This is a genomic window from Streptomyces tubbatahanensis, assembly GCF_022699385.1.
Classification (GTDB): Bacteria; Actinomycetota; Actinomycetes; order Streptomycetales; family Streptomycetaceae; genus Streptomyces; species Streptomyces diacarni.
The window spans coordinates 4,100,147-4,215,489 of the sequence record NZ_CP093846.1; the positions used below are offsets into that span (position 1 = coordinate 4,100,147).

The 115,343-nt window shown below is 72.9% G+C and carries 89 protein-coding genes, 7 tRNA genes, 1 other RNA gene, 4 pseudogenes and 1 riboswitch (1 of these 102 cut by a window edge); of the genes and pseudogenes, 56 read left to right on the plus strand and 45 right to left on the minus strand.

Annotated elements, in window-relative coordinates; translation table 11 throughout:
- Window positions 1–99 precede the first annotated feature (99 nt).
- Entirely contained in the window at window positions 100–417 is a 318-nt protein-coding gene (locus MMF93_RS17650) for a histone-like nucleoid-structuring protein Lsr2 (RefSeq protein WP_114013907.1), read from the minus strand.
- Between the two features lie 535 nt (window positions 418–952).
- Here MMF93_RS17650 and purS point away from each other — a divergent pair.
- From purS to purM, 6 genes are all read left to right on the plus strand, one after another.
- Window positions 953–1,258: a phosphoribosylformylglycinamidine synthase subunit PurS gene (gene purS / locus MMF93_RS17655; RefSeq protein ID WP_242752733.1), complete on the plus strand. Its 306-nt coding sequence runs from the start codon at window positions 953–955 to the stop codon at window positions 1,256–1,258.
- A complete protein-coding gene (gene purQ / locus MMF93_RS17660) occupies window positions 1,255–1,932 on the plus strand; it encodes a phosphoribosylformylglycinamidine synthase subunit PurQ (protein ID WP_242752735.1) in 678 nt (225 codons plus the stop codon). The genes purS and purQ overlap by 4 nt, the downstream gene beginning before the upstream one ends.
- The gene (gene purL / locus MMF93_RS17665; protein ID WP_242752737.1) at window positions 1,929–4,220 is read left to right on the plus strand and encodes a phosphoribosylformylglycinamidine synthase subunit PurL; all 2,292 of its coding nucleotides are present in this window, start codon (window positions 1,929–1,931) and stop codon (window positions 4,218–4,220) included. Before purQ ends, purL begins: the two co-directional genes overlap by 4 nt.
- Window positions 4,221–4,503: 283 nt before the next feature.
- Window positions 4,504–5,421, plus strand: coding sequence for a sterol carrier family protein (locus tag MMF93_RS17670; RefSeq protein WP_242752739.1), 918 nt, complete (start codon window positions 4,504–4,506; stop codon window positions 5,419–5,421).
- Between the two features lie 289 nt (window positions 5,422–5,710).
- Window positions 5,711–7,261, plus strand: coding sequence for an amidophosphoribosyltransferase (gene purF, locus MMF93_RS17675; RefSeq protein WP_114022165.1), 1,551 nt, complete (start codon window positions 5,711–5,713; stop codon window positions 7,259–7,261).
- Between the two features lie 327 nt (window positions 7,262–7,588).
- Window positions 7,589–8,656 (plus strand): phosphoribosylformylglycinamidine cyclo-ligase, encoded by a 1,068-nt coding sequence (purM, locus tag MMF93_RS17680; protein WP_114022164.1) that lies wholly within the window; start codon window positions 7,589–7,591, stop codon window positions 8,654–8,656.
- Window positions 8,657–8,722: 66 nt separating this feature from the next.
- Here the strand turns inward: purM and MMF93_RS17685 are convergent, their stop codons facing one another.
- Window positions 8,723–8,980 carry a DUF3073 domain-containing protein gene (locus MMF93_RS17685; RefSeq protein WP_242752742.1) on the minus strand — a complete coding sequence of 86 codons (258 nt, stop codon included), beginning with the start codon at window positions 8,978–8,980 and terminating at the stop codon, window positions 8,723–8,725.
- Window positions 8,981–9,284: 304 nt separating this feature from the next.
- Window positions 9,285–10,406 carry a Leu/Phe/Val dehydrogenase gene (locus MMF93_RS17690; RefSeq protein ID WP_423835618.1) on the minus strand — a complete coding sequence of 374 codons (1,122 nt, stop codon included), beginning with the start codon at window positions 10,404–10,406 and terminating at the stop codon, window positions 9,285–9,287.
- Window positions 10,407–10,631: 225 nt separating this feature from the next.
- On the opposite strand from MMF93_RS17690, the gene MMF93_RS17695 reads away from it, so the two are divergent.
- The gene (locus MMF93_RS17695) at window positions 10,632–11,507 is read left to right on the plus strand and encodes a DUF8083 family protein (RefSeq protein WP_242752744.1); all 876 of its coding nucleotides are present in this window, start codon (window positions 10,632–10,634) and stop codon (window positions 11,505–11,507) included.
- Window positions 11,508–12,041: 534 nt separating this feature from the next.
- Window positions 12,042–12,248: a developmental transcriptional regulator BldC gene (gene bldC, locus MMF93_RS17700; RefSeq protein WP_003949541.1), complete on the plus strand. Its 207-nt coding sequence runs from the start codon at window positions 12,042–12,044 to the stop codon at window positions 12,246–12,248.
- Between the two features lie 466 nt (window positions 12,249–12,714).
- Here bldC and MMF93_RS17705 read toward each other — a convergent pair whose 3' ends face one another.
- The 3 genes from MMF93_RS17705 to hrpA all read right to left on the minus strand — a co-directional run bounded on the left by MMF93_RS17705 (window position 12,715) and on the right by hrpA (window position 17,439).
- Window positions 12,715–12,885, minus strand: coding sequence for a DUF6274 family protein (locus MMF93_RS17705; protein ID WP_242752753.1), 171 nt, complete (start codon window positions 12,883–12,885; stop codon window positions 12,715–12,717).
- Between the two features lie 268 nt (window positions 12,886–13,153).
- A tRNA-Asp gene (locus tag MMF93_RS17710) sits at window positions 13,154–13,228 on the minus strand.
- A gap of 65 nt (window positions 13,229–13,293) precedes the next feature.
- Window positions 13,294–17,439 carry an ATP-dependent RNA helicase HrpA gene (gene hrpA / locus MMF93_RS17715; RefSeq protein WP_242757632.1) on the minus strand — a complete coding sequence of 1,382 codons (4,146 nt, stop codon included), beginning with the start codon at window positions 17,437–17,439 and terminating at the stop codon, window positions 13,294–13,296.
- 332 nt (window positions 17,440–17,771) lie between these two features.
- Here hrpA and MMF93_RS17720 point away from each other — a divergent pair, with 332 nt between their 5' ends.
- From MMF93_RS17720 to MMF93_RS17740, 5 genes and pseudogenes are all read left to right on the plus strand, one after another.
- Window positions 17,772–18,308: a hypothetical protein gene (locus MMF93_RS17720; protein WP_242752755.1), complete on the plus strand. Its 537-nt coding sequence runs from the start codon at window positions 17,772–17,774 to the stop codon at window positions 18,306–18,308.
- Between the two features lie 121 nt (window positions 18,309–18,429).
- Window positions 18,430–18,933 carry a hypothetical protein gene (locus MMF93_RS17725; RefSeq protein ID WP_242752757.1) on the plus strand — a complete coding sequence of 168 codons (504 nt, stop codon included), beginning with the start codon at window positions 18,430–18,432 and terminating at the stop codon, window positions 18,931–18,933.
- Window positions 18,934–18,981: 48 nt separating this feature from the next.
- The gene (locus MMF93_RS17730) at window positions 18,982–19,875 is read left to right on the plus strand and encodes a DsbA family protein (protein WP_242752759.1); all 894 of its coding nucleotides are present in this window, start codon (window positions 18,982–18,984) and stop codon (window positions 19,873–19,875) included.
- Window positions 19,875–20,693 (plus strand): annotated as a pseudogene (locus tag MMF93_RS17735) (cytochrome c biogenesis CcdA family protein); the annotation flags it as partial. The gene MMF93_RS17730 and the pseudogene MMF93_RS17735, both read left to right, overlap by 1 nt.
- 1,160 nt (window positions 20,694–21,853) lie before the next feature.
- Window positions 21,854–22,966, plus strand: coding sequence for an ABC transporter permease (locus MMF93_RS17740; RefSeq protein WP_242752761.1), 1,113 nt, complete (start codon window positions 21,854–21,856; stop codon window positions 22,964–22,966).
- A gap of 121 nt (window positions 22,967–23,087) precedes the next feature.
- Here MMF93_RS17740 and MMF93_RS17745 read toward each other — a convergent pair whose 3' ends face one another.
- Window positions 23,088–23,555: a VOC family protein gene (locus tag MMF93_RS17745; RefSeq protein ID WP_242752763.1), complete on the minus strand. Its 468-nt coding sequence runs from the start codon at window positions 23,553–23,555 to the stop codon at window positions 23,088–23,090.
- A 102-nt stretch (window positions 23,556–23,657) separates the two neighbouring features.
- Here MMF93_RS17745 and MMF93_RS17750 point away from each other — a divergent pair, with 102 nt between their 5' ends.
- Window positions 23,658–24,653: a helix-turn-helix transcriptional regulator gene (locus MMF93_RS17750; protein WP_242752768.1), complete on the plus strand. Its 996-nt coding sequence runs from the start codon at window positions 23,658–23,660 to the stop codon at window positions 24,651–24,653.
- A gap of 86 nt (window positions 24,654–24,739) precedes the next feature.
- Here the strand turns inward: MMF93_RS17750 and MMF93_RS17755 are convergent.
- From MMF93_RS17755 to MMF93_RS17775, 5 genes and pseudogenes are all read right to left on the minus strand, one after another.
- Window positions 24,740–24,813 (minus strand) — tRNA-Phe (locus tag MMF93_RS17755).
- A 20-nt stretch (window positions 24,814–24,833) separates the two neighbouring features.
- A tRNA-Asp gene (locus tag MMF93_RS17760) sits at window positions 24,834–24,908 on the minus strand.
- 324 nt (window positions 24,909–25,232) lie between these two features.
- Window positions 25,233–25,382 (minus strand): annotated as a pseudogene (locus tag MMF93_RS17765) (Txe/YoeB family addiction module toxin); the annotation flags it as partial.
- A gap of 143 nt (window positions 25,383–25,525) precedes the next feature.
- Window positions 25,526–25,598 (minus strand) — tRNA-Glu (locus MMF93_RS17770).
- 118 nt (window positions 25,599–25,716) lie between these two features.
- On the minus strand, window positions 25,717–27,387 hold the full coding sequence (locus tag MMF93_RS17775) for a metallophosphoesterase family protein (protein WP_242752770.1): 1,671 nt from the start codon (window positions 27,385–27,387) through the stop codon (window positions 25,717–25,719).
- Window positions 27,388–27,615: 228 nt separating this feature from the next.
- Between MMF93_RS17775 and MMF93_RS17780 the strand changes: the two genes are divergently transcribed.
- From MMF93_RS17780 to MMF93_RS17800, 5 genes are all read left to right on the plus strand, one after another.
- Window positions 27,616–27,981, plus strand: coding sequence for a metallopeptidase family protein (locus MMF93_RS17780; protein WP_242752772.1), 366 nt, complete (start codon window positions 27,616–27,618; stop codon window positions 27,979–27,981).
- Window positions 27,982–28,244: 263 nt separating this feature from the next.
- On the plus strand, window positions 28,245–28,931 hold the full coding sequence (locus tag MMF93_RS17785; RefSeq protein ID WP_242752774.1) for a hypothetical protein: 687 nt from the start codon (window positions 28,245–28,247) through the stop codon (window positions 28,929–28,931).
- A 382-nt stretch (window positions 28,932–29,313) separates the two neighbouring features.
- Complete coding sequence (locus MMF93_RS17790; protein WP_242752781.1) at window positions 29,314–31,512, plus strand: DEAD/DEAH box helicase; 2,199 nt, start codon at window positions 29,314–29,316, stop codon at window positions 31,510–31,512.
- Window positions 31,513–31,624: 112 nt separating this feature from the next.
- A tRNA-Lys gene (locus MMF93_RS17795) sits at window positions 31,625–31,697 on the plus strand.
- Window positions 31,698–32,236: 539 nt separating this feature from the next.
- Window positions 32,237–33,040, plus strand: a complete 804-nt coding sequence (locus tag MMF93_RS17800) for a DUF4232 domain-containing protein (RefSeq protein ID WP_242752783.1) — start codon at window positions 32,237–32,239, stop codon at window positions 33,038–33,040.
- 140 nt (window positions 33,041–33,180) lie between these two features.
- On the opposite strand, the gene MMF93_RS17805 is transcribed toward MMF93_RS17800, so the two are convergent.
- Window positions 33,181–34,773 carry a carboxylesterase/lipase family protein gene (locus tag MMF93_RS17805; RefSeq protein WP_242752785.1) on the minus strand — a complete coding sequence of 531 codons (1,593 nt, stop codon included), beginning with the start codon at window positions 34,771–34,773 and terminating at the stop codon, window positions 33,181–33,183.
- A 178-nt stretch (window positions 34,774–34,951) separates the two neighbouring features.
- On the opposite strand from MMF93_RS17805, the gene MMF93_RS17810 reads away from it, so the two are divergent.
- Entirely contained in the window at window positions 34,952–35,539 is a 588-nt protein-coding gene (locus MMF93_RS17810; protein ID WP_242752787.1) for a TetR/AcrR family transcriptional regulator, read from the plus strand.
- Window positions 35,540–35,672: 133 nt separating this feature from the next.
- Window positions 35,673–36,146 carry a hypothetical protein gene (locus MMF93_RS17815; protein WP_242752789.1) on the plus strand — a complete coding sequence of 158 codons (474 nt, stop codon included), beginning with the start codon at window positions 35,673–35,675 and terminating at the stop codon, window positions 36,144–36,146.
- Between the two features lie 31 nt (window positions 36,147–36,177).
- Here the strand turns inward: MMF93_RS17815 and MMF93_RS17820 are convergent, their stop codons facing one another.
- From MMF93_RS17820 to MMF93_RS17830, 3 genes are all read right to left on the minus strand, one after another.
- The gene (locus MMF93_RS17820) at window positions 36,178–37,854 is read right to left on the minus strand and encodes a bifunctional phosphatase PAP2/diacylglycerol kinase family protein (RefSeq protein WP_242752793.1); all 1,677 of its coding nucleotides are present in this window, start codon (window positions 37,852–37,854) and stop codon (window positions 36,178–36,180) included.
- Between the two features lie 199 nt (window positions 37,855–38,053).
- On the minus strand, window positions 38,054–38,920 hold the full coding sequence (locus MMF93_RS17825; protein WP_242752797.1) for a phosphatase PAP2 family protein: 867 nt from the start codon (window positions 38,918–38,920) through the stop codon (window positions 38,054–38,056).
- A gap of 122 nt (window positions 38,921–39,042) precedes the next feature.
- The gene (locus tag MMF93_RS17830) at window positions 39,043–39,612 is read right to left on the minus strand and encodes a rhodanese-like domain-containing protein (RefSeq protein ID WP_242752798.1); all 570 of its coding nucleotides are present in this window, start codon (window positions 39,610–39,612) and stop codon (window positions 39,043–39,045) included.
- Between the two features lie 93 nt (window positions 39,613–39,705).
- On the opposite strand from MMF93_RS17830, the gene MMF93_RS17835 reads away from it, so the two are divergent.
- Complete coding sequence (locus MMF93_RS17835; protein WP_114022136.1) at window positions 39,706–39,987, plus strand: metal-sensitive transcriptional regulator; 282 nt, start codon at window positions 39,706–39,708, stop codon at window positions 39,985–39,987.
- Window positions 39,988–40,102: 115 nt separating this feature from the next.
- Here the strand turns inward: MMF93_RS17835 and MMF93_RS17840 are convergent, their stop codons facing one another.
- A complete protein-coding gene (locus tag MMF93_RS17840) occupies window positions 40,103–41,479 on the minus strand; it encodes an MBL fold metallo-hydrolase (RefSeq protein WP_242752799.1) in 1,377 nt (458 codons plus the stop codon).
- Between the two features lie 290 nt (window positions 41,480–41,769).
- Between MMF93_RS17840 and MMF93_RS17845 the strand changes: the two genes are divergently transcribed.
- From MMF93_RS17845 to MMF93_RS17855, 3 genes are read left to right on the plus strand one after another with little or no spacing between them, the layout of a single operon-like run.
- Window positions 41,770–42,144: a helix-turn-helix transcriptional regulator gene (locus MMF93_RS17845; RefSeq protein ID WP_220183616.1), complete on the plus strand. Its 375-nt coding sequence runs from the start codon at window positions 41,770–41,772 to the stop codon at window positions 42,142–42,144.
- Window positions 42,145–42,154: 10 nt separating this feature from the next.
- Window positions 42,155–42,565 carry a VOC family protein gene (locus MMF93_RS17850; RefSeq protein WP_114022134.1) on the plus strand — a complete coding sequence of 137 codons (411 nt, stop codon included), beginning with the start codon at window positions 42,155–42,157 and terminating at the stop codon, window positions 42,563–42,565.
- Between the two features lie 57 nt (window positions 42,566–42,622).
- Entirely contained in the window at window positions 42,623–45,034 is a 2,412-nt protein-coding gene (locus tag MMF93_RS17855; protein WP_242757633.1) for an ATP-binding cassette domain-containing protein, read from the plus strand.
- A gap of 101 nt (window positions 45,035–45,135) precedes the next feature.
- Here the strand turns inward: MMF93_RS17855 and MMF93_RS17860 are convergent, their stop codons facing one another.
- Window positions 45,136–45,900: a S1 family peptidase gene (locus MMF93_RS17860; protein WP_242752807.1), complete on the minus strand. Its 765-nt coding sequence runs from the start codon at window positions 45,898–45,900 to the stop codon at window positions 45,136–45,138.
- A gap of 358 nt (window positions 45,901–46,258) precedes the next feature.
- Between MMF93_RS17860 and MMF93_RS17865 the strand changes: the two genes are divergently transcribed.
- Both MMF93_RS17865 and MMF93_RS17870 read left to right on the plus strand, forming a co-directional pair.
- Window positions 46,259–47,380: a hypothetical protein gene (locus tag MMF93_RS17865; RefSeq protein WP_242752809.1), complete on the plus strand. Its 1,122-nt coding sequence runs from the start codon at window positions 46,259–46,261 to the stop codon at window positions 47,378–47,380.
- 275 nt (window positions 47,381–47,655) lie between these two features.
- Window positions 47,656–48,768 (plus strand): hypothetical protein, encoded by a 1,113-nt coding sequence (locus MMF93_RS17870; RefSeq protein ID WP_242752811.1) that lies wholly within the window; start codon window positions 47,656–47,658, stop codon window positions 48,766–48,768.
- A 391-nt stretch (window positions 48,769–49,159) separates the two neighbouring features.
- Here the strand turns inward: MMF93_RS17870 and MMF93_RS17875 are convergent, their stop codons facing one another.
- Window positions 49,160–49,597 carry a DUF4913 domain-containing protein gene (locus tag MMF93_RS17875; RefSeq protein ID WP_242752812.1) on the minus strand — a complete coding sequence of 146 codons (438 nt, stop codon included), beginning with the start codon at window positions 49,595–49,597 and terminating at the stop codon, window positions 49,160–49,162.
- Between the two features lie 220 nt (window positions 49,598–49,817).
- Between MMF93_RS17875 and MMF93_RS17880 the strand changes: the two genes are divergently transcribed.
- Together MMF93_RS17880 and MMF93_RS17885 are read left to right on the plus strand one after the other, a co-directional pair.
- Window positions 49,818–50,864, plus strand: coding sequence for a hypothetical protein (locus MMF93_RS17880; protein ID WP_242752813.1), 1,047 nt, complete (start codon window positions 49,818–49,820; stop codon window positions 50,862–50,864).
- A gap of 1,259 nt (window positions 50,865–52,123) precedes the next feature.
- Window positions 52,124–52,291 (plus strand): hypothetical protein, encoded by a 168-nt coding sequence (locus tag MMF93_RS17885; protein ID WP_242752814.1) that lies wholly within the window; start codon window positions 52,124–52,126, stop codon window positions 52,289–52,291.
- A 559-nt stretch (window positions 52,292–52,850) separates the two neighbouring features.
- Here the strand turns inward: MMF93_RS17885 and MMF93_RS17890 are convergent.
- Window positions 52,851–52,935: transfer RNA gene (locus MMF93_RS17890), tRNA-Ser, on the minus strand.
- Between the two features lie 107 nt (window positions 52,936–53,042).
- Here MMF93_RS17890 and ffs point away from each other — a divergent pair.
- The 9 genes from ffs to MMF93_RS17935 all read left to right on the plus strand — a co-directional run bounded on the left by ffs (window position 53,043) and on the right by MMF93_RS17935 (window position 62,656).
- Window positions 53,043–53,137: signal recognition particle sRNA small type (gene ffs / locus MMF93_RS17895), an RNA gene on the plus strand.
- A gap of 120 nt (window positions 53,138–53,257) precedes the next feature.
- Window positions 53,258–55,846: a DNA polymerase III subunit gamma and tau gene (locus tag MMF93_RS17900; RefSeq protein WP_242752815.1), complete on the plus strand. Its 2,589-nt coding sequence runs from the start codon at window positions 53,258–53,260 to the stop codon at window positions 55,844–55,846.
- Window positions 55,847–55,971: 125 nt separating this feature from the next.
- Window positions 55,972–56,307: a YbaB/EbfC family nucleoid-associated protein gene (locus MMF93_RS17905; protein ID WP_114013962.1), complete on the plus strand. Its 336-nt coding sequence runs from the start codon at window positions 55,972–55,974 to the stop codon at window positions 56,305–56,307.
- Between the two features lie 210 nt (window positions 56,308–56,517).
- Window positions 56,518–57,117, plus strand: a complete 600-nt coding sequence (gene recR, locus MMF93_RS17910; RefSeq protein WP_114013963.1) for a recombination mediator RecR — start codon at window positions 56,518–56,520, stop codon at window positions 57,115–57,117.
- A gap of 49 nt (window positions 57,118–57,166) precedes the next feature.
- Window positions 57,167–57,835: a DUF5063 domain-containing protein gene (locus tag MMF93_RS17915; RefSeq protein ID WP_114022128.1), complete on the plus strand. Its 669-nt coding sequence runs from the start codon at window positions 57,167–57,169 to the stop codon at window positions 57,833–57,835.
- 210 nt (window positions 57,836–58,045) lie between these two features.
- Window positions 58,046–59,326, plus strand: coding sequence for an aspartate kinase (locus MMF93_RS17920; protein WP_114013965.1), 1,281 nt, complete (start codon window positions 58,046–58,048; stop codon window positions 59,324–59,326).
- Window positions 59,327–59,785: 459 nt separating this feature from the next.
- A complete protein-coding gene (locus MMF93_RS17925) occupies window positions 59,786–60,361 on the plus strand; it encodes a SigE family RNA polymerase sigma factor (protein ID WP_181856251.1) in 576 nt (191 codons plus the stop codon).
- The gene (locus MMF93_RS17930; RefSeq protein ID WP_242752817.1) at window positions 60,358–61,641 is read left to right on the plus strand and encodes a hypothetical protein; all 1,284 of its coding nucleotides are present in this window, start codon (window positions 60,358–60,360) and stop codon (window positions 61,639–61,641) included. The genes MMF93_RS17925 and MMF93_RS17930 overlap by 4 nt, the downstream gene beginning before the upstream one ends.
- A 61-nt stretch (window positions 61,642–61,702) precedes the next feature.
- Window positions 61,703–62,656: an SURF1 family protein gene (locus tag MMF93_RS17935; RefSeq protein WP_242752819.1), complete on the plus strand. Its 954-nt coding sequence runs from the start codon at window positions 61,703–61,705 to the stop codon at window positions 62,654–62,656.
- Here the strand turns inward: MMF93_RS17935 and MMF93_RS17940 are convergent.
- Complete coding sequence (locus MMF93_RS17940; protein ID WP_423835462.1) at window positions 62,589–64,436, minus strand: S9 family peptidase; 1,848 nt, start codon at window positions 64,434–64,436, stop codon at window positions 62,589–62,591. The genes MMF93_RS17935 and MMF93_RS17940 overlap by 68 nt on opposite strands.
- 93 nt (window positions 64,437–64,529) lie before the next feature.
- Here MMF93_RS17940 and cbiE point away from each other — a divergent pair, with 93 nt between their 5' ends.
- Window positions 64,530–65,921: a precorrin-6y C5,15-methyltransferase (decarboxylating) subunit CbiE gene (cbiE, locus tag MMF93_RS17945; protein WP_242752821.1), complete on the plus strand. Its 1,392-nt coding sequence runs from the start codon at window positions 64,530–64,532 to the stop codon at window positions 65,919–65,921.
- On the plus strand, window positions 65,918–66,667 hold the full coding sequence (cobM, locus tag MMF93_RS17950) for a precorrin-4 C(11)-methyltransferase (protein WP_242752823.1): 750 nt from the start codon (window positions 65,918–65,920) through the stop codon (window positions 66,665–66,667). Before cbiE ends, cobM begins: the two co-directional genes overlap by 4 nt.
- A gap of 77 nt (window positions 66,668–66,744) precedes the next feature.
- Here cobM and MMF93_RS17955 read toward each other — a convergent pair whose 3' ends face one another.
- Window positions 66,745–67,866, minus strand: coding sequence for a cobalt-precorrin-5B (C(1))-methyltransferase (locus MMF93_RS17955; protein ID WP_242752825.1), 1,122 nt, complete (start codon window positions 67,864–67,866; stop codon window positions 66,745–66,747).
- A 122-nt stretch (window positions 67,867–67,988) separates the two neighbouring features.
- Here MMF93_RS17955 and MMF93_RS17960 point away from each other — a divergent pair, with 122 nt between their 5' ends.
- Together MMF93_RS17960 and MMF93_RS17965 are read left to right on the plus strand one after the other, a co-directional pair.
- Entirely contained in the window at window positions 67,989–68,744 is a 756-nt protein-coding gene (locus MMF93_RS17960; protein WP_242752827.1) for a cobalt-precorrin-6A reductase, read from the plus strand.
- A 319-nt stretch (window positions 68,745–69,063) separates the two neighbouring features.
- A complete protein-coding gene (locus MMF93_RS17965) occupies window positions 69,064–70,452 on the plus strand; it encodes an MFS transporter (RefSeq protein ID WP_423835619.1) in 1,389 nt (462 codons plus the stop codon).
- 638 nt (window positions 70,453–71,090) lie between these two features.
- On the opposite strand, the gene MMF93_RS17970 is transcribed toward MMF93_RS17965, so the two are convergent.
- From MMF93_RS17970 to cobG, 4 genes and pseudogenes are all read right to left on the minus strand, one after another.
- Window positions 71,091–72,722, minus strand: coding sequence for a PH domain-containing protein (locus MMF93_RS17970; protein WP_242752831.1), 1,632 nt, complete (start codon window positions 72,720–72,722; stop codon window positions 71,091–71,093).
- Between the two features lie 103 nt (window positions 72,723–72,825).
- Entirely contained in the window at window positions 72,826–74,448 is a 1,623-nt protein-coding gene (gene cobJ, locus MMF93_RS17975) for a precorrin-3B C(17)-methyltransferase (protein WP_242757635.1), read from the minus strand.
- 161 nt (window positions 74,449–74,609) lie between these two features.
- Window positions 74,610–75,236 (minus strand): precorrin-8X methylmutase, encoded by a 627-nt coding sequence (locus tag MMF93_RS17980; protein ID WP_242757636.1) that lies wholly within the window; start codon window positions 75,234–75,236, stop codon window positions 74,610–74,612.
- Window positions 75,237–75,278: 42 nt separating this feature from the next.
- Window positions 75,279–76,790 (minus strand): annotated as a pseudogene (gene cobG / locus MMF93_RS17985) (precorrin-3B synthase); the annotation flags it as partial.
- Window positions 76,791–76,873: 83 nt separating this feature from the next.
- A riboswitch (cobalamin riboswitch) is annotated at window positions 76,874–76,966 on the plus strand.
- A 164-nt stretch (window positions 76,967–77,130) separates the two neighbouring features.
- Between cobG and cobN the strand changes: the two are divergent.
- The gene (gene cobN, locus MMF93_RS17990) at window positions 77,131–80,946 is read left to right on the plus strand and encodes a cobaltochelatase subunit CobN (RefSeq protein ID WP_242757637.1); all 3,816 of its coding nucleotides are present in this window, start codon (window positions 77,131–77,133) and stop codon (window positions 80,944–80,946) included.
- Between the two features lie 88 nt (window positions 80,947–81,034).
- On the opposite strand, the gene MMF93_RS17995 is transcribed toward cobN, so the two are convergent.
- The 4 genes and pseudogenes from MMF93_RS17995 to MMF93_RS18010 all read right to left on the minus strand — a co-directional run bounded on the left by MMF93_RS17995 (window position 81,035) and on the right by MMF93_RS18010 (window position 85,540).
- Entirely contained in the window at window positions 81,035–81,691 is a 657-nt protein-coding gene (locus MMF93_RS17995; protein ID WP_242752833.1) for a response regulator, read from the minus strand.
- Window positions 81,688–83,193 (minus strand): sensor histidine kinase, encoded by a 1,506-nt coding sequence (locus MMF93_RS18000; protein WP_242752835.1) that lies wholly within the window; start codon window positions 83,191–83,193, stop codon window positions 81,688–81,690. Before MMF93_RS18000 ends, MMF93_RS17995 begins: the two co-directional genes overlap by 4 nt.
- Window positions 83,194–83,267: 74 nt before the next feature.
- A pseudogene (locus MMF93_RS18005) lies at window positions 83,268–84,526 on the minus strand (cytochrome P450 family protein).
- 174 nt (window positions 84,527–84,700) lie between these two features.
- Window positions 84,701–85,540, minus strand: coding sequence for a patatin-like phospholipase family protein (locus MMF93_RS18010; RefSeq protein WP_242752837.1), 840 nt, complete (start codon window positions 85,538–85,540; stop codon window positions 84,701–84,703).
- Window positions 85,541–85,633: 93 nt separating this feature from the next.
- On the opposite strand from MMF93_RS18010, the gene MMF93_RS18015 reads away from it, so the two are divergent.
- Complete coding sequence (locus MMF93_RS18015) at window positions 85,634–86,428, plus strand: TetR/AcrR family transcriptional regulator (RefSeq protein WP_242752839.1); 795 nt, start codon at window positions 85,634–85,636, stop codon at window positions 86,426–86,428.
- Between the two features lie 143 nt (window positions 86,429–86,571).
- Here MMF93_RS18015 and MMF93_RS18020 read toward each other — a convergent pair whose 3' ends face one another.
- Together MMF93_RS18020 and MMF93_RS18025 are read right to left on the minus strand one after the other, a co-directional pair.
- A complete protein-coding gene (locus MMF93_RS18020; RefSeq protein WP_242752841.1) occupies window positions 86,572–87,225 on the minus strand; it encodes a TetR/AcrR family transcriptional regulator in 654 nt (217 codons plus the stop codon).
- A gap of 109 nt (window positions 87,226–87,334) precedes the next feature.
- Window positions 87,335–88,006: a DUF3159 domain-containing protein gene (locus tag MMF93_RS18025; RefSeq protein WP_242752843.1), complete on the minus strand. Its 672-nt coding sequence runs from the start codon at window positions 88,004–88,006 to the stop codon at window positions 87,335–87,337.
- Between the two features lie 482 nt (window positions 88,007–88,488).
- On the opposite strand from MMF93_RS18025, the gene MMF93_RS33370 reads away from it, so the two are divergent.
- Window positions 88,489–88,614 carry a hypothetical protein gene (locus MMF93_RS33370; protein WP_274709477.1) on the plus strand — a complete coding sequence of 42 codons (126 nt, stop codon included), beginning with the start codon at window positions 88,489–88,491 and terminating at the stop codon, window positions 88,612–88,614.
- A 62-nt stretch (window positions 88,615–88,676) separates the two neighbouring features.
- On the opposite strand, the gene MMF93_RS18030 is transcribed toward MMF93_RS33370, so the two are convergent.
- On the minus strand, window positions 88,677–89,354 hold the full coding sequence (locus MMF93_RS18030; RefSeq protein WP_423835620.1) for a TetR/AcrR family transcriptional regulator: 678 nt from the start codon (window positions 89,352–89,354) through the stop codon (window positions 88,677–88,679).
- 348 nt (window positions 89,355–89,702) lie between these two features.
- Between MMF93_RS18030 and MMF93_RS18035 the strand changes: the two genes are divergently transcribed.
- On the plus strand, window positions 89,703–90,494 hold the full coding sequence (locus MMF93_RS18035) for a hypothetical protein (protein WP_242752847.1): 792 nt from the start codon (window positions 89,703–89,705) through the stop codon (window positions 90,492–90,494).
- Window positions 90,495–90,561: 67 nt separating this feature from the next.
- Here MMF93_RS18035 and MMF93_RS18040 read toward each other — a convergent pair.
- Both MMF93_RS18040 and MMF93_RS18045 read right to left on the minus strand, forming a co-directional pair.
- A tRNA-Pro gene (locus tag MMF93_RS18040) sits at window positions 90,562–90,635 on the minus strand.
- Between the two features lie 90 nt (window positions 90,636–90,725).
- Complete coding sequence (locus MMF93_RS18045) at window positions 90,726–91,670, minus strand: metallophosphoesterase (protein WP_242752849.1); 945 nt, start codon at window positions 91,668–91,670, stop codon at window positions 90,726–90,728.
- Between the two features lie 116 nt (window positions 91,671–91,786).
- Here MMF93_RS18045 and MMF93_RS18050 point away from each other — a divergent pair, with 116 nt between their 5' ends.
- Window positions 91,787–92,251: a GatB/YqeY domain-containing protein gene (locus tag MMF93_RS18050; protein WP_242752851.1), complete on the plus strand. Its 465-nt coding sequence runs from the start codon at window positions 91,787–91,789 to the stop codon at window positions 92,249–92,251.
- Between the two features lie 152 nt (window positions 92,252–92,403).
- On the opposite strand, the gene MMF93_RS18055 is transcribed toward MMF93_RS18050, so the two are convergent.
- The gene (locus MMF93_RS18055; RefSeq protein ID WP_242752853.1) at window positions 92,404–94,722 is read right to left on the minus strand and encodes a transglycosylase domain-containing protein; all 2,319 of its coding nucleotides are present in this window, start codon (window positions 94,720–94,722) and stop codon (window positions 92,404–92,406) included.
- Between the two features lie 420 nt (window positions 94,723–95,142).
- Here MMF93_RS18055 and MMF93_RS18060 point away from each other — a divergent pair, with 420 nt between their 5' ends.
- Window positions 95,143–95,496 carry a WhiB family transcriptional regulator gene (locus tag MMF93_RS18060; RefSeq protein WP_242752855.1) on the plus strand — a complete coding sequence of 118 codons (354 nt, stop codon included), beginning with the start codon at window positions 95,143–95,145 and terminating at the stop codon, window positions 95,494–95,496.
- A gap of 227 nt (window positions 95,497–95,723) precedes the next feature.
- Here MMF93_RS18060 and bagB read toward each other — a convergent pair whose 3' ends face one another.
- Together bagB and bagA are read right to left on the minus strand one after the other, a co-directional pair.
- Window positions 95,724–97,226, minus strand: coding sequence for an ATPase BagB (gene bagB / locus MMF93_RS18065; protein ID WP_242752857.1), 1,503 nt, complete (start codon window positions 97,224–97,226; stop codon window positions 95,724–95,726).
- Between the two features lie 243 nt (window positions 97,227–97,469).
- On the minus strand, window positions 97,470–98,468 hold the full coding sequence (gene bagA / locus MMF93_RS18070) for an ATPase BagA (RefSeq protein ID WP_242752859.1): 999 nt from the start codon (window positions 98,466–98,468) through the stop codon (window positions 97,470–97,472).
- Between the two features lie 313 nt (window positions 98,469–98,781).
- On the opposite strand from bagA, the gene MMF93_RS18075 reads away from it, so the two are divergent.
- From MMF93_RS18075 to MMF93_RS18090, 4 genes are all read left to right on the plus strand, one after another.
- Complete coding sequence (locus MMF93_RS18075; protein WP_003975360.1) at window positions 98,782–98,943, plus strand: Sp36 family protein; 162 nt, start codon at window positions 98,782–98,784, stop codon at window positions 98,941–98,943.
- Window positions 98,940–99,404 (plus strand): RidA family protein, encoded by a 465-nt coding sequence (locus MMF93_RS18080; protein WP_242752861.1) that lies wholly within the window; start codon window positions 98,940–98,942, stop codon window positions 99,402–99,404. Before MMF93_RS18075 ends, MMF93_RS18080 begins: the two co-directional genes overlap by 4 nt.
- Before the next feature lie 368 nt (window positions 99,405–99,772).
- Window positions 99,773–100,585, plus strand: a complete 813-nt coding sequence (locus MMF93_RS18085; protein ID WP_242757638.1) for an NUDIX hydrolase — start codon at window positions 99,773–99,775, stop codon at window positions 100,583–100,585.
- On the plus strand, window positions 100,582–101,412 hold the full coding sequence (locus tag MMF93_RS18090; RefSeq protein ID WP_242752863.1) for an MBL fold metallo-hydrolase: 831 nt from the start codon (window positions 100,582–100,584) through the stop codon (window positions 101,410–101,412). The genes MMF93_RS18085 and MMF93_RS18090 overlap by 4 nt, the downstream gene beginning before the upstream one ends.
- A gap of 212 nt (window positions 101,413–101,624) precedes the next feature.
- Here MMF93_RS18090 and MMF93_RS18095 read toward each other — a convergent pair whose 3' ends face one another.
- A complete protein-coding gene (locus MMF93_RS18095) occupies window positions 101,625–102,299 on the minus strand; it encodes a Crp/Fnr family transcriptional regulator (protein WP_114022104.1) in 675 nt (224 codons plus the stop codon).
- Window positions 102,300–102,563: 264 nt separating this feature from the next.
- Between MMF93_RS18095 and nth the strand changes: the two genes are divergently transcribed.
- From nth to MMF93_RS18110, 3 genes are all read left to right on the plus strand, one after another.
- Complete coding sequence (gene nth / locus MMF93_RS18100) at window positions 102,564–103,697, plus strand: endonuclease III (protein ID WP_242752865.1); 1,134 nt, start codon at window positions 102,564–102,566, stop codon at window positions 103,695–103,697.
- Between the two features lie 146 nt (window positions 103,698–103,843).
- Window positions 103,844–104,506 (plus strand): NUDIX hydrolase, encoded by a 663-nt coding sequence (locus MMF93_RS18105; RefSeq protein ID WP_423835463.1) that lies wholly within the window; start codon window positions 103,844–103,846, stop codon window positions 104,504–104,506.
- Window positions 104,507–104,640: 134 nt separating this feature from the next.
- Window positions 104,641–105,840 carry a MarP family serine protease gene (locus MMF93_RS18110; RefSeq protein ID WP_242752869.1) on the plus strand — a complete coding sequence of 400 codons (1,200 nt, stop codon included), beginning with the start codon at window positions 104,641–104,643 and terminating at the stop codon, window positions 105,838–105,840.
- A 46-nt stretch (window positions 105,841–105,886) separates the two neighbouring features.
- On the opposite strand, the gene MMF93_RS18115 is transcribed toward MMF93_RS18110, so the two are convergent.
- The 6 genes from MMF93_RS18115 to MMF93_RS18140 all read right to left on the minus strand — a co-directional run bounded on the left by MMF93_RS18115 (window position 105,887) and on the right by MMF93_RS18140 (window position 114,687).
- Window positions 105,887–106,045 (minus strand): hypothetical protein, encoded by a 159-nt coding sequence (locus tag MMF93_RS18115; RefSeq protein ID WP_423835464.1) that lies wholly within the window; start codon window positions 106,043–106,045, stop codon window positions 105,887–105,889.
- Window positions 106,046–106,294: 249 nt separating this feature from the next.
- Window positions 106,295–107,230, minus strand: coding sequence for an alpha/beta fold hydrolase (locus MMF93_RS18120; protein WP_242752871.1), 936 nt, complete (start codon window positions 107,228–107,230; stop codon window positions 106,295–106,297).
- Window positions 107,227–107,697 carry a phage holin family protein gene (locus MMF93_RS18125; RefSeq protein WP_242752873.1) on the minus strand — a complete coding sequence of 157 codons (471 nt, stop codon included), beginning with the start codon at window positions 107,695–107,697 and terminating at the stop codon, window positions 107,227–107,229. Before MMF93_RS18125 ends, MMF93_RS18120 begins: the two co-directional genes overlap by 4 nt.
- A gap of 228 nt (window positions 107,698–107,925) precedes the next feature.
- Window positions 107,926–109,416, minus strand: coding sequence for a Na+/H+ antiporter NhaA (gene nhaA, locus MMF93_RS18130; RefSeq protein ID WP_242752875.1), 1,491 nt, complete (start codon window positions 109,414–109,416; stop codon window positions 107,926–107,928).
- A gap of 249 nt (window positions 109,417–109,665) precedes the next feature.
- The gene (acs, locus tag MMF93_RS18135; protein ID WP_423835465.1) at window positions 109,666–111,630 is read right to left on the minus strand and encodes an acetate--CoA ligase; all 1,965 of its coding nucleotides are present in this window, start codon (window positions 111,628–111,630) and stop codon (window positions 109,666–109,668) included.
- 165 nt (window positions 111,631–111,795) lie between these two features.
- Window positions 111,796–114,687, minus strand: coding sequence for a bifunctional SulP family inorganic anion transporter/carbonic anhydrase (locus MMF93_RS18140; protein WP_242752877.1), 2,892 nt, complete (start codon window positions 114,685–114,687; stop codon window positions 111,796–111,798).
- Window positions 114,688–115,225: 538 nt separating this feature from the next.
- Between MMF93_RS18140 and MMF93_RS18145 the strand changes: the two genes are divergently transcribed.
- A protein-coding gene (locus MMF93_RS18145) for a polysaccharide deacetylase family protein (protein WP_242752879.1) crosses the window boundary here: on the plus strand, window positions 115,226–115,343 show its 5' portion. It continues 1,124 nt past the right edge of the window; the window shows 118 of its 1,242 coding nt (coding positions 1–118); its start codon is at window positions 115,226–115,228; its stop codon lies off the right edge, out of view.

A 115,343-nucleotide genomic window follows, 5' to 3' on the forward strand; every position in this document is an offset into this window, starting at 1 on the left:
GGCACCGGTACGAGGTACCGGCACGAAAGGCACCGCAACCAGACGGCACCGTAACCAGGCGGCACCGCAACCAGACGGCACCGTAACCAGGCGGCACCGTCAGCGCGCGGCGTGGAACGCCTCGTACACCTTCTTCGGGATGCGCCCTCGCGCGGGCACGTCGAAGCCGTTCGACTCGGCCCAGGCGCGGACCGCGCGCGGGTCGGGGTCGATGGAGGTGCGCCGGTAGGCCTTGCCGGACTTCGCCCGCTTGCGCCCTGCTTCGACGAAGGGGGCGAGCTCGGTGCGGAGCCGCTTCGCATTGTCGGGGTTCAGGTCGATCTCGTAGGTTTTGCCGTCGAGTCCGAAGGTGACCGTCTCCGCCGCTTCTCCGCCATCGATGTCATCGGAGAGCATCACCACTACGCGTTGTGCCACGGATATCGGTCCTTCCCTCAGGATCGCGAAAGGGGTCGCCCTGCTTTCCCCGGGAGTTGGCGACCGGGGCCCCGCCGTGCGGCGGGTGTGGGGGCGAGCCCGGATAGGAGACGGGTTCTTATTCAGCTGGAGGCTGTGCGCCGCCACTCGGCGACGAGTGTGCGCACAAAGGTCGCGGCCGGCACACAAACATTATGGCCCGGAATTCGGATCGGGTTCCGGTCGCAATCGGGACCCTACTTATTTCCGCTCGGTTTTTACAGTGCTTCGCGAAGTCCTGCCAGGATCGTCACGTGGATCTTCAGGAAGAGCCGGCGAAGAACCGGCGTGGAGCCCGCGAAGAACCGGCGTGGGGCCCGCGAAGAACCGACCCGGAGCCGGCGAAGAACCGGCGTGGGGCCGGCGGGGAACAGGGGAAGAAGCCCGGAGGCCCCCGTTCGGACTCCCGAGCGAACTCCCCGCATATCAACGCGCGTAGATTCTCGTGCCGGGTACGCTGGCCAGCGCAGCGCCCCGCTAAGCACTAGGAGTACCCGTGGCTCGCGTCGTCGTCGACGTCATGCTGAAGCCGGAGATTCTCGACCCCCAGGGACAGGCGGTGCAGCGTGCACTGCCTCGCCTGGGCTTCGAGGGGATCTCCGATGTCCGCCAGGGCAAGCGCTTCGAGCTCGAAGTGGAGGGCCCCGTCGACGGGAGCGCCCTCGCCCGCATCCGTGAACTGGCCGAGACGTTCCTGGCCAACACCGTGATCGAGGACTTCACGGTGAAGGTCAGGGAAACCGACGGCACCGAGCGCACCGTCGCCGGCACCGATGTCCCGTCCGAAGGAGCCCCGGCGTGACCACCCGTATCGGCGTCGTCACCTTTCCGGGTTCTCTCGACGACAGCGACGCGCGCCGCGCGATCGGCCTCGCGGGCGGTGACCCCGTCGCGCTGTGGCACCGCGACAAGGACCTGCACCAGGTCGACGCCGTGGTGCTGCCCGGCGGATTCAGTTACGGCGACTATCTGCGGTGCGGCGCAATTGCCCGCTTCTCGCCGGTCATGGCGACGGTGCTCGAACAGGCGAAGGCCGGAATGCCGGTGCTCGGCATCTGCAACGGTTTCCAGGTCCTGTGCGAATCCCACCTGCTGCCGGGCGCGTTGACGCGCAACGACCACCTGCACTTCGTCTGCCGTGACCAGCGTCTGCGCGTCGAGAGCGCGGACACCGCGTGGACGTCGGACTACGAGCGCGGCCAGGAGATCACCGTTCCGCTCAAGAACGGTGAGGGCGGCTACGTCGCCGACGAGCGGACCCTGGACGAACTGGAGGCCGAAGGTCGCGTGGCCTTCCGCTATCTGGGCGGCAACCCCAACGGCTCGCGCCGCGACATCGCCGGAATCACCAACGAGGCCGGGAACGTGGTCGGTCTCATGCCGCACCCCGAGCACGCCGTCGAGGCCCTGACGGGGCCGACGACCGACGGGCTCGGGTTCTTCACCTCGGCCGTCAAGAAGCTGGTCACCTCATGAGCGCCCCCCTGGACACCGTCAAGCACGCGGAAGAGACCCCGAAGGCCGGCCTTCCCTGGGCGGAACTCGGTCTCAAGGAGGACGAGTACGCCCGCATCCGCGACATCCTGGGCCGCCGCCCCACCGGCGCCGAGCTGGCGATGTACTCCGTGATGTGGTCCGAGCACTGCTCCTACAAGAGCAGCAAGGTCCATCTGCGGCAGTTCGGCGAGAAGGCGCCGACGGAGGGTCCCGGCGCCGAGGCGATGCTCGTCGGTATCGGTGAGCAGGCCGGTGTCGTGGACGTCGGCCAGGGCTACGCGGTCACCTTCAAGGTCGAGTCGCACAACCACCCCTCGTACGTGGAGCCGTACCAGGGCGCGGCCACCGGTATCGGCGGCATCGTCCGCGACATCATCGCCATGGGCGCCCGTCCGGTCGCCGTCATGGACCCGCTGCGCTTCGGTGCGGCCGACCACCCGGACACCAAGCGCGTCCTGCCGGGCGTCGTCGCGGGCATCGGCGGCTACGGCAACTGCCTCGGGCTGCCCAACATCGGCGGCGAGGTCGTCTTCGACGCCTGCTACCAGGGGAACCCGCTGGTCAACGCCCTGTGCGTGGGGGTGATGAAGCACGAGGACATCCACCTCGCGAAGGCCGCGGGCACCGGCAACAAGGTGATCCTCTACGGCGCCCGCACCGGCGGCGACGGCATCGGCGGTGCCTCCATCCTGGCCTCCGAGACCTTCGAGACCGCGTCCGACAGTGGCTCCGCCACGGGCAAGCCCTCCAAGCGTCCCGCCGTGCAGGTCGGCGACCCCTTTCAGGAGAAGCTGCTCATCGAGTGCACCCTGGAGGCCTTCCACGCCGGTCTCGTCGTCGGCATCCAGGACCTCGGTGCGGCAGGCCTGTCCTGTGCGACCAGTGAGCTGGCCTCCAACGGCTCCGGCGGCATGCGCGTCGAGCTGGACGACGTGCCGCTGCGCGACTCCTCGCTCTCGCCGGAGGAGATCCTGATGAGCGAGTCGCAGGAGCGCATGTGCGCCGTCGTCGAACCCGACAACGTGGAGCGCTTCCTCGCGATCTGCGAGAAGTGGGAGGTCACGGCCACCGTCGTCGGTGAGGTCACCGACGGCGACCGGCTGGAGATCTTCTGGCACGGCGAGAAGATCGTCGACGTCGACCCGAAGACCGTCGCCCACGAGGGCCCCGTCTACGAGCGTCCCTACGCCCGCCCCGACTGGCAGGACGACCTCCAGGCCGACGACCCGGCCAAGCTGCCCCGCCCCGCGGACGGCGACGAACTGCGCGCCGCGGCGCTCGCCCTGGTCTCGTCCCCGAACCAGGCCGCCAAGTCCTGGGTCACCGACCAGTACGACCGGTACGTGCTCGGGGACACCGTCCTCGCGCAGCCCGAGGACGGCGGCATGATCCGCATCGACGCCGGGACCGGTCTCGGCGTCGCCGTCTCCACCGACGGCAACAGCCGCTACGCCAAACTCGACCCGTACGAGGGAGCGCGGCTCGCGCTGGCCGAGTCGTACCGCAACGTGGCCGCCACCGGTGCGCGGCCGCTCGCCGTCACCGACTGCCTCAACTTCGGCTCCCCCGAGGACCCGGCGGCCATGTGGCAGTTCGCCGAGGCCACCCGCGGCCTCGCCGACGCCTGCCTGGAGCTGGGCACGCCGGTGACCGGCGGCAACGTCTCGCTCTACAACCAGACGGGCGAGGCCGCGATCCACCCCACGCCGGTCGTCGGTGTCCTCGGCGTCATCGACGACGTCGCGCGCCGCACCCCGATGGCGTTCCGCGAGGAGGGCCAGCTGATCTACCTGCTCGGGGAGACCCGCGAGGAGCTGGGCGGTTCGGCGTGGTCCCAGGTAGCTCACGGACACCTGGGCGGACGCCCGCCCCGGGTCGATCTGGAGCGGGAGCGGCTCCTGGCGGACATCCTCATCTCCGCGTCCCGCGACGGGATGGTGGACGCGGCCCACGACGTCTCCGACGGCGGTGTCGTCCAGGCCCTCGCCGAGTCCTGCCTCAAGGGCGGAAACGGTGCCCGCGTCGTGGTGCCCGACGGGCTCGACCCCTTCGTCTTCCTCTTCTCGGAGTCGCAGGGGCGGGCGCTGGTGGCTGTCCCGCGCAGCGAGGAGCTCCGCTTCGCTGACATGTGTGCGGTCCGCGGGCTGCCCGCGGCGCGGGTGGGCGTCGTCGACGGTGCGGCGCTGGAGGTGCAGGGCCAGTTCGCGCTTCCGCTGGACGAGCTGCGCCGTGCCCACGAGCGCTCCCTCCCGGAGCTGTTCGCCTGACAGCTGCCGACCTCGGGGCTCCGCCCCGCACCTCCACCGGCCTGCGAGGCCCGGGGCGTGCGGGCCGGGGCCCCCGGTCGTGGGGTACGCCCGCCCCGGTGGGTGCGGCACGCCCCGTGCGTGGAGCGGGGTACGCCCGTGCGTGGAGCGGGGTACGCCCGTGCGTGGGGCGGGGCACGTCCGTGCGTGGGGCGGGGCGCGCCCCGTGCGCCGGGCGCGGGACGAGCGCCCTCGGCGGAGGGGCTGCCCGCGCGGCGGGGCCGGGGCGGCTAGTCTCCCGAACATGCCGCCCACCCCCTCCGGAAGAGACCGGCGTACATACGACCCGAACCGCGTCCGCAGGGCCCTCATCCAGCAGGTGGAGGCCGTCACGGACGCCGCACACCGCCTGACTCCGGCTCAGCACGCCCTCCCGTCCGGGCTGCCCGGATGGGATGTACACCACCTCCTGGTGCACATCGCCCAGCAGATCGACGCGATCCCCCGCCAGCTGGGCAGGCCGGAGACGGACGTCTCCGACCCGCCGCCGTCCGCGCGGGCACCGCGGGCCCCACGGGCCGCGCCCGGCCTCCGCGCTCCGCAACCAGCGCAGGCAGCGCAGTCGTCGGAGCCAGCGCAGTCGTCGCAGCCAGCGCAGGTGTCGCTGTCCCGGTGGGCCCTGTCCACGGCGGCCTGCGCCGAGCGGTTGGACGCGGCGACGCGCGAGGAGGCGGCGGCCGTGGACGGTCCCGCCCGGGTGGGCCAGGCCGTCGCCGATCTGGAGCCGGTCATCGAGTCGGCGGTGCGGGAGGACCTGCTGGTCCCGCTGGAGGCCGGGACGATGCGGATGCTGGATTTCACGGTGTCCCGGCTGGTCGAGCTGGTGGTGCACAGCGACGATCTGGCGCGGGCCACCGGGGTCCGCGTCCCGTTGGACCGGCAGGCGACGGCGGCCACCGTCCGGGTGCTCGCGGACGCGCTGGCCGCCAAGGCGCCGGGTGGCGCCGTCGAGGTGCGGGTGCCGCCCTTCGCCGTCGTACAGGCGGTGGAGGGCCCCCGGCACACCCGCGGTACCCCGCCGAACGTGGTGGAGACCGACCCGTTGTCCTGGATCAGGCTGGCGACGGGCCGGCTGGCCTGGGGCGAGGCGCTGGAGGGCGGCCGGCTGCGGGCCGGTGGCGAGCGTTCCGACCTGTCCGGTGTGCTGCCCGTACTGGGGTGACGGGCGCACGGTCGGGCGGAGCGGGATGAGGGCGCAGTGGGGTATCTCACCAGCGTGCGGCCCTGTCCGGGTGGGGGCGCGGGGTCCTGAACGCCCGGGGAGCGGCCCGGAGGGGCGCTGCCGGCGCGTGTGCGGCTACGCGAAGCGGTGCGGCGGCTACCGTACGTCTCCGTCGGGGCGGTCGGCGGCGTGTGTGTGACGGTCCGCGCCTTCGCCGTCAAGACCCCTGCGGGCCACCGGCGCGTTCCCCGGTTCGGCGGAGTCCGGGTGCTGGCCTAGACTCGAAGACGTGCCACGTGGTGACGGAAAGCTCAGCCACGACCTCCTCCCCGGCGAGAAGGGCCCCCAGGACGCCTGCGGCGTCTTCGGTGTCTGGGCGCCCGGTGAAGAGGTCGCGAAGCTCACGTATTTCGGCCTGTACGCCCTGCAACACCGCGGTCAGGAGTCCGCGGGTATCGCGGTGAGCAACGGCTCCCAGATCCTGGTCTTCAAGGACATGGGCCTGGTCTCACAGGTCTTCGACGAAACTTCCCTAGGTTCTTTGCGCGGCCACATCGCGGTGGGTCACGCGCGCTACTCGACGACCGGCGCCTCGGTGTGGGAGAACGCCCAGCCGACCTTCCGCGCCACCGCTCACGGCTCGATCGCCCTGGGCCACAACGGCAACCTGGTCAACACAGCCCAGCTGGCGGAGCTGGTCGCCAAGCAGGCCTCGGCGGGCAACGGGCGCGCCACGCAGGTCGCGGCGACCAACGACACCGACCTGGTCACGGCCCTGTTGGCGGGCCAGACCGACGACGGGGGCAGGCCGCTCACCGTCGAGGAGGCGGCGCCGCTCGTGCTGCCCCAGGTGCGGGGCGCGTTCTCGATGGTCTTCATGGACGAGAACACGCTGTACGCGGCGCGGGACCCGCAGGGGGTCAGGCCGCTGGTCCTGGGCCGGCTGGAGCGCGGCTGGGTCGTGGCGAGTGAGACGTCGGCGCTCGACATCGTCGGCGCCAGCTTCATCCGGGAGATCGAGCCGGGCGAGCTCGTCGCCATCGACGCGGACGGGCTGCGCAGTTCACGTTTTGCTGAGGCGAAGCCGCGGGGCTGTGTTTTCGAGTACGTCTACCTGGCGCGCCCCGACACGGACATCGCGGGCCGCAACGTCTACCTCTCGCGCGTCGAGATGGGCCGCAAGCTGGCGGCCGAGGCCCCGGCCGATGCCGACCTGGTGATAGCGACACCGGAGTCGGGCACGCCGGCGGCGGTCGGTTACGCCGAGGCGAGCGGGATCCCGTACGGCTCGGGGCTGGTCAAGAACTCCTACGTGGGCCGCACCTTCATCCAGCCCTCGCAGACGATCCGGCAGCTGGGTATCCGGCTCAAGCTGAATCCGCTCAAGGAGGTCATCCGCGGCAAGCGGCTGGTCGTCGTGGACGACTCGATCGTGCGCGGCAACACCCAGCGCGCGCTGGTGCGGATGCTGCGCGAGGCCGGGGCGGCCGAGGTGCACGTGCGGATCTCCTCGCCGCCGATCAAGTGGCCGTGCTTCTTCGGTATCGACTTCGCGACCAGGGCCGAGCTGATCGCCAACGGGCTGTCGACCGAGGAGATCGGCACGTCGCTGGGTGCCGACTCGCTCGCCTACATCTCGATCGACGGCATGACCGACGCGACGACCATCCCCAAGCGGGAGCTGTGCCGGGCGTGTTTCGACGGGGAGTATCCGATGGAGCTTCCCGAGCCCGAACTGCTCGGCAAGCACCTGCTGGAGGCGGAGGCCTCGGCCGATGTCGACGGCGTCGGCACGCTCGCCTCCGGCGTGGGCGCGGCGGACGCCCTCAAGCGCCCGTAGGCCTTGCGCCCCGGCCCTCCCCCGGACTCCGTCCGGGGGACCCCACCTCCACCGCTTCCCCAGTGGCTCCGCCCCCGGACCCCCGGTCCGCAAGCTCCCCCGGACTTCGTCCGGGAGGCGCCTCCAGGCAGGCCGCGTTTCAGCCTGCCCCCAGCCTCCGGCCGGGAGGTGCCCCCAGGGGCTTGAGGGCGCGCGAAACGGCTGGGGGATGCGAGCCACTCCCACGCGGAAACGGTGGAAGTGGGGGTCCCCGGACGGAGCCCGGGGGAGGGCCGGGGGCCACGCACCACGCCAGCCCCCCTGCACATAAAGGACGTACACGGACCGATGACAAACACTGAAGGCGCCAGCTACGCCGACGCCGGGGTCGACATCGAGGCGGGCGACCGCGCGGTGACGCTGATGAAGGAGTGGGTCGCCAGGACCCAGCGACCCGAGTCGGTCGGCTCGCTGGGCGGCTTCGCCGGGCTCTTCGACGCGTCGCGACTCAAGGAGTACGCCCGCCCGCTGCTGGCCTCGGCCACGGACGGGGTGGGCACCAAGGTGGCGCTGGCGCAGCGGATGGACGTGCACGACACGATCGGGCACGACCTGGTGGCGATGGTCGTGGACGACCTGGTGGTCTGCGGCGCCGAGCCGCTGTTCATGACGGACTACATCTGCGTGGGCAAGGTCGTTCCCGAGCGGGTGGCCCAGATCGTGAAGGGGATCGCCGAGGGGTGCGTGCTGGCCGGCTGCTCGCTGGTGGGCGGCGAGACGGCGGAGCATCCGGGGCTGCTCGGCCCCGACGAGTACGACGTGGCGGGCGCGGGCACGGGCGTGGTGGAGGCCGACGCCGTGCTGGGCCCGGATCGTATCCGTTCGGGGGACGCGGTGGTGGCGATGGCGTCCTCGGGTCTTCACTCGAACGGGTACTCGCTGGTGCGGCACGTGGTGTTCGACCGGGCGGGCTGGACGCTGGAGCGCCAGGTGCCGGAGTTCGGACGCACGCTCGGCGAGGAGCTGCTGGAGCCCACGAAGATCTACTCGCTGGACTGCCTGGAGCTCGCCCGGACGAGTGAGGTGCACGCGTTCTCGCACGTGACGGGCGGCGGGCTGGCCAGCAATCTGGCCCGTGTGGTGCCCGAGGGACTGCACGCGCGGGTGGACAGGGCGACGTGGGCGCCCGGGGCGGTCTTCGACGTGGTCGGCGGCGCGGGGAAGGTCGCGCGGGCCGAGCTGGAGAAGACGCTGAACATGGGCGTCGGCATGATCGCCGTCGTACCGCAGGGGTCGGTCGACGCGACGCTGGCGACGCTGGGCGACCGCGGTGTGGACGCATGGGTCGCCGGCGAGATCTCCGAGCGGGGTGACCGCGAGGAGGCCGTCACACTGACGGGTGACTATGCGCGCTGACGTCGGCGCGGCACGTCAGAACCCGGTCCGGCGGGAGCCGGACCGGGCCTGTACCGGTGATGAACGTCAGGCGCCGCGGCGCTTCGACTGGTGGTCGGACGACTCCGGCGAACCGTTGTCGTCCTCCTCCTGGTCGTCATACAGATCCGCGTACTGTGCGTACGGGTCTTGCTCATCGTCTTCGAAAGGGTCGCCGTTCGGCGACTCGTTCGATGTCGATGCGCCCAGCTCCTCGGCCAGGCGCGAGAGGTCTGTCCCGCCAGTGTTGTACTTCAGCTGGCGGGCGACCTTCGTCTGCTTGGCCTTGGCCCGGCCGCGCCCCATGGCTCGACCCCCTCAACGACGGGGCTCGACGGCCCCAGAGTCTTGACACGCGTTCATGGTTCATAGCGGCCTCTCGAGGGAGAGACCGGTGCTCAGGGCTTCAACGGTACCTGCTTCCGCCGCCGTACGGTACGTCGCCCGCACGACACGGCCGCCGTCCGACGCGCCCGTTGACCGTCCTGGTGCTGGTCAGTGCTGATTTTACCTTCCTGTAGCGGAGAGACCCGCCGCGGGGTGGTGAGACCACTGTCACGGATCTCTCCGCCGCTGTTCACGCGGTGCCGAGCGGCTGCTTACCGAGCCGTCACAGCCCCATGCGCTGCTCGGCGAGCCGGTCGGCGGCGGCCGCCGGCGGCACGCCGTCCGCCGCGGCGCGCTCGAAGATCGACGTCGTGGTGTCGAGGATCTGCGCCGCCTTTGCCTTCGCGCGTGTGAAGTCGAAGCCGTTGAACTCGTCGGCGACCTGGATCACGCCGCCCGCGTTCACCACATAGTCGGGCGCGTAGAGGATGCCGCGGTCGGCCAGGTCCTTCTCCACCCCGGGGTGGGCGAGCTGGTTGTTGGCGGCCCCGCACACGATCCTGGCGCTCAGCGCCGCGACGGTCTCGTCGTCCAGCGCACCGCCGAGGGCGCAGGGCGCGTACACGTCCAGACCCTCGGTGCCCAGCAGGTCCCGGGTGTCGGCGACGGCGGTCAGCGGCGCGCCGGGGTGGGCCGCCAGCACCGCGCGCACGGACTCCTCGCGCACGTCCGTGACCACGACCCGGGCGCCGTCCTGCAGCAGGTGGTCGACCAGGTGCCTGCCCACCTTGCCGACCCCGGCGACGCCGACGAGCCTGCCGCGCAGCGTGGGGGCGCCCCACAGGTGCTGGGCGCTGGCCCGCATCCCCTGGAAGACGCCGAAGGCGGTGAGCACGGAGGAGTCGCCCGCGCCCCCGTTCTCCGGCGAGCGGCCCGTGGTCCAGCGGCACTCCCGGGCCACCACGTCCATGTCCTGCACGTAGGTGCCCACGTCGCACGCCGTGACGTAGCGGCCGCCCAGCGAGGCGACGAAGCGCCCGTAGGCGCGCAGCAGTGCCTCGCTCTTGAGCTGCTCGGGGTCGCCGATGATCACGGCCTTGCCGCCGCCGTGGTCGAGCCCGGCCAGCGCGTTCTTGTACGACATGCCGCGCGCGAGGTTGAGCGCGTCGAGCACCGCGGACTGCTCGGGATCGGCCGAGCCCGCGTAGGCGTGGAAGCGGGTGCCGCCCAGGGCGGGGCCGAGCGCGGTGGAGTGCAGCGCGATGACGGCCTTGAGCCCGCTGGGACGGTCCTGGCAGAGCAGCACCTGCTCGTGGCCGCCCTGGTCGGAGTGGAAGAGAGCGGCGGTGACCGGGTTCCCCGCGGGGAGGCCGGCCGGAACGCTTGCAGAAGGTGATACCTCGATCACGGTAGTGACTCCTGGAATCGCGTCGTAGCCCCTCGCACGGGGGCCGCTTGTGGCGGTGGGTGCCCTGCGGGGGCCGGTCCGCAAGCAGCGTACGACCCCCGCGCCCCGGGCACGTTGCGGTCCCACGATCGGGGTAGTCAACTGTCTTCCAGGTTCGTTCCCCAACGCATCCGGGCCGCTCACCAGGGGCCGGACGGTTGCGTCAGAGCTTGGAGGCAGTGCGTGGCTGAGAAAGCCCCGGTCATCGTCCCGTACGCGGCGTACCTGCGGGTCTATGAACCGCTGGCAGCCTTTCCCGAGCCGGAGCGCTCGCACTGGATCGCGTATGCGAAGGAGGAGCGCTTTCCCACTGCGCAGGACGAAATCCGCCGCGCCCTGGCCGACTTGGTGCCGGTGCCGCCGGTGGTGGTGCCGGTGCGGGAGAGCGCCGAGGCGTTCGTGACGGATGTGGACGGCGTGACCTGTGTGTGTCCCTGGCGCACCCGGCTGCGCGGCTGGCAGGCGCTCAGCGCCCTGACCCAGGCCGCGGGCAACCGCGAACTCGACCTGCCGCAGACGGTGCTGGACGCCGCGCTGCCGCCGGTCGTGCGCCGGCAGGCCGTGGCCGACTACGAACAGTGGCGGGAGGGCAACCCGGACGCCCGCCCCTGGATCCGCACCGCGCTGTGGCACGTGCCCGTGCGGTGGTTCGTTCTTTTCGTCGACGAAGAAAGGGAGTTTGCGAAGCCGGAATCGGGTCAGGAGAGCGGACAGCAGTTCGTTCTCCGCTATCGCACTCCCATGGTGGAGGCGAGGCGTCGTCTCGCCCGCGGCCTGAAGGTGCTCCGCGAAGAGCTGGAGGAGGGGCCGCTCGTCGACGGGCTGATCGACGTGGGCCGCTGGCTGGAGGAGTTCCATCCGCGGTCCCTCGTCGAGCTGGACTACGGCGGGCTGGCCCACGCGATCCCCGAGGAGCAGCTCGCGGGTGACCACTCCGCCGCCGACGTCGCGGAGGGCCTGACCGCACTGCGCGCCGGCGACGGTGAGCGGGCGGGTGCGGCGTACGAACGGCTGACGGAGCGCTGGAGGGCGGTCCGGCAGCTCCAGTACGCGAACTGAGGCGCCACCCACCCCGCCGCACAGGGGGAGGGCTGTCACCTGGCCCTCTCCCGGCGCCGGCCGGGAGCCCGCGCAGGCGGGGGGAGGAGTGGGACCTACGTCCCGAACCGGGTCTTTGCCTCAAGCGTGATGGATTGCACTTAAACGGGTCTTGCTCTCAGAGCTACCCCTCGTGTCAAAATAGGACAAGGAGTTCGCACGGGACTCCTTCCGCCCAACTATGGGTGGATACATCGGTATTGCGCTCCTTGGTGGGTCTGGTGACCCCTGCTCCCGTTGTGACTGATTGTCATGGTGGGATGACTGTCCGCTATGGGACGGTCCATCGGCTTCCGCCGAGGTTGAACACCTGAGAGGGCAATTCCATCGGTTTGGCCGACGTGGCTGGACAGATGGTGTAGTTGTAGTGCCGAGGACAAGCCGTTCGTCCTATAACCGACTCGGCTCGCGTCCGCCATATCGGGCAACGCGGGTCAAGGTGCAGAATTTAGAGGAAAGAACCGTGATGGTTCGGTTCTCCCGAGGAGGCCGCTCATGACCGCTCGCACCCCTGATGCCGAGCCGCTGTTGACCCCGGCTGAGGTTGCCACGATGTTCCGCGTGGACCCGAAGACGGTCACGCGCTGGGCAAAGGCGGGCAAGCTCACGTCCATCCGCACGCTCGGAGGACACCGCCGCTACCGCGAGGCGGAGGTTCGCGCCCTGCTGGCGGGTATCCCGCAGCAGCGCAGCGAGGCCTGATCAGGCTTCTGACCAGGCACGACAGCACCGCATAAGGGCATTTTTCGGGGCCCCCTCCCCGAAGCACCGCCCGTCAGCACCACCAGCACCACCAGCACCACCAGGCACATCAGGCCAGGCCGCTGCCCCAACAGCGCTTCGCCGTCGATCGCGCTGGACTCCGCCGGGTCCAGCGCGATCTTTTTTGTGCCACCGCACGCGCTCCCGTTGGGGGTTGGTGCGCGCCGCTGAGCGGTTTTGGGGCCGCCTGTGCGGGCACCGGCGAGGCCGCCCGTGAGGGTTTCCGAAGCGGCGAACCGCCCACGGGTGGGGAGATAGTGCAATTGCACATATTAAATTGAGGGCGTCTGAGGGTGCCTCATGTTCCCGATGAGTACGGCGAAGTTGAGTGACACCCGCCACACCGGGCGGGTCTTGAGATGATCGGCGCCCGTGCGATATTGCGCCAACAGGGCGGTGGGACCCGTCACTTGCCCCCGCGGCGGACCGTGCGCGGGGAGGTCAGCGCCAGGCGCAGCAGCCGGTGGCAGTGCGGGCAGTGCCGGGTCGCGTGCCGCCGGCGCCCCGCGCCGGCCAGATGCGCCCGTAGCAGCGCGCGGGCCTCCCGCCGGGCCGCGTCGCCGAACCCCGCCGCCATCACCGTCACCTCCACGGCTAGGAGTACCCACCCGGCAGGTGGCCGTCAACACGGATGACTCTTTCGGCTACGGACGATCCCGCGGCCCCGCCGGGCATCTTGAGGGTGCGCGGCCCGGGAGGGCGGGGTGGTGGCGGGAGGCGTGGAGCACCGCGAAAGGGAGGTGGAGCACCGCGAAAGGGAGGTGGAGCGCCGCGAAAGGTGTCGGGGGTGCGGGCAGCGAGAAAAGGGCCCGGGTAACCATCGTTACCCGGGCCCTTCGGTAGTGCGGTCCTGACGGGATTTGAACCCGCGGCCTCCACCTTGACAGGGTGGCGAGCACTCCAAACTGCTCCACAGGACCTCGCGAGATGGAACTCTACAGCAGGCCTGCCCCGCGAAGCGAACTCACTCACTGCGCACAAACGCTCACGGAGCGGCGGCATCCACCGCCTTCACGATCCGCTTGTCCGAGACGGGATAGGCGGTGCCGAGAGCGTGCGCGAAGTAGCTGACGCGCAGCTCCTCGAGCATCCAGCGGATGTCCCGCGCCGCCTGCGGCACCGGGCGGCCCGGCGGGAACTGCTCCAGCAGCCACAGGTACTCGTCCCGCATCTCGTGCACCTTGGCCATCCGGGTGCGGTCCCGTTCGACGTGGTGCGGGAGTTGCTGGAGACGCCGGTCGGCGGCGACGAGGTAGCGCATCAGGTCGGACAGCCGCCCGGCGCCGTGCTCGGTCACGAAACCGGGCTTGACCAGGCCGGCGAGCTGCCCGCGCACGTCGGCGACCGAGTCGGCCAGTACGGGGCTGGTCGTCGCCCGCAGCCGCCCCTCGCACGAGTGCCAGGCCGCCAGCACCTCCTGCACTTGGCGGACCGTGCGCAGCGTGGCGTCGACCAGGTCGGCCCGTACGGCGTCGAAGAGCTTGCGGAAGGACTCCTCGTCCCAGGCGGGGCCGCCGCGCCCGGCGACCAGCTGGTCGACGGTCGCCGCGACGCAGTCCTCGAACAGGGCCTGCACGCTGCCGTGGGGGGAGCGGGAGAGCGCCAGCTTCTGCCGGTTGTCCAGCTTCGACTGCGCGAACTTCGCCGGGTCGGAGGGGAGGTTGAGCAGGATGAGGCGCCTGGTGCCGCGCCACATGGCGGTGCGCTGCTCCGCCTCCGTGTCGTAGAGCCGCACCCCGACCGAGGCGCCCTCGTCCGCGAGCGCCGGATACGCCTTGACCGGCTGGCCCGCGCGCCGCGTCTCGAACGTGCGCGGCAGGCTGCCCAGCGTCCAGCTCGTCAGCCCCGAGCGCTGGAAGGAGGGGGCAGGCGCGGCGGCTGCCGCCTCCGCGCCGTCCTGCGGGCCCCCCGGCGTCCCCCCGGCCCCCTGAGCGGCCTTTCGGGCCTTCTTGTGCGCGGCCCGCGCCGAGGAGTCGAACGCCTTGGAGAGCGCCGTCTGCGTCTGCGACCTGAGCTGCACCTGGAGCCGTTCGACGTCCTTGCTCTCCGCCAGCTTGCGGCGCCGCTCGTCCGTCACCCGGAAGGTGACCTTCAGGTGGTCGGGGACTTTCGACCAGTCGAAGTCCTGGGCCGCGACCGGCACCCCGACCATCCGCTTGAGCTCCCGCGCCAGCGTGTACGCCAGCGGCTCCTGCCCCGGCACCGCCCGGCGCAGGAACTCCTTGGCGAAGTTCGGCGCGGGCACGTAGTGGCGGCGGATCGCCTTGGGCAGGGACCGGATCAGCTCGGTGACCAGGTCCTCGCGCAGTCCCGGGATCTGCCAGTCGAAGCCCTCCGCGGTGACCTGGTTGAGCACCTGGAGCGGCACGTGGACGGTCACACCGTCGGCGTCCGCGCCCGGCTCGAACTGGTAGGTCACCGGGAGCGCCAGGCCGCCCTGCCGCCACACGTCCGGGTAGTCGGAGGCGGAGATCTCCTCGGCGCGGTCGCTGATGAGCATCGACTTCTCGAAGTTGAGCAGGTCGGGCTCGTCGCGCCGCTTCTTCTTCCACCACGCGTCGAAGTGCGCGCCCGAGACGACGTGTTCGGGCACGCGCTGGTCGTAGAAGTCGTACAGCGTCTCGTCGTCGACGAGGATGCCGCGGCGCCGCGCCCGGTGCTCCAGCTCCTCCACCTCGTCGAGCAGCTTGCGGTTGTCGTGGAAGAACTGGTGGTGGGTACGCCAGTCGCCCTCCACCAGCGCGTTGCGCAGGAACAGGTCCCGCGAGGTCTCCGCGTCGATCCGGCCGTAGTTGACCTTCCGCTGCGCGACGATCGGCACCCCGTACAGCGTCACCCGCTCGTACGCCACCACCGCCGCCTGCTTCTGTTCCCAGTGCGGCTCGCTGTAGGTGCGCTTGACCAGGTGCTGGGCCAGCGGCTCGATCCACTCGGGGTCGATCCTCGCGTTGACCCGCGCCCACAGCCGCGACGTCTCCACCAGCTCGGCCGACATCACCCAGCGCGGCGGCTTCTTGAACAGCGCGGAGCCGGGGAAGACCGCGAACTTGGCGCTGCGCGCACCCAGGTACTCGTTCTTCTCGGTGTCCTTGAGGCCGATGTGCGACAACAGCCCGGCCAGCAGCGACTGGTGCACGGCGTCCGGCGACGGCTCGCTGCCGCCAGAGCCGCCAGAGCCGCCAGAGCCGCCAGAGCCGTCAGAGCCGTCCGAGTCGCCGCGGCCGCCCGGCTCGGCCAGCCGGATCTTCATCGTTCTCGCGACCTGGCGCAGCTGGCTGTAGATGTCCTGCCACTCGCGTATGCGCAGGTAGTTGAGGAACTCGGACTTGCACAGCCGGCGGAAGGCGGACGAGGACAGCTCCCGCTGCTGCTCCCGCACATAGCGCCACAGGTTCAGATACGCGAGGAAGTCGCTCGTCTCGTCCTTGAAGCGGGCGTGCTGCTGGTCGGCCTGCTGCTGCTTGTCGGCGGGGCGTTCGCGCGGGTCCTGGATGGAGAGCGCCGCCGCGATCACCATGACCTCGTGCGCACAGCCGTTCCTGTCGGCCTCCAGCACCATGCGGGCCAGCCGCGGATCGACGGGCAGCTGGGCGAGGCTGCGGCCCATCCTCGTCAGCTTCCGCACCTGCGTCTGCTGGGCCTGCTGTGTTTGCTGGGCCTTCCGCGTCTGCTGGGCCTGCTGAGACTCGTGGTTCTCCTGCGGCTCCTGTGTCCGCTGCGCCTGCCGGGTCTCCAGCGCGCCCAGCTCCTCCAGCAGCTGCACGCCCGCCTTGATGGAACGGTGGTCCGGAGGGTCGATGAAGGGAAACTTCTCGATGTCCCCGAGCCCGGCGGCCGTCATCTGGAGAATCACCGAGGCCAGGTTGGTGCGCAGGATCTCCGGATCGGTGAACTCCGGCCGGGAGAGGAAGTCCTCCTCCGAGTACAGCCGGATGCAGATGCCCTCGGACGTACGGCCCGAACGCCCCTTGCGCTGGTTGGCGCTCGCCTGGCTGACCGGCTCGATCGGCAGCCGCTGCACCTTCGTACGGTGGCTGTAGCGCGAGATACGGGCGGTCCCCGGGTCGATGACGTACTTGATGCCGGGCACCGTCAGCGACGTCTCCGCCACGTTGGTCGCCAGCACGACGCGGCGGCCTGAGTGCGCCTGGAAGACCCGGTGCTGCTCCTGGTGCGACAGCCGCGCGAACAGGGGCAGGATCTCCACGTCGGCGCGGCCCGGCTGATGGCCCTGGACCCGTCTGAACTTCTTCTCCAGCGCGTCCGCCGTGTCGCGGATCTCCCGCTCCCCCGAGAGGAACACCAGGATGTCGCCGGGGCCCTCGGCGTGCAGCTCGTCCACCGCGTCCGAGATCGCGGTGACCTGGTCGCGGTCCGGAGCCTCGGAGTCCTCCTCCAGAAGCGGCCGGTAGCGCACCTCCACGGGATAGGTCCGCCCGCTGACCTCCACGATCGGGGCGTCCCCGAAGTGCCGGGAAAAACGCTCGGGATCAATCGTCGCCGAGGTGATGATCACCTTCAGGTCCGGCCGCTTCGGCAGCAGCTGCGCCAGGTACCCCAGCAGGAAGTCGATGTTGAGCGAGCGTTCGTGCGCCTCGTCGATGATGAGCGTGTCGTACTGGCGCAGCTCGCGGTCCTGCTGGATCTCCGCCAGCAGGATGCCGTCCGTCATCAGCTTGACCAGCGTGTGGTCCTTCACCTGGTCGGTGAAGCGCACCTTCCAGCCGACGGCCTCGCCCAGCTGCGACCCCAGCTCCTCGGCCACCCGCTCGGCGACCGTACGCGCCGCGATCCGGCGTGGCTGCGTGTGACCGATCACCCCGTGGATGCCGCGGCCCAGCTCCATGCAGATCTTCGGGATCTGCGTCGTCTTGCCCGAGCCCGTCTCGCCCGCCACGATCACCACCTGGTGGTCGCGGACGGCCTCGAGGATCGCGTCCTTCTTCTGGCTGACCGGCAGCTGCTCGGGATAGGTGATCCGCGGGACCGCCTCGCGGCGGGCGGCCACCCGCAGCTCGGAGGCGTCCATCGCGGCGGAGATCTCCGCGAGGACGGCCGCGCGGGCCTCCCCCTTGCGGATCTTCCGGGCACCCGCCAGCCGGCGGGCCAGCCGGTGCTGGTCGCCGAGCATGAGAGCGGGGAGGCGAGCCGTCAGCTCGTGCGGGCTCGCCGCCTGCTGCGGTGCTGTCCGCTGCGGCGCCTGCCGCCGTGCCGCCTGCTGCGGTGCCGTCTGCTGCCGTGCCGCCGGCTCGTGCGGGGAGGGAGTGGGAGTCGACATACCGTGCCCCAGGATCTCACCCCCGGGGACGGTATGGCGAACAGTTTGCCCGCGGCACGGGGATCAGGTAGGCGGGGCCCGGCGTGCGGACCCCCGGCAGGCGCCGTGCGGCGCCGGTGACGCACCGGGCCGGTCACCGGGCCGGTACCGGCCTGCGGGGGAGCGGCACCGTTAGGGTGGGCGGCATGAGAGGTGGCGGGCAGACAGCACGGGCGCGGCAGGTCGCCGCCGTGCTCGGCGGCCCCCTGCTCGTCCTGATGGCCGCACTGCTGCTCGGACTGTGCGGGCCGGCTTCCGCGTCGGCCGGTGCGGCCCCCACGACGGCCTCCACGCCGGTGTCGGCACCGGCGTCGTCACCGGCGTCGTCGCCGGTGACGTACTCGTCCTCGTCCTCGGTCCCGGCTCCCGCCCCCTCCGTGGCGCCGCGTTCCGGGCCGGTCTCGTACGACTACGACCCACCGCGCCGCCCCGCGGGGTTTGACGATCACCTCGTCGCGGACGACGCGGGCTCCTCGCGCTGCCACAAGTCGCGGGGCGAGGGCGGCGGGCTTCCGGCCGCTCCCTCGGCGGCCGCGCAGCAGACACTTCCCCTCGCGCTCCCTGTCTGCCCCACCCCCGAGTCGCACGCCGCGATCGGGGCGGCGCACGAGCGGCCCCCCGTGCGCGGTCCCGCTCCCGCACCACCCCCCACCCCCGTCGAACTCTCCGTCCTGCGCGTGTAGAGGCGCCGGCCGACGCCGAGCGCCCGTACCCGGACACCTCCGCGAGAAGCGCTCCGTCGGCCCGAACGCGCCCCTGTGCCACTCCATGTGTCACTCCGCGTAACCGACAGGAGACGTATCCATGGTTCCGCTCGCTCTGCGCGCGGCCGCGTCCTGGCCCGCGCGACGCTGGGGTGTGGCGGCCGCTGCCGCCGCGCTGACCGCGCTCGTCGTGGGAGTGCCCACGGCCGCCATCCCGACACCGCTGTTCAGCCGCGCCGTCGCCACCCCGTGGTGGGCCTGGCCGACGCTCGCCCTGACCGCGCTCCTCGCGGGGCTGCTGCTGGCGACGTATGTCCGCGCGCCGGCATCTGCGGCCTCCGCCGAGGAGGCCGCTACCCGGTGGTCCTCCACCCGGCGGTCCTCCACCCGTCTGGGCACGGTCGGTGGGGCGCTGAGCTTCTTCGCCGTCGGCTGCCCCGTCTGCAACAAGCTGGTGCTGCTCGCGCTCGGGACCTCCGGCGCGCTCACCGTCTGGCAGCCGCTGCAACCGGTGCTGGCCCTCGCGTCGTTGACGCTGCTCGCCGTGGCGACGGTACGGCGGCTGGCGGGCGAGGCCGCCTGCCCGGTCGCGCCCGCCGCCTGAGCGCCCGTCCCTTCGCCCCTTCCTCAGCCTCCCTCCAGGAGTTCCCCCATGCCTTCCACGAAGCCCCCGTCCAAGCCCGCCCCCAAGTCCTCCTCCTCGACCTCCTCGGCCTCTGCGGCCTCTTCGGCCCCCTCCTCCGCCCGTTCCCGCAAGGGCATCGTCATCGGCGCCCTGGTCGCCGTCGCCGCGCTGCTGGCCGGATGGCTGTCGCAGTACGTGACCGGCGACGGATCCGCAGGGCCGGGCGGGGGCGGCTCCGAGAAGAGCAACACCGCCGTCGACAAGGGCCGGTCCGACAACACGGCCGCCGGAGACCCCGCGCTGATGAAGCTCGCGCGCCGGGACGCCGACGACCCCTTCGCGCGCGGTGACGCCGACGCCCCCGTCGTGATGATCGAGTACGCCGACTTCGGCTGCTCGTTCTGCGGAAAGTTCGCCCGCGACACGGAACCGGAACTGGTCGACAAGTACGTCGAGAAGGGGCTGCTGCGCATCGAGTGGCGCAACTTCCCCGTCTTCGGCAAGGGCTCAGAGCGGGCCGCCCTCGCCAGCTACGCGGCGGGTGAGCAGGGCCGGTTCTGGCAGTTCTACGACGCCGTCTATGCCGACAAGGGCAACGAGAAGAACGACTTCACCGACGCGCACCTGCACGAGATCGCCGAACAGGCGGGCGTCGAGGACCTCGACCGCTTCGACCGCGACCGCGCAGGCGAGGCCGCACGGAAACTGCTCGACAAGGACCGCACCGAGGCGTACTCGCTCGGCGCCAGCGCCACGCCCGCCTTCCTCGTCAACGGACAGCCCATCGCGGGCGCCCAGCCCGACGAGGTGTTCACCGACGCGATCGAGCGTGCCGCGGCGGCGGCGAAGAAGGACGGTGCCGGCACGAAGGGCGGCACCGGCCCGAAGGGCGGCACCGGCAAGGGGGCGGAGCAGGACTGATGGACGTCGGATACCTGGCCGCCTTCCTCGGCGGCCTCCTCGCCCTGCTCAGCCCGTGCAGCGCCCTCCTGCTGCCCGCCTTCTTCGCGTACTCGATCGACTCGAAGGGCAGACTGCTCGCCCGCACCGGCATCTTCTACCTGGGCCTCGCCACGACGCTGGTGCCGCTGGGCGCCGCGGGCTCGTACGCGGGACGGCTCTTCTACGGCCACCGCGATCTGCTCGTCTCGACGGGCGGCTGGCTGATCATCGCGCTCGGTGTCGCACAGCTCGTGGGGCTCGGATTCGCCCCGCGCCGCCTCGCGGAGGCCTCGGGCCGCATCCGGCCGACCACCGCGCTGTCCGTCTACGCCCTCGGCGCGGTCTACGGACTGGCCGGATTCTGCGCCGGGCCGATCCTCGGCAGCGTGCTGACGGTCGCCGCCGTGAGCGGTAACCCCGTCTACGGCGGGATGCTGCTGGCGGTGTACGCGCTGGGCATGGCCGTCCCCCTGTTCCTGCTCGCGCTGCTGTGGGACCGCTTCGAACTGGGGCGGCGACGGTGGCTGCGCGGGCGGGAGATCGCTCTCGGCGGCCGGTTCCGGCTGCACACCACCTCGCTGCTCTCCGGTCTCTTCTTCGTCCTGCTGGGCGTCCTCTTCCTCGTCTTCGACGGGGCGGCCGGACTCCCCGGGCTGACCGACGTGGACGGTGCCTTCGCGGCGGAGAACTGGGCCAGGCGGGTGGGAGACGCGGTGCCGGACGCGGTGCTGCTCGCCGTGCTGGCCGGGGTGGTGTGCGCCGCCGCGCTCGTCGGCGTCCTGCGCGGACGCCGACGGAACCGGGGTCGCCTGACCCCGGCCCCGGATCCGACGCCCGGGACTGCCCCCGGCCCGGGGTCGGCTTCCGCCCCCGACCCCGGCCCGGGGTCGGGTTCTGCCTCGGACCCCGGCGCGGGATCGGCCTCGGCCTCGGACCCCGGCCCGGGGCCGGGTTCGGCCTCGGACCCCGGCGCGGGTTCGGCTTCCGCCTCGGACCCCGGCCCGGGGCCGGCTTCCGCCCCGGACTCCGGCGCGGGGTCGGGTTCGGCCTCGGACCCCGGCGCGGGTTCGGGTTCTGCCTCGGACCCCGGCCCGGGGTCGGCTTCGGCCTCGGACCCCGGCGCGGGTTCGGCTTCTGCCTCGGACCCCGGCGCGGGGTCGGGTTCGGGCTCGGGGTCGGCTTCCGGCCCGGGGGCGGGGTCGGGTTCGGACCCCGGCCCGAAGGCGGCTGCTAGCTCCGGTTCCGGCCCCGACGTGGGCCCTGCGGACGCGTCCGCAGGCGCGTGCGCCGGCGTGGACGTGAACTCGGACACCCGCGCCGGCACCTGACCCCGGGCTCGGATCCGACGCCCGGGCTGTCCCCGGCCCCGGGGGCGGGGGCGGCCTCGGGCTCGGCCCCGGGGTCGGTTCGGCCCCCGGCCTGGGGACGGGGTCGGGTTCGGCTTCCGGCCCGGGGGCGGGGTCAGGTTCGGCCCCCGGCCCGGAGGCGGCTGCAAGCTCTGGTTTCGGCCCCGATGTGGGCCCTGCGGACGTGTCCGGGGCGCCGTGCGCCGACGTGGACGTGAACTCGGACACCCGCGCCGGCACCTGACCCCGAGCCCTGCCCCACGGATGCTCGACCCTCGGTGCGGCTCCCCGGCCGGGACGGCGCTCGCCTGCTGCGTCCTCCCCGACCGGATCGGCGCCCGGCCTGTGGGTCCTCCCCGGGCCGGGGCGGCGCCCGGCCTGTGGGTCCTCCCCGGCCGGGACGGCGCTCGCCTGCTGCCTCCTCCCCGGCCGGAGCGGCGCCCGGCCCGCGAGTCCTCCCCGGGCCGGGGCGGCGGCCGCCCGCTGCGGTTACCCGGCCGGGGCGGCGGCCGCCCGCTGCGGTTACCCGGCCGGGTGGCCGTACCCGGCCGGGACCGGCGCTGCGGATTGCCTGACCGTTATGCGGCGTATGTCCGCATAGTGTGACAGGTATGAGCGAGGAACCCGAGTGGTCCGAGCACCGCGCGGACCCGACACCGCCGTCCCGCGCCCACGGTCGGCACGGCACCCGGCGCAGCCCCTCCGACCTGTGGCGGGACTTCAAGGACTCGCCGTTCCTCCCGGCGACCGTCCTGGTGCTGATTCTCGCCGCGGGCGCGGGCCTCTTCGCCGGTTCGTACACGTATGCGATGGCGAACCCCACTCCGCACCATGTGCCGGTCGCCGTCGTCGGCAAACCGGACAGCGCGAAGGACCGCAGCGCGTTCGTCGCCGGGATGGAGAAGGCGCTCGGCTCCTCCCTGGAGCTGCGGCACTTCCGTACGCAGCAGAACGCGCGCCATGCCATCGAGGCGCAGCAGGTGTTCGCGGTCATGCGGGTGGAGCGGCCCGAGGGGGTGGAGCTGGACATCTCCAGCGCATCGGGGGCCTCCGTCGCACAGCTGTTCCAGCAGGCGGGGCCGAAGGTCGGCAAGAAGATCGGCGTCCCCGTCCAGGTGCGCGACCTCAAGCCACTGAACAAGGGCGACCCGCGCGGCTTGGCGATCTTCTACATCTCGCTGGCCGCCGTGATCATCGGTTTCGTCGGCGCCATCCAGCTCAGCGTCCACGCCCGCCGCCTCAACCCGCCCGAACGCATCGCCTACACCCTCGCCTACGCCCTCCTGGGCGGCTTCGTCATCGCCGCCGTCGTCGACTGGGGGCTCGGCGCGCTGGAGCTCCCCTTCGTCCACTCGTGGCTGATCCTGGCCCTGACGATGTTCACCAGCGGCATGGTCTTCACGATGTTCAACACCCTCATCGGCCGCTGGGCCATGCTGCCCACCTGGGGCGTGATGGTGCTGCTGGGCAACCCCTCGTCGGGCGGCGCCGTCTCCTGGCCGCTGCTGCCCTCCGTGCTCGGCGAGATCGGCCGCTGGCTCCCGCCCGGCGCCTCCGTGAACGCCCAGCACACCGCCGTCTACTTCCCCGACCACCAGCTGCTCCAGCCGTACCTGGTGCTCGCCGTCTGGGCCCTGGTCTCCTGCGCCGTCTTCTGGACCTGGCGCCACCGCCACCCCGGCGGCCGCGACCGCACCGCCGCCCACGCCGCCGCCCCGGGCTGAACCGGCGGCCTTCTGCCTTCCGGAGCGGGGCCGGGGACGGGACCGGACGGGCGCTCCCGCGCCCGGCCCGGCCCGGCGGTGAGGTGGCTCACCGCGCCAGGGCAGGCCGCGGTGAGGTGGCTTACCGCGCCTGGTCGGCGGCGGCGACGTCCAGGGTCCAGGTGACGCCGAAGCGGTCGGTGAGCATGCCGAAGCCCGCGCTCCACGCCGAGGCGGCCAGGGGCTCGACGATCGAGGAGCCGGCGGACAGCTTCTCCCAGTACGCCTCGACCTCCTCGAACGTCTCCCCGCGCACCGAGACGAAGAACGGCTGCGTGGTGACCGTCGTGCCGTTCTCCCGGCGGGTCGAGCCCGCCTCGCCGGCCGGACCACCGAAGGGGCCGGGGATGTCATAGGCCATGACGCGGAACCCCTCGGCGGTCTCGACCTGGCCGAAGACCACTCCGTCGGCGCCCGGGAGGTCCTTGTCCATACCGAGGTCGCGGTACGTGGCGGAGGTGACCTCGCCACCGAAGACGCTCCGGTAGAACTCCAGGGCCTCGCGGGCCTCGCCGCGGAAGTTGAGGTGGGGGGTCGTCTGGATGCTCACAACTGCTCCTTCTGCACACGGTGTTCGGGCTTGCCCCGACACCGCAGACCCTGGCAGCCGTAAAGGACAGTTTCTGTCCTGGACCGGGGTTACCGTCGAAAAATGGCGACCACCACTTCCCGGCTGCTCCATCTGCTGTCACTGCTGCAGACCCGGCGCGACTGGCCGGGCGCCGTGCTGGCCGAGCGACTGGACGTCAGCCACCGCACGGTGCGGCGGGACATCGACCGGCTGCGCGAGATGGGCTACCGCATCCGGACGGCCATGGGCCCGGACGGCGGCTACCGGCTCGACGCCGGCACGGAAGCGCCCCCGCTGCTGTTCGACGACGAGCAGGTGGTCGCCCTGACCGTGGCTCTGCAAGCCGCCGCCCTGACCGGAGCGGGTGTCGAGGAGGCGGCTCTGCGGGCGCTGACCACCGTCCGCCAGGTCCTGCCCGCACGCCTGCGGCACCGGGCCGACCAGCTCGCCTTCACCGCCGTCCCCCGCCCGGGCGACGGGCCCGCCGCCCCCCTCTCCCCCCACGTGCTCGTCACCCTCTCCGCCGCCGTCCGCGCCCGCGAGGTGCTCCGGTTCGACTACGCCTCCGACCGGCCGGACGGCGACGAACCCGGGCCACCGCGTCGCGTCGAACCCCACCATCTGGTGACCTCCCACGGCCGCTGGTACCTGGTGGCGTGGGACCTCGGGCGCGGTGACTGGCGCCTTTTCCGCGCCGACCGCATCTCCCCGCGCACCCCCACAGGGCCGCGCTTCGCGCCACGGGAGATCCCCGGCGGCAGCGCCGAGGCCTACGTCTCGGCGCGCTTCACAGGGTCCGACTCCGACCAGGCCGACGCCTGGCCCTGCGTGGGCACCGTCCTCCTGGAGCTGCCCGCCCGCGCCGTCCTTCCGTTCGCCGGCGACGCCCTCGTGGACGACCTCGGCCCCCACCGGTGCCGCTGCACCGCCGGATCATGGTCCTGGATCGCGCTGGCCGCCTTCCTCAACCGCTTCGACACCGCCGTCACGGTCATCGGCCCACCGCAACTCACCGATGCGTTCGCCGCCCTCGCCGCCCGCAACACGGCGACGGCAACCGGCACACCGCCCTCGTGACCGGCACGGAAACCCTCGTGACCGGCACGGAAAACGGCCCCGTCGAAAATCTTCGACGGGGCCGTTCGCCCTGCTCAGGGCTGCGGTGGCTGGGGCCGGGGTCGAACCGGCGACCTTCCGCTTTTCAGGCGGACGCTCGTACCAACTGAGCTACCCAGCCACGCATCTCGGAAGATGCGGCGGTCCTGACGGGATTTGAACCCGCGGCCTCCACCTTGACAGGGTGGCGAGCACTCCAAACTGCTCCACAGGACCAAGCGTTCGTGCGAGCTCCAGTCTCGCACAGTGCGACGTGTGCTCCCAACCGGCTTTCACCGGCCCCTCGGGCGCTTCCCACCAGGGGTGACGTCGCCGGAAAAGAGTAACAGACCCGAGGGGCCGTGCCGTACCAACACCGTTTCTGGTGGGACCGGTCAACCTCGATCCGGGTGCGGTGCTGACGCGTCAGCGCGGAGTGGCGGACCATCGCTGTCGCGCATGAGAGCGCGCGAGGCGGCAGGGGGATGCCTGGCCTGTGTGGTGGCTGGATCCTCCGTGAGCCGCATCCGGTCGGGGTCGGTGTCTACGGGCGGCGCGTCCTCATCGGCGTTCGTAATGGAAGCGGCACGCCACGACGTGGACGGTGTCGTCCTCGTCGGTGCGGTACACCAGCCGGTGCTCGGAAGTGATGCGCCGTGACCAGTAGCCGGAGAGGTCGCTCCGTAGTGGCTCGGGCTTGCCGCGTGACTGAAGGGCTCGCATGGTTCGTCAGTCCCGCCGGGACATCGCAACGAACTTCCCCGGAGCCGGTCAGCACGGCTGTGCTGACACGTCAGGACGAAAAAACGCCCCTCCGACCGCATTTCTCGCAGCTCGGAGGGGCGAAGAGTGGGTGCCCCCAACGGGATTCGAACCCGTGCTACCGCCTTGAAAGGGCGGCGTCCTGGGCCACTAGACGATGAGGGCGAGTGGCTTCGCCAAGCGCCTGAAACAGCGCCATGGCAGGCTCCGGCAGCATATGGGATGCGTGGACGGTTCGCCAAAACATATGCGGGCGGCACAGGGGCCACCGCCGCACGGCAGCTCAGCGGCCGGTCGCGGGACTGTTGCCGGTCGGCTTGGGCGACGGCGACAACCGCGACGACGGTGTCGTCGGGGAGGGGGACGGGGAGGGGGGTGCGCCCGGCTTCACCTCTTCCGGCAGGTGGCGGGAGACCTCGGCCTTGGACAGGCCGAGACCGCCCAGGGTGATCGCGTCCCACGCCTGGAGCCGGCCGGTGTCCCTGTCCAGGTAGAGGACGGACGCCTGCACCTTGTCCGGCTCGTCCCCCTCGACGGCGCGCAGTCCGCTGCCGCCGGTCGAACCCTGGGTCATCAGCCGGGTGTCGTGCGGCAGTACCCGGGTCTTGCGGTTGTGCGTGTGCCCGGCGAGCGCCAGCGGGACGAGCCCGTCGGTCTGCTCGGCCAGTACCGGGTTGTGCCCGACGGCGATGTCGACCGGGGTGCCGGCTGCCCGCTGGTCCCGCAGCGAGGCGGCCAGCCTGCGGCCCCGGTCCCGTTCGGCGGGGTCGCCCTCGGGCGCGACGGAGCGGTCAGGGGTGAACTGCGGATCGCCCCAGCCGGCGAGGCGCAGGCCCGCCACGTTCACCGGCTTCCCCGAGTCGAGCACGTGGACCTGCGCACCGTCCTTGCCGTCCAGCTCCTCGACGGCCTTCTGTGTGGCGGCGGAGTCGTGGTTGCCGCGTACCCACACGTAGGGGGCTCCGAGACCGGTGATCGGGTCGAGGAAACCGTTCTCGGCGGCCGTGCCGTGGTCCATGGTGTCGCCGCTGTCGATGATCACGTCGATGTCGTACTGCTCGACGAGGGAACGGACGATGTGCCAGGCGGCCGGGTTGAGGTGGATGTCGGAGACGTGCAGCACCCGTGTCGTCGAGGGATCGGGCTGGTAAGCGGGCAGGGTGGACGTCGCGTCGTAGAGCTTGGTGACGTTCGTCACCAGTCGGGCCAACTCCTTCTGGTAGACGTCGAACTCGGTCGCGATGCTGCGCGCGTTGCCCACCACCTGCGGCGCGCTCGCCAGCAGCCCGGAGAACCGCGGCTCCAGCACCGACTTCGGGTTCCACGTCGCCGCCGCCGTCCCGGCCGAGGCCACCAGCAGGGCGAGGGAGAGCCCGCCCGCGCGCAGCGCCGTGCCCGGACGGCGGTAGACGGCCAGCGCGAGCGCGCACGAGCCGGTCAGCACCGCGACGGCAGAGCGCAGCCCGAGGTCGAGCGCCCCCGCCTGGACGTCGTGGCCGATCTCGTCGTCCAGTCCCTCGATCCGCTCCGGGTGGTTGACGAGGGCCGCGGAGCGCTCCGGGTCGAGCTGGTCGACGTCCACGTCCAGCCGTAGCGGCGCGGTATGGCTGCGCAGCTCCAGCGCGCCCAGCGGCGAGACGTTCACCTTGGTGCCCCCGGTGAGGGAGGGCCGCAGCGTCATCGTCGTGTCGACGGGGCCGACCGGCGTGCGGACGTTCCCCACGATCAGGAGCCCCAGCCAGCCACCGAGCAGCGTCACGACGACGAGGCCCGCGGCGCGCCGGTACGGGTGCGTTCGCGTGCGCCGGTGCTCCGCGGGCGGGGTGACGCGCGGGGTCGGGTGCGGGGGCGGGGACGAGGGGCGGCGACGGGCGAGGCGGGCGTTCAGGTGTGCGGCGAGCTGTCTGTACAAGCCCGCCGCGGCACGCAACGGCTTGGTGGCAACGCTGGCCATGTCGGCCGGTATGCCCCTTGTGGGGGGCGCGTATGCCGTTCCGGCCGCCGGTGCCGCGTGCGGGTGCCCGCCGAGGGAGGGCACCCGCGTCCACCGGGGGCACCCGCGTCCGCCGGGTGGGGCGCCCGCGTCCGCCGGGCGGGAGGGCGTGCCAGTCCGCCGGGGGGGGGCGCGGGGAAGTCCACCCGGGGGAGGGCGTCGGCGGGCCGGCTGGCCGACAATGGGGGCGTGCTGGAGATGACGCGTGAGGAGTTCGAAGAGCTGGTCGCCGAGGCGCTCGACCGGATACCGCCCGAACTGACCCGGCTCATGGACAACGTCGCGGTGTTCGTCGAGGACGAGCCCCCGGCGGACGACCCCGAGCTGCTCGGGCTGTACGAGGGCACGCCGCTGACCGAGCGCGGGGAGTGGTACGCGGGCGTCCTGCCCGACCGCATCACGGTCTACCGGGGACCCACTCTGCGGATGGTCGACCGCGACGACGGAGGGGGCCGGGAGGGCGTCGTGGAGGAGGTCGAGATCACCGTCGTACACGAGATCGCCCACCACTTCGGTATCGACGACGAGAGGCTGCACGCACTGGGGTACGGGTGACGTCGCGGGGTCGCGGGGTCGCGGGGTCGCGGGGTCGCGGGGTCGCGGGGCCGCAGGGGCCGCGCGGGTCGGTCCTGGTCCACCCGAGTCCACCCGAGGGCGCGGGTGGGCGCGCGCGAGCCGGGCGCGCGCCGGGTGGGACGTGTGAGCGCCGGGTGGCGCGCCGCGTGCGCTTCGGCGTGTGCGCGGCGAGGCGTGACCTGTTGGGGTGACGGGGAGTTGAGCACGGCACCCGCCGAAACCCCCGCGCAGGAGGTCCCACCGTGCGCCGATCCCGTACCGCTGCCCGTACCGGCCATACCGCTTCCCCCACGGGCACGGGCGGTGCGCACTCCACAAGCCGCACCGCCCGTTCCACGACGGTCGGCGCGCTCATGCTCGCGGCGGTCTCCACGCTCAGCGGCTGCATGACGGTGCAGGGCGCCGACGACGTGGGCGAGGGCGGTACGACCCCCGTGGGGAGCCGCTCCGACGACCACGGTGGCGCGACCGAACCGGAGGGCGGTCTCGACGGCGCCGGCTACCGCAAGGGCCGCGTGGCCGGGGACGACCGCGAGGCCGGTGACCGGGACGGGGACCACGGGCGGTCCGCGGGCGGTCGGCACGGCAAGCGGGACAAGGGCGGCGAGCGCGGCAAGGACGACGACGCCGGGCGTTCCGCGGACGCGGGCGGCGCGCACAGCGGTGGCGCGGGCGGTGACGACGCCTCCGGCGGTGACTCCGGCTCCTCCGACGGTGACCGCAATCACCCCCGTCCCCAGCCGACCGGTGGCGCGGGCGGTTCGGGAGGCTCAGGCGGCGGGCCGGGCGGTGACGATCCGGGCTCTCCGACGACCTCGCCCAGCCCCACCCCCAGCAAGCCCGACCCGGACCCGTCGCCGACCCGGACGACGGCCTCCCCCAGCGGCTCCGACACCTACTCCCGCCAGATCCGGCCCCACCCCGCCTGAGCGTCGCGCGCCGTGCGGTCGCGTGCCCCGAGAGCCGGCGTGCCCGGCGCGCTTCGGGCGTGCCCGGCGTGTTTCGGGGTGGGCCCCGTGACACGCGTCACCGAGTGGGGTGGCCCCCGTCACGGCGGGGTGCTCGCCGCGGGGGCGCCGGTCACCGTGTGGCGCCGGTCACCGCGTGGCCGGGCGTCCGGACCCCGTTTGCACCGCGGCGTATCGGCCGCGTATGCTGGTAGATCGTTTGATCCCATTTGCCCGGCGCCATCTCGCAGCGCGCCGTGTGGCGCGTTCTCTCCCTGCCGTGGCTGACCGCATCGAGGCGGTTCCTTGCGAATTCACGGAGTTATGGGCGCGTGCCAGTGACTCCGGAAGGTTCTCATTTCGCATGTCTGTAACCACCCATGACGCCGTCGAGCCCGCCCACGCGGACGACGCGGCGGAAGGCACCGTAGAGACGGTCGGGACCGTGGAAACGGCCGCCGGGACCGTCGAAGCGACCGGGACCGAGTCCGCTGAAGCGGCGACCGCGGCCGAAACCGCGGAAGCGGTGACCGCCGCCGCGGAGACGACGGCGACCGACGCCGTGGAGGCGGAGGAGGCGGCGGCCGAGCCCACGCCCACGTTCGCCGACCTCGGGCTGCCCGAGGCCGTCGTCCGCAAGCTCGCCCAGAACGGTGTGACCGCGCCGTTCCCGATCCAGGCCGCCACCATCCCGGACGCGCTCGCCGGCATGGACGTGCTGGGCCGGGGCCGTACCGGCTCGGGCAAGACGCTCTCCTTCGGGCTGCCGCTGCTGGCCCGCCTGACGGGCGGCCGTACGGAGCGCAAGCGCCCCCGCGGCGTCATCCTCACCCCGACCCGCGAGCTGGCGATGCAGGTCTCCGACGCGCTCCAGCCGTACGGCGACACGCTCGGCCTCAGGCTGAAGGTGGTGTGCGGTGGCACGTCGATGGCCAACCAGATCTCCGCGCTGGAGCGGGGCGTCGACATCCTCGTCGCCACGCCCGGCCGGCTGCGCGACCTGATCAACCGCGGGTCCTGCTCCCTGGACGACGTCGAGACGGCCATCCTCGACGAGGCCGACCAGATGGCGGACCTGGGCTTCCTGCCCGAGGTGACCGAGATCCTCGATCTCGTCCCCGAGGGCGGCCAGCGGATGCTGTTCTCCGCCACCATGGAGAAGGAGATCGACTCCCTGGTGCGGCGCTACCTCGTCGACCCGGTCTCCCACGAGGTGGACGCGGCGCAGGGCGCGGTGACGACGATGACGCACCACGTGCTCATCGTGAAGCCGCGCGACAAGGCGCCGGTGACGGCCGCCATCGCCGGCCGCAAGGGCCGCACGATCGTCTTCGTCCGCACGCAGCTCGGCGCCGACCGGGTGGCCGAACAGCTGTGTGAGTCCGGGGTACGCGCCGACGCGCTGCACGGCGGCATGACGCAGGGCGCCCGCACCCGCACGCTGGCGGACTTCAAGGACGGCAAGGTCAACACGCTCGTCGCCACGGACGTCGCGGCCCGCGGTATCCACGTCGACGGCATCGACCTCGTCCTCAACGTCGACCCTGCGGGTGACCACAAGGACTACCTGCACCGCTCGGGCCGCACCGCGCGGGCCGGCGAGTCCGGGACCGTCGTCTCCCTGGCCCTGCCCCACCAGCGCCGGCAGATCTTCCGGCTCATGGAGGACGCCGGGGTGGACGCCTCCCGGCACCTCATCGGCCGCGGTGACGTCTTCGACGAGGAAGTGGCCCGCATCGTCGGCGCCCGCTCCCTCACCGAGGTGCAGGCCGAGTCGGCCGTCAACACCGCCCGCCAGGCAGAGCGGGAGGCCAGGAAGCTCAACCGCCAGCTGGAGAAGCTCCAGCAGCGCGCGGCCGAGCTGCGCGAGGAGGCCACACTGCTGATCGCGCGGGCCGCCCGCGAGCGCGGTGAGGACGCGGACGCCGCCGTCGCGGCCGCCGCGGAGGCGGAGGCCGAGCAGGCCGCCGAAGAGGCGCGTGCGGAGGCCGCCCGCCAGGCGAAGGCCGAGGCGGAGCGCCGCGAGCGGGAGCGCGCCGAGCGCGACCGCGACCGTGGCGAGCGCGGCGGCCGCCCGTCCTACGACCGCAAGAACCGGGACCGTGACCGGGACCGGGGTGACCGTTCGTACGGCAACCGCGACCGTGGCGACCGTCCCAACGGCCGCGACGGCGACCGCGACCGCGGCGACCGGCGTTCCTACGACCGCGGTACCGACCGTGGCGGTTTCCGTCGCGACCGTGACCGCGACAGGGGCCGCGACGAGCGCCCGTACGGCAACCGCGACCGGGACCGCGATCGCGACCGGGACCGTCGGGACGGTGGCAGGGACAGCCGGGACGGCGGCGCCCGCGGCGGCTACCGCCGTGACGGCGGCGACCGCGCCTTCCGCCGTGACGGCTTCCGGGGCGGCGACCGCCCCTACCGCCGTGACAGCCGCGACGAGCGCCGGCCGCACAGCCGCAGCGGCGACAGCCGCTCCACGTCCCACGGCCCGGGCCGTGGCGGCCCGCGCACCCCGGACCGCCGCGCCGACAAGCCGCGCTGGAAGCGCAACAGCTGACGGCTCGTGACCAGCTGACGCCTGTCACACGCACGTTCGAGCGCGGTCCGAGGGCACGCAACGGGGAATGCCTTCGAACCGCGCCGGACGGCCGGGCTATGCTGCTCGGTGCGGGCCGTTAGCTCAATTGGCAGAGCAGTGGACTTTTAATCCATTGGTTGTGGGTTCGAGTCCCACACGGCCTACTGCTGGCAGGGAGGGCTTAGCCCTCTGACCTGCGAGGAAGCGCCCGGACCGAGATGATCGGTCTGGGCGCTTCGGCGTTTCGGGGGCTCAGCGCCGATCGGCTTCGTCCGGCCACGGCCCACGGCCCACGGCCCACGGCCACGGGCACGGCCACGACCCACGACCCACGGCTTCCTCGGGCGCGGCCAGTTGGGCTCGTCAGACGTAGAAGGCGTTCATTCCGGGTGCGCCGGCCCCCCACCGGCCCGGACACCGGCCGTCTCACGGCCCGCGATTCCGCGCGCTCTGCAACCGGGCTCCGCAACCGCGCTCTGCAACCGCGCTCCGCAACCGGGCTCCGCAGCCACGCCCTGCAACCGCTGCCTGCTGCGGCACGGGGCGCCGCCACTCCGTGCCGGGCACCAGCGCGGCGCCGGAGACGGGAGGGCGGCCCGGGAGAAACGCGGGGTGACGCGTGAACCTTTTCGCCTGACGCGCCATCGAACTCCGTGTACAGCCCAGAAGCGGGGGAGCACGGAGCAGGGAGTTGACGGCGGCCATGGCAGCGGAGCAGGACATCGTGACCGGGCAGGACGAGCGGGCGGTCGCCGGTGGGGGCGGGGCGCCGCGGCGGACGCGGCGCGGTCTCGCCCGTCCGGCCAGGATCGCGACGGCCGCGGCCGCTTTGGTGGCGGCCGGCGGCCTGCTGACGGCGTGCGGCGGGCAGGGCGGGGACGCGGCCGGGGCCCACAAGGCCGGTGCGGCGGCACCGGCCGGTGCCGTCCAGAGCGAGGGCAGCACAGGCAGCACAGGAAGTGGGGACAGCGGCGGGACCGGGGGGTCCGGCGGGTCCGGGAGCAGCAGCGGGGGTTCGGGGGCCGGCGTGGTCTCCACCGAGAGCGGCGAGAGCGGCCAGGGCGGCGCGCACCAGGTGTCGAGCGCTGCGGGGCAGTGCACCAGTTCGGACCTGTCGGCGAAGGTCGGCCCGAACCATCCGGGGGCCGGGCAGGAGAACTTCGCGCTCGTCCTGACCAACACCTCGGGCAGCAACTGCACGGTGTACGGGTTCCCCGGCTTCGCCTTCGTCGACAGCGACGGCGACCAGGTGTCGCTGGACCCCGAGCGCAACGGTGACAGCGGCGAGACGATCAAGCTGACTCCGGGCGGCAGCGCCTGGGCGCCGCTGTCGTTCACCAATCCGGAGATGACCGGCGTGCCGACAGTCACTCCGGACGCGGCGCTGATCACGCCGCCCGACCAGCGCTCCTCCCTCAAGGTCGACTGGACCGGTGGCCCCGTGTCGGCCACGGGCAAGGCGTCCGTCCCGACGATCGGTGCGCTCACCCCGGGGTCCGGCGCCTGAGAGGCCGGGGGAACAGGGGGAACAGGGGGAAGGGGGCTCGGCCCCGGTGCGCACGGGGAGTGACCGTGCGTACCGGGGCCGATGTGTGTGCGGTGCCCGGCGGGCCGGAGCGGAGCGGCCCTTGCGCGGGGAGCGGAGCGTCAGCCCTTGCGCGGGGACCAGAAGCGGTAGTGGTGCTCTTCGGCGAAGTCGGCGCGCTTCCAGGTGCCGTTGGTCAGGGACTGCACGTGCCGGCCGGCCTTGCCGCGGCTGTCGCTCAGGCGCGGCCACGCCGTCTCGCCGCCGCCGTTCGGGTCGCCGGTGGCGGCGAAGCGCGTCCAGGCTCCGATCATCCGCCGGCCCAGGTCCGCCTGCTCGGGCGTCAGTTCCTCGAACAGGTCCAGGTCGAACAGGTAGGGCAGTTCCGCCATGTGCTGGGCCGCGGCCGGGAAGCTCAGCGTCTCCGTGCCCGCGTACCAGGGGGTGTCCTGTGCGGCGAACTCGTACATCCGGGTGGGGGTCCAGCGGGACAGCGCGCGTGCGGTGTCCAGGGTCGGTGCCGCCCAGACCGCGTCGGTCTTCACCTTCGCCCACGTCCGGCCCGCCGAGGTGCCCAGCGGGTAGCGCCGCAGGACGGCTCGTGCCCGCTCGCCGTACTCCTCCTCGACGGCCGGCTCGTAGGCGTCGGCCTTCATGGGGGTGCCGGTCGCCAGTTCCTGGCCGAGGACCATGCCGTTCTCCTCGTCGTGGTTGACGCCGATGAGGACGGGGACGCGGTTGAACCGGCCGGTGCGCAGCGCTCGGTCGACGGGCAGCGGCAGGGTGCGGGTGCCGCTGACGGGGCGCGGTTCCCGGTCGGAGCCGTAGGCCTTCAGCAGGTCCTCGATCGGGAGCTTGCGCAGGCAGTCGCCCACGTCGGACGCGGTGGCGCAGCGCGTCTTGTTGATGACCTTGCGGGTCTCCTCCCGGGCCTGGGCCCGGGTGTGGGAGGCGTTGCCGGGGGTGCCGCACGGCGCGCTCTGGATGATCGCCCGGTGGAAGAGCCCCGCGGACGCGGGGGAGGCGAGGTGTCCGCAGACGGAGAAGCCGCCGCCGGACTGGCCCATGAGCGTCACGTTGGACGGGTCGCCGCCGAAGGCCTCGATGTTCCGGTGCACCCAGCGCAGTGCGGCGCGTTGGTCGTCCAGTGCCAGGCCGCCCGACTCCTTCAGCGAGGGGTGGGTGAGGAAGGAGGTGGCGCCCAGCCGGTAGTTCATCGACACGACGACCGCGCCGCCGGCCGTGAGCCGGTCGGGGCCGTACAGGTCGCCCATCCCGACCGTCATGCTGCCGCCGTGCACCCACACGATCACCGGTCGTTTCCCGCTTTTGCTGCTTTTCCCGCCTTTGCCGCGCGGGGTCGTGACGTTGAGGTTGAGGCAGTCCTCGTCGGTGCTGGGCTTGCCGATGGGGGGCCCGGCGGGTTGCGCGCACACGGCGCCCGGCCGGGTGGCGTCCCGTACGCCGTTCCACGGGGCGGCGGGGCGGGGCGCGGCGAAGCGGGCCGCGGTGGCGTACGGGATGCCCTGGAAGGAGCGGACCCGGGGGTCGACCGTGCCGCGCACGGCACCGGCGGCCGTGGTCACGACCGCCGCGTCGGAGCGCGGGGTGGCCCGGGCCGTGCTGTCGGAGGCCGGGGCGGCGGTGGCCTGCGCCGGCGTCGCCAACGCCGTCAGCAGTGCGAGGCCGAGGCCTGCCAGAACGGTTCTCTTCATGGGGTCTCCCCGTGATCGGTCGAGTCGATGGGCAGGACCATAGCCACGATTTGCGCGATCGCGCAATACGAACGTGTAAGACGTTTGTGTGAGTCGTTCGTATGAGGCGAGTGAGTGAGGCGTTCGCATGACACGTCCGTATCACACGGCCGTGCAAGCGGCTGGTAGGGTGCCGCGCATGGGAAACCGCGACGACCTCCTCGCCGGCGCCAAGCGGTGTCTGCGGGAGAAGGGCTACGACCGCACCAGCGTCCGCGACATCGCCACGGCGGCCGGGGTGAGCACCGCCGCGATCGGCTACCACTACGGCTCCCGCGAAACGCTGCTGACCCAGGCGCTGTTCGAGCTGCTGGACGAGTGGGGGGACAGCCTCGGCCGTGCGCTGGCGCCCGGGTCCGGTGACGACGCGGGCACCGGTTTCCGGCGCATGTGGGAAGGGCTCATCGCACAGTTCCGCGACCACCCGGACCTGTGGCTCGCCACCGTGGAGCTGTTCTTGCAGGCTCAGCGGCAGCCCGAGCTGAGCGCCCGGCTGAGCGACGGCGTGGCCGAGGGGTGGCGCGGGATGGCCGCGATCCTGGGCAGCGAGCCGGAGGACGCCGTCTCCGACCGCTCCGCCCGCACGCTCGGCATGATGCAGACGGCGCTGATGACAGGGGTGATGATCCAGAGCCTCAGCGACCCGGCGCACGCGCCCACGGCGGACGAGGTGCTGGAAGGGCTCGGAGCGCTCGGACGGCTCGCGGAGCCCGCGCCGCCTTCCTGAGGCGGGCGGGCGGGCCTGCGGGTGCGGGGTTTCCGGCGGAGGGGACGTTGCCGGGAGCCACATCCGGTGCGGTGCTCCCGGCGTGCGGAGCGGCGGGGGTTTCCGAGGTGCGGGGCTGGGAACCGCGCCGGGCATGATGCGTCACACTCTGGCCGGGGCCGCGGCGGGCGCCGCCGGCACCACGGCACTCAACGCCGTCACCTACCTGGACATGGTGCTGCGCGGCCGGGGCGGCAGCTCGGCGCCCGAGCAGCTGGTGGACGAGGCCAGCGACCTGACCCACGTGCCCGTGCCCGGTCAGGGGGAGACGCGGCAGAACCGGGTGTCGGGCCTGGGGGCCGTCCTCGGCATGGTCACGGGCGTCGGGGTCGGAGCGCTCTACGGCGCGGCCCGCGCCCTCCCCTGGCGGCCCGCCGTGCCGGTGGCCGGCCTGTTGACGGGGGTGGCGGCGATGGCGGGCTCCGACGTGCCGATGGCCACGCTGAAGGTGTCGGACCCCCGGACCTGGCGGGCCGCCGACTGGCTCGCCGACCTCGTACCCCACCTGACGTACGGGATGGTCACAGCGGCGGTCTACGAGATGACGACGCCTCCCGCGCGGGCGTGACGGAGCCGCGCGGGAGGGGGCGGCGCGGCGGTCACGACAGCGGTGTGCCGCTCAGCCAGGCCGGCAGCGGCCGGTAGACGGTCAGGGGGGTGGCGGGCTTGTCGATGAGCAGCGCCGAGGGGGAGGGCGCCGTCTCACCGTCGTACGAGCACAGCGTGCCCTCGGGGACGGCGGCCAGGTGCAGGCGGCGGCCGCGTGCGGCCGCGTGCACGGGGGAGCGGTGGAGTACGCCCGTCAGCGCGGAGGCCACCAGGCGGGTGCGGGCCCAGCGCCCCGCCTTGACCAGGTGGATGTCGAGCATGCCGTCGGCGAGGTTGAAGCGCCGCGCGCCGCCGGGGCCGCCGCCGACGGTGTGGTACGAGCAGTTGCCGACGAACAGCAGCCACAGCGAGCGCGTACGCCCGTTCACGCGCGCCTCGAACGGGCGCGAGTGCCGCAGCACGTGCACCGCGGCGACCAGTCCGGCCGCCCACGGGCCGATCCGCTGCCGCCAGTGGTCGCGGACCTCCACCAGGTCGCCGTACGCGCCCAGGCTGAAGGTGTTCACGAAGTAGCCGGGGTCTCCCGCGTCGCCGCCGGGCTCCCCCGCGTTCCCGCCGTGGCCGACCGCGCCGCGCGGCGGTCCGAAACGGGCCATGTCGACGGCGATGGCGTGCCCTTCGGACACGGCGCTCGCCAGGTCGGCGCAGGTGCCGATGCCCAGGTCGAGGGCGAGGTGGTTGTGGGTGCCGCCGGGCAGCACCGCGAGGGGGACGCCGTGCTGGAGCGCGGCGCGTGCGGCGGCGTTGACGGTGCCGTCACCGCCGAAGACGCCCAGTGCGCCGCCCTCTTCGGCGGCGCGCTGCGCCTCCTTCGACAGCAGCTCGGGCAGCGCGCACGCGTCCGGGTCCCAGCGCGTCACCCGCGCGGCGGGCAGCGCCTCGGCGACCTCGTCGACGAAGGCGGCGGAACCCGAACCCGGGTTCGCCACCACCGACAGCCCCCTGCCCTCGGGCAGGGTCGGCGCCTCGACCAGCGGCTGGGCCGGCGGAACCCGGCGCCGCGCGTCCAGGACAGCGCGTACCCCGAAGGCGGCGGCCACCCCCAGGGTGGCCCCCACCAGCACGTCGCTCGGGTAGTGGACGCCGGTGTAGACGCGGGAGAACGCCACCGAGGCCGCCACGGGGGCGACCGCCGCGCCCCAGCCGCGCGACTCCAGCGCCACCCCGGTCGCGAACGCGGCGGCCGAGGCCGCGTGTCCCGACGGGAAGGAGGTGCTGGTCGGCAGCCGCTTGAGCCGCCGTATCACCGGGACGTCGTCCAGCACCGGGCGGCTGCGCCCGAAGGCGCCCTTGCCGAGGGTGTTGACCACGGCCGAGGTCACCGCCACCGACGCCAGCCCGCGCAGCGCCCCGCGCCGGGCACGGGGCCCGCCCACGCCCGACAGCGCGATCGCCGCGGCGGCGCCCGTCCACAGTTTGCTGTGGTCGGCGGCGCGGCTCAGCCGGGGCAGCACGCCCTCCGCGCGCGGCCAGTCGGTGACGGCGACGTGGCGGAAGAGGGAGCGGTCCCAGGTGCTGAGCCGGTCGCGGACGGCGGCCCGTACCCCTTCGGCGCCCGCGGCCACCGGGCCGCGCCCGTAGCCCGTGCCCCGCTGGGGTGCGGTACGTGGGTCCAGGACCCGGCCCACCAGGGCTCGGGCCGGCCAAGGCCGCCGGTGCTTTTCCATCGGTGCCCCCTCTTCTGCGTCGTGTGCGCCGTCGTGTGCGCCGTCGCGGGTGTCCGCCGTACGGCGTGAGCATGCCGCCTCGGCGGGTCGTGCCTCGGCGGGTCCTGCCTCGGCAGGATCTCTCATGCCCGGTGCCGCGGGGGCCACACCGGCGTGCGGAGCGACGGGAATCACGCGCTGGCGCCCGTGTGCGCGTCGGTCACGGGTGACGGGCGTGGGGGTGTCCGGCGCGCAGCGCGTACACCGTGACGACGACCAGCGGCACGGACGCCCCCAACACCAGGCCCGCCACCACGTCGGTGGGCCAGTGCACGCCCAGATAGAGGCGGCTGAGCCCGGCCAGCACACTCAGCGCCCCCGCGCCCGCCCACAGCGCGACCCGCGCGGGACGGGAGGCGATCCGGGCCGTGAGGACGTACGCCAGGATCAGCAGCACGGCCGTGGCGATCACCGTGTGCCGCGACGGGTAGCAGAAGCCGTCCTCCTGGACGGCCCACAGTTTCGCGGGGGGCCTGCTCCTGTCGGTGACCTCCTTGACGACGGTCGCCGCCGCGACGGCCAGCGCCCCGGTGGCGCCGACCAGCGCCACCGGCGCCCACGACCCCTGCCGCCAGGAGAGCCACAGCGCCACCAGCACGGAGGCGGCGAGCAGCGGCACTTTCGACGCGTGCGTCGCGACCGTGACCGGCCCGTCCAGCGCCGCGAGGCGGTGCCGCACCACCTCGCCGAGCACCGGCCGGTCCACGAAGCCCGCTCCCACGCCCAGTGCCAGGTAGGTCACCCCGGCGAACAGCACCAGGCCGGCGAGCAGGCCGGCCACCAGCGGGAGCGGGCGCGCCCGCCGGGGGCCTTTGCCCGCCCGCCGCACCTCGCTCCCCGCCGGGACCGGCACCGCCACCGGCGCCAGCTGCCGGAGCAGCCCGCGCGGGTCGAGCGCCTCGGACGCGTCACCGGCTGCGTTGCCGGACGCGTCGTGGGGTGCGTTGCCGGACGCGTCACCGGCTGCGTCGCCGGTTGCGCCGTCTGCTGTGGAGTGCGGAGATCCCGGAGTCGACCGCCCGCTCATCAGTGGGCTCCTTCGGCAGCGTGGGCCATCACCTCGGAACCTCAGTAGAGCGGCGCCCGGCCTTCCGTGCGAGCGGGACGCCGCCGGGCGGGTGGCCCGGGGGCACCGGGCGGGGCGAGGTGTCAGCCGGCCAGGGCGGCGAGGGTGGCGCGCAGGTCGCCGGTGTGCGGCCGGTTGTGGGGGAGGCGGGCCAGGACCCGGGCCATGCCGCAGGTGTCGGTCAGTGCGGAGAAGACCAGCCCGCCGGCGACGCCCGCCGATATCCACCGCGCCTTGGGCAGGCGGCGGCCTGTGAGCAGTCCCGCCAGCACGAGGGACCCGGCGGCGAGGCGGACCTGGCGTTCCATGGCCCACGTGGTGCGGGCGCCGGCGGCGGGCCGGTCGAGGTCGTGTCCCAGCCGGCTCCAGGCCGCCGTACCGCCGGTGAGGGTGGCGGCGTCGAGGCCGTGCTCGGCCAGGCGCCGGGCGGCCTGCGCCGCACGGTTCCCCGAGGCGCAGACCACGAGCAGGTCGCGGCGTGCGGCGACCGCCGTGAGCGCGTCGAGGGCGGCGTCCAGGTGGTCGAGGGGAACGTTGTGGGCGCCGGGCAGGTGTCCGGACGCGTACTCGCCCGGTGTGCGGACATCGATCACGGTCAGCTCGTCCAGGCGGGCGTGGGTCTGCTCAGGGGTGAGGGCGGTGGTGGCGGTCACGCGATCTTTCCTTTTCGTCGCGGGGCGTCCCGCGCGGGTAGGATACCCGCAGGGGTATACCGGGTATGCGGTGTGAGGGCGAGGGGAGTCGTTGTGGAACTGACGATGGCGGCCGAGGAGCTGAAGACGGCGGTCAACCGCCTGCGCAGAGCGCAGGGGCAGATCGCCGGAGTGATCAAGATGATCGAGGACGGGCGGGACTGCGAGGAGGTGGTCACGCAGCTGGCGGCCGCCTCCAGGGCGCTGGACAAGGCCGGGTTCGCGATCATTGCCACCGGCCTCCAGCACTGCCTCGCGGACGCGGACAGTGCCGCCGCGGGCGACCGGGACGAGATGCGGGCCCGGCTGGAGAAACTCTTCCTCTCCCTGGCCTGAGCGGCCTCCGGTCCTTGGTCCTGAGCGGCCTCCGATCCTTGGTCCTGAGTGAGTCCGGTCCCCTTGTCCTGAGTGAGCTCAGGTCCTTTGGCCCTGAGCGACCCGCGAGGGTCGTTCACGCGGAGCCTGCGGGGCGGACGAGGGGGAGTCCGGCCTCGGCGGCGGCGTCGAAGCCGTCGTCGACGGCGACCACCTCGCGTCCGACCGCGTCCAGCACCGACGCGGCGATCGCCGCCCGCATCCCGCCGGCGCAGTGCACCCACACCCGGCCGCGCGGCACCTCCTCGAGGCGGTCGGGCAGCTGGTGGACGGGGAGGTGCACCGACCCCTCCACGTGGCCGCCCGCGCGCTCGGCATCCCGCCGCACGTCGAGCACGACGGGCGTGCCGCCGCGGGCGCGCTCCTCGGCCAGGTCGGCGAAGCGGGCACGGGGGAAGGAGGCGAGGCGGTCACCGTCCCGCACCCAGCTGGGCGGTGCGCCGGTGGCGGCGGCGGCCGGCCGGTCGATGCCGACCCTGGCCAGCTCCCGCTGCGCGTCGGCGACCTGCTCGGGGGTGTCGGCCAGCAGGGTGACGGGCTTGCCCCACGGGATCAGCCACGCCAGGTAGGTGGCCGGCTTGCCGTCGCCTTCGAAGTTGAACGACCCGGCCACGTGGCCCTCGGCGAAGGCGACCCGGTTGCGCAGGTCGACCACCCACTCCCCGGCCGCGAGCCGTTCGGCGATCTCGTCGGCGTCGGCCCGCCGGGGCGGGGTGAGGTCGAGGGGCGCGGGCCCCGCGGCGTTGGCCGGGCTCATGTGCGTGTAGTACGCGGGCACGTCGTCCAGCCCGGCGAGCAGCGCGGCGACGAAGGTGCCCACGTCCTGTGTCAGCGCGTCGTTCGTCCGGCGTTCGGCACCGATGGTGCTGGTGTCCCCCTCGCTCTGGGAACCGGCGCAGAAGCTGCCGAACCCGTGGGTGGGCAGCACCCGCACCTCCTCGTCCAGCTCGTCGGCCAGCCGGTGCGCGGAGGCGTGCTGGGCCCGGGCCAGCGGCTCGGTCAGCCGGGGCTCGACCAGGTCGGGGCGCCCCACCGTGCCGATCAGCAGCGACCCTCCGGTGAAGACCGCCACGGCCTGTCCTCCCTGCTCCAGCACGTAGGAGGTGTGGTGCGGGGTGTGGCCCGGGGTGGCCACCGCGCGCAGGGTCACACCGTCGTCCACCGTGACGGTGTCGCCGTCGGCGACGGCGACACGGGCGAAGGAGACCGCGGCGCCCGCCGGCACCAGGTAGTGGGCCCCCGTGACGCGGGCGAGCTCCAGGCCGCCGGACACGTAGTCGTTGTGCAGGTGCGTCTCGGCGACGTGGGTGACGCGCACGCCGCGCCGCGCCGCTGTGGCGATGACCCGGTCGATGTCACGGGGCGGGTCCACGGCGACGGCGCCGACCGGCCCTCCGGCCAGGTAGCTGCGGTTTCCCAGCCCCTCGTACTCCAGCGTGTCGACGAAGAACACGGGGTGTACCTCCTTACGACGGCGATGCGGTGGCCGGCGCTGTGCTGCGCGGGCTTTTACCCCGGGGGGTATTCATGGTCACCGTAACAGGGATACGGGCGGGGGTATTCGGGGGCCACCGGCCGGGCGGGCGGGAGACTCTGCCCGAGGTGCTGCGCACCGCGGCGCGCCGTGGCACGATCGCGTACGTGAGCAGCAGACCCACCCCGGCGGCGCCACGGCCGCAGGCGGCGCCCAGCGCGGCGCAGCGCCTCGGCGACCTCGCGCGGTTGCGCCGCGTCCGCGACCGGATGGACCGGGAGTACGCGCAGCCCCTGGACGTCGAGGCGCTCGCGCGCGACGCGCACATGTCGGCAGGGCACCTCAGCCGCCAGTTCAAGGCCGCCTACGGCGAGTCCCCGTACGCCTACCTGATGACGCGGCGCATCGAGCGCGCCATGGCGTTGCTGCGCCGGGGCGACCTCAGCGTCACGGAGGTCTGCTTCGCCGTCGGCTGCTCCTCCCTGGGCACCTTCAGCACCCGCTTCACCGAACTGGTCGGCGTACCGCCCAGCGTCTACCGGCAGCAGGTGGCGCACGCGGCGGCCGGGATGCCGTCCTGCGTGGCCAAACAGGTGACCAGACCGGTCAGGAATCGAGAAGCGCCGCCCCCGGCCCCCGCCTAGCGTTGCGGCCATGGACCTCACCCTTCACACGACCGTTCTCCCGCACGACGACCCGGAGGCCTCCGTGGCCTTCTACCGCGACGTCCTCGGCTTCGAGGTGCGCACCGACGTCGGCAGCGGAAAGATGCGCTGGATCACCGTCGGCCCCGTCGGCCAGCCCGGCATCTCCCTCCTCCTGGCCCCGCCGGCCGCCGACCCCGGCATCACCGAGGACGAGCGCCGCACCATCGTCGAGATGATGGCCAAGGGCACCTACGGCTGGATCCTGCTGGCCACCCCGGATCTCGACGGCACGTTCGAGAAGGTGCAGGCAGGTGACGTGGAGGTCGTCCAGGAGCCGACCGAGCAGCCGTACGGCGTCCGCGACTGCGCCTTCCGCGACCCCGCGGGCAACATGGTCCGCATCCAGGAGACGCGCTGAGGCCGGCCACCCCCGGCCGGGCCCACCGATGGAGACACCATGAGCGAGACCTCCGGAATGACCACGCATCCGCGTACGGGCACGGGTGCGGCCGCGCAGCACCCGGCCGCCGCCGACAGCCACGAAATGATCCGGGTGCACGGCGCGCGTGAGAACAACCTCAGGGACGTCACCATCGAGATCCCCAAGCGCCGGCTGACGGTGTTCACCGGCGTCTCCGGTTCCGGCAAGAGCTCCCTGGTGTTCCACACGATCGCCGCCGAGTCGCAACGGCTGATCAACGAGACCTACAGCTCGTTCGTCCAGGGCTTCATGCCGACGACGGCGCGGCCCGAGGTCGACGTCCTCGACGGGCTGACGACCGCGATCATCGTCGACCAGCAGCCGATGGGCGCCGACCCGCGCTCCACCGTCGGCACCGCCACCGACGCCAACGCGATGCTCCGCATCCTCTTCAGCCGGCTCGGGCAGCCGCACATCGGCTCGCCCAACGCGTTCGCCTTCAACGTCCCCTCGGTCCGTGCGAGCGGCGCGATCACCGTCGAGCGCGGCGCCAAGAAGACGGTGAAGCAGACCTTCTCGCGCACCGGCGGCATGTGCACCCGCTGCGAGGGCCGCGGAACCGTCTCCGACATCGACCTCACCCAGCTCTTCGACGACTCCAAGGCGATCTCCGAAGGGGCGTTCACCATCCCAGGATGGAAGTCGGACAGCTGGTGGACGGTGCGGACGTACGCCGAGTCGGGCTTCCTCGACCCCGACAAGCCGATCCGCGACTTCACCGAGAAGGAGATGCACGACTTCCTCCACCGGGAACCGGTCAAGGTGAAGGTCGAGGGGGTCAACCTCACCTACGAGGGGCTGCTCCCCAAGATCCGCAAGTCGTTCCTGTCCAAGGACCGGGAAGCGATGCAGCCGCACATCCGGGAGTTCGTGGACCGCGCGGTCACCTTCACCGACTGCCCCGAGTGCGAGGGCACCCGGCTCAGCGAGGCGGCCAGGTCCTCGCGCATCGACGGCACCAACATCGCCGACGCCTGCGCGATGCAGATCAGCGACCTGGCGGCCTGGGTACGCGACCGCGACGAGCCGTCCGTGGCGCCGCTGCTGGCCACGCTGCGCCGGACGCTCGACTCGTTCGTCGAGATCGGCCTCGGCTACCTCTCACTCGACCGCCCCTCGGGGACGCTGTCGGGCGGCGAGGCCCAGCGCGTCAAGATGATCCGCCACCTCGGCTCCTCGCTCACCGACGTCACCTACGTCTTCGACGAACCCACCATCGGGCTGCACCCCCACGACATCCAGCGGATGAACAACCTGCTGCTGCGGCTGCGGGACAAGGGCAACACGGTGCTCGTCGTCGAACACAAGCCGGAGACCATCGCGATCGCCGACCACGTCGTCGACCTCGGCCCCGGCGCGGGCACGGCGGGCGGCACCGTCTGCTTCGAGGGAACCGTCGAGGGGCTGCGGGCCGGTGACACCCTCACGGGCCGCCACCTCGACGACCGTGCCACCCTCAAGGAGAAGGTGCGCACGCCCACCGGAAAGCTGCCGATCCGCGGCGCGACGGCGCACAACCTGCGCGACGTCGACGTCGACATCCCGCTCGGCGTGCTCGTCGTCGTCACCGGCGTCGCGGGCTCCGGCAAGAGCTCGCTCCTCCACGGCTCACTGGTCACGACGGACCAGGCAGCCGACGCCGGCGTCGTCGCGATCGACCAGGGCGCCATCCGCGGCTCCCGGCGCAGCAACCCCGCGACCTACACGGGGCTCCTCGACCCGATCCGCAAGGCGTTCGCCAAGGCCAACGGCGTGAAGCCGGGACTGTTCAGCTCCAACTCCGAGGGCGCCTGCCCCCACTGCAACGGCACCGGCGTCATCTACACCGACCTGGCGATGATGGCCGGTGTCGCCACCACCTGCGAGGAGTGCGAGGGCAAACGGTTCCACCCCTCCGTGCTGGAACACCGCCTCGGCGGCCGCGACATCAGCGAGGTCCTCGCGATGCCGGTCACCGAGGCCGCCGCGTTCTTCGCCACCGGTGACGCCCGCACCCCCGCCGCAACCCGCGTCCTCGACCGGCTCGCCGACGTCGGCCTCGGCTACCTCGGCCTCGGCCAGCCGCTCACCACCCTGTCAGGCGGCGAACGGCAACGGCTCAAACTGGCCACCCACATGGGAGAGAAGGGCGGCGTCCACCTCCTCGACGAGCCGACCACCGGCCTCCACCTCGCCGACGTCCAGCACCTGCTCGGCCTCCTCGACCGGCTCGTCGACTCCGGCAAGTCGGTCATCGTCACCGAGCACCACCAGGCGGTCATGGCCCACGCCGACTGGATCATCGACCTCGGCCCCGGCGCGGGACACGACGGCGGCCGGATCGTCTTCGAGGGCACCCCCGCCGACCTCGTCGCCGCCCGCTCCACCCTCACCGGCCGGCACCTCGCCGACTACGTCGCGGGCTGACCGCCTGCCCCACCGCGGGGCCCGGGTCACTGGGCGCGGCAGGCGCGACGCGCGGCGGCAGGCGCGACGCGGGGGCGGCAGGTGGGCGGCGCCGTCGCCGGTCACTTCGCGGTGGTCCGCTCGATCCAGTCGCGGTGGGCGGTCAGATCGGTGTAGATACCGGGCCCCGTCGCGCACTTCGGGTCGGCGTCGCCATCCCGGCTGGTCGCCCCGAGCAGTTCCCAGTGCCCGGGGCGGCCCTTGACCAGCGGCCCGCCGGAGTCGAGGATGCACGCCTGCGCGTTCTCGGTGGGGCTGTCCGTGCACAGCTCGTTGTCCCGGTGGTAGTTCTCGCTGCACCGGTTGTCGGCGACGACCTTGGTGTCCAGCTCCTGCAACCGGATCGGCGGGTCCGGGCACTCGCTGCCGTCCTCGCACGTCATCCCCCAGCCGAGGATCCGCCCTTCGGTCCCCGCCGGCGCGGACTCGGCGGCCAGCTTGACGGGCTTCGCGTCCACGGGGTGGTCCAGCTTCATGACGGCCACGTCGTTGCGGAACGGCTCGTAGGAGAAGTCCGGGTGCGCGACGACCTTGGTGACCTTCGCCTCGGCGCCCTTCCTGCGATCCTGGTCGCCGACCCGCACCGAGAGCTGCCCGGGCTTGACGTTCACCGAGCAGTGCCCCGCGGTGACGATCCAGTCCCGCTTGATCAGCGAGGCCCCGCAGTAGTGGTGGCCGTCCTTCTGCACGCTCACCATGAACGGGTACTGCGAGGTGGAGTCGTGCCCCCCGATGATCGCCGACGCCGACGGCGCGACCGTCAGGCTGAGCCCGAGTGCCCCCGCCACCGCCGCCGCACACAGTGCCGCCTTGCCGCGCCTGTTCATCTCTCCTCCTGTGCCTGGACCGTGGCTCGTGCCCGGCCGGGCACGACACCGTCGATCATGTCCGGCCGATACTCCCGGCACATCGCTCTGACCTCTCACCCGGACCTGGCCCGCAGGTCGTACGGCACGGGGGCCGGATCATGCTGCGGGACCACGGCGAGGTGGCCACGAGGGAGGAAACCGCCCACGTCCGGCGGGCCCGGCCCCGCCCATGTGCCCGAACACGCGTTCAAGGTGGGTAGTCTCCTCGGACCGCCACCGTCACCGCCCTCGCAGGGGCGGCGCAGGCCTGGCCTCAACGGGCGGGGACGGGGGGGAAACGAAGAACGGGGACGGGACGACGGGGAAGGGGAGCGGCGTGACACGAAGCGTACGGACACCACGGCGCCGTGTGCTGCTGGTCCTCGTACCGGCGCTGGCGCTCGCTGTGCTGGGTGGCGGTGCGACGCTGGCGACGCGGTCCGGGGTGCTCGCCGACGAGAGCTACTGCTGGGGCGCCTGGGCCGAGGACAGCGGCCCGCGCGTGCTCGGTGACGACTTCGCACGGGCCGCCGAGGAGTCCGGCTCACCGGAACGGGGCCAACAGGCCACCTGCGTCGTGGCGTTCGGCGTGCCGGGGACCGAGGAGATGCAGTCCCCCGACACCTCCCCGCACAGCCGCCCACCACGCGCGGGGGAAGGGAGCGGCGGTCACCGGCTGGTGGCCCGCGTCGGGCCGCCGCCCCGCTCGACGGGCCGCGCGCGCCAGGCGTGGCTGGCCGAGGCGCTGCACGGAAACGCCGCACCCCTGCCCGACGGACTCCCCGGCGTCGTGGGCCCGGACCGCGGCACGCTCGTGCTGCCCGAGGAGTGCGACAGCGGGGACGTGCCCACGGTGGTCACCGTGCGGTCGGAGGGCGACGTGTCGTACCTCGACTCGGAGCGGGAGGCCGCCGAACTGCTGCTGTCCCTGGCCGAGACGGCCCAGCGCGAGGCGGGCTGCGCCACGGGGCAGCCCGCACGGATCACGGCCCCCGTACGGACGGCACCGGGCGAGGAGACCTACACCACGGGACGGCCGGCGTGCCGTGTCCCCGGAATGCGTCTCGCGCCGCGGCGCGGCGAACTCGGCGGATACGCGAGCGCCATCGGCGACCGCCTCCACTCCTGTTCCCTCGAACTGACCGGCGAGGACGGGGAAGCCGACGCACACGGGCAGTTCGTGGTCACGTCACTCCCCAGACTGGTGACGCTCTTCGCAGGCGTGGAGGGCGCGGACTCGCCGCGGGCTCCGGGCGCCGGCTGGCGGGGCAAGGGCCGGATCGACGGCGGGGACGGGCTGGTCACCGCCGAGTGCCGGGGCCGCCCCACCGTCTTCTTCCTGCACCTGGACGGCCCGCTCGCCCGTGCCGCAGCGCCGGACACACCAGGTGTGTTCGCGCGGTCCGCCAACTCCGTAGCCGAACGCCTCGGTTGCCCGGCCGTGGGGCCGCGCGGATGACCGGGGAGAAACCAAGGAAAAGAGCGACATGAACACCAACTCCGAGGGCCCTGAGGACCCCGAGGGCTCCACAGGCCCCGAGGGCCCCGAGGACCCCGAGGGCTCCACAGACTCCGAGGGCCCCACGGACTCCGACGGCCCAAAGATCACCGACGATCCCCAGGGCCCCGACGACCCCAAGGACCCCGCGACCGCCGCACCGCCTTCCGAACCCGGCCCCCCCGGGGCGCCTGCGCCGGACGGCCCGCAGCCGGGGCGGCATCGCCGTCGTCGGCGTGCTGGTCGGCGCGTTGCTCGGCACCGGCTTCATGAGCTGGCGCGCCGGAGACCTGCCCTTCGCACCACGGGACATGTGCTGGGGATCGCTCTCGCCGGACGTCGCGGAGGCCCTGTTCACCGACACGGACGTCCGCAGCGACGAGTTGCCGCTGCGCCGCGCGACGGAGGACAGCATGCACACGGAGTGCAGCATGCAGGGCTTCGGCTCCGACGAACTGGAGTCCGAGGTCACCGCTTCGGTGCGGACACTGGGCGAACTGAGGGGCGCGCAGGCGTGGGACTGGACGCGCCAGTACCTCTCCTCCCGTATGACGCCGCTGGGCGACGGGATCACCGGCATGGCGTCCTCCCAGCGCGCCTGGGTGGCGCTCCCCACCAGCTGCCACGAACGGTCGTACGAGCCGGGCGAGAAACCGCCGCTGCGGGTGGTCACGCTCGCCTCGGGCGCGTCCGACCCCGACTCCGTGAACGAGGTCGACGCGCGGCGGGGCCTCGACGCGATGTCCCGCGCGGTCGTGCGGCTGGCGAACGGGGTCATGGAAAGGTACGGCTGCGAGGGCCGGTACCCGGACCCGCCGAAGCTGCCAGGGCCCCCGGAGGGGAAGAGCGTCAAGGCACTGGACAACGACCGGCTGTGCGGCCTCCACGGCGTGGAACTGCCCGGCTGGGCACGCGGCGAAGACGTGTCCGCGGCCCGCACCACCCCGGGCACGAAACCGGACGGGCCCGTCACCGGCGGCGTCCGCTCCTGCGACGTGGGGCGGCCCTTCGCCCTGAACAGGATCCGCCTGACGACCGTCGCTGACCCGCAGCTGGCGGATGTCGTCTCCCACGTACTCGGCGAGCGGGCCGCCCCTCTCGGCGGCGACGGCAAGGGCGCACACGCGGCCGGCCTTGCCGTCTACACGGCCGACTGCCAGCGTGGCCGCGCCGCGTTCGTGGCCTGGGAGCCAAACCCCGCGGACGAGACGGACGACACGGCACGGGGCCCGGGCCGGGACCGCAGGTCACTGGCTCTGACCGTGCTCCCCTCCTACGTCAAAACCGAGGCGAAGCGCGCGGGCTGCGGCGAGGTGAACGTCAAGGTCCCAAACCTCCCGTCGACGTGAGACACCTGCCGACAACGTAGGGCCCCACCGCCGGAACGGTGGGGCCCTATGTTCAGCCCGGTAAAGGCTGGGCGGAGGACACGAGATGCGGACTCGAGGCATGGTTCGGCCTGATCGAGGTCGGCAGCAGGCCCGGCGTCCGGTGAGATGAACCGCCGCGCGGTCCGCTCCGTAGCAGGGGGGGGACCGCTATACCCCCACGTCGGCCCTAGGTCGCCGGGCACGGCCACTTGTGACCAGTGGAACGTCAGGAAGTGGTGCACATGCGCGAGGTCGGAGAAGCACGGTCGTCAGGTGAAGCGCCCGATGGTCCTCCCCCCTACGAGGTGGACACCACCGGCGCCGGCCGCGCGGAGCGGCCGGCGCCTGCCCTGACGAACCGGACGACCGCTCAGGCGCCGGCGGCCACGAAGGGCGACTCCATCTGCGGGATCTCCTTCGGCCGGTGGTTGCCTGGCTTGCATCCGGCGAAGGGCCCCATAGGGTCGCGCAGGGTGGCCATCACGGGGCCCAGGAAGTCGCGGTGCCATGCGGCCGGGCCCGTCATGTCCTGCGCAGGGTTGGACAGTTCCGCCCAGGCCAGCCACAGGCCGTGGAGCTGTGCGACCGCCTCCGGGTGCTCCCACCAGCGCGAGCACCACAGCGCTGTGGAGGTGATCTCCCTGCCGTAGACGGGCAGCAGCACGTTGTGCGTCCACTCCACCAGCTGGAAGAGCGCGTCCTCGTAGTCCTGTCCGCCCAGATAGAGGATGAACTCGGGCTGGGGGGCGGGCGGTGCGCCCTCTTCCGTACCGGAGTTCTCTTCGGGCTCGGGCTCAGGCTCGATCATCGTCTGTTCTCCCGCCGCTGTCGTCATCGAAGTCGCCACGCCACCACCACGTGCGCGCGGGGGGCTCGGTTCACCACCGGCCCCGCCCCGGGCAGGGCAGGGACCACCGGGACACAGGGCCGCCACGCAGCCCTGTCCGGGCCCCCGCCGGTCACCGCCCAGCCGGCCGCGGCTTCCGCCGTACCGCTGTCCACGCCGGACCCGACCGAAGGACGCGACCATGTCCGAACCCACCGACCGGCTCGACCCCTACGAGCTGGCCCATGAGCTCGCCGTGGCCGACCAGCTCGCGGCCCAGCAGATCAGCGCCGACCGCGACGGGGCGCGCGCTATGGCCGCACGGGACCAGGCGGCGGCCAGACGGCAGGGCCGCCCCGCCCCGTCGCGGGCCAGTACCGAACGCCGGCGCAGCGGCGCCGCGAGCCGGATGGTCCGCGCCGTGCGCGAGCTGCGGGTCAGGCTGCGCGGCGCCGACGGTGAGGAGCACCGTCACGGGCCGCCCGAGCAGGGGCACGAGCAGCAGCCGGGCCGGCACCTCGGGCAGCAGTACGACTCGCGCTACGAACAGCAGGCGGCCCAGCAGCGGTACGCGCAACAGGCTGCGCACCAGCCCGACCAGCGGTCCGCATTCGAGCGGTACCAGCAACTCGGCGCGTTCGAGAAGCAACTGGTCGAGGTGGCCGCGCTGCAGATGATCACCCAGAACCCGCAGTACGCCGCGGCGTACGACCGCGGGGAGCTGCCCGTGATGGGGGCGATCGCGGGCGAGGCCCAGGCCCGGCATCTGAAGGCGGTCGAGGAGGCGGCGCGGCGCACCGCCCCGGCGCAGAGCGCGCAGTCGGGCTGGGGACGGGAGACCGACCCCACCCTGTTCCGGGACGCCGCACCCGTACAGGCCCGTAACGCCGCACCTGCTCAGGCCTCTGGCGCCGCGCCCGTCCAGGGTCAGGAGGCCCGGAGCGCCGAAGCGTCGCCGGAGCGCTTCCGGCGACCTGCCCTGGCCGTCCGTACCGACGAGGCGACGTCGAAGCGCGGCTTGGGGAGCGAGCCGAACGCGCGCCGCGTCTCGTTGACGAGTACGGACGCGCTCGGGGCCGGCCGATCCGGCACGCCGGGTTTCGACCAGAACGCCGTCTCGGCCGCCGCACGGGAGTCCCGCGCGGCAGGACCGACGCCCCACGGCAACTCCCCGCGCAGCCAGCCCCCGAAGCAGCACTGGGAGGCGGCGGCCTCGAAGCGGCAGTCCCAGTCCATAGGGAGGAAGTGACAGCGTGCCGGCTCCGGCACCGGGCAGCACCGTGAACCACCGAAGTCCGACCCCCGTAGTAAGGAGGTGAACCTCATACAGAGGACGGAGAGCACACCATGACAACTCCTCCGGACCGACGCGGCCGGCGCCGTCGTGAGCCCGACCCCGAACGTGGCGAATCCCGATCGCCCTCACCCCCACCCGAGGAATACCAGTCCCAAACGTGGTACAACACTGTGTACAACGTGGCGCACCAAATCCGCGGATCCGAACTTGTGACCTCCGCGCTCGACGGTGCGGGACGGACGGGGCGGTGGGTGGTCGACAGGACGCCCGCCGTCGTGGACACGGCCGTCGACTCCCTGGATTCCGCCGGGCTGGCCCTGCAGGCCACCGGTACCGCCCGAGACGATGCGGACCAGGGCTGGACTTCCACCTACAACTGGGGCGTCGCTCTCACTGGCGGCTCCGGAGTGCGGACGGTCTTCCTGGAGGGTCGCAGGGCGCTGCGGCCTCACCCCAACGATCCGCCGGACGTCTTCGCCGCCGCACTCGGTGCCGCAAGGGCCACCGGTGCGGGAATGTACGCCTTCGGCCGCGACCCCGCGACCAGGGCGGCCGGTGCCACACTGCAAGGCGTGGCAATGGCCGGCGACTACGCCAGGGTTCGTTACAACGCCAATCAGGCCCGTGCGGCGGAGGCCGAGCGCGCGCGTCGCGCGGAGGAGCGTGCGGCGGAGCCGGCGCCGCAGCTCGAACGCCCGAGCTTCGGTGATCCGTTCGGTGCTTCTTACGAGATGTCTGGGCGGGAACGCGCCAGCGGATCCGACCGGGGCCGGGGCCGGGGCTCTGGGGACAGCGAGTTGCGCAGGCGGAATTCCAGCCGTGCGCCGGAGGAGCGCGAGCGGCGCAGGAGCCGTGCGCCGGAGGAGGGCGAGCGGCGCAGGCGGGATTCGAGCGCGGCTCCGCAGGAGCGGTCCCGCGCGGTGCGGCCTCCCCGTGCGGATCGCGACCGCCGCCCGCCGCCGAGTTGGAACGGTACTCTTCCGCAGTCTGCGGCTCCCCGGTCGATGAGTGGTTCCAGCAGTTCGTCCGAGGAACGTCGCTCCCGGCGCGATTCCAGCCGTGCGCCACGCGATTCCAGTCGTGCACCGCGCGATTCCAGTCGTGCGCCACGCGATTCCAGTCGCGCGCCGGGTAGCGAGCGGCGTGAGCGGCGTTCCAGCCGGGCTCCCCAGGCGCCGCCGACCCGCCCCGAGCCGGTCGCGAACCCGACCATGAGCCTGCCCGTCCGCTCGCGAGAGCCCGTCCGCGAGGGGTCGTCGCGGAACAGCGACGACCGCCAGGGCCTTCGCCGCTCCAACACGAGCAGTATGTCGTCCTACGGCAACAACCAGGACAACACCACGCGCAGGCGTGGCGGCGGCCAGGGCCGCAGCAAGTAGCGAGCGCGCCGCGGAGGTGGCCCGTTGCCTCCGCGCCGCCTGCCGGTACGCGGCGTTCACCGGATGAGTGCCGCTGAGATCAACTGACCCGGGCCGCCGGCCGCCTCCCCCGGAGGAGGCGGCCAGCGGCCCGGACGGCGTTCCGTGTCCGGACACCGCCGGCCCGAGTCGGACGTGTCACCTGATGTGCGGGGCCGAGGCACAGGTGAACGCCGCTTCTGAGGTGAGCAGCCCCCGGCCGCCGTCACCAGGCCGCCCGTCGGGGCTCCGGGGCTGACGAACCCGACCTGGTGCACGCCCCGTACCGCTGCCGGTGCCCGCGCACGCTCCCGGGGGCGAGGAGGCGGACCAGGCCCGGAGTGACGGACCCGGCCGTCCGGCCCCCCACCAAGAGGCGGCCCAGAACATGCCGGGCCGCCACCTCCGCCTCGTACCCCACCGGGCCCCGTTACGGCCCGGCCGTGGTCTTCTTGCCGGTCAGCCCAACTGCAACCACGAACGACGTAGGGCCCCACCGCCGGAGCGGTGGGGCCCTACGTTCAGCCCGGTGAAGGCTGGGCGGAGGATACGAGATTCGAACTCGTGAGGGGTTGCCCCCAACACGCTTTCCAAGCGTGCGCCCTAGGCCACTAGGCGAATCCTCCGCCGCAAACAATACAAGACGTTGAGGGGTGCTCGCGAACCCGCACCCGGAGGTGGGGTGGGCGGGTGGGGAGGTCGTCGGTGGGGCGGGGGATCAGGTAGGCTGGCGTCAGCCCCTCACGTGGCGCTATCTGACTGAACTCCCCCAGGGCCGGAAGGCAGCAAGGGTAGGTTGGCTCTGGCGGGTGCGTGGGGGGCGTTTGCGTGCCGGGTCGGGCTCGGGCCCGGAGCGGCACGCGGGGCTGTGCCCGTCGGGGCCGGGGCTCTCGTGTGAGGTGGGCCACTTGGCGCCGCTTGTCGGTGGTCGCCTATATCGTCGGGGGTGTGTCGTCCCTCGCCCTGTACCGCCGCTACCGCCCCGAGACCTTCGCGGAGGTCATCGGGCAACAGCACGTGACCGACCCGCTGCAGCAGGCGCTGCGCAACAACCGTGTCAACCACGCGTATCTCTTCAGCGGCCCGCGCGGCTGCGGGAAGACGACGAGCGCCCGCATCCTGGCCCGCTGTCTCAACTGCGAGCAGGGTCCGACGCCGACGCCGTGCGGTCAGTGCCAGTCCTGCCTGGACCTGGCGCGGAACGGGCCGGGATCGATCGACGTCATCGAGATCGACGCCGCCTCGCACGGCGGTGTGGACGACGCCCGCGAGTTGAGGGAGAAGGCGTTCTTCGGGCCGGCCTCGAGCCGGTACAAGATCTACATCGTCGACGAGGCGCACATGGTGACCCCCGCGGGGTTCAACGCGCTGCTCAAGGTCGTCGAAGAGCCGCCCGAGCACCTGAAGTTCATCTTCGCGACGACGGAGCCCGAGAAGGTGATCGGGACCATCCGTTCGCGCACCCACCACTACCCGTTCCGCCTCGTCCCGCCGGGGACGCTGCGCGACTACCTGGCCGAGGTGTGCGAGCGCGAGCGGATCCCCGTCCAGGAGACGGTCCTGCCCCTGGCCGTGCGGGCCGGGGCGGGATCCGTGCGGGACTCGATGTCGGTGATGGACCAGCTCCTCGCCGGCGCGGGCGACGACGGTGTGACCTACACCATGGCCACCGCCCTGCTCGGCTACACCGACAGCGCGCTGCTGGACGAGGTCGTGGACGCCTTCGCCGCGGGCGACGGCGCGCGGGCCTTCGAGATCGTCGACCGGGTCATCGAGGGCGGTCACGATCCGCGTCGCTTCGTCACCGACCTGCTGGAGCGGCTGCGGGACCTGGTGATTCTCGCGGCCGTCCCGGACGCGGTCGAGAAGGCGCTGATCGACGCGCCTGGCGACGTCGTCGAGCGGATGCGGGCCCAGGCCTCGGTCTTCGGCGCCGCGGAGCTCAGCCGCGCCGCGGATCTCGTCAACACGGGGCTGACGGAGATGCGGGGCGCCACCTCGCCCCGCCTCCAGCTGGAACTGATCTGCGCGCGGGTGCTGCTGCCCGCGGCCTACGGGGACGAGCGCTCCGTACAGGCCCGGCTGGACCGGCTGGAGCGCGGCATCGCGCTGGGGGCCGCCGCCCCCGCTCCGGGCCCCGTCGCCCCCGCACCGGCCCCCGCTGCTGCGCCGGCCCCCGCCGCCGTGGGGCCGCATCCCGGCCCCGCGTCCGGCCCCGCGTCCGGCCCCGCGTCCGGTTCCGGTGACGACGAGTCCGGTCTTCCGGGAGGCGGCGCGGGAGCCTCGCCCCCCGCCGACGCGGGGCCGGGGCCCGCGCCCGGGCCCGGCGCCGGGTCGGCTGCCGCAGCCGCCGCACCGGCGTCCACCCCGGCGGCCGAGCCTCCGCGCCGCCCAGGTGCCTGGCCCGGTGGGACGGGGCCCGGTGGGACGGGGCCCGGAGACGGCGGAGGCGCCGGTGCGGGCACCGGCGAGCCCGCGCGGCGTCCGGGAGCGTGGCCCGGGGCGGCCGTACCGGGCGCCGGTGCCCCGTCGGCACCGCCGGCGACGAGCGGAGGCCCGACGGGAACGGCTCCGGCGCAAGGACATGAACAGGGGCAGGGGCAGGCATCGGGGTCGGCCCCCGACCCCGGCGCCCGGCCGGGAGGCGGCCCCACGCACGGTGGCGGCCCCACGCCCGGTGGCGCCCCCGCCAACGCTGGCGGCCCCACGCCCGGAGGCGGCCCCGCCAACGCTGGCGGCCCCACGCACGGTGGCGCCCCCGCCAACGCTGGCGGCCCCACGCCCGGAGGCGGCCCCGCCAACGCTGGCGGCCCCACCAACGGCGGGGGCGCCCCCGCCGGGGGCGGCGACCCGGCGCAGATCCGTCAGATGTGGCCGCAGATCCTGGAGGCGGTCAAGAACCGGCGCAGGTTCACCTGGATCCTGCTCAGCCAGAACGCACAGGTCGTCGGCTTCGACGGCAAGACGCTCCAGATCGGCTTCCCGAACGCCGGCGCGCGGGACAGCTTCGCGGGCGGCGGCAGCGACGAGGTGCTGCGGCAGGCGCTCACCGACGCGCTCGGCGTGCAGTGGCAGGTCGAAGCGCTGGTCGATCCCTCCGGCGGGGCGGGCGGCGGCAGCGGCGGTGGTCCGGGGGGCCCTAACGGGCCGGGCTCCGGGTACGGCGCGGGGTCCGGCTCGAACGGCGGTGGGGGCACCCGCGGCGCGATGGCGGCGCCGGCGCAGGCGGGGCCGCCCCAGCAGTGGTCGGCTGCCCCGCCGCAGCAGTCGGCTCCGGGCGGGGCGGGCTGGTCCGCCGGGCCCGCGGCGGCTCCGGCGCCGCCGTCGGCTCCGGTGCCCTCTCCGGCTTCCGAGCCCGAGGCCTCGGCGCCTCCCTCTCCGCCGCCGTCCGCTCCCGCGTCCTCGCCGGGTGCCGGGCTGGAGGAGGACATGCCCGCCGAGGACGATCCCGATCTGGACGACTCGGCTCTCTCCGGTCACGATCTGATCGTCCGCGAGCTCGGTGCGACGGTGATAGAGGAGTTCCAGCACGAGTGACCGGTGGGGGAGCCGGGCGTTGGGTGCCTTCGGCGGTTGTCCGGGGCGGGGCGCCCGCAGGGAGTGGAGCACGTAGGCTCGGGGACGTTCAGTACGGCGTCTAGTGAGCCAGGAGCGATCCGATCGTGATTCCCGGTGGTGGGCAGCCCGACATGCAGCAGTTGCTGCAGCAGGCGCAGAAGATGCAGCAGGATCTGGCCTCGGCGCAGCAGGAGCTGGCCGAGACGGCCGTGGAGGGTTCGGCGGGCGGTGGCCTGGTCAAGGCGACGGTCAGTGGTTCCGGGGAGCTCCAGGGCCTGGTCATCGACCCGAAGGCCGTGGACCCCGAGGACACGGAGACCCTCGCCGATCTGGTTCTCGCGGCCGTCCGTGACGCGAACGGCGCGGCTGCCGAGTTGCAGCAGCAGAAGCTCGGTCCTCTCGCGCAGGGCATGGGCGGGATGCCGGGTCTTCCGTTCTGACGGACCCGGACCCGGGCCCAACCCGGGGCCGGACCCACGGCGCGCTGTGGGTTCCGGCCCGCGGTCTGTCGGTCCGGCCGCCGGCCCGCCGGCCCACGTGCCCGCCGGCAGTGGCTAGTGGTGGCCCGTACGGGCCACTAACGTACTCAGAGAACAAGACCTGCTCGGGACGGGAGAAGCCCGGGCGGCGCGTGCAGGCGGGAGCCATCCGTGTACGAAGGCGTGGTCCAGGACCTGATCGACGAGTTGGGCAGGCTGCCCGGCGTCGGTCCCAAGAGCGCGCAGCGGATCGCTTTCCACATCCTGCAGGCCGAGCCCGCCGACGTGCGGCGGCTCGCCGGCGCGCTGACCGAGGTCAAGGAGAAGGTCAGGTTCTGCGCGGTGTGCGGCAACGTCGCGCAGGAGGAGCAGTGCCGGGTCTGTCTCGATCCGCGCCGTGACCCGTCGGTCATCTGCGTGGTCGAGGAGCCAAAGGACGTCGTCGCGATCGAGCGGACCCGCGAGTTCCGCGGCCGGTACCACGTGCTGGGCGGGGCGATCAGTCCGATCGAGGGTGTCGGTCCTGACGACCTGCGGATCCGGGAGCTGCTGTCCCGCCTCGCGGACGGGACGGTCACCGAGCTGATCCTGGCGACGGACCCGAATCTGGAGGGCGAGGCGACGGCCACCTATCTGGCGCGGATGGTCTCCGCGATGGGACTGAAGGTGACGCGGCTGGCGAGCGGCCTGCCCGTCGGGGGCGACCTGGAGTACGCGGACGAGGTCACCCTGGGGAGGGCCTTCGAGGGAAGGCGGCTCCTGGACGTGTGAGCTCCGACGTGTGAGCTTTCGAAGTGCGAGCGCAGGGAGAGGTTGCCCGATGTCGGATGCGACGCTGAACGCCATCACCCAGGACCCCGACGACTTCGCGGTCCAGATCAGCGACCAGGTCCACAGCTTCATCGTCTCGGTCGCGGAGGTCGCCAAGGGCGACGAGCCGGACAGCGCCGTGCCCTATCTCCTGCTGGAGGTCTCGCAGCTTCTCCTCGCGGGCGGCCGGCTGGGCGCGCACGAGGACATCGTCCCGGACGAGCGGTACGAGCCGGACGTGGGGCCCGAGCCGGACGTGGACGAGCTGCGGGAGCGGCTTGCCACGCTGCTGGACCCGGTGGACGTCTACTCCGAGGTCTTCGACCCGTACGTGCCGCGCTCGGCGCCCGTCGCGTGCCGGATCTCCGACGATCTCGCCGACATCATCACCGATCTGCGGCACGGGATGGCGCACTACCGCGCGGGCCGGGTGAGCGAGGCCCTGTGGTGGTGGCAGTTCTCCTACCTGTCGAACTGGGGACCGACCGCCTCCGCCGCGCTGCGCGCGCTCCAGTCCCTGGTGGCTCACGTACGGCTGGACAAGCCGCTGGACGAGCTGGACGGCCTGGACACCGACAGCACCGCCGCCGACGAGGACGGCGACGGCTCTCTCGAGGCGGAGGCGGGCGAGGTGATGGCCGCCGAGATCGGCGTCCCTCTGGGCCTCAAGAACGCCTGAGCCGACAGGGCGCGCTCGCACCGCACGGGTCGCGCATCGTGAACAGAGTCACGTTTTTGTGTCATCCGTGGTGCGGCGGGCAGGGGATTCCGCGGACGGGTGTGGAACCTGTCCGGTCGTTACACTGAGCCGATCAGTGGATCCCTTCATTCCGGGCAGCGTCGCGCGGAGCGCCGGGGTCCCGGGAATTGATTCGAGGAGCGAGCACACGTGGGCCTTGTCGTGCAGAAGTACGGCGGCTCCTCCGTTGCCGATGCCGAGGGCATCAAGCGCGTTGCCAAGCGGGTCGTCGAAGCCAAGAAGAACGGCAACCAGGTTGTCGTCGTGGTATCGGCGATGGGTGACACGACGGACGAGCTGATCGACCTCGCCTCAGAGGTGTCTCCGGTCGCCTCCGGGCGCGAGTTCGACATGCTGCTGACCGCCGGAGAGCGGATCTCCATGGCCCTGCTGGCGATGGCGATCAAATCCGCCGGCCACGAGGCGCAGTCGTTCACCGGCAGCCAGGCGGGTCTGATCACCGACTCCGCGCACAACAAGGCGCGGATCATCGACGTCACCCCGGGCCGCATCAAGGACTCGGTGGACGAGGGCAACATCGCCATCGTCGCCGGTTTCCAGGGCGTCTCCCAGGACAGCAAGGACATCACCACGCTGGGCCGCGGTGGTTCGGACACCACCGCTGTGGCGCTGGCGGCGGCGCTGAACGCCGAGGTGTGCGAGATCTACACGGACGTCGACGGTGTCTTCACCGCCGACCCGCGGGTCGTGAAGAAGGCGAAGAAGATCGACCAGATCTCCTTCGAGGACATGCTGGAGCTGGCCTCGTCCGGCTCCAAGGTGCTGCTGCACCGCTGCGTGGAATACGCGCGCCGCTACAACATCCCGATCCACGTGCGGTCGTCCTTCTCCGGCCTGAAGGGCACGTGGGTCACGACCGAGCAGCCGGACGGGCAAGGGGAAGAGTCGATGGAGCAGGCGATCATCTCGGGTGTGGCACACGACACGTCCGAGGCGAAGGTCACGGTCGTCGGGGTGCCGGACAAGCCGGGCGAGGCCGCGGCGCTCTTCCGCGCCGTCGCGGAGGCCGAGATCAACCTCGACATGGTCGTCCAGAACGTCTCCGCGGCCTCCACCGGGCTGACGGACATCTCCTTCACGCTGCCCAAGGCGGAGGGCAAGAAGGCGATCTCGGCGCTGGAGAAGGCGCAGGGCAAGGTCGGCTACGACTCGCTGCGCTACGACGACCAGATCGCGAAGATCTCGCTCGTCGGTGCGGGCATGAAGACCAACCCGGGTGTGACGGCGACGTTCTTCGAGGCGCTGTCCGACGCCGGGGTGAACATCGAGCTGATCTCCACCTCGGAGATCCGCATCTCGGTGGTGACGCGCGAGGAGTCCGTGGGCGACGCCGTCCGCGCCGTCCACTCGGCCTTCGGGCTGGACAGTGACACGGACGAGGCCGTGGTCTACGGCGGCACGGGACGCTGACCGCTGTGGCCTGTCAGGGGGTCTCGCCGGGTCGGGGCTGCCCCTGACGGTGCGTCGCGGGCTACGGGTGTTCCGTGGCCTGGCGCGCGGTTCCCCGCGCCCCTTCGGGGCGCGCCCCCCCTGGCCACGGCGGCACCCGCTGACGGAGAATGACGCTCCCCGTCCCCTGCAACCGGCAGGCGGCGGGGAGCGTCTTTGTTCCCTCCGGGCCGCGTCACGGCCGCACTGGGGGCGTGCGGCAGACGGTCGGGAGAAGCGGAGGCGAACGGGGTGTACTTGACGACCGAGAGATGTGTGTATGACGGCATGTGGTGTGTTTTCCCGCACAGTGCCTGTCGCGTACAACCCTGACGGGGGGAAACGTGTCAAACAGGCGTGGCAGAGGTACTCGGAATCGCAACGGCCCCTGGCCGACCCGGACCCACACCGCGCGCCGCTGGGCTGCCGGTGGGCGGAGGCATGCCGGTGATCGCGCCCTGGCCTGCCGCGCGGCCCGCACGCCCGCTCGCGCAGCGTGGGGACGCTGACGAGGCAATGGCACCGGGCACCACAGTCGATCACCTGACCGAGACCTACCGCGCCCACTACAAGTCCCTGCTCGGGCTCGCGGCGCTCCTGCTCGACGACACCGCCTCGTGCGAGGACGTCGTGCAGGAGGCGTTCATCCGCGTGCACTCCGCGCGCAAGCGCGTCCGCGACCCCGAGAAGACCCTCGCCTACCTCAGGCAGACGGTCGTGAACCTCTCCCGCTCCGCGCTGCGCCGCCGCATCCTCGGGCTGAAGCTGCTCTCCAAGCCGATGCCCGACATGGCGAGCGCCGAGGAGGGGGCTTACGAACAGCTCGAACGGGATCAGTTGATACAGGCGATGCGCGGCTTGCAGCGGCGCCAGCGCGAGGTGCTGGTGCTGCGGTACTTCGCCGACATGACCGAGGCTCAGGTGGCTGAGGTGCTCGGACTCTCGCTCGGCTCGGTGAAGGCGTACGGTTCGCGCGGTATCGCCGCGCTGCGCACCGCCATGGAGGCGGCGTCATGAGTGAGGGCAGGGAGCCCCGCGAGGAGAGAACGCCCGGGCAGGAGACGCCTTCGGGGGAGCAGGCCTCCGCCGACGAGCGGGCCTTCCCGGGAGGGCAGTCGTCCCCGGAGGGGCAGCCCTCTCCGGCGGAGAAGGCGTCACCACAAGAGCAGGCCCCCTCCGGCGAGGGGGCGGAGTCCGAGAAGGGGGCTACCGGGGCCGGCGGGGCTACCGGGGCCGGCGACGCCGGTCAGGGCGGGCCGCCGGGGGACGAGGACGCGCTGCGCCGCCTCCTCCAGGCCAGCGTCCGCGAGCTCGACCCCTCTCCCGAGAGCCTCGACCGCACCCTCGACCACCTGCGTCATGCCGTACCCGCGCGGCGTGCGCACCGCCGTCAGGCGATGGTCGGCGGGGTGGCGGCGGCACTGGTCGCCGCGGTCGGCGTGCCCGCGCTCTTCTACGGCGGCGTCGTCCCCGGCAGCGGTGACGACGACCATCCGGTGACGGCGGCCAGTACCCACGGCCAGACGCGGGGGCCCGAGGCCGGTACGGGCTCGGGAGGCGGCAAGGGCGGCGAGAAGCACGGCGGCGGCAAGGACAGGGACGAGGACGAGGGCGGGAAGGGCGGCGGCAGCGCCCACCCCACCCCCTCGGGGCCCGGCACCAGCGGCCCGGGGCCCGACGAGACGCTGAGCGCCAGCGCGCCGGTCTGCGGCAGCGATCAGCTCGGGCGGGGCTCCGCGCGCTCTGGGGCGCCCGACGGCGCGGGCACCATCTACGGCAGCTTCCGCGTGTCCAACGTCTCCAAGGACACCTGCACGGTGGAGGGCGAGGGCTTCGTCGGTGCCTCCGTGCAGGGCGGCGCGCGGGGCCGGGTGACGGTCGTCGATCACACGAGTGGCGACGCGGCGCCCGGGCTGGGCGATCCGGCTGTCGCGCGCGACGAGGTGGTGCTCCAGCCAGGGCAGGCGTACGTGGTGAAGTTCGCGTTCGTGCCCGGCGGCGGCTGCGGGGGCGGTACCCCGACACCGCAGGGCGGGCGGTACGAGGGCGATCCCTCGGGCGGCCCCGACGCGAGCCCGGGTGACGGCGGCCAGGGCAACGGCGGCGGCGACGGCAGCGGTGGCGGCACCGGGACGCCCGGCGAGGGCGACGGCGGTGGCGGTGACACCGGCGGAGGCGGCAGCGACGTCGTCGTCTCCCACACGCCCGAGGGCGGCGCCCCGATAGCCAACACCCGTCTCGCCGACACGTGTGCGGGCGGCACGCTCTACCGCACGGGCGTCATCCCCCAGAGCTGAGGCGGCCTGCTTCGGCCCCCTCCCCGAACGGGCGTGTTCCGCCGGGGCGTACCGTGAAGGGGTGTACCGGTTCCTGCTGACCCCGCGCTGGTGGGGGATCAACATCTTCGCCGTTCTGGCGATTCCGGTGTGCCTGTTCATGGGCAGCTGGCAGCTGAGCCGGTTCGACGACCGGGTGGACCGCCACCACGAGCAGCAGGAGCAGTCGCGCAGCGCCGCGCACGCCAAGGCGCGTCCGCTCGCCTCCCTGCTGCCGGTGACGGAGGACACCGTCGGGCACACCGCCAAGGTGACGGGGCGGTTCGACGCGGAGCACCCGCTGCTCGTCCCGGACCGTACCGTCAAGGGCGAGCGGGGCTTCTACGTGCTCTCCCTGCTGCGTACCGACGACACCGAGGACGGCAAGGCGCTCCCGGTGGTGCGGGGCTGGCTTCCGGGCAACCCCGATCCCGCGCGGGTGCCGGCGCCGCCGAAGGGCGAGGTGACCGTCCGCGGCGCGCTCCAGGCGTCGGAGTCGCAGAACGACGCGGGTGACCAGGCCTCGGGGGCGCTCCCGCGCAACCAGCTCGGCTTCATCAACGCCTCCGCGCTCGTCAACATCGTGCCGTACGGCGTGGAGGGGGCCTGGCTCACCGAGCAGCGGACGCAGAAGCCGCTGAAGCCGGTGCCGCCGGCGGCGCCCGCGGGCACGGGGCTCGACATGAAGGCGTTCCAGAACCTGGGCTACACGGCGCAGTGGTTCGTCTTCGCCGGGTTCGTGGTCTTCATGTGGTTCCGCTTCTTCCGGCGCGAGGCGGAGATGGCCAAGGACGCGGCCCTCGGCCTCCTCCCGGAGGGGGAGTTCCCCCAGGAGGAGACCGGCCCGGCCGACGGGGACGGCCGGGACGACGGCGACGGCCGGCAGGACGAGGACGGTGGGGACGGCGAGGACGATCCCGCCGCCGGGGTCACGCGGGCCGGGGCCCCGGCGCCGTCGCCGGAAGGTGCCGGGTCGCGAAGTCGATCTCCAGCCTGACCTGTTTGATCCGCTCCTCGACGACGAGCGAGCCGTGCCCCGCGTCGTAGCGGTACACCTCGTGCGGGTGGCCGCGCTCCTCCAGCCTTCCCACGTAGTTCTCGACCTGCCGGATCGGACAGCGCGGGTCGTTGACCCCGGCGGAGATGTAGACGGGCGCGCGGACCTTCTCGACGTACGTCAGGGGTGAGGACGCCTCGAACCGCTCGGGGACCTCCTCGGGGGTGCCGCCGAGCAGCGTGCGGTCCATCGACTTCAGCGCCTCCATCTCGTCGTGGTAGGCGGTGACGTAGTCGGCCACGGGGACGGCGGCCAGGCCGAGCGCCCACACCTCGGGCTGGGTACCGAGCCCGAGCAGGGTGAGGTAGCCGCCCCAGGAGCCGCCGGCCAGCACGAGCCTGTCGGGGTCGGCGAGACCGGAGTCGACGGCCCAGGCCCGTACCGCGTCGACGTCCTCCAGCTCGATCAGGCCGACCCGGTGCTTGAGCGCGTCGGTCCAGGCCCGGCCGTAGCCCGTGGAGCCGCGGTAGTTGACCCGTACGACGGCGAAGCCGTGGTCGACCCAGGCGGCGGGCTGGCCGGCGAAGGAGTCCGTGTCGTGGTGGGTGGGCCCGCCGTGCACCTCGAAGACGGTGGGGAAGGGGCCCTGCCCCGCCGGCTTCTGGACGAGGGCGTGGACGGTCCCGCCGGGACCCTCCACCCAGGCGTCCTCGACGGGGACGGACCCCGGTGCCTTCATCCCGGGCGGGTCGAGCACCCTCGCGCCGGTGGTGGAGCGGACCTGCGGCGGCTGGGCGGCCGACGACCACAGGAACTCCACGGTGCCGTCGGGCCGCGCGGTGGCGCCCAGCACGGAGCCCGCCGGGGTGTCGATGCGGGTGCGCTCGCCGCTGGCCAGGTCGTACCTGAACAGCTCGTCGCGGGCCTGGTGGCTGTGCACGACCAGCAGCGCCGAGGCGTCCGGGTACCACTCGGCGGAGAGGTCTCCTGGCAGGTCGAGGGTGAGCTCGCGGGTGGTGCCGGCCGACGGGTCCCAGATCATCGGCTCCCACCGGCCGTGCCGCTGGTGGCCGATCAGGAGCCGGGAGTCGCCGTCCACGGGGGCGAACCCGAGCACGGTGAGCCCGAGTTCCTTCGTACCGCCCTCGCTGTCGTCGAGTTCGGCGACGGTCGAGCCGTCGGGGCGCACGACGCGCAGCGCCGAGTGCATGGCGTCCCCGTGCTCGGTGTGCTCGATCACCAGCAGGGTGCCGTCGTGCGAGAGGTCGCCGACACCGGCGGACTCGCTGTGCCGGTAGATCTCGACGGGGGCGGGGGAGCCGGGGCGCTGGAGGTGGATCGTGGAGCCGTCCTCGTCCGTGGAGCGGCCGATGACGACGGTGCCGTCCCTGCCGAGGGCCAGCCCCGCCGGGTAGGAGGGGTCGAGTCCCTCGACGGCGCGGGTGTCGGGACCGCCGGCGAAGGGCTGACGCATCCAGACGCCGAACTCGTCGCCGTCGGTGTCGGAGAACCACCAGATCCACGCGCCGTCCGGCGTCAGGGTGCCGTCGGTCGTCCCGTTGGGGCGGTCGGTGACCTGCCGCTGTTCGCCGGTGGTCCGGTCCCAGGCGTACAGCTCGAACGTGCCTGTCGCGTTCGAGATGAACAGCGACCGTTCCGGTGCGTCCTCGGCCCACTCGGGCAGCGAGACGCGCGGCGCCCGGAACCGCTTCTCCCAGTCGGGCATGGCCTGGTCAGGCGTGTCCTGGGCGGACTGGTCGGGCGATGCGTTTCGATCCATGCGCTCCATTGTGGACCGGGCCCCGCGGCCGCGGTGCGGGGAGCGGACAGTAGGGTGCCAGCCGTCCCCTGTTCGAAAGTCCGAGGTGCCGCCGTGACGTCCCCCACCGCCCCCCGCGACGTCGCCGCGCCCTCCGCGTTGACGGTCGTCGGGATCGGCGCCGACGGGTGGGCCGGGCTGCCCGAGCCGTCCCGTGAGGCGCTGCGCGGGGCCGAGGTGCTGATCGGCGGCGCCCGGCAGCTGGCGCTGCTGCCCGCCGCGTGCGCGGGGGAGCGCGTGCCGTGGCCGTCGCCACTGCGCGCGGGCGTGCCCGGGCTGCTGGCCGCGCACGCGGGGCGCCGCGTCGCGGTACCGGCGAGCGGCGACCCGACCTTCTACGGCATCGCCCGCACCCTGCGCGAGGTCCTCGGCACGGTGCCCCGCGTGCTGCCGCACCCCTCCTCCGTGGCGTACGCCTGCGCCCGGCTGGGCTGGGCGCAGGAGGAGTGCGAGACCGTCAGCGCGGTGGGCCGCCCGCTGGCACGCCTGTCGGCCGTACTGCACCACGGACGGCGCCTGCTGGTGCTCAGCGCGGGCGCGCACACGCCCGGCGAGATCGCGGCGCTGCTGCGGGAGCGGGGGTTCGGCGCCAGCCCGGTGCGGGTGCTCGAACAGCTCGGCGGGGACGGCGAACGCGTGGTCGAGGGGACGGCGCTGACGTGGTCGGCTCCGCCAGGCGACCCCCTCAACGTCGTCGCGGTCGAGTGCGTCCGCGACCCCGGCGACGGCGCCTCGGGTGTGCCCAGGCTCGGCGCCGTACCCGGGCTGCCGGACGAGGCGTACGAGCACGACGGGCAGCTCACCAAGCGCCATGTGCGCGCGGCGACACTCGCCGCGCTGGCGCCCGCGCCCGGCGAACTCCTGTGGGACGTGGGCGGTGGCGCCGGCTCGATCGCGGTGGAGTGGATGCGCGCTCACCCGGCGTGCCGCGCGGTCACCGTGGAGCGGAACGCGGCCCGCGCGGACCGGATAGCCCGCAACGCCGAGCGGCTCGGCGTGCCCGGGCTGCGGGTCGTGACCGGAGCCGCCCCCTCCGCGCTCGCCGCACTGCCCGCCCCCGACGCGGTGTTCATCGGCGGCGGCCTGACCGCACCGGGGCTGCTGGACGCCTGCTGGCGCGCGTTGCCGCCGGGCGGGCGGCTGGTCGCCAACACCGTCACCCTCGAATCCGAGGCACTGCTGGTGGACTGGTACCGCAGGCACGGCGGCGAACTGGTGCGCCTCGGCGTCTCGCACGGGGTGCCGGTCGGCGGCTTCACCGGATGGCGGCAGGCGATGCCGGTGACGCAGTGGGCGGTGTGCAAGCCCTCCGGGGGCGAGGGGGCGGGCGTGGCGCCCGATGTCGCGAGTGCCGACGTGTCCGCCGCCGCGGCGAAGGACACGTCCGATGTGGTGGAACGCACGTCTGATGTGCGGGGAGGCGATGTGGTGGGAGACGAGAGATGACCGTGTACTTCATCGGCGCGGGACCCGGCGCCGCCGACCTGATCACGGTGCGCGGCGCCCGTACGCTCGCCGCCTGCGGGGTGTGCCTGTACGCGGGCAGCCTGGTGCCCCGCGAACTGCTCGCCGAGTGCCCGCCCCACGCGCGCCTGGTCGACACCGCCGAGCTCGACCTGGACGCCATCACCGGCGAAATGGTCGCGGCACACGCCGCAGGGCACGACGTGGCGCGCCTGCACTCGGGCGACCCGTCCGTCTTCAGCGCCGTCGCCGAGCAGATGCGCCGGCTGGACGCGGCCGGGGTGGACCACCAGGTCGTGCCCGGAGTGCCCGCGTTCGCGGCGGCGGCGGCCGCGCTGGGCCGCGAGCTGACCGTGCCGACCGTCGGGCAGACGGTGGTGCTCACCCGCATCGCGCGGCAGGCCACGCCCATGCCGGACGGCGAGGACCTGGCCACACTCGGCCGCAGCGGCGCGCTGCTCGTGCTGCACCTGGCGGCGCGGTACGCCGAGGAGGTCGTCGCCGAACTCGTGCCGCACTACGGCTCCGACTGCCCGGCGGCCGTGGTCGCCTACGCCAGCCGTCCGGACGAGCTGGTACTGCGGGGCACGCTGGCGGACATCGCCGAGCAGGTGAGGGCGGCGGGCGTCAGCAGGACGGCCGTCATCCTCGTGGGCCGTACGCTCGCCGCCGCGCACTTCCGCGACAGCTACCTGTACTCGGCGGAGCGGGACCGGCACGTGTGCTGACCGACCGGGCGGCGGTGGCGAAACGGGGACGCGTGGGGGTGCGCGTGCAGGTGCGGGGGTGTGCGGCGCTGCGAGGCTCAGCGCACGGTGCTGCGTCCCACCACGGCCCCCGCGCGGTCGATGCAGACGACGTCCACCCGTACGGGGGCGCCGCGCAGCACCGCGAGTGCCTCGTCGCGTGCGGCCCGCGCCACCAGGTCGCCGAGGGGAACCCCGGCCGCCTCGCACGAACGCAGCGCCGCGAGTCCCGTGTTGGCCTCGGCGACGTCGTGTGCGAGCGCCTCGTCGGCACCGCCCCGCCGGGCCAGCTCGGCGAGGAACCCCTTGTCCACCTGGGAGCGTTGGGAGTGCAGGTCCAGGTGCCCGGCGGCCAGCTTGGACAGTTTGGCGAAGCCGCCGCAGACCGTGAGCCGGTCCACCGGGTGGCGGCGCACGTACTTCAGGACGGCGCCGGCGAAGTCCCCCATGTCCAGCAGCGCGTCCTCGGGCAGCCCGTACTCGGCGACCACCGTGCGCTCCGACGTCGACCCCGTGCACCCGGCCACATGGGTGCGGCCCGCGGCCCGTGCCACGTCCACCCCGCGCCGGATCGAGTCGATCCACGCCGAGCACGAGTACGGCACCACGATGCCCGTGGTCCCCAGGATGGACAGCCCGCCGAGGATGCCCAGCCGCGGGTTCCAGGTGGAGCGGGCGATCTCCTCGCCGCCTTCGACCGCGAGGGTGATCTCCACATCGCCGCTGCCGCCGTGGTGCGCCGCCACCCGGGCCGCGTGCTCGCGCATCAGCTGCCGTGGCACGGGGTTGACGGCGGGCTCGCCCACCTCCAGGGGGAGTCCCGGGCGGGTGACGGTGCCCACCCCGGGGCCCGCCCGGAAGACGACGCCCGCGCCGGCGGGCAGCGCGCGGACGGTGGCGCGGACGACGGCGCCGTGGGTGACGTCCGGATCGTCGCCCGCGTCCTTGACGACGGCGGCCGTCGCCCACTCCCCGCCGGGGTCCAGCTGTTCGTAGGCGAGGGCGAACGCAGGGCGTTCGCCCTTGGGGAGAGTGATCGTCACCGGATCGGGGAAGTCGCCGGTGAGCAGCGCGGTGCAGGCGGCCGTCGTCGCCGCTGTCGCACAGGCGCCGGTCGTCCAGCCGGGGCGCAGCCCGGTCCTCTCCAGTTGGGCGCCGCGCCCGCCCTTCGCCTCGCCCATCTCGCCTCGCTACTCACCGAAGTCGTCGTTCCCTCACGTCCCCGCCGCGCCGCGTGTCACCCACGCCAGGTGCCGCCCGCGTCACCCGCACCCCGCGTCACCCACCCGAGGAGCCCTTCCCCGTGCACGTACTGATTCTGGGCGGTACGACCGAGGGCAGGCGGCTGGCGGAGCTGCTGTACACCGCGCGGCCGCGGGCCCGGGTCACCAGCTCCCTGGCGGGCCGGGTGGCGGGGCCACGGCTGCCGGGCGGCGGCGCGGTGCGGATCGGCGGCTTCGGAGGCGTCGAGGGGCTGACGGCGTGGCTGCGGGACCACCGTGTCGACCTCCTCATCGACGCCACCCATCCCTTCGCCGAGACGATCAGTTTCCACGCGGCCGAGGCCGCGGCCGCAGCCCATGTTCCCCTGCTCGCCCTCCGCCGCCCCGGCTGGGCCCCCACAGACGGCGACGACTGGCACGAGGTCGCCTCGCTGGAGGCCGCCGCCGCCACCCTCCCGCGCTTGGGGCGGCGCGTCTTCCTGACGACCGGACGGCTGGGCTTGAGCAGCTTCGCCGGTCCCGGCACCGACCAGCTGTGGTTCCTGGCCCGCTCCGTGGACCCGCCCGCGCCGGGGACGCCCCTCCCGGCGCGGACACACCTGCTCCTCGAGCGCGGACCCTTCACGCTGGAAGGCGAACGCGAGGTGCTCCGCAGCCACCGCATCGACGTCCTGGTGACGAAGGACAGCGGCGGCGCCGCGACGGCGCCGAAGCTGGCGGCGGCGCGGGAGAGGGGCATCCCCGTCGTCGTGGTCCGCCGCCCTCCGGTGCCGGACGGCGTGCGGGTGGTGAGCAGCCCCGAACAGGCGGTGGAGGCGGTCCCCGGCCCCCGGTGAGGCGTCGGCGGCGCGTGACGCGCAGGGCACGGCGCCCTGGGCTGTGCCGGGACGGGCTGTGCCGGGACGGGCTGTGCCGGGCGGGCCCGCCCGGCTACGATCGCCGTATGGGTATCGCTCTCACGAAGTAACTCCAGGTGTGCCGTTCCACGGCGGCGGCCGCACCGGTGGTGACCGGTGGGGCCAGGCTGTCGTACCGCGGCACGGAAGCGTCCTGACGGCCACCTCGGCGTGGCCGTGACGTCCCCCTGCCTGGAGTACCCACTTCGTGAACACCTTTCCCGAAGCGCGCCCGGCCCCGTCGGCCCCTGACCGGCGGATGCCCGCGCTCGCGCTGCTCTCCCTCCTGCAGTTCCTCATCGCCATCGACGTGACCGTCGTCAACGTGGCGCTGCCCTCGATCGGGGCGCAGTTCGGCACACCGACGGCCTCGCTCTCCTGGGTCGTCACCGGATACACCCTCGTGGGCGGCGGACTGCTGCTGCTCGGCGGCCGGGTCACCGACCTGCTGGGGCGCCGCAGGATGTTCCTGCTGGGCGCCGCGCTGTTCGCCCTCGCCTCGCTGGCGGCGGGGCTGGCACCGAACCTGCCCACGCTGGTCGGCGCCCGGTTCGCACAGGGCGCCGGTGAGGCGCTGGCGTCCCCCGCGGCGATGTCGCTGATCGCGCTGCTCTTTCCCGGACCCGCCGAACGGGCGAAGGCCCTGGGCGTGTGGGGCGCCATCTCCTCCGGCGGGCTCGTCGTCGGCGTCCTCCTGTCCGGCGTGGTGACCCAACTCCTGCACTGGCGCTGGATCTTCGGCATCAACGTGCCGCTCACGGCGGCGGTGCTGCTGCTCGCGCCCAAACTGGTGCCCGCGGACGCCCCGCGCCCCCGCGCGGGGCGCCTGGACCTGCCCGGCGCCGCCCTGCTGACAGCGGGACCGCTCAGCCTGGTCTACGGCGTACTGGAGTCGGCACCGGTGGCCCTCGCCGCCGGGGTGCTGCTGCTCGCCGCGTTCGTCCTCGTCGAAGCGCGGACGCCCAGCCCCCTGGTGCCGCTGTCCTTCTTCGCGCACCGCACGCGGGCCGTGGCCAACGGCGCGACCGTGCTGTTGAGCGCCGCGCTGTCCACGGCGTTCTTCCTCCTCACCCTCTATCTGCAGGACGTCGTCGGGCTGAGCCCCCTGCAAGCGGGGCTGGCCTTCCTGCCGTTCTGCGCCGTGGTGCTGGCGGCCGTCTCGCTCGCCTCCCGGCTGATCGCCGCGCTCGGCGTGCGCAGCACCGCGCTGGTGGGCCTGGCCTGCACGGCGGCGGGCCTGGGCTGGCTGGCCCGGGTCCCGGAACAGGGCGGCTACCTCGTCGACGTGCTGCCCGGCATGACCGGCGTCGCGGCCGGCATGGGCATCGGGCTGCTCGGTCTGCAGAACGCCGCGCTGCACGGGGTCACCGAGGACGACGCCGGTACGGCCGCGGGCGTCCAGCGTTCCGTCGACCAGCTCGGCGGCTCCCTCGGGCTGGCCGTGCTGGTCGGCGTCGCCGCGGGCGGCGCGGGCGTGGACGGGTTCCGGAACGCCTTCTTCTACGCGCTGATCGGCGTGGCCGTGGCGGCCGCGGGGCTGCTCCTGGCCGGACGCGGCGCACCGCGGGGCGGCACCGCCCGTGGCGGCGGTGCCGCCCGTGACGGCGGTGCCGCGGACGCGGCGGCGGAGGCGCCGCTGGAGACCTGAGGGAGACGGCGGTCAGCTGCCGGTGCCAGGGCGCCCGCCTCGGCCAGGGCCGCCACGGCTTCCTGGACGCTCTCGGGGTCCAGGTGCGCCAAGTCCTCGGCGGCGTCACCCGGCGAGGTCCATCTCTCGAACGCGGACAGGATCTCGGCGGCCGCCGGGTGCAGCGCGGTGGGCGTGCCGTGCGGATAGGGGTGGAGGACGAACCGCCCGTCATGCCAGTAGCAGGTGAGGCAGCGAGAACGGCGAAAACGCATGAGCGCTCCAGAGGGCGGCGCGGGGGAGGGGAGGCGCGGGGAGCAGCGGGCCCGGAACAGGGCCGGGCCCTGGAGGTTGCCCGGCCCTGTACCGCCGGCTCACCTGGCGTCGTACCACCACCAGGTGAAGGGGCACTTGGCGTGCCTGGCGCGGTCGGCCCGGACCACCGCCTCGGCGTTCATGGAGATCTTCCGCATCGCACGTCACCTCCCTTCGTTCTCTCTTGCCCGCTTTGTTCTCCGAGTCAGGCGTCCCGAAAAGGCCGACCGGCCGAAATCAGTCGAACCAGTGGGACGGACGTGAGAGCGCGCGAGCGGCGCGTGCGGCGCGTGCGAGGCGCGGAGGGAGCGGGGTGCGCGCGTCCGCGGGCCGAACGAGAGGCCCTAGTCGAACCCGGGCGCTCCCGTTCCGGCCACCTGGCCCCTGTCCGCCGTCAGTGCGCGGACGAGGCGTGTCAGGTCGGCCGGGGCGGCGGCGAGGCGCACCGGTGTGCCCGCGTCGTCCAGCTCGGCGACGTGCCAGCTGCGGGGCACCGTGTCGCCGTCGTCACCCCGCGCCCGCCGCACCCTCGTGACGGTGAGCCGCTCGACGGGGATGTCCTTCGCCGCGAACCGGCCGGGGCCCGAGTGGGGCGTCACCGCGGGCGGACCGCCGTCCCCGAGGGCGATGTGCGTGCCGAAGTGGTGCGGGTTGTAGTCGGTGTGCTCCAGGAACCGCGCGGCCAGGAACACGTCGCCGGAGCCGCTGCGCCTGTTCCCTTCACCCCCTCCCTCACCTCCGCCCGTCTCCTCCGGGGTGCGGGTGCGGGTCGCCCGCCACGCCCAGGCGAACAGGGCCGACGTGACCAGGCAGCCGGCCGCCGCCCACGCCAGCGCCTCGGGAGCGAACGGGGAGGTCGGGTGGAGGTAGCAGAGCGGCAGCAGCCACAGGGCCGTGCCGCACAGCGCACCCACGAACGGGGCGACCGAGGGCAGGACGTCGTCGTCGGGCAGCCGGCGCGCGCGCAGGCGCAGCAGTACCCGGGCGGCGGGCCAGCCCGCGGCCAGGGCGAACGCGGCCGCGACGACGGCCACGTCCTTGGCGGGCGTGACGTGCTCGCGCCACACCTCGTGCTCTCCCGCGACCTTCCGTATCTCGCGGTGCCAGAGGGTCACGTCGACCTCGTCGCCCGCTTCGAAGCCCGTGGCGGCCTCCCGTGAGACGGCCAGCCGCTGCACGGGGCGGTCGTCGGCGAAGTACAGCCAGCTGCGCTGCCGGGGCCGGTGTGCCTCGGTCCGGTCGATGACCGCCGGCACAGTGGTCAGGCACGCGGCGCGCTCGGCGGCGGGCGTCGTAGAGGTGCACGCGACGGCCGACGTCCAGTCCTGTTCGTGCGAGGCGGTCGCCGGCACCCACCACGCGGCCACGCCCGCGCAGGCGAGCAGCACCGCGCACAGCGCCACCGGCCCGGCGACTCCGTGCCCCGCGGTGCGCTGTGAGACGACGGGGAGGTGGCTCGTCGCGGGGGTGCCGAAACGGCGGTGCAGCGCGCGCAGCGCTTCCAGCGTCGCGTCGAAGTCCGCGGTGTCGCCGGTGTCACCGGTGCTGCCGGTGTCACCGGCCCCGCCGGCGTACGGCAGGGGGAGGAGCCGCTTGCGGCCGTCGTGCAGTACCAGGCCGACCCGGCGGATGTCCCGGTAGCGGTGGTTGCCCTGGTACTTCAGCCGCACGTGCAGGTCGGCGATGTCGCTCCACGGCACACTGCGGCGCCGCAGCAGCGTGCGGGTGTGCAGGCCGTACGCGTCGGCGCGCAGCCGGGCGGTCGCCCCGTGGAGGGCCGGGATGCCCAGCAGCGCCAACAGCAGGCCGGCGGCGCCGAGCCACACGGCCGTGGCTTCGCTCAGCAGCGTGCCCCCGTACCCCAGGTACACCACGGCCGAGACCGCCCCCACCGCCCCCACCGCGCCCAGGCCGGCGAAGAACCACAGGGCGCGCTCGTGAGGAGGGCGGCAGAACACCTCCCGCGTTTCACTCATACCCGGCATCATGCCGCCGCCGGGGCATGAGCGCTTGTGCGGTATGCGGCAACGTACGGGCCCCTGTCGTTGCCGAGGCCGCACCACAGGAGGCGCGCGGCGCTCACGCCTCCGCGTGCCGCTCGGGTTCCGGGTAGCGGCGCGGAGTCCACACGCTCGTCCGCGCCCCGTCCGCGCGCTGCCCGTCCGCGCGCTGCCCGTCCGCGCGCTGCCCGTCCGTGCGCTGCCCGTCCGTCCGCGCCCGCGTCTGCGCCCGCGTCTGCGAGGAACCGACGATCAGCAGGGTGCGCATGTCGACCTGTGCGGGGTCGAGTTCCGCCAGGCGCACGACGTGCACCCGCTCCCCCTCGCCGCCCACGTCGCGGGCGACGACGACCGGCGTGTCCGGTGCCCGGTGTTCCAGCAGCACCTCGCGGGCCTTGCCGACCTGCCAGGTACGGCTCCTGGACCCCGGGTTGTAGAGGGCGACCACCAGATCGGCCGCGGCGGCGGCCCGCAGGCGCTCCGCGATGACCTCCCACGGCTTGAGCCGGTCCGAGAGGGAGAGGACGGCGTAGTCGTGGCCCAGCGGCGCGCCCACGCGGGCCGCCGCCGCGTTGGCGGCCGTCACGCCCGGCAGCACGCGTACCGGCACCTCGGTGTACGGCGCCTCGGAGGCCGCCTCCAGCACGGCCGTCGCCATGGCGAACACCCCCGGGTCACCGCCCGAGACGACGGCCACCCGGCGCCCCCGCCGGGCCAGTTCCAGTGCGAACTCGGCGCGCTCGGCCTCCACCCGGTTGTCCGAACCGTGGCGGCGCTGGCCGTCGTGGCGGGGGATCCGGTCGAGGTAGGTGGTGTAGCCGACGAGGTCGTCGGCGGCGGCCAGCGCGCCCCGCGTCTCGGGCGTCAGCCACAGCGGCCCGGCGGGCCCGGTCCCGACGACCACGACCTCACCGGCCGCGCCGCCGCCCTCGGCTTCGCCTTCCCCAGCGGTGTCGGCATCGGCTTGGTCTTGGGCTTGGGCTTGGTCTTGAGCTGGGGTTTCGGGTTCGGGTTCGGCAGCACGGGACGCGTGCGCGCCCACCTTGCTGGGGAGGACCGCCACCGAGAAGTACGGCACCGAGTCGGCGTCCACGTCCGCCACCAGCCCGGTGCGCTCCCCCTCCATGGTGGCGCGCTCGACGTAGCGGGCCTCGGCCAGCCGGCCCGAACGCTCCAGTGCCCGCCGCACCTTGGGGAAGGTACGGCCCAGTTTCATCACGGCCACCGCGTCGCTGGAGGCGAGCCGTGCGGTCAGTTCCTCCTCGGGCAGCGTGCCCGGCAGGACGGTCAGCGCCTCCTCGGCCTCCGACAGAGGCGTGCCGAGACGGGCCGCCGCCGCGCTCACGGAGGTCACGCCAGGGATGACCTCCGTCGGGAAGCGGTGGGCCAGCCGCTTGTGCATGTGCATGTAGGAGCCGTAGAAGAGGGGATCGCCCTCGGCCAGCACGGCGACGGTCCGTCCCGCCTCCAGGTGCGCGGCCAGCCGAGCGGAGGCCTGTGCGTAGAACTCCTCCAGCGCGCCCCGGTATCCGCCCGGATGGTCGGTGGACTCGGTCGTGACCGGGTAGACCAGCGCCTCCTCCACATGGTCGGCGCGCAGGTACCGGGAGGCGATGGACCGGGCGATCGAACGGCCGTGCCGGGCACTGTGGTAGGCGACGACGTCCGCCTCGGCGATCGCCTCGACGGCCCGTACGGTCATCAACGACGGGTCGCCGGGGCCGAGTCCGACACCGAGCAACCGTCCGGTGCCGGCGGCGTGCGCGTCGCTCGTCTTGCCGTTCCCGGCCTCCGACGGCGCTGTCGGTGGCGCGTGCGGCGGGGCGGGCTCCTGGCGGGGGTCGTCCGGGCTCGTCACCGGGCTCACTCCTCCTCGCTGGCGATGGCGTTGAGCGCGGCCACGGCCAGGGCGCTGCCGCCCCGCCGGCCGTGCACGATCAGGTGGTCGAGCCCCGAGGGATGCCCGGCCAGTGCCTGCTTCGACTCGACCGCGCCGACGAAGCCGACGGGCACCCCGATCACCGCGGCCGGCCGCGGTGCGCCCTCCGCGACCATCTCCAGGAGCCTGAACAGCGCGGTGGGCGCGTTGCCGACGGCGACGACCGAGCCCTCCAGCCTGTCCCGCCACAGTTCGAGGGCCGCCGCTGTGCGTGTCGTGCCCAACTCGGCCGCGAGAGCGGGGACGCGCGGATCGGCGAGGGTGCAGACCACCTCGTTGTCGGCCGGCAGCCGCCTGCGGGTGACACCACTGGCGATCATGGCGACGTCGCACAGGATGGGCGCTCCCGCGCGCAGCGCGGCGCGGGCCCGCGCGACGGCCTCGGGCGTGTGGGCGAGGTCGCGTACGAGGTCGACCATGCCGCAGGCGTGGATCATCCGCACCGCGACCTGAGCGACATCGGCGGGCAGCCCCGCCAGATCCGCCTCGGCGCGGATGGTGGCAAAGGACTGCCGGTAGATGGCAGCGCCGTCCTTCTCGTACTCGAACACTGTTGGTCTGCTCTCGGTCATCGGATCGCGTCGCTCGTCGGGTCGCGTCGCTCGTCGGTTCGTCGGGGCGGGGCGTGCGCGGGTGTGGCCACGGGCCGTCGCCACGGCGGCGGCCAGTTCCGTGCGCGCGTCGTCGTAGGGGACGCAGGGCGCGGGCGGGGTGGACGCCGGCTGCTGTGCGGGGTCCGCGGGGACGGTCGTCACGCGGTACCCCCCGGCCTCCGCGACCACGTCCACGTGGTCACCTCGCGGACGGCCGCACCGCCGCGCGCAGCCCGACCAGTAGACGGGCAGCTCACCCCTGTGACCCGAGGCGGCGTCCGTGGCGTGGGCGGCCGCTTCCGCCACGCTGGCGGCCGCGTCGGTGCGGACGTCCGCGAGCGCCTTGCCGCATCCCGGCCGCCCGGTGCACGCCCCCACTCCGCGCCACGGGGAGGCGGGCCGCGTCACCAGTCCGGCGTCGCCCAGCGCCGCCAGCGCGGCCTCCGCGGCCTCGTCCGCGACCCCGGGGACGACGACGCCGCGCCACGGCGTCACCCGCAGTTCCCCGGTGCCCGCGTGGCGGGCCGTACGGGCCAACAGCCGCCACTGGTCACCGTTCAGACGCCCCAGCGGTGCCAGGACGGACAGCGCGACGCCGTGGCCCGCGGCGGCACCGGAGCCCCCGACCGCCCTGACGAGGCCGGGTGCGGGCCCCTCCGGCGGGGCGGCCGCCGCACGCGCCGGGGACGGCGGAAGGGGGACGGCAGGGGCGGCCGGCCCGACGCGTTCCGCCGTGCGGCGCAGGACGCTGCCGCGGACGTCTGGCGGGAGATCGCCGATCCGCCAAGCCCGTTCTCCGTACGCGCGTACGGCGTCGACGAAGGCCTCGGCGGCGGCGAGCGCGGCGAGGGGGGCGAGAGCGTCGGGCACGTGCAGCACGTCCGCCTCACCGGCCGCGCGGTCGCCCTCGTGACCGTGCCCGTGACCGCCCAGGCGCAGCAGCGCGGCCCCGTCGTCCAGCGCGAGCAACGTCACGTCCGCACCCAGCGCCGAGACGTCCCCGCGCCCGTCGTCCAGGGCGAACAGGAACCGCCCCGACAGTTCGCTCGCGTCTTCGCTCGCGCACAGAAGCCGGTCCAACTCGACGAGCCAGGTGCGTACGTCGCGGCGCCCTTCGCCGTCCAGTCCCGACAGCGGCGAGGCCACGATGTTGCGCACCCGCTCGTGCGCGGCGGAGGGCAGCAGCCGCGCGGCCTCCAGCAGGCGCCCCAACTCGTCGGCGGACCGCGCCTCCAGGCCGCGGAGTTGCAGGTTTCCGCGTGAGGTCAGGTGCAGCGCGCCGTCCCCGAGGTGCAGCGCGGCAGCGGCCAGCGCCTCCGCCTGTGCGGCGTCCAGCACCCCGCCCGGCACCCGGACACGTGCCAGCGCCCCGTCGTCCGCGTGGTGCAGCCGCAGCGCCCCCGGGCACGCGTCCCCGCGCGCACGGGGCGCCGCACAATGTGTTGCATCAGCAACTGTCGCGGCGTCCTGGGCGGACGAAGGGGAGGGGGTCACGGACATGGCCGCGAGCATACCCACCGGCAAGGGTGCCCTCCCGCACGGAGCCGAACCCCCGTACGATGCCTGCTGAGCGCGTACCACCCGGTCCGCGCTCATCGCCGGCGACGGCGACTGGGGAGGAAGCCGGTGGAAATCCGGCGCGGTCCCGCCACTGTGAGCCCGGCCACGGCCGGGTGAGTCAGGAACTCCCTTCCCCGAGCTCTCGGCTCCTGCCCGGCCTGCGGCCGGTGGGGTGACCAGGAGCAAGGGGAGACCCATACCGACACCCGGGGCGTGGACACCCCGAGGAAGGGCCGACCGCAGCATGCTGCTCTCGTCACGCGACGCCGCTCAGGGGGACGTCACCCCACGGGTGATCCTTCTTCTTTCGACCTCCGACACGGACCTCCTCAGCGCTCGCGCGGCGAACGAGAGCGCGCGCGCCGCGAACGAGGCAGCGGACCACTCCCCGGCCGCGCACCCCCTTTCGTACCGGTACGCCAACCCGACCCGGCTGTCCGAAGGGGCGCTCCAGGAGGAGCTCGGTGCGCTTCTCGACGGTGCCGACCTCGTCGTCGTCCGCCTGCTGGGCGGTATCCGCGCCTGGCAGCAGGGCGTCGACCTGCTCCGCGAGAGCGGCCGTCCGCTCGTCGTCCTGACGGGCGAACAGGCGCCGGACGCCCAGCTGATGGCCGCCTCGACGGTGCCGATCGGTGTGGCCGCCGAGGCGCACGCCTACCTGGCACACGGCGGCCCGGCGAACCTCACGCAGCTGGCCGGGTTCCTCTCGGACACGGTCCTGCTGACCGGGCACGGCTTCGAGCCCCCCGCCCCGGCACCCTCGTGGGGCGCGCTGCGGCGGGATCCAGGACCGCACGCGGCCGCGTTGCCCGCCGACGCGCCGACCGTGGCGGTGCTCTACTACCGCGCGCACCACATGAGCGGGAACACGGCGTTCGCCGCGGCGCTGTGCGACGCGATCGAGGCGGCGGGCGGCAGGGCGCTTCCGCTGTACGTGGCGTCCCTGCGGACGCCGGAGCCCGAGCTCGTCGAGGAGCTGCGTGCGGCGGATGTGATCGTCACGACCGTGCTGGCGGCGGGTGGCGCGGGTGGCACCAAGCCGGCCGACGCCCAGGCGGGCGGCGATGACGAGGCGTGGGACGCGGGCGCGCTCACCGGCCTGGACGTACCGATCATCCAGGCGCTGTGTTTGACGGCCCCCCGCGCGGACTGGGAGCGCAACGACGAGGGCGTCTCCCCGCTCGACGCGGCGAGCCAGATCGCGGTACCGGAGTTCGACGGCCGTCTGATCACCGTGCCGTTCTCCTTCAAGGAGATCGACGAGGACGGTCTGCCCTCGTACGTCGCCGACCCGGAGCGGGCGGCGCGGGTCGCGGGCATCGCGGTGCGGCACGCCAGGCTGCGGCACATTCCGGCGGGGGAGAAGCGGCTGGCGCTCGTGTTGTCGGCGTATCCGACCAAGCACGCGCGGATCGGCAACGCGGTGGGTCTGGACACTCCGGCCAGTGCGATGGCGCTGCTGCGGCGCCTGGTGGCGGAGGGCTACGACTTCGGCCCGCCCGAAAACATCCCGGGCCTCGTCCCCGGGGCCGGCGCCGCCCCCGCAGAGCAGGGGGAAACTGGCGAAACCGTCACCCCCCAAGGTGGTGACGCGCGCGCAACACCCCCCGGGCCAGCCGCCGCCGAAGGTGACGAAACCGACGGCAGTGGTGAGCACGAGGGTGACGCGCTCATCAGGGCGCTCATCGACGCGGGCGGTCACGATCAGGACTGGCTGACCGAGGAACAGCTGTCCCGCAACCCGGTCCGTATCCCGGCGGCGGACTACCGCCGCTGGTACGCCACGCTCCCGCAAGAGCTGCGGGACGCGGTCGAGGAGCACTGGGGTCCACCGCCGGGCGAGATGTTCGTCGACCGTACGCACAACCCCGAGGGCGACATCGTGCTGGCGGCGCTGCGCCGCGGCAACCTGCTCATCCTCATCCAGCCGCCCCGCGGCTTCGGCGAGAACCCCATCGCCATCTACCACGACCCCGACCTGCCGCCTTCGCACCACTACCTGGCCGCCTACCGCTGGATCGCCGCCCCGCGAACGGAGGGCGGCTTCGGCGCGGACGCGATGATCCACCTGGGCAAGCACGGCAACCTGGAGTGGCTGCCGGGCAAGAACGCGGGCCTGTCCGCCGCCTGCGCGCCCGACGCGGCGCTGGGCGACCTCCCGCTGGTCTACCCGTTCCTGGTCAACGACCCTGGCGAGGGCACGCAGGCCAAGCGCCGGGTGCACGCCACACTCGTCGACCACCTCGTCCCGCCGATGGCGCGCGCCGACTCCTACGGCGACATCGCCCGGCTGGAACAACTGCTGGACGAGTACGCGCAGATCTCCTCGATGGACCCGGCGAAGCTGCCGGCGATCCGGGCGCAGATCTGGACGCTGATCCAGGCGGCGAAGCTCGACCACGACCTCGGCTTGGAGGAGCGCCCCGACGACGAGGGCTTCGACGACTTCCTGCTGCACGTCGACGGCTGGCTGTGCGAGGTGAAGGACGCCCAGATCCGCGACGGCCTGCACGTGCTGGGTACCGCGCCCGGCGGCGAGGACCGGGTGAACCTCGTCCTGGCCATCCTGCGCGCCCGCCAGATCTGGGGCGGCTCGCACACGCTGCCGGGCCTGCGGGAGGCACTGGGGCTGGACGAGTCGGCGGCGACCCGCACGGCCTCCGACGCGGCGGAGGCACGGGCGCGCGCACTGGTCGAGGAGATGGAGGCGGCCGGATGGGACCCGGCCGCGGTCGACGCGGTGGCGGCCGGGCAGCCTGCGCAGGTCGCCGGCATCCTCACCTTCGCCGCCCGCGAAGTGGTGCCCCGGCTGGAGGCGACCACCGACGAACTGGACCACACCGTGCACGCGCTGGCGGGCGGCTTCGTCCCCGCGGGGCCCTCCGGGTCGCCGCTGCGCGGTCTGGTCAACGTCCTGCCGACGGGCCGCAACTTCTACTCCGTCGACCCGAAGGCCGTCCCCTCCCGGCTCGCGTGGGAGACGGGCCAGGCACTGGCCGACTCCCTCCTGGAGCGGTACCGCGGCGACAACGGCGCCTGGCCCACCTCCGTCGGCCTGTCCCTGTGGGGGACCAGCGCCATGCGCACCGCGGGCGACGACATCGCCGAGGCCCTGGCCCTGCTCGGCGTCCGCCCCGTGTGGGATGACGCCTCGCGCCGGGTGACGGGGCTCGAACCCGTCCCGTACGAGGAGCTTGGGCGCCCGCGCATCGACGTGACGCTGCGCATCTCCGGGTTCTTCCGCGACGCGTTCCCGCACACGGTGGGGCTGCTGGACGACGCGGTGCGCCTGGCCGCGGGGCTGGACGAGCCGGACGAGGTCAACTTCGTGCGCGCCCACACCCGCCAGGACATGGCCGAGCACGGGGACGAACGCCGGGCCACCACCCGCATCTTCGGCTCCCGCCCCGGCACGTACGGCGCGGGCCTCCTGCAACTGATCGACTCCCGCGACTGGCGCACCGACGCGGATCTCGCCGAGGTCTACACCGTCTGGGGCGGTTACGCCTACGGGCGGGAGCTGGACGGCCGCCCGGCCCGCGAGGAGATGGAGACCGCGTACAAGCGGATCGCGGTGGCCGCCAAGAACACCGACACCCGCGAGCACGACATCGCCGACTCGGACGACTACTTCCAGTACCACGGCGGCATGGTCGCCACCGTGCGCGCCCTGCGGGGCACCGCGCCCGAGGCCTACATCGGCGACTCCACCCGCCCCGAGACGGTGCGCACCCGCACCCTGGTGGAGGAGACGTCCCGCGTCTTCAGGGCCCGCGTCGTCAACCCCAAGTGGATCGAGGCGATGCGCCGCCACGGCTACAAGGGCGCCTTCGAACTGGCGGCGACGGTCGACTACCTCTTCGGCTACGACGCCACCACCGGCGTGGTGGCCGACTGGATGTACGACAAGCTCACCGAGGCCTACGTCATGGACGAGGCCACCCGCGGCTTCCTCCAAGAGGCCAACCCCTGGGCGCTGCACGGCATCGCGGAACGCCTCCTGGAGGCCGAGTCCCGCGGCATGTGGGCGAAACCCGATCCGGCCGCACTCGACGCGCTGCGCCAGATCTACCTGGAGACGGAGGGGGAGCTGGAAGGCGACGAGTGACGCCCGGGCCCGGGCGGACCCCTCCCCCGCCCGGCGCCCCTCCTTCCCCCGGCGCCCTTCTTCCCGTCGCCCGCTCCTTCCCGGGCGCTCACCCGCCCGGCGTCACCAGGCCCACCTCGAAGGCGAACACCGCCGCCTGCGTACGGTCCCGCAGTCCCAGCTTGACCAGGATCCGGCTCACGTGGGTCTTGACGGTGGACTCCGCCACGATCAGGTGCTCGGCGATCTCCCCGTTGGAGAGCCCCTGGGCGACCAGCGCCAGCACCTCGGTCTCCCGCTCGGTCAGCTCCTCCACGCGCTCGGGGGCCTGCGGGCGCGGGCCGCCGAGCCGGGAGAACTCGGTGATCAGCCGCTTGGTCACCGTCGGCGCCAGCAGCGCCTCGCCCGAGGCCACCACCCGGACCCCCTCGGCGAGCTGTCCTGTCGAGGCGTCCTTCAGCAGGAAGCCGCTGGCTCCGGCGCGCAGCGCCTGGTAGACGTACTCGTCCAGGTCGAAGGTGGTGAGGATCAGCACCTTCGTGCCCGAGTCGAGGGCGGCGATCTCCTTCGTGGCCTCAAGACCGTTCATGCCGGGCATGCGGATGTCCATCAGCACCACGTCGGGCCGCAGTTCGGCCACCTTCGCGACCGCCTCCTCACCCCCGGCCGCCTCCCCCGCGACCTCGATGTCCGGCATCGCCCCCAGCAGCACGGAGAACCCCTCGCGGACCATGGCCTGGTCGTCGACGATCAGCACCCGGATCACGCCGCGCCCTTTCCGCCGCCGTCGCCCGCGGCAGGCCGCGCCGGGCCCGCCGCCGGGCCCGGCGCCGGGTCGGAGCCGGCCGCCGCGCGCCCGGACCCCACCGCGCTCGCCGCCGCGCTCGCCGCGCCCGCCGCCTCGGTCGGCGCCTTCGTACCGGCGGGCAGGAAGACCGCCACCTCGAAGCCGCCCTCCGGCGTGCCGGCCGCGGTCATCTCGCCGCCGAGCACCTGCACCCGCTCCCGCATGCCGAGCAGCCCGTGCCCGCCACCGCCCCGCGGGGGCGGGGCCGCGGCCCGTACCCCGCCGCCGGGCCCCGAAGGCCGTTGCTGCGGAGCCCCGTTGACCACCCGTACGCCCAGCCCTCCGAGCACGTAGGACAGCTCCACCCGGGCCGGTGCGCCGGGGGAGTGGCGCAACGCGTTGCTCAGCGCCTCCTGCACGATGCGGTACGCGGACAGCTCCACCCCCTGCGACAGCGGCGTGACCGCGCCGGTGACCACGCTGTCGACCTCCAGACCCGCGGAGCGCACACTCGCGTACAGCGCGTCGAGGTCCGAGAGGGTGGGCTGCGGGGCCTGCGGCGCGTCGTCGGCGTACGCGTCGGGGTCCTCGGCCCGTACGACACCGAGGATGCGGCGCAACTCGGTCAGCGCGGCCACGGCGTTCTCCCGGATGGTGGCGAACGAGGTCGCCAGCTCGGGCGGGGGCTCCGCCACCCGGTAAGGGGCGGCCTCCGCCTGGATGGCGATGACGGACATGTGGTGGGCGAGCACGTCGTGCAGCTCGCGGGCGATGGTGTTGCGCTCCTCCAGCAGCGTACGGCGGGAGCGCTCGCGCGCGGTGACGGTCTCCGTCTCCACCACGTGCTGCCGCTCCTGCCGCCACGCCCGAATGGCCGCGGCGGTCACCAGCGCCACGGCGGCGAACGTCGCGATCGAGGGCAGCGCCGTCATGACGCCGCCGGTCAGCGCTGCCAGCAGCGTGCTGACCGCCACCGTGACCAGCCACATCTCCGCCGCGACCCGGGGCCTGGTACGCAGCACCACGAGCACCATCACGAACAGGTGCCCCGCCATCGCGATCTCGGTGCGCGGCTCGGTGAACGAGTACAGCGACGTCGGCAGACTGAGCACCACGGCGCACAGCGACATCCAGTACGCCCCCACGGGGCGGAACACCACCATGCCCACGGACATCGACACCAGCACGGTGAACACCAGGTCGAACAGCGCGCCGGAGGCGCGGAACTCCACGGTCTTGGTCGTGGAGACGAGGAAGAACAGCACCGCGGCGGCCAGCACAGCGCCGTGCGGCAGCCACCGCACGTACCGGCCCAGCCCACCGGGCAGCCGCTTCTCCCAGCGGGCCACCCAGCCGGCTCGGAGCGGAGGCAGCGGATCGTATCCGAACGGATCGGACAGCAGGTCCCCGCGCAGGTGCGCGAACCCGTGCCGGGCGAACCCGGCCTCCGGGCGGGCATCGGTGTGGTGCGTCTGCGTCATACCGACACGCTATGCAGCCACCGGCCCCGGGGTCGTCCGCACAGAAGATGATCCGCACGGCTCCGTCTCAAGTACTACCCCAGGCGCACAGGAAGCTCCGCGAGGCCGCGGAGGAGGGTGCTGGAGCGCCAGGTGAGGGCGGCCGGGTCGGTGGCGAAGGCCAGCAGGGGACGGGCCGCCAGCAGCCGCCGCAGGGCGATCACCGCCTCGGCACGGGCCAGGGGCGCGCCGAGGCAGTGGTGCACACCGTGACCGAACCCGAGATGGCCCCGGGCACGGCGCCGGATGTCGAATCGGTCGGGGTCGGGGAAGTGGGCCGGATCGCGGGAGGCGGCGGCGAGGGAGACCAGGACGGCGTCGCCGGCCGCGATCCGGGTGCCCGCCAGCTCCAGCGGCTCGGCCGCGAACCGGAACGCCGCCGCGTGGACCGGCGAGTTGTACCGCAGCGACTCCTCGATCGCGCCCTCGGCCAGCTCGGGCGAGCCGGCAGCAGCTCCAGCTGGTCAGGATGGGCGAGCAGACCGTGCAAGGTGCTGGAGATCAGGTTGACCGTCGTCTCGTGACCGGCGACGAGGATGAGGAAAGCCATGCCGAGCAACTCCGCGGAGTCGAGCCCCTCCCCCCGGCCCTCGTCCCCCCGGCCCTCGCCCGCCCGGTTCTCACCCGCCCGGTTCTCGTCCGGCCTGCCCTCCGCTGTGTGGTCCGACGGACGGCGTCGCACCGCGACCAGCGCGCTGAGCAGCGCGTCGTCCGGCGTCCTGGCCTTCCGCTCGGTCAAGGCCGTCAGATACCCGGTCAACTCGTCCGCCGCCGCCGTCGCTGCCGCCTCCGAGGTGGGCAGGACCAGCTCGTTCGACCAGGTGTGGAAGAGCGCACGATCCTGCGCGGGAACCCCCAGCAGCTCGCAGATGACCGTGACGGGCAGCGGCAGAGCGTACCGGCTCACCAGGTCGGCCCGCCCCCGGCGCGGCAGCCCGCCGAGCAGCTCGTCGGTGACCGCCTCGATCCTCGGACGCAGCGCCGCGATCCGCCCCGGCGTGAAGTGGCCCGCCACCAGACGGCGCAGCCGCGTGTGCTGCGGAGGATCGCTCTGCAGCATGTTCCGCCCGATGGCGTGTCCCCCGTCGCTGCGCCACGAGGCGGAGTGACGGATGTCGTTGCGCAACCGCGGATCGGTCAGCGCCGTCCGCGCCGCCTCCCGGGCCACGACGAACCAGCACTCCCCGCTCCCGGGAACGCACACCCGGTGCACAGCGCCGTCGGCGCGCAGGGCCGCGTAGAGCGGGTACGGGTCCTTCTCCACCTCCACGCCCTCGGGCGCCAACTGACGCAGGGTGGGCGCCTGGGGCGGCGGGAGCGGCTCGGCTTCCGGCGTGCGCGCCGGTTTCGCGCGTTCCGGAGGTGAGGGGAAACTCGATGGGGGAGACTGCGGCACCTGCTCGGCCTTCCTTCCCTCTCGGGGTCTGTCTCTGCGTGTTTCCGTTGCGGCGACGAGGCGGAGAGCCCGCTACCCGTGCAGGACGTCGGCAACGGTCCGGGCGGCGGCGACGGCCTGCGCGTGCCCCGCTCGTGCGGTGTCCGGGCGTCGGCTGTCGGCCGTCATGTCCCGGCCCATCGCGCGGCGGGAGGCGGCATCGGGCGTCAGGCACACGACGGAGGCCCCCTCGGCCACGAGCTCGTCGGCCTCCTGCCGGGCGCTGGGATGCGGGCCCGGCGCGGACGGGATGGGTACGACCGCCACCACGCGCCGGTATCCGCGGGCCAGGCGGACGTTACCGGCCGAGCGGCATCCGCCGTCGAGCCAGCGACGCCCGGCGGCACTGACCGGGGGCCAGACGAGCGGCACCGCACAGCTCGCGGCGACCGCCTCGAGGAGGGACAGCGAGGAGTCCGACCCGAAGGTCTCCACCTCCCCGCTCTGCGCGTCGACCGCAGCGATCCGCAACGCCCGCTCGGGCCAGGGCCGCTCACCGCCCAACAGGGGTCTCACGGCGTCGAGTGCGCCGCCTTCGTGCCCCACGGGTGCGGCAAGCGCAGCCCGCCCCAGGCGCTGTGCGGAGCGGCGGGAGTCCCGGGTCGCGCAGGCCGCCCACAGGAAGCGGAACGTCTGGGCCGCAGAGACCTCCAGGTCGATGCGCTCCTCGCCCGCCAGTTGCCGCTCGTACAACGCGCGCGGGCTCTCACCGCCCAGGACGCGGGCACCGAAGATCGCCCCGGCCGAGGTGCCGATGACGACGTCGGCCCGGTCGAGCTCGACCCCCGCCTCGGTGAGCCCCGCGAGCACCCCGACCATCCACGCCCCGCCGACCGGCCCGCCACCACCCAGCACCAGTGCTGTCCCGTCCATCTCCGCCACCTCCACTAAATGGGGAGTGTTCCCCACTTGCGCCGACGATAACATCGCGCCGGGGAGGACTCCCCGTTTCCACCGGAGGTGACGATGACCGAGGACAGGCACGACGGCCACGGGGCGGAGGGGGGTAGCCGCCACGGCGGCCACGACGCGCGCGGCGGTCGCGGCGGTCGCGGCGGTCGCCCGCCGGCCGGTGAGGGACCGCCCTCCGCCCCGCCCGGGTCATCCCCCCGCCGGCGCCGTGACGCCCGCCGCAACAGGGAACTCCTCACCGACGCCGCCCACGAGGTCTTCACCGAACAGGGACTGGAAGCGCCCTTCGACGTGATCGCCCGACGAGCCGGCGTCGGCAACGCCACGCTCTACCGCCACTTCCCCACCCGCGCCGCCCTCGTGGACGCCGTCTTCCGCGACCTGCTGACGCACACGATGACCGTCGGCCAACAGGCCCGAACCGCCGAGGACGCCTGGTCGGGGCTGTGCGACTACCTCGCGGAGATCTTCACCGTCCTGGCCACCGACCGCGGCGCGAACGACCTGATGACCACCCACCTCGAAGGCGTCGAGACGCTGGAGACGGTGCACGCGCACAACCGCGAGACGGTTGACATCCTGCTGCGACGGGGGCACGCGGAAGCCACTATCCGTGCCGATGTCACCACCGAGGACGTCCTCTTCAGCCTCGCGGCCCTGGGCCGCGCCGTCCCCGCACTCACCGCCGCCACCACCCCCGACGCCTGGCGCCGCCCCCTCACTCTCTTCCTCGACGCCCTCCGCGCCCCCTCCCTCTCCTCCCTCCCGACCCCACCCCTCACCCCACCCCAACTGGCCACCACCCTCTACGCCCTGGGGTCCGACCGGGGCCCACACGAAAAAAAGTGACGCACGGGCGACACGGCCCCCTCCGACAGCTGCACGGCGACGCCCAGGGCTCGGATGCTCGCCACTGGTTCCGTCAACCGTCGCCGACCCGGGCGTCGTTGACATCCTGGGCGATGAGCAGCCGGGGTCACCGCGTACGGATCTCAGGCCGTGTCCGCGCCCTCCACGGCGCCTCCCGTGGCACTGCGGATCGCCCGGGCCAGGAGCTGGTGCGCATGGGCGAACCGGCGTACGTCGGCGCCGCCGAGCAGGGCGCCGCCGATCTCCTCGTTGACGACCCGTAGGGCGCCCGAGGCGGCCGCTGCGTGCACCCGCACTCCGATGTCGTCGGCCGGCACGCCAAGCCGGTCGGCGATGCTCCCGGCCAGTGCGCGTTCGACCTGGTCACAGGCCATCAGCCAGACCGTGCGGAGGGCGGGCTCCCTGCTGCTGAGCGCGATCATCCTCATCGCGAGCGCGTCGTCGGCGCGCTCCGCCCTGCCGGCGGCGCGGCCACGCCTGCTCATCTCGTCGGCGAGATGAGCACCGAGGGAGCGTTCGGGTTTCCAGCGGCGCAGGGCGGCCATCTCCCACGCGACGCCATGCAGGATGATCGGTTCGGCGCAGCTCTCCTTGCTCCGGAAATGCCGCCAGACCGTACGCGTCGACAGGCCCGCTGCTGCGCCGATCCGGTCGCCGCTGGTCGCGGCGACGCCCTGTTCCCAAAAGAGACGCGACGCCTGCCGAGAGATCTCCCACCGGATCCGGCAGCGCCGCTGCTCGCTCGTCACCGGTCCGACGCGGTTGCTCGCTCGCACAGTTCACCTCGTGCTTCAGCTGTGGGGCGAAGACGTCGTTCGGCTGCGGCTCGCGCCGACGCAGGGTGGGCGGCCCGGTCCGGCACGGACGAGGAGCGGAGGCCGTCGGTCAGGTGTGCTTGGCGGGAAGCAGCCCTACGGCCTTCAGTCGCTTGTCGGAAGCGCGGACGGCCCAGGCGACGGCCAGGAAGCCGACGGCGAGGAGCGGATAGCCCATCGCGATCTTGGCGACCCCCAGCGAGCCGACCTCGTCCGCCTGGTAGAGGTACTGCTGGACGGCGAACCGGGCGCCGAAGATGGTGGCCAGCACCAGGGTGGCGACGTCGTAGTAGATCCGCGAACGCTTGTCCGCCCGCCAGACGGTGCCCTTGCCGGTCGTCGAGTTCCAGATCAGGCCCGCCAGGGGCCAGCGCAGCACCACGGAGAGGACGAAGGCGACGGCGCCGGCCAGGCTCGCCCAGATGCCGATGAGGAAGTAGTCCTTGGCGGACCCCGTGTACCAGGAGACGCCGGCGGCGATGGCCACGCCGAACACGCCGCCGAGCGCGGGCTGGATCGACTCCCTGCGCATCAGCCGCTGCACCGCGATGCCGCAGGCGACGAGCAGAGCGGCGAGGATGCCCACCTTGAGTCCGCCGGCGCTGTTGGCGGCGACGAACACCAGGGCGGGCAGCGCCGAGTAGATGACCCCCTTGATGCCGCCCGCCTGTTCGAGGGCCGACTTCTTCTGGTCTGCCGTCCGCACGTCGGTCGCCGACTCCTGGGGACTGGTGATCTGCATGGTGATCCGTCCTTCCGGGTGGTCTTGAGGGCGGGAAGTCTCGTCACTGAGGGACATGTTGTCACTAAGTGACGATCGAGGCCACCTCGTGCGATGTGCCCTGTGTCACACGACGGCGAACTCCCCGCCAGTGAGTCGTCCGTCCTCCAACAGGGCGAGCACGGCCTCGCCGACGGTTCGGCGACCGCTGTCGACCTGTCCCGCGCCAGCGGTCTCGCTCAGTTCGCCGCCGGCTTCTCGCGGAGGTCGCGGCCGATGACGTTGCGGACGTCACAACCCTCGCGAGCGGTGCAGGGCGTGTGCTGTCGCGCCCGGTGCGTGCGAGCGGTGCAGGGCGTGTGTTGTCGCGCCCGGTGCGCGACTCCGCCCCGCGATGCGCGACGTGCTGGCCGACTCCGCGCAGGAAGGGCCGTACCGGCTTCCGCACAGGAGGGCCGTACCGGGCAGCTCCGTCGGAGCATGTGTACGCCGACGCCGTCTTCGTGAACGGCGAGCCTCGCCCGCTGCGGATCGGCCTGACCACGGTGTCCGCGCTTGGCGGACCGGTTGCCCCGCAGGCCGCCGCCGAGGGCGTGGCCGCACAGGAGTTCACCGGGACGGTCCGCTGACGCCGGCGAGTACGCCCGCCAATCCGCTCGTGGAGCGGATGGTGCCGCTCAGGGGGTGCCGCTCAGAACCCCTGTCGATCGCCAGCGGCCTTGTCCGCATCGGCGGGCGCCCCGTCGACGTGGACCGGGTCGCCCACAGCGCCTCCGGTGGCCGTGCGGACGGCGTCCGCGATGAAGGCGAAGTTCTCGTCACCGAGCTCTCGCGGATCGGCGCCGTCCAGAAGGCCGGCGCCGACGTACTCGTTGATGACGCGCAGGGAGGCCCCGGTGGCCGCGGCGTGCAGGCGTACCTCGAGGTCGTCGGGCTTGCGTCCGAGGCGAGTCGCGATGACCCCTGCCAGTTCGTGTTCCACCTGGTCGCAGGCCATGAGCCAGGCCGTTCGCAGGGCCGGTTCGGTCTCGGCCAGTCGCATCATCTTGATGCCCAGCCCGGCGTCGGCCTGCTCCAGCGGGCTGATCTCGCTGACGAACCGCTTCGCCTCCGTGGCGAAGTGCTCCTCCAGGGAGCGGTGCAGCGGCCAACTGCGCAGAGAGGCCAGTTCCCACTCCACGCTCTGCGCCACGATCGGCTCCGCACAGCTCTCCTTGCTGCGAAAATGGCGCCAGATGGTGCGGGTCGACAGGCCCACCGCCTCTGCGATCTGGTCACCGCTCGTGCCGTCGACGCCCTGCGCCCAGAACAGGCGTGCCGCCTCCCGCGAGATCTCCAGACGTACGCGACGGCGCCGCTGCTCACTCATTCCGCCGCGGCTGCGTTCGGTCGATGCCACGTCGTCGGCCACCCTGCGCCACCCTTCACGCACATGTTCGCTCAGTGTCATACTGGCATTAAGTGACGCAATGTGCCAGCTGGTGCGATGCGCTTCGGGGCCGCCCTGCACCCGAACTCCGGAGCGCCCCAGAGAAACGACCAGCCGCCACCGTTGCAGCCCTGCTCGCGGTCTGCGCTCTGACCGGCGGTCTCACGGGGGCAGCCGGCGCCGCGCCGGACCAGGCAACCGACGGCGGCCGAACACAGAGGACGGCCGTCGCCACTGCTACCGCTTCGGTCACGCACGAGGAGAACGAGCGGGGGCCACTCCAACGGCGTGCCGCGTCCGAACAGCGTTCAGTCGTCCACCAGTTGCGACCGCATTGCCGGCCTGCCCCAGTTGCCGGACGAGGACAAGCGGTACCGGATCAACGCCGCGCACGAGAAGAAGCCCCCCGAGTGCCTGGCGCTCAACTCCTTCGGCCCCTCGATCGGTGACCCGGACGACCAATACTGGAAGGACCGCATCCCGGCCAGGAACGCGAAGAGCACCACCACGCCGCTTCTGTTCACCCAAGGCGCCGCCGAGACCAACACCCTCCCCGTGGGCACGGAAAAGTTCCTCGACAAGCACCGCGGCCCGCAGCGGCCGTGGGGCGGCTCCTGGGACCACGTACACGGCAATGAGCGCACGCATGCGGGAAGTACGCGATGGGCCGCGCGACCTGGTTCCAGGGGAGGGGCACTGACGTTCTTCGACGAACACCTCAAGGGCACCGACCCCAAGCTCCGGTTCCCGAACGACGCCGTCCAGGACAACCTCGGCGACCGGCGCGTGGAGCAGTTCTGGCCCACGGCGAACCGTTCCGCGAACCTCCGCCTCGGCAGGGGCTCATACACGCCGCTGGACGGTCAGAGGGTCGGTGAGAGGCCGGCCCGGAGGATGTCGAGGTACGTCGCCGACGGCCAAGGCCGGGGCAGGTCGTGGTGTCGTGTCGAGCTGCTTCCACGATTGTGGATTCACGCACGCGTAACACCGGGGTGCCACGTGTGGGACGCGCGGCAAGTGGCTCGCGGGCTCGCAATGGAGAGGCCGGCCAGGACATTCTCCCGGGTTTCTTCAGGATGATCTCCAGAAACCCGTCAGGGGCGTGATCCACTCACTGGATCACGCCCCTGACCTGGTGTTTCCTCTGTCGGGGTGGCGGGATTTGAACCCACGACCTCTTCGTCCCGAACGAAGCGCGCTGCCAAGCTGCGCTACACCCCGAAGCAACGAGGACTACTTTAGCTCAGGGGAGCGCTGAGGTGAAATCGGGTTTCCCGGGGATGGCCGCGGGGGCCCCGGGCTCCCCGGAGGTCAGGACTCGCGGGGGTGGAGGGTGAGGAGGGTGGCCTCGGGGGGGCAGGCGAAGCGGACCGGGGTGTAGCGGTTGGTGCCGCAGCCCGCGCTGACGTGGAGGTACGACTCGTGCCCGCCGGCCCGGTGGGTGGAGAGCCCCTTGACCCGCTCGGTGTCGAGGTCGCAGTTGGTGACCAGGGCGCCGTAGAAGGGGACGCAGAGCTGGCCGCCGTGGGTGTGCCCGGCGAGGATCAGGGGGTAGCGGTCCGCGGTGAACGCGTCGAGTACGCGCAGGTACGGAGCGTGTACGACGGCGAGGGAGAAGTCCGCGTCCTCCTCGGGGCCGCCGGCCACCTCGCCGTACCGGTCGCGCTTGATGTGCGGGTCGTCCAGGCCGGTCAGGGCGATCTCCTGGCCGCCGTCCAGCTTGAGGCGGCCCCTGGTGTTGGTCAGGCCGACCCAGCCGGCGGCGTCGAAGGCGTCGCGCAGTTCCTCCCACGGGTTGTGGATGGCGCCGACGGCCGGTGCGTTGCCGTTCAGGCCGTGCCGGCCGCTGGCCTTCTCCCGCAGATACTTCGCGGGGTTGCGCGGTTTCGGTCCGTAGTAGTCGTTCGAGCCGAAGACGTACGCGCCCGGGTACTCCATCAAGGGCCCCAGGGCGTCGAGGACTTCGGGGACACCCTCGGTGTCGGACAGGTTGTCACCTGTGTTGATCACGAAGTCGGGCCGCAGGGCCGCCAGCTCGCGCAGCCACCGCTGCTTCTTGCGCTGGCCGCAGACCATGTGGATGTCGGAGACCTGGAGGACGCGCAGCGGGTGCATGCCGGGCGGCAGGACGGGCACGGAGACCCGTCGCAGGCGGAACGAGCGGGCTTCGACGCCCGCCGCGTATCCCACGCAGGCCGCGCCGAACGCGGTGAGGCCGACGGCTGTCTTGAGGGGGATCCGGTATCGCGCGCGCATGGGCCCCATGGTTGCAGACCCGGGCTCCTGCGCGGAGGCGCGCGGTGATCACGTAGGCCGGTGTAGGGCCCTTATATGCCGGGCGTCCGGCATCCGGCGGGTGGCACACTGACCTCATGACCACGCTCAAGTCCCGGCTGCAGGACGACCTGACCGCAGCGATCAAGGAGCGCGACGAGCTGCGCTCCGCCACCCTTCGGATGACCCTTTCCGCGATCACGAAGGAGGAGGTCGCGGGCACCAGCGCGCGCGAGCTCTCCGACGACGAGGTGCAGAAGGTCATCACCCGTGAGGCGAAGAAGCGGCGCGAGGCGGCCGAGGCGTTCGCGGGCGGCGGCCGGACGGAGCAGGCCGAGCGGGAGCGGGCCGAGGGGGAGGTTCTCGCGGACTACCTGCCCCAGCAGCTCTCCGACGAGGAACTGGCGGCACTCGTCGCTGAGGCCGTGGAGGAGGCCCGGGCCGCCGGTGCCGAGGGCCCCAGGGCGATGGGCGCCGTCATGAAGATCGTCAACCCGAGGGTCGGGGACCGGGCGGAGGGCGGCCGCGTCGCCGCCGCCGTCAAGAAGCGCCTCGCGCAGTAGCCCTTTCTGCCTGCCTGCCTGCCTGCCTGCCCGCCCGCCCGCCTGGCGCAGCAGCCGGTGCCTTCCGGCCCCTCATCCGTCAGCGGGCGGTGCCGGCCGCTGACGGATGAGGCCGCCGGGCGCCGGCACCGGCGCCCGGCCCGGCGGGCCGGTTACGGCCAGCCGCCACCGCCGCCCACGTCCCATCCGCCGCCCCCGTTGCCGTTGCCGTTCCCGTTGCCGCCGGGCCAGCCGCCTCCGGGGCCTCCGCCGATACCGCCGCCGTTGTCGCCGCCTCCGACGAGGTCCGGCGGCACCGTCACGTCAGGCCAGGGGTCGGAGGGCGGGCCGCCGCCCTCGTCGCCGGCGTCGTCGTCCGGCGGGGGCGTGTTCGCGGGCGGCTCGGGGGGCGGCGACTGGGGTTTCTTGCCGCCCTTGCCGTCGCGGATCGGCACGCGGTGGAAGTCGGGCGCGTCCTCGTCCTTGAGCGCGCCCGTCATCGCGTCGCGCCAGATCGGTCCCGGCACCTCGCCGCCGAAGACCTTGGGGTAGGTGCGGCCACCGATGCTGATGTTGACCATCCGGGTGCGGTGCGCGGGGTCGCCGACCCAGACCGCGCCGGACATGTTCGGGGTGTAGCCGACGAACCAGGCGGCGTACCGCTGGTCCGTCGTGCCCGTCTTGCCCGCGCTGTCGCGGCCGCTCAGCCCGGCCTTCTTGCCGGTGCCGTCCTCGACCACGCCGCGCAGCAGCGTGTTGACCGTGTCGGCGGTCTTGGTCTTCATGGCGCGCTTGCACTCGGTCTTCGGCACGTCGAGCTTCTTGCCCTCCGCGTCGGTGATCGACTCGATGGCCACGGGGGTGCAGTGCACGCCGCGGTTGGCGAAGGTGGCGTAGCCCTCGGCCATCGTCAGCGGCGACATCTCCTGCGTGCCGAGGGAGATCGAGGGGACCTGGTCGATCTTCTTCCCGTCGGCGCGCTCGATACCCATCTTCTTGGCCATGTCGGTCACCGGGCAGATGCCGGTGTCCCCTATCAGCGAGACGAAGTAGGTGTTGACCGACTTCGCGATCGCCTCCTTCATCCGGTAGGGGCCGACCTCGCTGGAGTTCTCGTTCTCGACCGGCGCCTTGCCGCTCCACTTGCCCTTGCAGGTGTCGACGGGCGACGGGTACTGCATGCGGTAGGGGGAGGGGTACGACTTGTAGGGGGTGACGCCCTTGTCGAGCGCCGCCGCGGCGATCACGGGTTTGAACGTGGAGCCGGGCTGGTAGCCGGCTCCGCCGCCCATGTCGTCGTCCACCGAGAGGTTTATCTGGGTCTCGTTGTTCTGCGCGTTGAAGCCGTAGGGGCGCGACTGGCCCATGCCCAGGATCTTTCCGGTGCCCGGCTGGACGATGGCCGCGGCGGTCGCGACCTTGTCGGACTGGTTGACGTGGGAGCGGATCGAGTTCTGGACGGACTTCTGTGCTTTCGGATCGAGCGTGGTCTTGATCGTGAGACCACCGCGGTTCCACCGCTTGGCCCGCTCCTTGCGGGTGTCGCCGAACGTCTCGCTGTTCAGGAAGACCCGCCGCACGTAGTCGCAGAAGAAGCCGGCGCCCATGGTCGAGGTGATGCAGCCGTTCTTCGGGCTGCTCACATCCAGGCCGAGCGGCTTCTCCTGGGCCTTCTTCGCCTCCTCGCGGGTGATGTCGTGGTGCACGGCCATCCGGTCGAGCACGACGTTGCGCCGCTTGAGGGCCTCGTCCTCGTGGACGACGGGGTCGTAGCGGGTCGGCGACTGGACGAGGCCCGCGATCAGGGCCGCCTCGTCCAGGTCCAGCTCCTTGGCCGACTTGGAGAAGTAGCGCTGGGACGCCGCCTCGACACCGTAGGCCTGCTGCCCGAAGAAGGCGATGTTGAGGTAGTTCTCCAGGATCTGCTTCTTGCCCAGCTCCTCCTCGACCTGGATCGCGTACTTCAGCTCGCGGATCTTCCGGCCGATGGTCTGCTGGGTGGCCTGGGCGACCTTGTCGGGGTCGTTGCCGGCCTCCTCGACGAAGACGTTCTTCACGTACTGCTGGGTGAGGGTGGAGGCGCCCTGCGAGACCTCGCCGGAGCGCGCGTTGCGGTTCAGTGCCCGCAGGACGCCCTTGAGGTCGACGGCTCCGTGCTTGTAGAAGCGCGCGTCCTCGATGTCGACGATCGCCTTGCGTACGTACGGCGACATGTCGTCGAGGTCCACGACCGTGCGGTCACGGGAGTAGACCTTGGCGATCTCGCCGCCCTCGTTGTCGAGGATCGTGGTGCGCTGGCTGAGCGGGGGCCGCTTCATGTTGGCCGGCAGTTCGTCGAAGCCCTCGACCGTGCCCTTCGCCGCCAGGCCGAGCGTTCCGACGGCGGGCAGCGCGAGCCCGGCCATCACCGTCCCCGCCAGCACACTGACGCCGACGAACTTGGCGATCTGCTGGGGTCGGCTGACTCCGCGGCCCGCGCGCTTCTTAGCCATGAAGAAGAGCCTACGACGCCACCGGCGCGTGGAACCCGCGGGGAAGCGTGGCAAACGCCGGACAGTGCCGTGATCCTCGCCTAGTCTGAGCCCGTCGTCACTCCGGTACCGCCGCTCACCTCCGCCTCACGAGCACCTTACCTCTGCCTCTGGCCGATTCCCGGCCCTGCCGGGCCGACCACGGCCGGTTCCCGGGCGGTTCCCCCTCGCCCCGCCTGCGACGCTGTCCCCTGCGGCACCTCCCCGTCACTCCGTTGGGTGATGTGACAGGCACGCATAGTCCGTTCGGGCCATGCAAGATTGGGCCCGAAGGGGGTGTTGCGTCCGGACTTCTCTTCCGTAACGTCCTCAACTGGCAACGGTGAATATGCCGTTCACCGCCGTGGGGGAGCCTCGATTCGGGAGAGGACGGCACCGGCAATGAGCTGGGTTACAGACTGGAGCGCGCAGGCGGCCTGCCGCTCTACGGATCCGGACGAACTGTTCGTGCAGGGGGCCGCGCAGAACCGCGCGAAGGCCGTGTGCACGGGCTGCCCGGTCCGCACGGAATGTCTCGCCGACGCTCTGGACAACCGCGTGGAGTTCGGAGTCTGGGGAGGAATGACCGAGCGCGAGCGGAGAGCGTTGCTGCGCCGCCGCCCCACGGTCACGTCCTGGCGGCGACTACTGGAGACCGCGCGCTCGGAGTACGAGCGCAGCAGCGGCATCATGCTGCCAGTCGAGGTGCAACTCGACGCGGCCGAGGACGAGCCGCGGTACGCCGCTGTGGGCTGAGCCCTCACGAGCCGCGTGCTGCGTGACGCCTGCCGCGAAAGGCGTGCCGGGAGAGGCGTGCTGCGGAGCGCGGGAGAACCAGGCGAAACGGTCCTGCTGCCGGAACCGGCGGAAGGCCCTGCCGCTCGCTCAGCAGAAACGGTCCTGCCAGGGCTCGGCGCGGTAGGGCGGTAGGGCCCGCCCCTCGCGGACTCTACGGGGCCCCTCGGGGGCAGACGCGGGCGGCCTCAGCGGGAGTCGGCCGGACGGTGCGGGGCGGGTGCCTCCTCCGCGTGCTGGTGGGCCAGGCGTTCCCCGATGGTGCGCAGTCCCGTCAGGTCGTGGACGTCACCGGGGAGCGCGGGAACTTCGGCCAGCGCCACGTCCGGGTGGAGCGTGGTGAAGCGGTCGCGCGTGCGCTGCTCGCGTGCCAGCAGGCGCATGCGCTCCGCGTGCAGTCGCAGGAGCCCCACCGCCAGTTCGGCGGCGTCGTCCGTCACGGTCGTCTCCGCCGTGTCCGCGTCGGACGGGCGCGAACCGGAGCCCGCCGGGGAGTCCGAGGCGGGGGAGCCGTCCTCGGCAGCCACGGCGGCTTCGAAAGCCGGGGCAGCTTCGGAAGCCACGGAGACTTCGGGTGTCTCGGGGTCTTCGGGAGTCACGGGGGCCTGGGGAGCCTCGTACGCCTCCGCGGCTTCCGCGGCTTCCGCGGCTTCTGCGGCTTCCGCGTCGGCCGCCGGAGCGCTCCGCACGACACTCTTCCCTGGGCGGTGATCGACAATGCCGTCGATTTCAAGATTTTCGGCAGTGAGGGTCTCCGCTGCCGCCAGGGCCCGCTCAGCGCTCAGTCCGGCCGCGGCGCCGCCGTGCATCCGGTTGAGTACGAGTCCTGCCAGCGGCATCCGGTCGGCGGCCAGGCGTTCCACGAAGTACGCGGCTTCGCGCAGCGCGTCCCGTTCGGGTGCGGCGACGACGAGGAAGGCGGTACCCGGTGCCTGGAGCAGTTGGTAGGTCGCGTCGGCGCGGGCACGGAAGCCGCCGAACATGGTGTCCATCGCGGCCACGAACGTCTGCACGTCGCGCAGCAGCCCCGCGCCCAGGAGCTTGTCGAGGGCGCCGGTGACCATGGACAGGCCCGCAATGGACAGGTTCACGACCTTCATCCCGGCGCGCCCGCCGACTCTCGCGGGGGCCATCAACATGCGGATGAGCTTCCCGTCGAGGAAGGAGCCGAGTCGCTTGGGGGCGTCGAGGAAGTCCAGGGCGGAGCGGGAGGGCGGGGTGTCGACGACGATCAGGTCCCACTCGTCTCCGGCGCGCAGCTGGCCGAGTTTCTCCATCGCCATGTATTCCTGCGTGCCGGCGAAGCCCGCCGAAAGCGACTGGTAGAAGGGGTTCTCCAGGATCGCCCTGGCGCGGTCCGGGTCGGCGTGGGCCTCGACGACCTCGTCGAACGTCCGCTTCATGTCGAGCATCATCGCGTGGAGTTCGCCACCCGCCGAGGTGTCGATGCCGGGCACTTCGCGGGGGACGTTGTCCAGCTCGGTGAGGCCCATCGACTGGGCGAGCCGCCGTGCGGGGTCGATGGTCAGCACGACGGTCCTGCGGCCGCGTTCCGCCGCGCGGAGGCCCAGCGCGGCGGCCGTGGTGGTCTTGCCGACGCCTCCGGACCCGCAGCAGACGACGATCCGCGTCGCGGGATCGTCGAGAAGGGGGTCGACGTCCAGCACGTCGGTGGCCGGCGGCGTGCTCATGGAAGCCTCTCCTTGCGGTGGGTGGAATCGGGTCTCCTGAGCCGGACGGGTTTGGCGGCCCGCACCGGCGTAACGGCTCGCACCGGCGTAACGGCTCGCGCCGGCGTAACGGTTCTGGCCAGTTCCACGGCCCGCGCCCGCGTAACGGTCCGCGTCGGCTCCGCGGCTCGCGTCGGCTCCGCGGCTCCCGTCGGCTCCGCGGCTCCCGTCGGCTCCGCCGCGATCACGGGTGTCGTCCTGCGCTCACGCGGGGTCTCCCGTGTGCCACTGGTCGTGCAATGCGGTGGCGAGCCCGTAGAGGCCGGGCAGGTCCACGCCCTCGTTCAGCCGGCCGAGTTCCCGCACGGGCAGCCCCTGCGCGCGCAGTTCGGTGCGCAGTCCGCGTTCGAGGGCGACGCGCTCGGCGTGCTCCCGGCCCTGTGCCAGCAGCGGGGCGACGAGCCGCTCGGCGTGTCCTTCGCCCCGCGCGGTGCCGAGTCCGGCCTGGGAGAAGGCCCGGGCGAGGGCGCCTGCGAGCTCGTCGGTGTGCCGGTGCGGGGCGAGGAGCTGGTCCTCGCCGGGGAGGCCCGCGCGCACCATGTTGACCACGACGGAGGCGGCCGGGAGCCCGGCGGCCCGCAGCTCGGCGATGCCGTCGACGGTCTCCTGGACCGGCATCTCCTCCAGCAGTGTCACCAGGTGCACCGCGGTCTGGGGCGACTTGAGGACGCGCATCACGGCCTGGGCCTGGTTGTGGACGGGGCCGACCTTGGCGAGCCCCGCGACCTCCTCGTTGACGCCGAGGAAGCGGGTGATGCGGCCGGTGGGCGGGGCGTCCATGACGACGGCGTCGTAGACGGGGCGCTGTCGCTTGTCCCTGCGCCGGACGGCCTCGCACGCCTTTCCGGTCAGCAGCACGTCGCGCAGTCCGGGGGCGATCGTCGTCGCGAAGTCGATGGCCCCCAGCCGCTTGAGGGCGCGGCCGGCGCTGCCGAGTTTGTAGAACATCTGGAGGTAGTCGAGGAGGGCCCGCTCGGCGTCGATGGCGAGTGCGTGGACCTCACCGTCCCCGTGCGAGACGGCGATCTTGCGCTCCTCGTAGGGCAGCGGCGCGGTCTCGAAGAGCTGTGCGATGCCCTGGCGGCCCTCCACCTCGACGAGCAGCGTCCGCTTCCCGCCGCGCGCCAGTGCCAGCGCGAGAGCGGCGGCGACCGTCGTCTTGCCGGTGCCGCCCTTGCCGGTCACTACGTGAAGCCTGCCCACGGCTGGGAGCCTAATTCTTCGCCGTCGGCCCGGCGAGACCCGGCCGGGAACCCGGAAGCGGACGGGGCCGGGCCGGCGTCCGCTCTCCGGGACGTGGCGGGTACCGGCGGCCGGTGCCCATGGCCTGGGGCGCCGTTTCCGCGGCCAGGGGGCGCCGTTCACTTGCCGTGGGGGAGGCCGTGCATGCGCCGCAGGGAGGCCGTGCATGCGCCGCAGGAAGGCCGTACATGCGCCGCGGGGTGGCCGTGCATGTGCCGTGGGGGTGGCCGCTCACCGGGCGTGGGGGAGGCCGCGCGTTCGTTAGGGTCTTCCCATGACGAAGTGGGAATACGCGACCGTGCCCCTGTTGGTGCACGCGACCAAGCAGATTCTGGACACCTGGGGCGAGGACGGCTGGGAGCTCGTCCAGGTCGTGCCAGGGCCGAACAACCCCGAGCAGCTCGTGGCCTACCTGAAGCGGGAGAAGCAGGCGTGAGTGCGGTCGAGGACAGGATCGCGCAGCTGGGACTGTCCCTGCCCGAGACCGCCACCCCGGCCGGTGTCTACGTACCGGCCGTACGCACCGGCCGGTACGTGTACACGGCGGGGCAGCTTCCGCTGGTGTCGGGCACGCTGCCGACGACCGGCAAGGTCGGTGCGGAGGTCACGCCGGAAGAGGCGAAGGACCTGGCGCGTACCGCCGCGCTGAACGCGCTGTCGGCCGTGAAGTCCGTCGCCGGGGACCTGGACCGCGTCGCACGTGTTGTCAAGGTCACCGGTTTCGTCGCGTCCGCGCCCGACTTCACCGGTCAGCCGGGCGTCGTCAACGGCGCCAGCGAGCTGCTCGGTGAGGTGCTGGGCGACAAGGGTGTGCACGCGCGCAGCGCGGTCGGTGTGGCCGTCCTGCCGCTGGACGCCCCCGTCGAGGTCGAGATCCAGGTCGAACTGACCGACTGAGACGCCTGCCCGGCACGTCCACTCCGGTCACCACCGGTGGTGCTCGCGGCCCGCCGCCTCTCGAACATCGAAGCGGCGGGCCGTAGCATCCGCCCATGGCGTCCACCTCCTCCACCTCGTCCGCCTCACCCTCCGGGAGCCGTCGGCCCCGCACGGGGCCGGGTCAGCAGCCTGCGGGGCCGAGTCAGGAGCCCACCGAGCCGGGTCAGGAGTCCGCCGGGCCGGGTCAGGAGTCCGCCGGGGCGGGCCGGACGTCCGCAGGGGCCGTGCAGAGCCAGGGGCCCGCCGGGGCCGGACAGCAGCCCGCGGGGACCGGCCAGACGCCTGTCGGCCGAGGCCAGTGGTACCCGCCCGAGTGGCCCGAGCGCATCCGTGCGCTGGCCGCCGGCGAGCTCACGCCGGTGACCCCGCGTACCGCCGCCACCGTCATGCTCCTGCGGGACACCGCGGAGGGCCCCGTCGTCCACATGCTGCGCCGCCGCGCCTCCATGGCCTTCGCGGGTGGTGCGTACGCCTACCCCGGCGGCTCCGTCGATCCGCGGGACGCCCGCTGGACCGACACGGCGGGGCCCACCCCCGCGCAGTGGGCGGAGCGGCTGGGCACCGACGAGGCGACGGCACACGCGATCGTCTGCGCCGCCGTACGGGAGACGTTCGAGGAGGCCGGCGTGCTGCTGGCCGGACCCGACCCGCACACCGTCGTCGCCGACACCACAGGGGACGACTGGGAGGCCGACCGCGCGGCCCTGGTCGCGCACGAGCTGTCCTTCGCCGACTTCCTCGACCGCCGGGGACTCGTCCTGCGGGGCGACCTGCTGGGCGCGTGGGCCCGCTGGATCACACCCGAGTTCGAGAAGCGGCGCTACGACACGTACTTCTTCGTCGCCGCCCTCCCCGAAGGGCAGCGCACCCGCAACGCCTCCACCGAGGCAGACCGCACCGTCTGGGTACGCCCCCATGAGGCGGCAGCCGGGTACGACAGGGGCGACCTGCTGATGATGCCGCCCACCATCGCGACCCTGCGGACGCTCGCGCCGTACACGGGTGTGGCGGACGCGCTGGCCGGATCCGCCGCACGCGATCTGACACCCGTGGTCGCGCGGGCCCGCCTGGACGACGGGGAGATCGTGCTCAGCTGGCCCGGACACGACGAGTTCACCAAGAGGATCGATCCCGCATGACCGACGCAGCGGCACTCCCAGGGCAGCCTCGCTCAGGCGACATCACCGGCTGGGCGAGCACCCGCGCGTACTGCGTGCTGGCGCCCAACCCCTCGCCCATGACGCTCGACGGCACCAACACCTGGATCGTGGCCGAGCCCGACTCCGACCTGGCCGTCGTCATCGACCCGGGCCCGCTGGACGACACACACCTGCACAACGTCGTCGCCACCGTCGAACGGGAGGGCAGACGGGTGGCGCTCACGCTGCTCACCCACGGCCACCCGGACCACGCGGAGGGCGCGGCGCGCTTCGCCGAGCTGACGGGCACGCCCGTACGCGCCCTCGACCCGGCGCTCCGCCTGGGCGAGGAGGGACTGGCCGGCGGGGACGTCGTCACGACGGGCGGCCTCGAACTGCGCGTCGTGCCCACCCCGGGACACACCGCCGACTCGCTCTCCTTCCACCTGCCCGCCGACGCCGCCGTGCTCACGGGCGACACGGTGCTCGGGCGCGGCACCACCGTCGTCGCCCACCCGGACGGCGGGCTCGGGGACTATCTCGACTCCCTGCGCGCCCTGCGCTCCCTGACGGTCGACGACGGCGTCAGCCACGTCCTCCCCGGGCACGGCCCCGTACTCGCCGACGCGCAGGGAGCCCTCGACCACTACCTGGCCCACCGCGCCAAACGGCTCGCCCAGGTGGAGGCCGCCGTCGAGGCAGGGCACCGCACCGCGCACGAGGTCGTGGCCCACGTCTACGCGGACGTCGACAGGTCGCTGTGGCCCGCGGCGCAGCTGTCCGTACGGGCACAGCTCGACTACCTCGCGGAGCGCGGGGTGGTGTGACGGTGACTGAGCACTGACTGAGCACGTGTGAGGCCACGCGGGCGACCACGTGAGCGGGTGAGCACGTGTGCGCTCGACCACGTGTCCGTGTGCACACGTGTAAGGGGCGTCCTCCATGGAGAACGCCCCTTACACGACGTACTGAGCCCGGACGTACTGACGGACGCGCATCACCGAGATGACGTGCGGGAAGGGCACGACGGCGAGGCGGGTCAGCGGGAGCGCTTGGCCAGTCGCTCGATGTCCAGCAGGATCACCGCACGGGCCTCCAGCCGCAGCCAACCGCGCCCCGCGAAGTCGGCCAGCGCCTTGTTGACCGTCTCGCGGGAGGCGCCCACCAGCTGCGCCAGCTCCTCCTGCGTGAGGTCGTGCACGACGTGGATGCCCTCTTCGGACTGCACTCCGAACCGCCGGGACAGGTCGAGCAGCTGCTTGGCCACGCGCCCCGGTACGTCGGAGAAGACCAGGTCGGACATGGAGTCGTTGGTGCGCCGCAGCCGCCGGGCGATCGCCCGCAGCAGGGCCGAGGCCACCTCGGGGCGGGCGTTCAGCCAGGGCTGCAGGTCGCCGTGGCCCAGACCCAGCAGCTTGACCTCGGTCAACGCCGAGGCCGTCGCCGTCCGCGGACCCGGGTCGAACAGGGACAGCTCGCCGATCAGCTCGCCCGGGCCCAGGACCGCGAGCATGTTCTCCCGGCCGTCGGGCGAGGTGCGGTGCAGCTTCACCTTGCCCTCGGTCACCACGTAGAGGCGGTCACCCGGGTCACCCTCGTGGAAGAGGGCCTCACTGCGAGCCAGCGTCGTCTCCGTCATGGAGGCGCGCAGCTCAGCAGCCTGCTCCTCATCGAGCGCCGCGAAGAGCGGGGCGCGCCGTAGAACGTCGTCCACGAGTTCTCTCCTTGTCGACCTGCCCATGGGGTCCGTGGATCCCATGATGCCGGACGGTGAAACCATGCGATCAGTCACAGCAATCAGTCCCAAGTTTGACGCACTCATGCCGTGGGCCCCAACGCGGGGCGCGCTAGGGCCTCGGATCGGCTGCGTGAGCCACGAATGTCGGTGGGCGCCCTTACGCTGGCCGAGTGTCCCCCGGCCACGGAGTGAATCGACGGGCGGGGGCCTGGACGGGTGACGGTGACGGAGGATTCCGCTGTGAGCGAACACGAGTCCCCCAAGGGGACGACGGGCCGGACGACGACGGGCAAGAAGGCCGCCCCGGAGCCCGGGAAGGCCGCTCCGAAGAAGGCGTCCCCCGAGAAGGCGGCCACCAAGCGTGCCGCCACCAAAACGGCCCCCACGGCATCCAGCGGCGCCACCGGAGCCACCGGAGCCAAGAAGACGGCCTCGGGGAAGAAGGCCGCCGCGACGAAGAAGACAGCCGCCACGAAGGCAGCCGCCACGAAGACAGCAGCCAAGAAGGGCACCGCCTCGAAGAAGGGGGCGGCGGGGAAGAAGGCGACGGCCGCCAAGCAGGCGGCCGGCACGAGGCCGGAGTCGCAGGAGTCCAAGGCGAAACGGGCGGCGCGGATCAACGACGCGCTGGCTGAGGTGTACTACTACGCCCACCCGGAACTCGATTTCGATAATCCGTTCGAATTGCTGGTGGCGACCGTTCTCTCCGCCCAGACGACCGACCTGCGCGTCAACCAGACGACGCCCGCCCTCTTCGCCGCGTACCCCACCCCCGAGGACATGGCAGCCGCCAACCCGGAGGAGCTCGAGGAGCTGATCCGTCCCACCGGGTTCTTCCGCTCGAAGGCGAAGTCGCTGCTGGGGCTCTCGGCCGCCCTGCGGGACGACTTCGGGGGCGAGGTTCCGGGCACCGTCGAGGAGTTGGTGAAGCTGCCCGGCGTCGGCCGCAAGACGGCGTTCGTGGTGATGGGCAACGCGTTCGGCCTCCCAGGACTGACCGTCGACACCCACTTCGGGCGCCTTGTGCGCCGCTGGAAGCTCACAGAACAGACGGACGCCGTGAAGGTCGAGCAGGAGATCGACGACCTGCTGCCGGAGAGCGAGTGGACGATGTTCTCGCACCGCACGATCTTCCACGGCCGCCGCATCTGTCACTCACGCAAGCCGGCCTGCGGTGCCTGCCCCATCGCCGAGCTGTGCCCCTCGTACGGGGAGGGCGAGACCGACCCGGAGAAGGCGAAGAAGCTGCTCAAGTACGAGATGGGCGGTCAGCCGGGCCAGCGTCTCAAGCCGCCGGCCGACTATCCGGGACAGCCCGCGCCGCCGCTGCCCTCGCGCGCGGCGGCCGAAGGCGGCAGCGGAGCCGCCCGGTGACGCCTGCCAGGCACCACTCTCAGCAGTCCCACCCCACCCCTCAGCCCCACGCCTCCGACCGATCCCGCGACTCTGACCGACCCAACGCCTCCGATCGAGCCCGGCACCTGAGGCCCTCCCCGTCACCGGCTGCCGGCCTGCCGTCTGTGGAGGTCAGCGGGCGCGGCCTGCCCGACTGGCTGGCGCCCGTGCGGGACGCCGCCGAGACGGTGGAGGCGAGCCAGCTCAGCCGTTTCCTGCCGCCGCCCGACGGCGGTGGCCGTCCCTCCGCCGTTCTCGTGCTGTTCGGCGAGGGCAAGGAGGGTCCGGAGCTGTTGTTGATCCAGCGGGCCTCCAGCCTGCGCTCGCACGCGGGTCAGCCGTCCTTCCCCGGTGGCTCGCTCGATCCGGAGGACGGCGATCCGCAGGGCGACGGGAGGCTGCGTGCGGCGCTCCGCGAGGCGGAGGAGGAGACGGGACTCGATCCCTCCGGCGTGCAGCTGTTCGGAGTGCTGCCGAGCCTGTACATCCCGGTCAGCGGCTTCGTCGTCACGCCCGTGCTCGGCTGGTGGCACCGCCCCAGCCCGGTGGCGCCCGTGGATCCGGCGGAGACGGCCCGCGTGTTCACCGTCCCCGTCACCGAGCTCACCGACCCGGCCAACCGCGCCATGGCCGTCCACCCGGCCGGGCACGTCGGCCCTGCCTTCATGGTCGGATCCGCGCTGGTGTGGGGGTTCACCGCGGGGGTCATCGACCGGCTCCTGCACTACGCCGGCTGGGAGCGGGCCTGGGACCGTGACCGCCGGGTGCCCCTCGACTGGCACGCGTGATCCTCGCTCCCCGCCCTCATGAGACGGTGTCTCTTCCGTCCCCCGTAGGTTCCACACGGAACGTTCCGCACGGAGCGCCCTCCGGGAGAAAAGGGCGGGGCAGGTCGAAGTGAACCCGAGGCGAGGATGATTCGGTGAACGTGCTGGACGTACTGCTGATCGTGGCAGCCGTGTGGTTCGCGATCGTCGGATACCGCCAGGGCTTCGTCGTCGGCATCCTGTCCGTCCTCGGCTTCCTCGGCGGCGGCCTGGTGGCGCTGCTCGTGCTGCCTCTCCTGTGGGACCAGTTCACCGACGGAAGCCGGCCCGGTCCCGGCATGGCGATCGGCGCCGTCGTCGTCGTGATCGTCTGCGCCTCGGTCGGGCAGGCGCTCACCACCCACCTGGGCAACAAGCTGCGGCAGTACATCACCTGGTCGCCCGCGCGTGCGCTGGACGCGACCGGGGGTGCGCTCGTCAACGTCCTCGCGATGCTGTTCGTCGCCTGGCTGCTGGGCACGGCGCTGGCCGGCACCTCCCTGACGACGCCCGGCAAGGAGGTGCGCGGTTCGGCGATCCTGCACGGCGTCGACCAGGTCATGCCGGAGCAGAGCAACCGCTGGTTCGACGACTTCGCCTCGCTGCTGGCCGAGAACGGCTACCCGCAGGTCTTCTCGCCGTTCTCCGACGAGCCGATCCGCGACGTCTCCCCGCCCGACCCGAAGCTGGCGGGCAGCCCGGTGGCCGAGCGCGCCAGACGCAGCATCGTCAAGGTCGTCGGTACGGCGCCCGGCTGCGGCAAGGAGCTGGAGGGCACCGGGTTCGTCTTCTCGCCCGGCAAGGTGATGACGAACGCGCACGTCGTCGGCGGCGTCGAGCACCCGACCGTGCAGATCGGCGGCGAGGGAGCGCGCCACGAGGGCCGCGTCGTGCTCTACGACTGGAAGCGCGACATCGCCGTCGTCGACGTGCCCGGGCTGCGCGCGCCCGTGCTGCGCTTCGCCGAGCAGGACGCCGACAGCGGGGACGGCGCCATCGTCGCCGGCTTCCCGGAGAACGGCGGCTACGACGTACGCTCCGCGCGGGTACGCGGCCGCGTCCACGCCAAGGGCCCCGACATCTACCACCGGGGCACCGTCAACCGCGACGTCTACTCCCTCTACGCCATGATCCGGCAAGGCAACTCCGGCGGCCCGCTGCTCACGCCTGACGGCCGGGTCTACGGCGTCGTGTTCGCCAAGTCCCTGGACGACGACCGCACCGGCTACGCGCTGAGCATCGACGAGATCCGCGACGACATCGTCCGGGGCCGTACGGCGCAGCGGCCGGTCGACACCCAGGGCTGCGCTCTCTGAGGCCTACCCCGCGCTCCGCGGCGCTGTGGCGTCGAAGCCGCGGCAGTCAGGTGCGGGTGTGCCGCAGTCTGGCGCCCACCCAGCGCGCACGGCGGCGCAGGATGCGTGGAATGCCCAGCTCGGCGTGCGCGGGATGCGGCGGGGCGGCGGCACGGGGGGAGAACTGGCCGCGCTGTCCCCTCAGATGCCCGCGGTTACGTGCCACGTCACCAAAGTCGTGCGTCAAGCCCATACCGGCTCCCTGCCCCTGGCTCATGGTCAGTAATCGCCCCTGCGCCCCTCATTCGGCCTATGCGGCGGGCATGTGTACGAGGCGGAGGGGAAGCGGACGGAAAGCGCAGGGGAAGCGGAGGGGAAGTGTGACCGCCGCGGGGCCCGCGGCCCGGCAGGCCGCTGCCCCTGCGCGTCAGGGCGCTCGCGTGCCCCACGCGCGCCTGCGCGTCCCCGCAGTGGTTCAGCGGTCAGGTTCCGGGTCGCTGAGCCAGTGCACCAGTTCGCTGGTGAAGGCCTGCGGGTCCTCCTCGTGCGGCCAGTGCCCCAGCCCGTCGAAGAGGCGCCAGCGGTACGGGGCCTCGACGTACTGCCCCGACCCCGCGGCGCTGCGCGTGCGCGCCACCGGATCGAGTGAACCGTGCAGATGCAGCGTCGGCACCCGCACAGGGCGCTTCATCCTGCGGTAGAACTGCACCCCGTCAGGACGGGCCAGCGACCGCACCAGCCACCGGTACGGCTCCACCGAGCAGTGTGCCGTGGAGGGCACGCACATCGCGCGCCGGTAGTTCTCGACGGCGGCGTCCTCCGTCGGGCCCGCCAGCTTCGGTCCCGCCCAGTCCCTGATCAGCTTCCCCACCAAGGCGCCCTCGTCCGCGACGAGTTGCCGTTCGGGCACCCAGGGGCGCTGGAAGCCCCAGATGTGGGAGCTGGCCGCCGTCTGGCGCACGTCGGCCAGCATGGCGGCCCGCCAGCGGCGGGGGTGGGGCATCGAGACCGCCACGAGCCGGCGGATCAGCTTGGGCCGCATCACCGCCGCCGTCCATGCCAGATAGCCGCCCAGGTCGTGTCCGACCAGCGCGGCGTCCGGCTCGCCCAGGGAGCGGATGACCCCGGTCACGTCGAGCGCGAGGTTGGCCGGGTCGTAACCGCGCGGCGTACGGTCACTGCCGCCGACCCCGCGCAGGTCCATCGCCACGGCGCGGTAACCGGCGTCCGCGAGCGCGGGGAGCTGGTGCCGCCACGCCCACCAGTACTGCGGGAAGCCGTGCAGCAGCAGCACCAGCGGCCCCTCACCCATTTCGGTGATGTGGAAGCGTGCTCCGTTGGCGGCCACGTCCCGGTGAATCCAGGGGCCCTCGGGACGGATCACGGCCGCGGGACTGTCTGCGAGCGTCATACGGACGAGCGTGTCACACCCTGCAACTGCGGGCGCTCCTTGCCTCCGTTCTCCGACGCACGGGGGTGCGGCTTGGCGTGCGAGAGCACGGACGCGCTCTGCTTGGCCGAGGCCACCGACTTCTGCGGGCTCTTGCTCTTGGCCACCCTCTTGAACTTGGCCAGCGCCAGCAGCAGGAGGATCAGCGCGAGCACGATGAAGGCACCGCCCACGATCAGGAACGACCAGGCGAGGCCGAGCCCCAGGTTGTGGATGCCGAAGGCGGCGGCGAAGCTCAGCACCGGCAGGGCGAAGAGCAGCAGGACACCGGCGACCAGGGCGGCGCCGCTGCCCAGCACCCCGCGCTTGACGTCCTGCCGCAGTTCCACCTTGGCCAGCGCGATCTCGTCGTGCACCAGCGCGGACATCTCCGCAGTGGCCGCCGCGACCAACTGGCCGAGGCTGCGGCCGTCGTCGGCTGCGCTCATCGCTGTGTCTCCCTTGCTCCTCGTACGGGCCCGCGGCGTACGGGCCCGCGCTCTGCGGTCCCGCTGCGTACGGGCCCGCGGTGTGCGGTCCCGCCGTGTGCGGGGCCGTGGGTGTGCGGTCCCGCCGTGTGCGGGGCCGTGGTGTGCGGGCGGGCCCGCGGGTGCGGGCCCGTGGCTTCCCTGGCTAGTGCCCGGATTACCGACCGGTCAACATGCCGTGGGCTCCGATCATGCCGGACCATCGTCCGTCACGTCCCGGCCCCTGGCCACCTCGGCGAGCCTGCGGTGCTCGTCCGCTCTCGCCTCGTACAGCGCCGCCATCCGCAGATGGAAGTCCGCCTCGTGCTCCTCGTACACGTCCGGGACGCCGTCGCCGTCCTCGTCACGGTCCTCGGCCTCCAGCAGCGAACGGTGTCTGCGGGCCCTGAGCTTGAGCAGCACGCCCGCCACGAGTGCGGCCAGCAGTGAACCGGTCAGCACGGCGGCCTTCGCCTCGTCGGCGAGGGTCCCCGCCCCGCCCGCGAACGCCAGGTCACTGATCAGGAAAGAGACGGTGAAACCGATACCGGAAAGAGTGGCGACGGCCAGCACGTCGGCCCACGCCAGGTCCCGGTTCAGCTCCGCTCTGGTGAAGCGCGCCGCCGCCCAGGCGCCACCGAAGACGCCGAGCGTCTTGCCCACCAGCAGCCCGAGCACCACCCCCAGGGTCTCCGGCTTGGTGAACACGTCCGTCATCGCGCCGCCCGAGACGGCGACGCCCGCCGCGAACAGCGCGAAGAGCGGCACGGCGAGCCCGGCCGACAACGGCCTGACCAGGTGTTCGATGTGCGCCGCCGGAGAGGTCCGCTCCCCCTCACGAACCGTGCAGCGCAACATCAGCCCCATCGCCACCCCCGCCACCGTGGCGTGCACCCCGCTGGCGTGCATCAGGCCCCAGACGACGACCGCGAGCGGCACGTACACGTACCAGCCCCGCACACCCCTGTGGTGCAGGAACCAGAACACCGCCAGCCCCGCGACCGCCCCCGCCAGCGCGCCGAAGCTGATGCCCGCCGAGTAGAAGACGGCGATGATCACGATGGCGCCCAGGTCGTCCACCACCGCGAGCGTCAGCAGGAACGCGCGCAGCGCCGAGGGCAGCCCCGTGCCGAGTACGGCCAGCACGCCCAGCGCGAACGCGATGTCCGTCGCCATCGGGATCGCCCAGCCCCGCGGGTCGCCGCCGCCGGCCGCCGCCGAGGCCAGGTAGAACAGCGCCGGAACCGCCATCCCGCACAGCGCGGAGACGATCGGCAGCGCCGCCGCCCGCGGATCGCGCAGCTCACCCGCGACCAGCTCGCGTTTGAGTTCGATCCCGGCGACGAAGAAGAAGAGCGTCAGCAGACCGTCCTTGGCCCAGTCCGCCACCGACAGGTTCAGGTGCAGCGCCTCGGGCCCGAAGTGGAAGTCCCTGACGCTCTCGTAGAAGCCGCTGAGGCCGGTGTTGGCCAGCAGCAGCGCCAGCACGGCGGCGACCAGCAGGAGCGTGCCGCCCACCGTCTCGGTGCGCAGCGCGTCCGCGAGGTACCTCCGTTCCCCCAGCGGCAGCCTGCCGAGAAAGACGGAGCCTTTCCTGCGCGGAGGGGATCCGGGTGCCCCGGGCGAGCCGGGTGACCCGGTGGGTGGGGTCGGCCGAGTGGAGGGGGGTCGCGGAGAAGGCGGGTCGGTCGGCGGAGTCATGCTGGCCAGGCCTCCAGGGCTGGTCGCGGACACACCTGCGGTGTGTGCCGACCAGACTTCCCGGCTCGCCCCTCGTCCTTGGCACGTTCTTTACGCGCCTCCACCAGGGTAACCAACACGAGCGAGGGGGCGGCCGGCGTGTTGCCGGCCGCCCCCTCGCACGGTCCCGGTGGCTCCGCTCCGCGGCGGAAGGCGCGCTTCCCACTGGGCGGGTCCGCCCGGGACCGGGGCGGGTCAGTTCTCGCCGGGTCAGTCCTCGCTGGGTGCGCTCGGCAGCTTGGACTGGATGAGATCCATCACCGAGGAGTCGGTGAGCGTCTGGGTGTCACCCAGCGTCCGGTTCTCCGCGACGTCCCGCAGCAGACGGCGCATGATCTTGCCGGAACGCGTCTTGGGAAGCTCGGCGACCGGCAGGATCCGCTTCGGCTTGGCGATCGGGCCGAGCTGCTTGGCCACGTGGTTGCGCAGCTCGTCGACCAGCGCGTCGTCCTCCTCCGCACCGCCACGCAGAATGACGAACGCGCAGATCGCCTGCGTCGTCTGCGGGTCGGTGGCGCCGACGACCGCCGCCTCGGCGACCTTCGGGTGCGAGACCAGCGCCGACTCCACCTCCGTGGTGGAGATGTTGTGGCCTGAGACGAGCATCACATCGTCCACGCGGCCCAGCAGCCACACGTCGCCGTCGTCGTCCTTCTTGGCGCCGTCCCCGGCGAAGTACTTGTCCTGGAACCGCGACCAGTAGGTGTCCAGGAACCGCTGGTCGTCGCCCCAGATCGTGCGCAGCATCGACGGCCACGGCTCGGTGAGCACCAGATAGCCGCCGGAGCCGTTGGACACCTCCTGCGCCTCGTCGTCCACGACCGTCGCGGCGATGCCCGGCAGCGGCACCTGGGCCGAGCCCGGCTTGGTCTCCGTGACGCCGGGCAGCGGGCTGATCATGATGCCGCCGGTCTCGGTCTGCCACCAGGTGTCGACCACCGGCGTACGGTCGGCCCCGATGTGGTGCCGATACCACACCCACGCCTCCGGGTTGATGGGCTCACCCACCGAACCGAGGATGCGCAGCGACGACAGGTCGAACTTCGCCGGGATGTCGTCGCCCCACTTCATGCAGGCGCGGATCGCGGTCGGCGCCGTGTAGAGGATCGTGACGCCGTACTTCTGCACGATCTCCCACCAGCGGCCCTTGTGCGGCGAGTCCGGCGTGCCCTCGTACAGCACCTCCGTCGCACCGTTGGCCAGCGGCCCGTAGACGATGTACGAGTGCCCGGTCACCCAGCCGACGTCGGCGGTGCACCAGAAGACGTCGCTCTCCGGCTTGAGGTCGAAGACCGCGTGGTGGGTGTAGGCGACCTGCGTCAGGTAACCGCCTGTGGTGTGCAGGATGCCCTTCGGCTTACCCGTGGTGCCGGAGGTGTACAGGATGAACAGCGGGTGCTCGGCGTCGAAGTCCTGCGGCGTGTGCTGCTCGGACTGGCGGCCGACGATCTCGTGCCACCACACGTCCCGCCCCTCGGTCCAGGAGATGTCCTCCTGGCCGGTCCTGCGCACGACGAGGACGCTGCGCACCTTCTCGGTCCCCGGACGGGTCAGCGCCTCGTCGACGGCCGGCTTGAGCGCCGAGGGCGCGCCCTTGCGGTAGCCGCCGTCGGAGGTGATGACGACGCGCGCGTCGGCGTCCTCGATCCGGGTTGCCAGCGCGTCCGCCGAGAAGCCGCCGAAGACCACCGAGTGCGGGGCACCGATGCGGGCGCACGCCAGCATCGCGACCGCCGTCTCCGGGATCATCGGCATGTAGATCGCCACCCGGTCGCCGGCTTCGACGCCCAGTTCCGTCAGCGCGTTCGCCGCCTGCGAGACCTCACGCTGGAGGTCGGCGTAGGTGAGCGTGCGGGTGTCGCCGGGCTCGCCCTCGAAGTTGATGGCAACCCGGTCGCCGTGACCGGCCTCCACGTGGCGGTCCACGCAGTTGTAGGCGACGTTGAGCTTGCCGTCCTTGAACCACTTGGCGAACGGCGGGTTCGACCAGTCGAGCGTCTCGGTCGGCTCGGTGCCCCAGCTCAGACGGCGCGCCTGCTCGGCCCAGAAACCCAGCCGGTCGGCCTTCGCCTGCTCGTACGCCGCAGCGGTGACATTGGCATGCGCGGCAAGGTCGGCGGGCGGGGCGAACCTCCGCTCTTCCTTGAGCAGGTTGGAGAGGGAAGACTCGCTCATTTTTCCCCCTCCTCCTTGAGCAGATTGGCCAGGCTTTCGTTGCTCACGGCATCTCCCTTTCCCGGGGTGTGCGCTGTGTCCCGGCCCATAGCTCATCAGCCGCCCCACCCCCATGACAAGGGCCGTCGCCGAAATTGGTGTAGACCTGTCAGATGTCGTTGCCTCCTACACCTGGCGTACGGGTTCGCGAGCGGAACACGAGGGGGAGACCGCTGCACCGGGCGGCGACGACGTGGAGGCACCGGGAGCGGGGAAGTCGGCGCCGACGGCCGTGAACACGGGGTCCGAAGCGCCACCGTCGTGACCCTCCCGGCCGCCGCCCTGTCCCTCCCACACGTAGGCCTGGGCCTCCCCGACGTGGAAGTACAGGCCCTGCAACTCCAGCGTCCCCTCGCGCAGTCGCCGCGCGACGCACTCGTGCGCGGCCAAGTGCTCCAACTGCTGCACGATGTTGACCAGACAGAGGGCCTCGAGCTCGTCAGCCGTCGCCCGGTCGGCCAGGCGAGGCACGCCGGCGTCCCTCCTGGCGCCGTCGCGCCTCGCCGCCCTGAACCGCTCAAGGCCCGGGCGTCCGTACCGCAGCCACCGTGCGAGCGGTGTCGCGGCCTTCGCGGGGCCGGCGGTCTCAGGGCGGTCGGCGGTCTCCGGGCGGGCGGCGGTTCCCTCGACCGCAGCGGTCTCCTCGCGGTGCAGGGCCTGCATGGCACCGCAGCCCGAATGCCCGCACACGGTCACCGACGACACCCTCAGCACCTCGACGGCGTACTCGATCGCCGCGGCCACCGACGCGTCACCGCCCTGCTCGCCCGGCGGCGGCACCAAATTGCCGATGTTGCGCACGGTGAACAGGTCGCCTGGGCCACTGGAGGTGATCATGCTGGTGACGACCCGCGAGTCGGCGCAGGTGACGAAGAGCTGGGAAGGCTGCTGCCCCTCCCTCGCCAACCGCGCGAGCTCTTCCCGTACGAGTGGAGCCGTGGACCGCTGGAAGTTGCGCACCCCGCCGAGCAGCTGGCCCCGGGACGAGGACGCACCGACCGGGGCGGTCGCGGGGGATGAGCAGCCGTCCGGAGAGGTGAGGCCTTTCTTGCCCGGCGGGCCGTCTCCGCGCGTCGCGCTCCCCCTTTCGTCGTCCGATCCGGGCCGGGCTGTCTTCTCCCTTTCCTCCTCCTCGCCGCGGTTCTTCGGTACGCCCTTGTGACCGCTCGCCTGCGTTCCGCCTTGCGGACCTTTTCCGCTCGTGCTGTTCACGCTGTGCGTGCCGTTCGGGCTGCTCGCCCCACTGCTGCGGCCGCTCCCCGCCGAGGGCAGCGTGCACTGGTGGTTGCGCCAGGGGGTCCAGGGACGGCACATGTGCTCGGCCGGAAGCTCCGCGAGCTCTTGGCCGGCACGCCCTCTCAGCTCGGCCTCGCCGCCGGAAGCCGTGTGCGCGGCACGCCAGTCCTCCAGCGCCTCGAACGCCGCGTGGTCCATGAACGATCCCTTCAGCTCGACACTCGCTCTCGCCCCTTCGGGCACCTCCGCCAGAGCACGGCTCAGCCGTGGCACCGCCAAGAACGTCAACTGACCGCGCACCCGGATCAGATACGCGTCGCCCCGCCCACCCGGATGAGTCTTCTGACGCGCGTTCGACCGCGTGCCGTCCTCCCGGGCCCCCACCGCGTTGACGTCTCCGCCGCCGTGGCCGGGTGAGGCGCCGGCCCTCGCGCCTTCCCGGGAGCGCGGCTCGTCCGCCTCTTCGGGGCGCGGCTCGTCCGTCCCCACCCGTTCCACGACGATCCGCGTCCGTGCCAGTCGGTGCAGTGCGACGGCCACCGCCACCGCGATGCCCGTCCCCACGCCCTCCAGCACTCCCCACAGCACCACGGTGACCGCCGTGACACCGAACACCAGTGCTTCGCGGTGCTTCGTCACCGTCCGGATGTGGCCCGGATTGACCATCCGCACGCCGACGACCATCACGAGCGCGCCCAGCGCGGGCAGCGGGATCAGCTCCAGCACGCCGACCAGGAGCCCCGCGGCGAGCAAGAGCCACACGCCCTGCAAGAGCGCGGAGTGACGGCTCACGGCACCTGCCGCGATGTTCGCGGAGCTGCGCACCGCGACGCCGGTGACCGGTAGCCCGCCCAGCGCTCCCGAGAACATGTTCGCGATCCCGTGCGCCCGCAGCTCCCGGTCCAGATCGCTGCGAGGCACCCGGTCACCGGCCGGGCGCGCCGCCGCGAGCTTGTCGGCGGCGACGGCCGACAACAGGCCCTGCACGGTGGCGACCAGGGTGAGCGTCACCACCGCCGCGCCGAGCCCCAGCAGGGAGCCCTCGGGGAGCCGGGGAAGGGCGTGGGCGCTCCAGGACGGCAGGTCGACACGGGGCAGGCGCATGTCTCCCAGCGTGGCCGCGAGCGTGGCCGCCCCGACGGCGGCCAGCGCGGCCGGCACCCTCCCCGCCGCCGCTCCGAGCGGCCCGCCGTGCGTCTTCAGCCGCGGCCACCCCAGGAGTACGACGACCGTCAGCACGCTGACGGACAGGGCGGCCGGTTGCAGCGACACCAGCTGTCCGGGCAGTTGACGCGCGTTGGTGAGCGGCGAACTGTCCGGGTCGCCGCCGAGCATCACGTGGAGCTGCGCCAGGGCGATGGTGACCCCGATACCCGCCAGCATGCCGTGCACGATCGCGGGACTCACGGCGAGCGCGGAGCGCGCGACCCGCAGGAAGCCGAGCCCGATCTGCACGAGCCCCGCCGCGATCGTCACAGCGCAGGTGGCCCGCCAGCCGTACGTCTGGATGAGGTCGGCCGTGATCACCGTCAGCCCTGCGGCCGGGCCGGTGATCTGCAAGGGGGCGCCGCCGAGTCGGCCGCAGACCAGCCCGCCGACCGCGCCGGCCACCAGGCCTGCCTGGAGCGGGGCCCCTGCGGCCAGCGCGATCCCGAGGGAGAGCGGCAGCGCGATCAGAAAGACCGTGAGGGAGGCGGACAGGTCCGCCGACCAGCGCTGACGTGCGGTGGAGCGCTTCGAGTGGCCACAGGGGCCGCTCCACAAAGGGGTGCGGTGAGACATCGAGCCTCCTCTCGATGAGGGCCGGGCAGCGGGGCTGCGCGGCGCGAGCGGTGTGGTGAGCAGTAGGAGCGATGAGGTGGGGGTGAGGGCCGCACGGGGGCCGGTCCCGGCCCGGTGCGGTGGCTGCTTCGTGGGGGAGCCGGCCGACGGTGGCTTCGCCGGTGCTGTCGAGGTCGGCGCCGGCCGGGGCGGTGGCGACGGGCGGTGTGAGGCCCTGGTGGTGACGCCGTGTCAGTGATGAGGCCGTGTCAGGGGTGAGGCCGCGTCAGGGGTGGTGAGGCGGCGAGGAAGCCGGTGCCGCGCGACCTTCCGGCTTCTCTCAAGTGCGAGTAAACGAAATGTAATCCCAAGTAAAGCCTTGGTGAAGCGCGGAGTGGGCCCTGGCGGCCCGTGTTCCACCCATCGAGTGAAAGCCGCCTAAAAAACAGCTTGTCCTATTTGTCTGATTAACGTCTCGTGTCACTTTTATCACGCATGGCGACGACGCCGGTCGCGCCCGGTGACCGACGAGACAAGGCGAGAGGACGAGGTGAGCCCGATGGCAGCCACGCGAAGACGACCCGCTCTCACCACCGCGGTCCTGGCGGCTCTGGCGCTGTCCGTGGCGGCCGCCGGATGCTCGGGCGGCAACAGCCCTCAGCGGACCGAGGAGGCGC

Excerpts from the sequence above, each read along its gene's own strand:
- purL (WP_242752737.1), top strand. The coding sequence starts at position 1,929 with ATGAGCGCCCCCCTGGACACCGTCAAGCACGCGGAAGAGACCCCGAAG.
- MMF93_RS17670 (WP_242752739.1), top strand. The coding sequence starts at position 4,504 with ATGCCGCCCACCCCCTCCGGAAGAGACCGGCGTACATACGACCCGAAC.
- purM (WP_114022164.1), top strand. The coding sequence starts at position 7,589 with ATGACAAACACTGAAGGCGCCAGCTACGCCGACGCCGGGGTCGACATC.
- MMF93_RS17685 (WP_242752742.1), bottom strand. The coding sequence starts at position 8,980 with ATGGGGCGCGGCCGGGCCAAGGCCAAGCAGACGAAGGTCGCCCGCCAG.
- bldC (WP_003949541.1), top strand. The coding sequence starts at position 12,042 with ATGACCGCTCGCACCCCTGATGCCGAGCCGCTGTTGACCCCGGCTGAG.
- MMF93_RS17705 (WP_242752753.1), bottom strand. The coding sequence starts at position 12,885 with ATGGCGGCGGGGTTCGGCGACGCGGCCCGGCGGGAGGCCCGCGCGCTG.
- hrpA (WP_242757632.1), bottom strand. The coding sequence starts at position 17,439 with ATGCTCGGCGACCAGCACCGGCTGGCCCGCCGGCTGGCGGGTGCCCGG.
- MMF93_RS17720 (WP_242752755.1), top strand. The coding sequence starts at position 17,772 with ATGAGAGGTGGCGGGCAGACAGCACGGGCGCGGCAGGTCGCCGCCGTG.
- MMF93_RS17725 (WP_242752757.1), top strand. The coding sequence starts at position 18,430 with ATGGTTCCGCTCGCTCTGCGCGCGGCCGCGTCCTGGCCCGCGCGACGC.
- MMF93_RS17730 (WP_242752759.1), top strand. The coding sequence starts at position 18,982 with ATGCCTTCCACGAAGCCCCCGTCCAAGCCCGCCCCCAAGTCCTCCTCC.
- MMF93_RS17740 (WP_242752761.1), top strand. The coding sequence starts at position 21,854 with ATGAGCGAGGAACCCGAGTGGTCCGAGCACCGCGCGGACCCGACACCG.
- MMF93_RS17750 (WP_242752768.1), top strand. The coding sequence starts at position 23,658 with ATGGCGACCACCACTTCCCGGCTGCTCCATCTGCTGTCACTGCTGCAG.
- MMF93_RS17775 (WP_242752770.1), bottom strand. The coding sequence starts at position 27,387 with ATGGCCAGCGTTGCCACCAAGCCGTTGCGTGCCGCGGCGGGCTTGTAC.
- MMF93_RS17790 (WP_242752781.1), top strand. The coding sequence starts at position 29,314 with ATGTCTGTAACCACCCATGACGCCGTCGAGCCCGCCCACGCGGACGAC.
- MMF93_RS17800 (WP_242752783.1), top strand. The coding sequence starts at position 32,237 with ATGGCAGCGGAGCAGGACATCGTGACCGGGCAGGACGAGCGGGCGGTC.
- MMF93_RS17805 (WP_242752785.1), bottom strand. The coding sequence starts at position 34,773 with ATGAAGAGAACCGTTCTGGCAGGCCTCGGCCTCGCACTGCTGACGGCG.
- MMF93_RS17810 (WP_242752787.1), top strand. The coding sequence starts at position 34,952 with ATGGGAAACCGCGACGACCTCCTCGCCGGCGCCAAGCGGTGTCTGCGG.
- MMF93_RS17815 (WP_242752789.1), top strand. The coding sequence starts at position 35,673 with ATGATGCGTCACACTCTGGCCGGGGCCGCGGCGGGCGCCGCCGGCACC.
- MMF93_RS17820 (WP_242752793.1), bottom strand. The coding sequence starts at position 37,854 with ATGGAAAAGCACCGGCGGCCTTGGCCGGCCCGAGCCCTGGTGGGCCGG.
- MMF93_RS17825 (WP_242752797.1), bottom strand. The coding sequence starts at position 38,920 with ATGAGCGGGCGGTCGACTCCGGGATCTCCGCACTCCACAGCAGACGGC.
- MMF93_RS17845 (WP_220183616.1), top strand. The coding sequence starts at position 41,770 with ATGGACCGGGAGTACGCGCAGCCCCTGGACGTCGAGGCGCTCGCGCGC.
- MMF93_RS17850 (WP_114022134.1), top strand. The coding sequence starts at position 42,155 with ATGGACCTCACCCTTCACACGACCGTTCTCCCGCACGACGACCCGGAG.
- MMF93_RS17855 (WP_242757633.1), top strand. The coding sequence starts at position 42,623 with ATGACCACGCATCCGCGTACGGGCACGGGTGCGGCCGCGCAGCACCCG.
- MMF93_RS17860 (WP_242752807.1), bottom strand. The coding sequence starts at position 45,900 with ATGAACAGGCGCGGCAAGGCGGCACTGTGTGCGGCGGCGGTGGCGGGG.
- MMF93_RS17875 (WP_242752812.1), bottom strand. The coding sequence starts at position 49,597 with ATGATCGAGCCTGAGCCCGAGCCCGAAGAGAACTCCGGTACGGAAGAG.
- MMF93_RS17880 (WP_242752813.1), top strand. The coding sequence starts at position 49,818 with ATGTCCGAACCCACCGACCGGCTCGACCCCTACGAGCTGGCCCATGAG.
- MMF93_RS17885 (WP_242752814.1), top strand. The coding sequence starts at position 52,124 with ATGAGCCTGCCCGTCCGCTCGCGAGAGCCCGTCCGCGAGGGGTCGTCG.
- MMF93_RS17915 (WP_114022128.1), top strand. The coding sequence starts at position 57,167 with ATGTCGGATGCGACGCTGAACGCCATCACCCAGGACCCCGACGACTTC.
- MMF93_RS17925 (WP_181856251.1), top strand. The coding sequence starts at position 59,786 with ATGCCGGTGATCGCGCCCTGGCCTGCCGCGCGGCCCGCACGCCCGCTC.
- MMF93_RS17930 (WP_242752817.1), top strand. The coding sequence starts at position 60,358 with ATGAGTGAGGGCAGGGAGCCCCGCGAGGAGAGAACGCCCGGGCAGGAG.
- MMF93_RS17940 (WP_423835462.1), bottom strand. The coding sequence starts at position 64,436 with ATGGATCGAAACGCATCGCCCGACCAGTCCGCCCAGGACACGCCTGAC.
- cobM (WP_242752823.1), top strand. The coding sequence starts at position 65,918 with ATGACCGTGTACTTCATCGGCGCGGGACCCGGCGCCGCCGACCTGATC.
- MMF93_RS17955 (WP_242752825.1), bottom strand. The coding sequence starts at position 67,866 with ATGGGCGAGGCGAAGGGCGGGCGCGGCGCCCAACTGGAGAGGACCGGG.
- MMF93_RS17965 (WP_423835619.1), top strand. The coding sequence starts at position 69,064 with ATGCCCGCGCTCGCGCTGCTCTCCCTCCTGCAGTTCCTCATCGCCATC.
- MMF93_RS17970 (WP_242752831.1), bottom strand. The coding sequence starts at position 72,722 with ATGAGTGAAACGCGGGAGGTGTTCTGCCGCCCTCCTCACGAGCGCGCC.
- cobJ (WP_242757635.1), bottom strand. The coding sequence starts at position 74,448 with ATGACCGTACGGGCCGTCGAGGCGATCGCCGAGGCGGACGTCGTCGCC.
- MMF93_RS18000 (WP_242752835.1), bottom strand. The coding sequence starts at position 83,193 with ATGACGCAGACGCACCACACCGATGCCCGCCCGGAGGCCGGGTTCGCC.
- MMF93_RS18010 (WP_242752837.1), bottom strand. The coding sequence starts at position 85,540 with ATGGACGGGACAGCACTGGTGCTGGGTGGTGGCGGGCCGGTCGGCGGG.
- MMF93_RS18015 (WP_242752839.1), top strand. The coding sequence starts at position 85,634 with ATGACCGAGGACAGGCACGACGGCCACGGGGCGGAGGGGGGTAGCCGC.
- MMF93_RS18025 (WP_242752843.1), bottom strand. The coding sequence starts at position 88,006 with ATGCAGATCACCAGTCCCCAGGAGTCGGCGACCGACGTGCGGACGGCA.
- MMF93_RS18030 (WP_423835620.1), bottom strand. The coding sequence starts at position 89,354 with ATGAGTGAGCAGCGGCGCCGTCGCGTACGTCTGGAGATCTCGCGGGAG.
- MMF93_RS18045 (WP_242752849.1), bottom strand. The coding sequence starts at position 91,670 with ATGCGCGCGCGATACCGGATCCCCCTCAAGACAGCCGTCGGCCTCACC.
- MMF93_RS18050 (WP_242752851.1), top strand. The coding sequence starts at position 91,787 with ATGACCACGCTCAAGTCCCGGCTGCAGGACGACCTGACCGCAGCGATC.
- MMF93_RS18055 (WP_242752853.1), bottom strand. The coding sequence starts at position 94,722 with ATGGCTAAGAAGCGCGCGGGCCGCGGAGTCAGCCGACCCCAGCAGATC.
- MMF93_RS18060 (WP_242752855.1), top strand. The coding sequence starts at position 95,143 with ATGAGCTGGGTTACAGACTGGAGCGCGCAGGCGGCCTGCCGCTCTACG.
- bagB (WP_242752857.1), bottom strand. The coding sequence starts at position 97,226 with ATGAGCACGCCGCCGGCCACCGACGTGCTGGACGTCGACCCCCTTCTC.
- MMF93_RS18075 (WP_003975360.1), top strand. The coding sequence starts at position 98,782 with ATGACGAAGTGGGAATACGCGACCGTGCCCCTGTTGGTGCACGCGACC.
- MMF93_RS18090 (WP_242752863.1), top strand. The coding sequence starts at position 100,582 with ATGACCGACGCAGCGGCACTCCCAGGGCAGCCTCGCTCAGGCGACATC.
- MMF93_RS18120 (WP_242752871.1), bottom strand. The coding sequence starts at position 107,230 with ATGACGCTCGCAGACAGTCCCGCGGCCGTGATCCGTCCCGAGGGCCCC.
- MMF93_RS18125 (WP_242752873.1), bottom strand. The coding sequence starts at position 107,697 with ATGAGCGCAGCCGACGACGGCCGCAGCCTCGGCCAGTTGGTCGCGGCG.
- nhaA (WP_242752875.1), bottom strand. The coding sequence starts at position 109,416 with ATGACTCCGCCGACCGACCCGCCTTCTCCGCGACCCCCCTCCACTCGG.
- acs (WP_423835465.1), bottom strand. The coding sequence starts at position 111,630 with ATGAGCGAGTCTTCCCTCTCCAACCTGCTCAAGGAAGAGCGGAGGTTC.
- MMF93_RS18140 (WP_242752877.1), bottom strand. The coding sequence starts at position 114,687 with ATGTCTCACCGCACCCCTTTGTGGAGCGGCCCCTGTGGCCACTCGAAG.